General features: G+C 62.8%; 106 protein-coding genes (1 of these 106 only partly in view). 59 read left to right on the top strand and 47 right to left on the bottom strand.

Annotated features, from left to right (window positions below; genetic code table 11):
- The 3 genes from ACAW63_RS14220 to ACAW63_RS14210 form a co-directional block, all read right to left on the bottom strand.
- A protein-coding gene (locus tag ACAW63_RS14220; protein ID WP_371234498.1) for an NAD(P)/FAD-dependent oxidoreductase crosses the window boundary here: on the bottom strand, positions 1–829 show its 5' portion. Its footprint begins 536 nt before the window's first position; only the first 829 of its 1365 coding nucleotides appear in the window; its start codon is at positions 827–829; its stop codon lies beyond the left edge, outside the window.
- Positions 830–1140: 311 nt separating this feature from the next.
- Positions 1141–2121 carry an aminotransferase class IV gene (locus tag ACAW63_RS14215; RefSeq protein WP_371234496.1) on the bottom strand — a complete coding sequence of 327 codons (981 nt, stop codon included), beginning with the start codon at positions 2119–2121 and terminating at the stop codon, positions 1141–1143.
- Between the two features lie 227 nt (positions 2122–2348).
- On the bottom strand, positions 2349–3236 hold the full coding sequence (locus tag ACAW63_RS14210) for a phytanoyl-CoA dioxygenase family protein (RefSeq protein ID WP_371234494.1): 888 nt from the start codon (positions 3234–3236) through the stop codon (positions 2349–2351).
- Between the two features lie 619 nt (positions 3237–3855).
- On the opposite strand from ACAW63_RS14210, the gene ACAW63_RS14205 reads away from it, so the two are divergent.
- The 17 genes from ACAW63_RS14205 (at position 3856) to ACAW63_RS14125 (ending at position 30778) form a co-directional block, all read left to right on the top strand.
- Entirely contained in the window at positions 3856–4437 is a 582-nt protein-coding gene (locus ACAW63_RS14205) for a TetR/AcrR family transcriptional regulator (protein ID WP_371234493.1), read from the top strand.
- 140 nt (positions 4438–4577) lie between these two features.
- Positions 4578–7244 (top strand): LuxR C-terminal-related transcriptional regulator, encoded by a 2667-nt coding sequence (locus ACAW63_RS14200; protein ID WP_371234491.1) that lies wholly within the window; start codon positions 4578–4580, stop codon positions 7242–7244.
- A gap of 135 nt (positions 7245–7379) precedes the next feature.
- Positions 7380–9182: an acyl-CoA dehydrogenase gene (locus ACAW63_RS14195; protein WP_371234488.1), complete on the top strand. Its 1803-nt coding sequence runs from the start codon at positions 7380–7382 to the stop codon at positions 9180–9182.
- Positions 9183–9325: 143 nt separating this feature from the next.
- Positions 9326–11440: a 3-hydroxyacyl-CoA dehydrogenase NAD-binding domain-containing protein gene (locus ACAW63_RS14190; RefSeq protein WP_371234486.1), complete on the top strand. Its 2115-nt coding sequence runs from the start codon at positions 9326–9328 to the stop codon at positions 11438–11440.
- A 49-nt stretch (positions 11441–11489) separates the two neighbouring features.
- Positions 11490–12674 carry an acetyl-CoA C-acyltransferase gene (locus ACAW63_RS14185; protein WP_371234485.1) on the top strand — a complete coding sequence of 395 codons (1185 nt, stop codon included), beginning with the start codon at positions 11490–11492 and terminating at the stop codon, positions 12672–12674.
- Entirely contained in the window at positions 12674–13456 is a 783-nt protein-coding gene (locus tag ACAW63_RS14180) for an SDR family NAD(P)-dependent oxidoreductase (RefSeq protein ID WP_371234483.1), read from the top strand. Before ACAW63_RS14185 ends, ACAW63_RS14180 begins: the two co-directional genes overlap by 1 nt.
- Positions 13457–13662: 206 nt before the next feature.
- Positions 13663–14370 (top strand): TetR/AcrR family transcriptional regulator, encoded by a 708-nt coding sequence (locus tag ACAW63_RS14175; RefSeq protein ID WP_371234481.1) that lies wholly within the window; start codon positions 13663–13665, stop codon positions 14368–14370.
- A gap of 832 nt (positions 14371–15202) precedes the next feature.
- Positions 15203–16822, top strand: coding sequence for a methyl-accepting chemotaxis protein (locus tag ACAW63_RS14170; protein ID WP_371234480.1), 1620 nt, complete (start codon positions 15203–15205; stop codon positions 16820–16822).
- Between the two features lie 29 nt (positions 16823–16851).
- Positions 16852–18012, top strand: a complete 1161-nt coding sequence (locus ACAW63_RS14165; protein ID WP_371234479.1) for a hypothetical protein — start codon at positions 16852–16854, stop codon at positions 18010–18012.
- Between the two features lie 11 nt (positions 18013–18023).
- On the top strand, positions 18024–18428 hold the full coding sequence (locus tag ACAW63_RS14160) for a phosphate ABC transporter substrate-binding protein (RefSeq protein ID WP_371234477.1): 405 nt from the start codon (positions 18024–18026) through the stop codon (positions 18426–18428).
- A gap of 729 nt (positions 18429–19157) precedes the next feature.
- Positions 19158–20654 (top strand): flavin-containing monooxygenase, encoded by a 1497-nt coding sequence (locus ACAW63_RS14155; RefSeq protein WP_371234475.1) that lies wholly within the window; start codon positions 19158–19160, stop codon positions 20652–20654.
- A gap of 105 nt (positions 20655–20759) precedes the next feature.
- The gene (locus tag ACAW63_RS14150; RefSeq protein ID WP_371234474.1) at positions 20760–22397 is read left to right on the top strand and encodes a 3-(methylthio)propionyl-CoA ligase; all 1638 of its coding nucleotides are present in this window, start codon (positions 20760–20762) and stop codon (positions 22395–22397) included.
- Positions 22398–22406: 9 nt separating this feature from the next.
- Positions 22407–23369, top strand: a complete 963-nt coding sequence (locus ACAW63_RS14145) for an alpha/beta hydrolase (protein WP_371234472.1) — start codon at positions 22407–22409, stop codon at positions 23367–23369.
- Positions 23370–23427: 58 nt separating this feature from the next.
- A complete protein-coding gene (locus ACAW63_RS14140; protein ID WP_371234470.1) occupies positions 23428–25008 on the top strand; it encodes a GMC family oxidoreductase in 1581 nt (526 codons plus the stop codon).
- A gap of 219 nt (positions 25009–25227) precedes the next feature.
- Entirely contained in the window at positions 25228–25959 is a 732-nt protein-coding gene (locus ACAW63_RS14135) for a hypothetical protein (protein ID WP_371234469.1), read from the top strand.
- Positions 25960–26561: 602 nt separating this feature from the next.
- A complete protein-coding gene (locus ACAW63_RS14130) occupies positions 26562–27653 on the top strand; it encodes an efflux RND transporter periplasmic adaptor subunit (RefSeq protein ID WP_371234467.1) in 1092 nt (363 codons plus the stop codon).
- Positions 27650–30778: an efflux RND transporter permease subunit gene (locus ACAW63_RS14125; RefSeq protein WP_371234466.1), complete on the top strand. Its 3129-nt coding sequence runs from the start codon at positions 27650–27652 to the stop codon at positions 30776–30778. The genes ACAW63_RS14130 and ACAW63_RS14125 overlap by 4 nt, the downstream gene beginning before the upstream one ends.
- A gap of 35 nt (positions 30779–30813) precedes the next feature.
- On the opposite strand, the gene ACAW63_RS14120 is transcribed toward ACAW63_RS14125, so the two are convergent.
- Positions 30814–31830 carry an AraC family transcriptional regulator gene (locus ACAW63_RS14120; RefSeq protein ID WP_371234464.1) on the bottom strand — a complete coding sequence of 339 codons (1017 nt, stop codon included), beginning with the start codon at positions 31828–31830 and terminating at the stop codon, positions 30814–30816.
- 105 nt (positions 31831–31935) lie between these two features.
- On the opposite strand from ACAW63_RS14120, the gene ACAW63_RS14115 reads away from it, so the two are divergent.
- The 12 genes from ACAW63_RS14115 to ACAW63_RS14060 all read left to right on the top strand — a co-directional run bounded on the left by ACAW63_RS14115 (position 31936) and on the right by ACAW63_RS14060 (position 43446).
- Complete coding sequence (locus tag ACAW63_RS14115; protein WP_371234462.1) at positions 31936–33492, top strand: flavin-containing monooxygenase; 1557 nt, start codon at positions 31936–31938, stop codon at positions 33490–33492.
- A gap of 418 nt (positions 33493–33910) precedes the next feature.
- A complete protein-coding gene (gene pqqA / locus ACAW63_RS14110) occupies positions 33911–33982 on the top strand; it encodes a pyrroloquinoline quinone precursor peptide PqqA (protein WP_003106462.1) in 72 nt (23 codons plus the stop codon).
- Between the two features lie 98 nt (positions 33983–34080).
- On the top strand, positions 34081–34995 hold the full coding sequence (gene pqqB, locus ACAW63_RS14105; RefSeq protein ID WP_371234461.1) for a pyrroloquinoline quinone biosynthesis protein PqqB: 915 nt from the start codon (positions 34081–34083) through the stop codon (positions 34993–34995).
- Positions 34996–35048: 53 nt separating this feature from the next.
- On the top strand, positions 35049–35801 hold the full coding sequence (gene pqqC, locus ACAW63_RS14100; RefSeq protein WP_371234459.1) for a pyrroloquinoline-quinone synthase PqqC: 753 nt from the start codon (positions 35049–35051) through the stop codon (positions 35799–35801).
- Positions 35798–36076 (top strand): pyrroloquinoline quinone biosynthesis peptide chaperone PqqD, encoded by a 279-nt coding sequence (gene pqqD / locus ACAW63_RS14095; RefSeq protein WP_371234458.1) that lies wholly within the window; start codon positions 35798–35800, stop codon positions 36074–36076. Before pqqC ends, pqqD begins: the two co-directional genes overlap by 4 nt.
- Positions 36048–37196 carry a pyrroloquinoline quinone biosynthesis protein PqqE gene (gene pqqE / locus ACAW63_RS14090; RefSeq protein ID WP_371234456.1) on the top strand — a complete coding sequence of 383 codons (1149 nt, stop codon included), beginning with the start codon at positions 36048–36050 and terminating at the stop codon, positions 37194–37196. Before pqqD ends, pqqE begins: the two co-directional genes overlap by 29 nt.
- Positions 37184–39049, top strand: coding sequence for a prolyl oligopeptidase family serine peptidase (locus ACAW63_RS14085; protein WP_371234455.1), 1866 nt, complete (start codon positions 37184–37186; stop codon positions 39047–39049). The genes pqqE and ACAW63_RS14085 overlap by 13 nt, the downstream gene beginning before the upstream one ends.
- Positions 39050–39393: 344 nt before the next feature.
- Complete coding sequence (gene hxsD, locus ACAW63_RS14080) at positions 39394–39696, top strand: His-Xaa-Ser system protein HxsD (protein ID WP_371234454.1); 303 nt, start codon at positions 39394–39396, stop codon at positions 39694–39696.
- Positions 39697–41184, top strand: coding sequence for a His-Xaa-Ser system radical SAM maturase HxsB (gene hxsB / locus ACAW63_RS14075; protein WP_371234452.1), 1488 nt, complete (start codon positions 39697–39699; stop codon positions 41182–41184).
- 3 nt (positions 41185–41187) lie between these two features.
- Positions 41188–42417: a His-Xaa-Ser system radical SAM maturase HxsC gene (hxsC, locus tag ACAW63_RS14070; protein ID WP_371234449.1), complete on the top strand. Its 1230-nt coding sequence runs from the start codon at positions 41188–41190 to the stop codon at positions 42415–42417.
- A complete protein-coding gene (gene hxsA / locus ACAW63_RS14065) occupies positions 42414–43052 on the top strand; it encodes a His-Xaa-Ser repeat protein HxsA (protein ID WP_371234448.1) in 639 nt (212 codons plus the stop codon). The genes hxsC and hxsA overlap by 4 nt, the downstream gene beginning before the upstream one ends.
- A 19-nt stretch (positions 43053–43071) precedes the next feature.
- The gene (locus tag ACAW63_RS14060) at positions 43072–43446 is read left to right on the top strand and encodes a molecular chaperone DnaJ (RefSeq protein ID WP_371234446.1); all 375 of its coding nucleotides are present in this window, start codon (positions 43072–43074) and stop codon (positions 43444–43446) included.
- Positions 43447–43495: 49 nt separating this feature from the next.
- Here ACAW63_RS14060 and ACAW63_RS14055 read toward each other — a convergent pair whose 3' ends face one another.
- Positions 43496–43867 (bottom strand): histone-like nucleoid-structuring protein, MvaT/MvaU family, encoded by a 372-nt coding sequence (locus ACAW63_RS14055; RefSeq protein ID WP_371234444.1) that lies wholly within the window; start codon positions 43865–43867, stop codon positions 43496–43498.
- A gap of 277 nt (positions 43868–44144) precedes the next feature.
- Between ACAW63_RS14055 and ACAW63_RS14050 the strand changes: the two genes are divergently transcribed.
- Positions 44145–44789: an HAD family hydrolase gene (locus ACAW63_RS14050; protein ID WP_371234442.1), complete on the top strand. Its 645-nt coding sequence runs from the start codon at positions 44145–44147 to the stop codon at positions 44787–44789.
- Between the two features lie 22 nt (positions 44790–44811).
- Here ACAW63_RS14050 and ACAW63_RS14045 read toward each other — a convergent pair whose 3' ends face one another.
- Both ACAW63_RS14045 and ACAW63_RS14040 read right to left on the bottom strand, forming a co-directional pair.
- On the bottom strand, positions 44812–45618 hold the full coding sequence (locus ACAW63_RS14045; RefSeq protein ID WP_371234441.1) for an inositol monophosphatase: 807 nt from the start codon (positions 45616–45618) through the stop codon (positions 44812–44814).
- 30 nt (positions 45619–45648) lie between these two features.
- Positions 45649–46560: a site-specific integrase gene (locus tag ACAW63_RS14040; RefSeq protein ID WP_371234439.1), complete on the bottom strand. Its 912-nt coding sequence runs from the start codon at positions 46558–46560 to the stop codon at positions 45649–45651.
- Positions 46561–46732: 172 nt separating this feature from the next.
- On the opposite strand from ACAW63_RS14040, the gene ACAW63_RS14035 reads away from it, so the two are divergent.
- Entirely contained in the window at positions 46733–47734 is a 1002-nt protein-coding gene (locus ACAW63_RS14035) for a DNA-binding protein (RefSeq protein ID WP_371234437.1), read from the top strand.
- A 100-nt stretch (positions 47735–47834) separates the two neighbouring features.
- Here the strand turns inward: ACAW63_RS14035 and ACAW63_RS14030 are convergent, their stop codons facing one another.
- Complete coding sequence (locus ACAW63_RS14030) at positions 47835–48734, bottom strand: hypothetical protein (protein WP_371234436.1); 900 nt, start codon at positions 48732–48734, stop codon at positions 47835–47837.
- A gap of 844 nt (positions 48735–49578) precedes the next feature.
- On the opposite strand from ACAW63_RS14030, the gene ACAW63_RS14025 reads away from it, so the two are divergent.
- The 7 genes from ACAW63_RS14025 (at position 49579) to ACAW63_RS13995 (ending at position 58012) form a co-directional block, all read left to right on the top strand.
- Positions 49579–50316 carry a hypothetical protein gene (locus ACAW63_RS14025; protein WP_371234435.1) on the top strand — a complete coding sequence of 246 codons (738 nt, stop codon included), beginning with the start codon at positions 49579–49581 and terminating at the stop codon, positions 50314–50316.
- 103 nt (positions 50317–50419) lie between these two features.
- Positions 50420–51049 carry a Tn7 transposase TnsA N-terminal domain-containing protein gene (locus tag ACAW63_RS14020; protein WP_371234433.1) on the top strand — a complete coding sequence of 210 codons (630 nt, stop codon included), beginning with the start codon at positions 50420–50422 and terminating at the stop codon, positions 51047–51049.
- On the top strand, positions 51046–52968 hold the full coding sequence (locus ACAW63_RS14015; RefSeq protein ID WP_371234432.1) for a hypothetical protein: 1923 nt from the start codon (positions 51046–51048) through the stop codon (positions 52966–52968). Before ACAW63_RS14020 ends, ACAW63_RS14015 begins: the two co-directional genes overlap by 4 nt.
- Positions 52955–53899 (top strand): TniB family NTP-binding protein, encoded by a 945-nt coding sequence (locus ACAW63_RS14010; RefSeq protein WP_371234429.1) that lies wholly within the window; start codon positions 52955–52957, stop codon positions 53897–53899. The genes ACAW63_RS14015 and ACAW63_RS14010 overlap by 14 nt, the downstream gene beginning before the upstream one ends.
- The gene (locus tag ACAW63_RS14005; RefSeq protein WP_371234427.1) at positions 53896–55848 is read left to right on the top strand and encodes a TniQ family protein; all 1953 of its coding nucleotides are present in this window, start codon (positions 53896–53898) and stop codon (positions 55846–55848) included. The genes ACAW63_RS14010 and ACAW63_RS14005 overlap by 4 nt, the downstream gene beginning before the upstream one ends.
- 328 nt (positions 55849–56176) lie before the next feature.
- On the top strand, positions 56177–57178 hold the full coding sequence (locus ACAW63_RS14000) for a hypothetical protein (RefSeq protein ID WP_371234425.1): 1002 nt from the start codon (positions 56177–56179) through the stop codon (positions 57176–57178).
- Between the two features lie 366 nt (positions 57179–57544).
- The gene (locus ACAW63_RS13995) at positions 57545–58012 is read left to right on the top strand and encodes a Bro-N domain-containing protein (protein ID WP_371234423.1); all 468 of its coding nucleotides are present in this window, start codon (positions 57545–57547) and stop codon (positions 58010–58012) included.
- An 858-nt stretch (positions 58013–58870) separates the two neighbouring features.
- Here the strand turns inward: ACAW63_RS13995 and ACAW63_RS13990 are convergent.
- Positions 58871–59194, bottom strand: a complete 324-nt coding sequence (locus ACAW63_RS13990; protein ID WP_371234421.1) for a hypothetical protein — start codon at positions 59192–59194, stop codon at positions 58871–58873.
- A 277-nt stretch (positions 59195–59471) separates the two neighbouring features.
- Between ACAW63_RS13990 and ACAW63_RS13985 the strand changes: the two genes are divergently transcribed.
- From ACAW63_RS13985 to ACAW63_RS13975, 3 genes are all read left to right on the top strand, one after another.
- Positions 59472–59714 (top strand): hypothetical protein, encoded by a 243-nt coding sequence (locus tag ACAW63_RS13985; protein WP_371234419.1) that lies wholly within the window; start codon positions 59472–59474, stop codon positions 59712–59714.
- Positions 59715–59784: 70 nt separating this feature from the next.
- Positions 59785–60669, top strand: a complete 885-nt coding sequence (locus tag ACAW63_RS13980) for a LysR family transcriptional regulator (protein WP_371234417.1) — start codon at positions 59785–59787, stop codon at positions 60667–60669.
- A 184-nt stretch (positions 60670–60853) separates the two neighbouring features.
- The gene (locus ACAW63_RS13975) at positions 60854–61690 is read left to right on the top strand and encodes a bifunctional allantoicase/(S)-ureidoglycine aminohydrolase (protein WP_371234415.1); all 837 of its coding nucleotides are present in this window, start codon (positions 60854–60856) and stop codon (positions 61688–61690) included.
- Between the two features lie 482 nt (positions 61691–62172).
- Here ACAW63_RS13975 and ACAW63_RS13970 read toward each other — a convergent pair whose 3' ends face one another.
- Complete coding sequence (locus tag ACAW63_RS13970) at positions 62173–63021, bottom strand: CAP domain-containing protein (protein ID WP_371234414.1); 849 nt, start codon at positions 63019–63021, stop codon at positions 62173–62175.
- A 241-nt stretch (positions 63022–63262) separates the two neighbouring features.
- Between ACAW63_RS13970 and ACAW63_RS13965 the strand changes: the two genes are divergently transcribed.
- Positions 63263–64705, top strand: coding sequence for a diguanylate cyclase (locus ACAW63_RS13965; protein ID WP_371234412.1), 1443 nt, complete (start codon positions 63263–63265; stop codon positions 64703–64705).
- A 7-nt stretch (positions 64706–64712) separates the two neighbouring features.
- Here ACAW63_RS13965 and ACAW63_RS13960 read toward each other — a convergent pair whose 3' ends face one another.
- Positions 64713–65012 (bottom strand): putative quinol monooxygenase, encoded by a 300-nt coding sequence (locus ACAW63_RS13960; RefSeq protein WP_371234410.1) that lies wholly within the window; start codon positions 65010–65012, stop codon positions 64713–64715.
- A gap of 169 nt (positions 65013–65181) precedes the next feature.
- Here ACAW63_RS13960 and ACAW63_RS13955 point away from each other — a divergent pair, with 169 nt between their 5' ends.
- Together ACAW63_RS13955 and ACAW63_RS13950 are read left to right on the top strand one after the other, a co-directional pair.
- A complete protein-coding gene (locus ACAW63_RS13955) occupies positions 65182–65772 on the top strand; it encodes an NAD(P)H-dependent oxidoreductase (RefSeq protein ID WP_371234408.1) in 591 nt (196 codons plus the stop codon).
- Positions 65773–66081: 309 nt separating this feature from the next.
- On the top strand, positions 66082–66363 hold the full coding sequence (locus tag ACAW63_RS13950) for a peptidylprolyl isomerase (protein WP_152222096.1): 282 nt from the start codon (positions 66082–66084) through the stop codon (positions 66361–66363).
- 46 nt (positions 66364–66409) lie between these two features.
- Here the strand turns inward: ACAW63_RS13950 and ACAW63_RS13945 are convergent, their stop codons facing one another.
- On the bottom strand, positions 66410–67042 hold the full coding sequence (locus ACAW63_RS13945) for a LysE family translocator (protein WP_371234406.1): 633 nt from the start codon (positions 67040–67042) through the stop codon (positions 66410–66412).
- Between the two features lie 212 nt (positions 67043–67254).
- Entirely contained in the window at positions 67255–67911 is a 657-nt protein-coding gene (locus ACAW63_RS13940; RefSeq protein WP_371234404.1) for a response regulator, read from the bottom strand.
- Positions 67912–67936: 25 nt separating this feature from the next.
- On the opposite strand from ACAW63_RS13940, the gene ACAW63_RS13935 reads away from it, so the two are divergent.
- The 3 genes from ACAW63_RS13935 (at position 67937) to ACAW63_RS13925 (ending at position 71890) form a co-directional block, all read left to right on the top strand.
- Positions 67937–69697, top strand: a complete 1761-nt coding sequence (locus ACAW63_RS13935) for an ATP-binding protein (protein WP_371234402.1) — start codon at positions 67937–67939, stop codon at positions 69695–69697.
- Between the two features lie 148 nt (positions 69698–69845).
- Positions 69846–70970 carry a PilT/PilU family type 4a pilus ATPase gene (locus ACAW63_RS13930; RefSeq protein WP_371234401.1) on the top strand — a complete coding sequence of 375 codons (1125 nt, stop codon included), beginning with the start codon at positions 69846–69848 and terminating at the stop codon, positions 70968–70970.
- A 368-nt stretch (positions 70971–71338) separates the two neighbouring features.
- On the top strand, positions 71339–71890 hold the full coding sequence (locus ACAW63_RS13925; protein WP_371234399.1) for a hypothetical protein: 552 nt from the start codon (positions 71339–71341) through the stop codon (positions 71888–71890).
- Here ACAW63_RS13925 and ACAW63_RS13920 read toward each other — a convergent pair.
- Both ACAW63_RS13920 and ACAW63_RS13915 read right to left on the bottom strand, forming a co-directional pair.
- Positions 71887–72792 carry a YihY/virulence factor BrkB family protein gene (locus tag ACAW63_RS13920; protein ID WP_371234397.1) on the bottom strand — a complete coding sequence of 302 codons (906 nt, stop codon included), beginning with the start codon at positions 72790–72792 and terminating at the stop codon, positions 71887–71889. The genes ACAW63_RS13925 and ACAW63_RS13920 overlap by 4 nt on opposite strands.
- Before the next feature lie 164 nt (positions 72793–72956).
- Positions 72957–73391, bottom strand: coding sequence for a PGDYG domain-containing protein (locus ACAW63_RS13915; protein WP_371234395.1), 435 nt, complete (start codon positions 73389–73391; stop codon positions 72957–72959).
- A 219-nt stretch (positions 73392–73610) separates the two neighbouring features.
- Between ACAW63_RS13915 and ACAW63_RS13910 the strand changes: the two genes are divergently transcribed.
- The 3 genes from ACAW63_RS13910 (at position 73611) to ACAW63_RS13900 (ending at position 74467) form a co-directional block, all read left to right on the top strand.
- The gene (locus ACAW63_RS13910; RefSeq protein ID WP_371234392.1) at positions 73611–74057 is read left to right on the top strand and encodes a hypothetical protein; all 447 of its coding nucleotides are present in this window, start codon (positions 73611–73613) and stop codon (positions 74055–74057) included.
- Between the two features lie 11 nt (positions 74058–74068).
- Positions 74069–74257 (top strand): hypothetical protein, encoded by a 189-nt coding sequence (locus tag ACAW63_RS13905; protein ID WP_152222082.1) that lies wholly within the window; start codon positions 74069–74071, stop codon positions 74255–74257.
- Between the two features lie 81 nt (positions 74258–74338).
- Complete coding sequence (locus ACAW63_RS13900; RefSeq protein WP_256676115.1) at positions 74339–74467, top strand: hypothetical protein; 129 nt, start codon at positions 74339–74341, stop codon at positions 74465–74467.
- Positions 74468–74772: 305 nt separating this feature from the next.
- Here the strand turns inward: ACAW63_RS13900 and def are convergent, their stop codons facing one another.
- On the bottom strand, positions 74773–75312 hold the full coding sequence (def, locus tag ACAW63_RS13895; RefSeq protein ID WP_371234673.1) for a peptide deformylase: 540 nt from the start codon (positions 75310–75312) through the stop codon (positions 74773–74775).
- Between the two features lie 219 nt (positions 75313–75531).
- On the opposite strand from def, the gene ACAW63_RS13890 reads away from it, so the two are divergent.
- A complete protein-coding gene (locus tag ACAW63_RS13890; RefSeq protein WP_371234390.1) occupies positions 75532–76086 on the top strand; it encodes a magnesium transporter in 555 nt (184 codons plus the stop codon).
- Positions 76087–76287: 201 nt separating this feature from the next.
- On the top strand, positions 76288–76701 hold the full coding sequence (locus ACAW63_RS13885) for a DUF5064 family protein (RefSeq protein ID WP_371234388.1): 414 nt from the start codon (positions 76288–76290) through the stop codon (positions 76699–76701).
- Positions 76702–76706: 5 nt separating this feature from the next.
- Here ACAW63_RS13885 and ACAW63_RS13880 read toward each other — a convergent pair whose 3' ends face one another.
- Both ACAW63_RS13880 and ACAW63_RS13875 read right to left on the bottom strand, forming a co-directional pair.
- Positions 76707–77543, bottom strand: a complete 837-nt coding sequence (locus ACAW63_RS13880; protein WP_371234386.1) for a S1 RNA-binding domain-containing protein — start codon at positions 77541–77543, stop codon at positions 76707–76709.
- 153 nt (positions 77544–77696) lie between these two features.
- Positions 77697–79469, bottom strand: a complete 1773-nt coding sequence (locus tag ACAW63_RS13875; RefSeq protein WP_371234384.1) for an ABC transporter transmembrane domain-containing protein — start codon at positions 79467–79469, stop codon at positions 77697–77699.
- 153 nt (positions 79470–79622) lie between these two features.
- On the opposite strand from ACAW63_RS13875, the gene ACAW63_RS13870 reads away from it, so the two are divergent.
- Together ACAW63_RS13870 and ACAW63_RS13865 are read left to right on the top strand one after the other, a co-directional pair.
- Complete coding sequence (locus tag ACAW63_RS13870; RefSeq protein ID WP_371234382.1) at positions 79623–79823, top strand: hypothetical protein; 201 nt, start codon at positions 79623–79625, stop codon at positions 79821–79823.
- 154 nt (positions 79824–79977) lie between these two features.
- Entirely contained in the window at positions 79978–81078 is a 1101-nt protein-coding gene (locus tag ACAW63_RS13865) for an AI-2E family transporter (RefSeq protein ID WP_371234380.1), read from the top strand.
- A gap of 17 nt (positions 81079–81095) precedes the next feature.
- Here ACAW63_RS13865 and ACAW63_RS13860 read toward each other — a convergent pair whose 3' ends face one another.
- Positions 81096–81719 (bottom strand): hypothetical protein, encoded by a 624-nt coding sequence (locus ACAW63_RS13860; protein WP_371234378.1) that lies wholly within the window; start codon positions 81717–81719, stop codon positions 81096–81098.
- A gap of 103 nt (positions 81720–81822) precedes the next feature.
- Here ACAW63_RS13860 and ACAW63_RS13855 point away from each other — a divergent pair, with 103 nt between their 5' ends.
- Both ACAW63_RS13855 and ACAW63_RS13850 read left to right on the top strand, forming a co-directional pair.
- Entirely contained in the window at positions 81823–82509 is a 687-nt protein-coding gene (locus ACAW63_RS13855; protein ID WP_371234376.1) for an RNA pseudouridine synthase, read from the top strand.
- A gap of 195 nt (positions 82510–82704) precedes the next feature.
- A complete protein-coding gene (locus ACAW63_RS13850) occupies positions 82705–82935 on the top strand; it encodes a hypothetical protein (protein ID WP_275607910.1) in 231 nt (76 codons plus the stop codon).
- Positions 82936–82980: 45 nt separating this feature from the next.
- Here the strand turns inward: ACAW63_RS13850 and ACAW63_RS13845 are convergent, their stop codons facing one another.
- Complete coding sequence (locus tag ACAW63_RS13845) at positions 82981–84795, bottom strand: monovalent cation:proton antiporter-2 (CPA2) family protein (RefSeq protein ID WP_371234375.1); 1815 nt, start codon at positions 84793–84795, stop codon at positions 82981–82983.
- Positions 84796–84869: 74 nt separating this feature from the next.
- Entirely contained in the window at positions 84870–85598 is a 729-nt protein-coding gene (locus ACAW63_RS13840; RefSeq protein ID WP_371234373.1) for a biotin/lipoate A/B protein ligase family protein, read from the bottom strand.
- A gap of 220 nt (positions 85599–85818) precedes the next feature.
- On the opposite strand from ACAW63_RS13840, the gene ACAW63_RS13835 reads away from it, so the two are divergent.
- A complete protein-coding gene (locus tag ACAW63_RS13835; RefSeq protein ID WP_371234371.1) occupies positions 85819–87021 on the top strand; it encodes a GGDEF domain-containing protein in 1203 nt (400 codons plus the stop codon).
- Positions 87022–87975: 954 nt separating this feature from the next.
- Here ACAW63_RS13835 and ACAW63_RS13830 read toward each other — a convergent pair.
- The 10 genes from ACAW63_RS13830 to ccmA all read right to left on the bottom strand — a co-directional run bounded on the left by ACAW63_RS13830 (position 87976) and on the right by ccmA (position 95412).
- On the bottom strand, positions 87976–88404 hold the full coding sequence (locus ACAW63_RS13830) for a hypothetical protein (protein ID WP_371234370.1): 429 nt from the start codon (positions 88402–88404) through the stop codon (positions 87976–87978).
- 23 nt (positions 88405–88427) lie between these two features.
- Positions 88428–89639: a c-type cytochrome biogenesis protein CcmI gene (ccmI, locus tag ACAW63_RS13825; RefSeq protein ID WP_371234368.1), complete on the bottom strand. Its 1212-nt coding sequence runs from the start codon at positions 89637–89639 to the stop codon at positions 88428–88430.
- Positions 89636–90106, bottom strand: coding sequence for a cytochrome c-type biogenesis protein (locus ACAW63_RS13820; protein ID WP_371234366.1), 471 nt, complete (start codon positions 90104–90106; stop codon positions 89636–89638). The genes ccmI and ACAW63_RS13820 overlap by 4 nt, the downstream gene beginning before the upstream one ends.
- Positions 90103–90645: a thiol:disulfide interchange protein DsbE gene (gene dsbE / locus ACAW63_RS13815; protein WP_207888056.1), complete on the bottom strand. Its 543-nt coding sequence runs from the start codon at positions 90643–90645 to the stop codon at positions 90103–90105. Before dsbE ends, ACAW63_RS13820 begins: the two co-directional genes overlap by 4 nt.
- 2 nt (positions 90646–90647) lie before the next feature.
- The gene (locus tag ACAW63_RS13810; RefSeq protein ID WP_371234365.1) at positions 90648–92621 is read right to left on the bottom strand and encodes a heme lyase CcmF/NrfE family subunit; all 1974 of its coding nucleotides are present in this window, start codon (positions 92619–92621) and stop codon (positions 90648–90650) included.
- 2 nt (positions 92622–92623) lie between these two features.
- Positions 92624–93106, bottom strand: a complete 483-nt coding sequence (ccmE, locus tag ACAW63_RS13805; protein WP_275607920.1) for a cytochrome c maturation protein CcmE — start codon at positions 93104–93106, stop codon at positions 92624–92626.
- The gene (ccmD, locus tag ACAW63_RS13800) at positions 93103–93279 is read right to left on the bottom strand and encodes a heme exporter protein CcmD (protein WP_275607921.1); all 177 of its coding nucleotides are present in this window, start codon (positions 93277–93279) and stop codon (positions 93103–93105) included. Before ccmD ends, ccmE begins: the two co-directional genes overlap by 4 nt.
- Positions 93276–94022, bottom strand: coding sequence for a heme ABC transporter permease (locus ACAW63_RS13795; RefSeq protein ID WP_275607922.1), 747 nt, complete (start codon positions 94020–94022; stop codon positions 93276–93278). Before ACAW63_RS13795 ends, ccmD begins: the two co-directional genes overlap by 4 nt.
- A 65-nt stretch (positions 94023–94087) precedes the next feature.
- Entirely contained in the window at positions 94088–94759 is a 672-nt protein-coding gene (ccmB, locus tag ACAW63_RS13790) for a heme exporter protein CcmB (protein ID WP_207888060.1), read from the bottom strand.
- Positions 94756–95412, bottom strand: coding sequence for a cytochrome c biogenesis heme-transporting ATPase CcmA (ccmA, locus tag ACAW63_RS13785; RefSeq protein WP_371234363.1), 657 nt, complete (start codon positions 95410–95412; stop codon positions 94756–94758). Before ccmA ends, ccmB begins: the two co-directional genes overlap by 4 nt.
- Before the next feature lie 248 nt (positions 95413–95660).
- Here ccmA and ACAW63_RS13780 point away from each other — a divergent pair, with 248 nt between their 5' ends.
- A complete protein-coding gene (locus tag ACAW63_RS13780) occupies positions 95661–97250 on the top strand; it encodes a flagellar hook-length control protein FliK (protein ID WP_371234362.1) in 1590 nt (529 codons plus the stop codon).
- Entirely contained in the window at positions 97247–97582 is a 336-nt protein-coding gene (locus ACAW63_RS13775) for an EscU/YscU/HrcU family type III secretion system export apparatus switch protein (protein WP_371234361.1), read from the top strand. The genes ACAW63_RS13780 and ACAW63_RS13775 overlap by 4 nt, the downstream gene beginning before the upstream one ends.
- 6 nt (positions 97583–97588) lie before the next feature.
- On the opposite strand, the gene ACAW63_RS13770 is transcribed toward ACAW63_RS13775, so the two are convergent.
- The 16 genes from ACAW63_RS13770 to flhA form a co-directional block, all read right to left on the bottom strand.
- Positions 97589–98074, bottom strand: a complete 486-nt coding sequence (locus ACAW63_RS13770) for a hypothetical protein (protein ID WP_371234359.1) — start codon at positions 98072–98074, stop codon at positions 97589–97591.
- Between the two features lie 119 nt (positions 98075–98193).
- Positions 98194–99078: a DMT family transporter gene (locus tag ACAW63_RS13765; protein ID WP_371234358.1), complete on the bottom strand. Its 885-nt coding sequence runs from the start codon at positions 99076–99078 to the stop codon at positions 98194–98196.
- Positions 99079–99270: 192 nt separating this feature from the next.
- Positions 99271–99681: a DUF2802 domain-containing protein gene (locus ACAW63_RS13760; protein WP_371234356.1), complete on the bottom strand. Its 411-nt coding sequence runs from the start codon at positions 99679–99681 to the stop codon at positions 99271–99273.
- Between the two features lies 1 nt (position 99682).
- Positions 99683–100162: a chemotaxis protein CheW gene (locus ACAW63_RS13755; protein ID WP_015476565.1), complete on the bottom strand. Its 480-nt coding sequence runs from the start codon at positions 100160–100162 to the stop codon at positions 99683–99685.
- A gap of 68 nt (positions 100163–100230) precedes the next feature.
- Positions 100231–101139, bottom strand: coding sequence for a CheW domain-containing protein (locus ACAW63_RS13750; RefSeq protein WP_371234354.1), 909 nt, complete (start codon positions 101137–101139; stop codon positions 100231–100233).
- A gap of 91 nt (positions 101140–101230) precedes the next feature.
- A complete protein-coding gene (locus tag ACAW63_RS13745; RefSeq protein ID WP_371234352.1) occupies positions 101231–102019 on the bottom strand; it encodes a ParA family protein in 789 nt (262 codons plus the stop codon).
- A gap of 49 nt (positions 102020–102068) precedes the next feature.
- Complete coding sequence (gene motD / locus ACAW63_RS13740; protein WP_371234351.1) at positions 102069–102953, bottom strand: flagellar motor protein MotD; 885 nt, start codon at positions 102951–102953, stop codon at positions 102069–102071.
- A gap of 14 nt (positions 102954–102967) precedes the next feature.
- Positions 102968–103708: a flagellar motor protein gene (locus ACAW63_RS13735; RefSeq protein WP_371234349.1), complete on the bottom strand. Its 741-nt coding sequence runs from the start codon at positions 103706–103708 to the stop codon at positions 102968–102970.
- Positions 103708–104826 (bottom strand): chemotaxis response regulator protein-glutamate methylesterase, encoded by a 1119-nt coding sequence (locus ACAW63_RS13730; protein ID WP_371234347.1) that lies wholly within the window; start codon positions 104824–104826, stop codon positions 103708–103710. Before ACAW63_RS13730 ends, ACAW63_RS13735 begins: the two co-directional genes overlap by 1 nt.
- 56 nt (positions 104827–104882) lie before the next feature.
- Positions 104883–107090 carry a chemotaxis protein CheA gene (locus ACAW63_RS13725; RefSeq protein WP_371234346.1) on the bottom strand — a complete coding sequence of 736 codons (2208 nt, stop codon included), beginning with the start codon at positions 107088–107090 and terminating at the stop codon, positions 104883–104885.
- Between the two features lie 31 nt (positions 107091–107121).
- Positions 107122–107907: a protein phosphatase CheZ gene (locus ACAW63_RS13720; RefSeq protein ID WP_275607935.1), complete on the bottom strand. Its 786-nt coding sequence runs from the start codon at positions 107905–107907 to the stop codon at positions 107122–107124.
- 19 nt (positions 107908–107926) lie between these two features.
- On the bottom strand, positions 107927–108301 hold the full coding sequence (locus tag ACAW63_RS13715) for a chemotaxis response regulator CheY (protein ID WP_085988857.1): 375 nt from the start codon (positions 108299–108301) through the stop codon (positions 107927–107929).
- Positions 108302–108477: 176 nt separating this feature from the next.
- Complete coding sequence (fliA, locus tag ACAW63_RS13710) at positions 108478–109227, bottom strand: RNA polymerase sigma factor FliA (protein ID WP_275607936.1); 750 nt, start codon at positions 109225–109227, stop codon at positions 108478–108480.
- Positions 109224–110054 (bottom strand): flagellar synthesis regulator FleN, encoded by an 831-nt coding sequence (gene fleN, locus ACAW63_RS13705; protein ID WP_015476555.1) that lies wholly within the window; start codon positions 110052–110054, stop codon positions 109224–109226. The genes fliA and fleN overlap by 4 nt, the downstream gene beginning before the upstream one ends.
- Positions 110055–110222: 168 nt before the next feature.
- Positions 110223–111533, bottom strand: a complete 1311-nt coding sequence (flhF, locus tag ACAW63_RS13700; protein ID WP_371234343.1) for a flagellar biosynthesis protein FlhF — start codon at positions 111531–111533, stop codon at positions 110223–110225.
- Positions 111534–111548: 15 nt separating this feature from the next.
- The gene (gene flhA / locus ACAW63_RS13695) at positions 111549–113672 is read right to left on the bottom strand and encodes a flagellar biosynthesis protein FlhA (protein ID WP_371234341.1); all 2124 of its coding nucleotides are present in this window, start codon (positions 113670–113672) and stop codon (positions 111549–111551) included.
- Between the last annotated feature and the right edge of the window lie 145 nt (positions 113673–113817).

Below are 113817 nucleotides of genomic sequence, written 5' to 3'. Positions count from 1 at the left end.
ACTGTTTCGAGGACAGCTGCTGGGTTTCGATCGCCGAAACCCGTATCGGCGCAACCTTGTTACGCAGCAGACCCAACTGTGGCGTGTAAGCGTTGGTCGCCAGCACCATGAGTGGTGCGCTTGCGCTACCGCGAGCGGTCTTGCAGGTGATGGTCGGCCCCTCGCCGTAGGAGAGCAGCGGCGTTTTTTCGTACAGCTTCACCCCAGCCTGGAGCGCCGCACGGCGCAACCCGCTCACGTACTTTCCTGGATGCAGCGTACCGCCGCGCTGCTCGGAGCCGAACAGGAAGGCTGGCGGAATTCCACGCGCACGCATTTCGGCCTGGTCCACGAAGCGAGTGACAGAACCCAGCTCACGGCCGACTTCCATGCACTTGCGTAACCACTTTTCCTGCGAGGGATCTACGGCAGCCCGGATGACACCGGAAGGGTTGTAGTCGCAGTCGATGCCTAACTCTGTCATCCGTCTTTCCACGTAGCACACAGCCTCGTCGTAGAAACGGATGAACTTCCGCGCATGTTCAATACCGACGCGTCTTACGAAGAACTCGAACTCGATCCCCATGCTGCCAAGCAGATAGCCGGCATTTCGCCCACTGGCGCCGAAGCCGCCAAACTCCTGCTCCAGAACGATGACTTTCGCGCCGCGAGTGGTCAGCTCAAGCGCCGTGGATAAACCGGCAAAGCCTGCTCCAACCACGATTACATCGGCGCTGACATGGCCCTCCAGCTCCGGCTGCTGATCAACCGGTCGCTCCACCCACCCGCCAAGGCTGCGAAACCGCAGCGATCCGAAATCGCTACCGGCCAGTTCATTTCTACGGTTCATGCACTGCACTCCGGGCGGGTTCAGTTGTTGTTTCACAGCACTGTAACGCTGCACCACAATTTGCGCAACACTTGTTATTTAATTATTAGTTACAAAAATGCAACCCTACCTTGTGGCCCAGTTTTAGCAACGAGCTCCTACGCCTGATCGGCAGGCGCGGGGCGGGAGGGCGGGAGGGCTGGGGACAATGCAGAAGGCGCGGCATGGGTCTTGGCACACAAGCGGCCAGGAAATGTTTGGCGCTGCCGAACCGCAAGACAGGGGATGACCACAATGAGACGGCGGGGTCGTGACCATCCCCAGCAGATGCTTTATATGTTCGCCGGCTCGCGATAGTTGACTGGAGTACCCAGCCAGCCAGCCCAGCGTTTTTCCCAATACAGGTTATGGAGCTGAGTCACTTGTTTGCCTGGCCCGGCCATGTCACCCAGCAGTTTTCCATCAACGCTGTTTATCGGCATGATGCCGCCGGCGGTTGAGGTCAGAAAGGCTTCATCAGCATCATGCAACTGATCGACGTGCACCCGTTCGACACGAGTCGGCATACCGATCTCCTGGGCAAGTTCCAGGGTGGTCTTGCGGGTAATTCCCTCCAGACAGCCACTGTCTGGAGTAAACAACGTACCGTCCTTGATCAAGAATATATTGGAACCGGGCGCCTCGGTCAGATAACCATCCGCATCGCACAGCACAGACCAGTCACAACCATTCTGCATCGCCTCAACCAGCGAAAGCTTCAAATCCATCCAATGGAAGTTCTTGGCCGTCGGGTCCACCGCTTTGGGCGGGATGCGAATATATTTCTGGCTGACCATAAGGTCGATACCACGGGATCGCATCTCATCGTTCGCAATATAGGCGTAGGGAACGACAAAGGCGTAGAAACAGTTCTTGTACGCGCTGAGGTCGCCGCGATTTTCCGGTGTCTGACCGCGCGTTACACACCACCAGATATAAGCCTCTTGGGTACCGGCCAGTTTGACCAGGTTGGTCAGGATTTCCGCGGTTTGTGACTTGCTATAGGGATTGTTCAGGAAAAATTTCTCACAAGCCCTTCCAAACCGGTCGAGGTGATCCTCAAGTCGAAAAATAAAGCCTTTGCTGGCGCTGACAACATCATAGGCCGCATCGGCGTGAATAAAGCCAGTATCGGTAATCGGGATCGCTGCTTCGTCTATGCTGCAATAGATGCCATTGATAAAAGCCGATCCGTGAGCATACTTCGGATCGTGCTCCAGCCGGATATGAGCTGGATCGTTCTGCATAATATGCTCAGCTTGAATAATTTCCACGGTAGACCCTCACTGTTTATTTCCAATTAAAGTCAGGTGCGGCGTGACGCCCTCTCTCCGACCGTACCAACCGAGCAATGCCAATTGCCCTGGAGAGAGGGCGTCGCAACGAGCCGAGACACGCCCCTCTCCCCTGAGCTACGCCTTCCTGGAACCGTCGGTACATCGGGTGCTTTCCGCCGGTCTCATGATCCAGCGTCCTCCGATCTCCATTTCTCCAGACCTTCCTAGAATCCTTTCCCTACTTCCGTGAACGAGGGCATGTCGAGGAGGTCGCGCGGCTCTCGCATCTGGCCATCGATTTCCACCCAACCCAGAAATGTCTGGCTGGCACCCCAGCCGAGCAGACGCTGCAGTTCTTCCGGCAGTTGGCGGACGCGATCGATTGGAATGGAAAGGAGATGGTTCTCTTCCGAGCGCAGGAATGCCAGGTCATAGGCCATGGAGAGCCCCGTTCGCGGACGATCCGACTTGTTGGCACCACCACCGTGATAAACCGAGCCCATCCATAGAAGTGCCGAGCCGGCCGCCATTTCTGCCGGGACGGTTTCTTCCTGAGTTGGCATTCGCTCATCGTCCCATGTGTGACTGCCAGGGATGACACGGGTAGCCCCGTTCTCTTCGGTGAAGTCGGAAATGGCCAGCATTATTTGCAGCCTGGCCTCGCGGCCGTACTGCGGATGACGCCAGAGCGACGTGGCATCGTCGCGATGCAGCGGCTGCAAGCCCTGTCCCGGACAGATCTGGATAGCCTGGGTGAAACTGAGTTGAATATTGGGCGCAACCTCGACGCGCTCAGTTCCGCTCCATACATGGGTCGGGGTTTGCAGAATCATCTTCGCCGACTCGATAAATAGCGGATTCAGCGCAACGCTCACTGCGGCATCGCTTCGCGCGATCAGGCGGGCGACACGGCGAGTCTGAGTACCCGCAAAATAGGCATCCTCACCATAAGGCGTTTCATTCAGATAACGGTCGAGCTCTCCTCGAAGAACGTCCAGATCATGGTCTGAGATGAAGTTGGAAATGATCACACCGCCATCGCGCCTGATGACTTCAACCACTCGCTCAATTGGCTCACTGCGATCCAATGTCGTCAGCTTTTCCGTATTCATTTGCACGCCTCATTATCTGGTTTGATCCTGTGAATACCGTCAGAAGCCTGCATCGCAGTGCAATCTGGCTCTCCGTCCTCGCCGGCAATCACCAGCGCCGTGACAGACCGACACACCCGAAATATTCCGCCGTCAAAGAGCTCCATCGGACACCTCACCGCCAACATGAAAGTCGATGCTGACTTCTTGAATTTGCAGGACCTCATGGAGGTCCTGGCCGCTCAACTGACCGTTCTGGAATCAAGCACTGGGCAATGCCAGGCATTTTAGTTACCAGATATGATCAAATGAACAAGTCGCTTGATCAAAAGCAAATCATGTGCCAAAAAAGAGGGGCAGATACAACACCGGGAAAATCAGGTAGTTGGACCTTTGCCGAACCAATGGGAGTGATACTCGCGTACTCAAATCGTGCACCGACGCGTTTCGGCATGGCGCACCGAACTGAGTATTTACGAAACAATCGTTACCTTAATGGTGCGCGGGATCGCATCGTGGACACGTTTCAGCGTTCCACCGCTCGTGCAGCAGTCGTGACTCGGTGAGCAGGCAGCCACGCGGCAGCGTCCGACACCAAGCCAGGTAGCAAGCGGCAATGCCGTAGTAAAGGAGAAGCCGTATGGCCAGAATTGGCGCTGAACTGCGCAGACAGGACTTTATCGAAGCCACCGTGAAGGTGATTGCGGAGTATGGGGTAGCCAATGCGACAACTCGACGTATCGCTATGGCTGCAGACTCTCCGCTCGCCTCGCTGCACTACGTATTCCATACCAAGGACGAGCTGTTCTATGCGGTCTACGAGTCGCTGATCAACATGCCCCAACCCACCCTGGAGCATGTGCCGGCAGGCGCCACGGCAGCGGAATCCGTAGCCCAGATGCTGCGTCAGTTGGTTCGATGGTTCGCCGCGCGCCCCGACCTGGCCACAGCTCAGTTCGAGCTGTACACCTGGACCTTGCGCAATAACCCGGAAATGGCCAGCAAGATCTACGCGGTATCTGGCGAGGCCACGGAGCAGGCGATCGCGCGATTCTCCGGCTCCCAGTTGGACAAGGCCGCGCTGACGACAATCAGCCGCCTGTTCATCAACCTGTTCGATGGCCTGCTACTTTCCTGGTCCGCCCATTGCGACCTGGAGCGTCTGGAGGCGGAAACCGAAACAGCGTGCCAGGCATTGGAGCTGTTGGTGGCCAGCTACTGAGCCCACGACCACCATCGCACTCCTGCAACTGTGGGCGCCACGCGCCGTACGCGTATTGGCCGGTGCAACAAGCCGGCGGACCGTGTCACGATCGATCCATTGATCCCTTCACGCCCAGATGGGCATGCCGAGCCCCCGAGATGAAGCAGCCTTCACCCAAGCGCATCAAGCTCCGTCCGCCGCAAATGCCAGCCATGAGCCTGCCGCGTCCTGCATTGTCGAGACGCCTGGGTGACGCTGCCCACAGCGGCGCTCTGCTGAGCCTGGTCAGAGCGCCTTTGGGCTATGGGAAGAGCACGCTCCTCGCGCAGTACGCACTCAACCTCAGTGATTCGGGACAACCCTGGGCCTGGTACCGACTGGATGACAGCGACAATCAGCCACTCAATCTGCTGGTGCAGTTGTGCCATGCGCTTGAACTGCCCATGCCCGACTCAACGTCGGGCCGGGCCGATGAAGCACATCTCTGGTCAACCATCGTCAACCACCTGGAGGAGCGCGACGATCGCTTCACGCTGATCCTGGACGACCTTCATCTGCTGCGTTCCCGCGCCGCTGGCCGTTACCTCGAGGAACTGCTTCGCCACCCGCCGAAGCACCTCCACATAGTGGCTGCCTGTGGAGGGGAGCCCGCCATTGCGCTGAGCCACCTGCACCGCGATCAACGCCTGCAGATACTGGACGTCAGCGACCTCGTCCTGGACAGCGGCGAAATCCGGGAGCTGGCGAGCGTCCGGGGGCAAAGCCTGAACAGCGATCTCGTGTATCTGCTACGGGCCGATAGCGAAGGCTGGGCCAGCGGCGTCCTGTTTGGTCTCGGCACCTACTCGGGCGCAAGATTGTCCGACTTCAACTCGACCGAAGCCGCGTCCTTCCTGTCGCAGCATGCCTTCGAACACGTTGCCCGGTTCTTCCATGAGGAGGTCCTGCAACGACTGCCGCCGCCACTGCTGCGCTTTCTTTCCCGCCTGTCCGTGCTCAGCGCGTTCGACTCCAACCTGGCGGCCTACATCGGCGGCCAGACTAACGCCGACCAACTGATCCGCCAGTTGCAGCGCCAGGACCTGTTCATCCAGCAGCAACAGGGCGAACGACTGGCGCTCCGCCTCCATCCACTGCTGCGCCGTACGCTCTATCAGTCACTCCACCAGCAGGACCCGAACCTGCTCAACCAGTTGCACCTGCAAGCTGCCGACTGGCTGCTCAGCCAACGCCATTACACCGAGGCCGTCTATCAGCTCGGCCGTGCCCGGGACTTCAACCGCCTGCTGGCGGCGCTCGAGCAACACTGTTTCGACCTGCTGCGCGAAGGGCAAGTGAACAGGATCGTCGACTTCCTCGCCAACGTGCCGGGTGAGAATGCACCCGAGCATTTCACCCTGGCCGTTACCGAAGCGAGCACCGTGATAGTCACCAACGACATCACCCATGCGAGCTCCTGCCTACAGCGGCTGCAACGCCTGATCCGCCGTCACGAGGTACCCGAGCGGCGCCCGGAGCGTGTTCACCAGACGCTCGCCTTCCTGCGCAGCCGCCTGGCGGCGCTGGGTGGCAACTTCGAGTACGGCCTGCGTCTGGTCGATCGCGCCCTGCAGCAATATCCCACCCCCAGCGCGGCCACCGCGGTCCTCCAGTTCAACAGCGCCATCTGCCTGTTCTCCCTGGGTCGCGCCGGTGAGGCCAGGTTCGCGGCGAGTCAGGCCCTTGCCGAACTGGAGACACTGGGATTCAGCGGCTACACGAACATGCTGCAGCTTCTGCTCGGCCAGATGGAGCTAGCCCAAGGGGAGGTCGAAAAAGCCGGCGCGCGCTTCCTCGGCCTCCACTCACCGCCCGGCGCATCAGGCTCCTTCTACGACCTGTTCCAGCAACTGGGCCAAGGCATTGTCCTGCTCGAACAGAACCATCTGGAGCAGGCCGCCCAGCGCCTCAGCCAGGCCGAAGCCATTGCGCTGGCCTTTCCGCACAGCGCCGGCCTGCCCTGGGTACTCCACTTCCAGGCCTGTCGACTGCTGGCCCAGGGCGAGATGGAGCCGGCCCGATCCCGCTGGGATGAGGCCCGTAGACTGGCAAGACAGTTCAAGCTGTTCGCCCTGTACCGGCAGATCGGCGCCTACCGGGTCCGACTGGCCAGCTGCGAACACGACGAGGACTTCATCCTCGCCTGGCTCGAAGAGTGGCACGGATGCCGCCGCCGCTACGGTGCCGAGCTGATGCCCGAGGAATGGCTGGCCTATGCCTGGGTCCAGCGCCATCTGGGCCAGCACGCCAGCGCGCGGCAGATCGCCGACAACCTGCACGAGCTGGCCGAGGCCGAGCACCTTCAGCGCCTGCGCCTCGACCTGTTCCTGCTCGACGCCACCCTCCACCGCGACAGCGGCCAGCAGACAGCGGCGCTGGGTAGTCTGGAGCAGGCCCTGCAACTGGCGGCACGGCACGGCTACGGGCAACTGATGCAGCTCGAGGGACGCCGGCTCGACGAGCTGTTCCGACAGTTGCTCAACCCACAAACCCGCCGCCAGCTCGGCCTGGAGCCGCCGCTGCCGTCTCCCGAGCGCTTGGCGCGCCTGCTGCGCGGGCTGCGCCATGACGTCGTTCAGCAGCCGCTGGCTGAGCCGCTCACCCGCCGCGAACAGGACGTACTGCGGCGCATGGCATGTGGCCAAGGCAACCAGCAGATCGCCGAGGGCCTGTACATCAGCCTCAGCACAGTGAAGACCCACATCAACAATCTGTTCCGCAAACTCGATGCTGCTGACCGCGACAGCGCATTGCAGGCTGCCCGGACCCTGAAGCTGGTGGACTGAGGCAGGTCGACAGAGCCGCCCCGCTCCACCCGCTTCAACCCAAATTCCACCCTGATTTCCACCCTCGGTTCGATTCGTCGGCGCCAGGCCCTTTGCTACAAAAGGATCCTGCACTCCCCGCCCGACGAGAACGCCATGACCGATAAACTGCTCAACGAGCGCGAACTGAGCTTCCAACTCTACGAGATGCTCGACACCGAAGCGCTGCTGCAACGACCGCGCTATGCCGAGCACGATCGCGCTGTGTTCGACGCCACCCTGGATACCGCACGCGGGATCGCCGCCGAATACCTCGCCCCGCACAACCACAAGGGTGACGCCAACGAGCCAACCTTCGACGGCGAGAAGGTCACCCTGATTCCGGAAACCAAGGCTGCCTGGGACGCACTGGCCGAAGCGGGATTCCACGCCGCGCATCATGATGCGGAGGACGGTGGCCTGCAGTTGCCGGAAGTGGTCCTGCGCGCCTGCATGGCCTATTTCAACGCTGCCAATATCGCCAGCGCCGGCTACTCCTTCCTCACCATCGGCGCGGCCAACCTTGTCAGGAGCTTTGCCTGTGACGCGCTGCGCCAGCGCTTCCTGCCGCCGATGCTCGACGGCCGCTACAGCGGCACCATGGCCCTCACCGAACCGGGTCAGGGCTCGGCGCTCGGCGATATCCGGACCTCCGCGCGGCCGGCCGACGACGGCAGCTACCGGGTGTTCGGCCAGAAGATGTTCATCTCCGGTGGCGACCATGAGCTGACCGACAACATCGTGCATATGGTGCTGGCCCGCATCGAAGGCGCTCCTGCCGGGGTCAAAGGCATTTCGCTGTTCCTGGTACCGAAGTTCCTGGTCAACGCCGATGGCAGCGTGGGCGCGCGCAACGACGTGGCGCTGGCGGGCCTGCTGCACAAGATGGGCTATCGCAACACCACCTCCACCGTGCTCAGCTTCGGTGAAAAGGACGGCGCGGTCGGCTACCTGGTGGGCGAGGCCAACAAGGGCCTCGCCTACATGTTCCAGATGATGAATGAGGCGCGCATCGGCGTGGCCCTGGGCGCCTCCGCCCTCGCCTACCAAAGCTACATACATGCCCTCGACTACGCCCGCGAGCGGCCCCAGGGTCGACTGCCCGGCGCGAAGGACCCGCTGGCGCCCCAGGTGCGCATCGTCGAGCACGCCGACGTACGTCGCATGCTGTTGCAGCAGAAGGTCTATGCCGAGGGCAGCCTGTCCCTGTGCCTGTATGCCAGCAGCCTGTTCGAGGACGCCCACACCGCGCCCGACGAGAGCGCCCGCGACGACGCCGCCGAACTGCTCGACCTGCTGATCCCGATGGTCAAGTCCTACCCGTCGAAGTACGGTGTGATCGCCTCCGACCTCGGCATCCAGGTACTGGGCGGTTCCGGCTATATCCGCGAGTACCCGCTGGAGCAGTACTACCGCGACAACCGCCTGAACCCGATCCACGAAGGCACTGAAGGTATCCATGGCCTCGACCTGCTCGGTCGCAAGCTCGGCTACCACGGCGGCAAGGGTTATCGGCTGTTCCTCGCCGAGGCGCGCGCCACCCTCGAACAAGCCGCCAGCGACACCACCTGCACAGCACTGGCCGCCGCCCTGGCCGACGCACTGGGCATCCTCGAGCGGGTCACCCTCGACCTCCAGGCACAGGTCGCCGCCGACGCCAACATCGGTCTCTCCAACGCCACCGCCTACCTCGACCTGTTCGGCCGCGTCGTGGTCGGCTGGATCTGGCTGCGCCAGGCGCTGGTCGCCAGCCGCGCGCTGAACGCCGGTGCCTCCGGCAGCGAGGCCGACTTTTACCAGGGCAAGCTGCACGCCGCGCGCTACTTCATGGACTGGGAACTGGCTGGAGTGGAAAGCCAGGCCCGCCTGCTCAGCGCGGGTAACCGGCTGTGCTTCGACATGCAGAACGCCTGGTTCTGACGCGTTCTTCTCCCTCCGGGACAGGTCCGAACGAGCAGGCGGAACCACGCCGTCCGCCCTCTCGCGGTCCTTTGCCGGAGGGAGAGGGGCCAATCCCGCCCCCCTTTCGCTCCACGTTTCAATCGATTACCGAAGGATCTGCCATGACCACACTGGTTCACTACCGCATCGAAGACGGCCTGGCGCTAATCGGCCTGGCCCGCCCACCGGTCAACGCCCTCGGCCAACCCCTGCGTGCCGCCATTCTCGACGCCTGCGAACGCGCTGCCGCCGACGCCAGCGTGCAGGCCATTATCCTCTTCGGTGAGCACGGCCTGTTCTGCGCCGGTGCCGACATCAGCGAATTCGGCACCGACGCCTCCTTCGCCGCGCCGGACCTGCCCGGCCTGCTGCTGCGCCTGACCGAACTGGGCAAGCCGCTGATCGCGGCCATTGGCACCCTTGCCCTCGGTGGTGGCCTGGAACTGGCCCTGGCCTGCGGCTATCGCATCAGTGAGCCCACCGCTCGCCTCGGCCTGCCGGAAATCAACCTGGGCCTGCTGCCGGGCGCCGGCGGCACCCAGCGACTCCCCCGCCTGATCGGCGTCGCGCCGGCGCTGGACATGATGATTTCCGGCCAGCCCATCGGCGCCGGTCGCGCCCTTGAACTCGGCCTGCTCGACCGCCTGGCCGGCAGTATCGAAAGCCTGTTGGACGACGCACGGGCCTTCGCCCGTGAACTGCTCGCCCAGGGCGCCCCGGCCCGTCGCGCCAGCCGCCTCGATAATCCGGGCGAGAGCGTCGCCACCGACTTCTTCAGCCAGTTCCGCGCCGCCAACGAGCCGCGCTGGAAGAGCCGCCTGGCACCACGCCTGGTGCTCGCCGCGGTGGAAGCTGCCTGCAACCTGCCGCTGAACGAAGGCCTGGCCCGCGAGGGCGCGTTGTTCAAGGAAGCCGAGGCTTCGGCGCAGTCCGCCGCGCTGCGCCATGTGTTCTTCGCCGAGCGCGAGGCCGGGCGGATTCCGGGCGTCGGCAATGACACCCCACTGCGCGGGATCGACAAGGTCGCGGTGATCGGCGCCGGCACCATGGGCGGCGGCATCGCCATGAACTTCGTCAATGCCGGCATTCCGGTAGCCCTGCTGGAGCTCAAGAGCGAATCGCTGGACCGCGGCCTGGCGAATATCCGCAAGAACTACGAGATCAGCGTCAAGCGCGGCAAGCTGACCGCCGAGCAACTGGAACAGCGCATGGAACTGCTGTTCGGTACCGTCGACTACGACGACCTGGCCGACGCCGATCTGGTGATCGAGGCGGTATTCGAGAAGCTGGAGATCAAGCAGCAGGTGTTCCGCACCCTCGACCAGGTGTGCAAACCGGGTGCCATCCTGGCCAGCAACACCTCGTCGCTCGACGTCGACGTCATCGCGGCGACCACCTCTCGGCCGCAGGACGTGATCGGCCTGCACTTCTTCAGCCCGGCCAACGTCATGCGCCTGCTCGAAGTGGTACGCGGCAAGGCCACCGCGCCGGACGTGCTGGCCACCACCATGAAGATCGCCAAGCGCATCGGCAAACTGCCGGTGATCTCCGGCGTGTGCTTCGGCTTCATCGGCAACCGCATGCTCGAGCCCTACAACCGCGAGGCTCATCGCCTGGTACTGGAAGGCGCCACCCCGGCCCAGGTCGACGCCGTGCTCACCAGCATCGACATGAACATGGGCGTGCTGAGCATGATCGACCTGGCCGGCGTCGACGTGAACTTCCTGGTACGCGAGGCCAACCGCGCCGCCACCGAGCACGACCCGAGCTACCACATCGTCGGCAACGAGCTGTACAAGCTGGGCCGCTTCGGCCAGAAGACCGGTCGCGGCTTCTACCTCTATGAGGGGCGCGAGCGCAAGGAGGACCCGGAAGTGCCAGCCCTGGCCGAGCGCATTGCCGCTGAACTGGGTGTGGCCCGCCGCGAGTCCATCTCCCCCCAGGAGATCCACGACCGCTGCCTGTTCATGCTGATCAACGAAGGCATCCAGTTGCTCGATGAGGGCATCGCCCTGCGCGCGAGCGACGTCGACCTGGTCTGGATCAACGGCTACGGCTTCCCCGCCCACCTCGGCGGCCCGATGCACTACGCCGAGCAGCTGGGCCTGGACAAGGTGCTGGCCGGCATCCGCCATTACCGCCAGGAACTCGGCGCCTACGGCGAGATGTGGTTCCAGCCGGCGCCCCTGCTGGAGCGCCTGGTCGCCGCCGGCCAGACCCGCATCGAGAAGGTCTGAATCATTCCGGGCCCGGCCAACGGGCCCATCCATACAGGACTCCTTTTCCATGAAAGAAGCCGTCATCCTCTCCACCGCCCGCACGCCCATCGGCAAGGCGTTCCGCGGCGCCTTCAACAACCTCAAATCGCCGAGCATGGCCAGCTTCGCGATCCGCGCGGCGGTGGAGCGCGCCGGCATCGAGGCCGCCGAGATCGAAGACCTGGTGATGGGCACCTCCATGCCCGGCGGCACCGCCGGCTGGAACCTCGGCCGCATGGCGGCGCTGGCTTCGGGTCTGCCGCTGTCCGTCAGTGGCCAGACCCTCGACCGCCAGTGCGCCTCCGGCCTGATGGCCATCGCCACCGCCGCCAAGCAGATCATGGTCGACGGCATGCAGGTCGCCATCGGCGCCGGCCAGGAGCAGATCAGCCTGGTGCAGAACCGCCATATGGAATGGTCGATCGCCGAGCGCGACGAGCAAGTGATGCGCTACGCCGAACACGCCTACATGCCGATGCTGCACACCGCCGAGCTGGTCGCCCAGCGCTACGGCATCAGTCGTGAAGCGCAGGACGCCTACTCGCTGCAGTCCCAGCAACGCATCGCCGCAGCCCAGGCCGCCGGCCTGTTCGATGGAGAGATCGTCCCCGTCACCGCTACCAAGCAGGTGGTCGACAAGGCCACCGGTGCGGTCAGTTACGAGGAAGTCACCCTGCGTCGCGACGAAGGCAACCGCCCACAGACCGTCCTCGAGGACCTGAGCAAACTCAAACCGGTGGTCGAAGGCGGCTGCATCACTGCCGGCAACGCCAGCCAGCTGTCCGACGGCGCCAGCGCCTGCGTGCTGATGGACGCGCGTCTGGCCGAGCAGCGCAACCTGGAACCGCTGGGCGCTTACCGCGGCATCGCCGTCGCCGGCCTGGCCCCGGAGGAAATGGGTATCGGCCCGGTGCTGGCGGTGCCCAAGCTGCTCAAGCAGCACGGTTTGAAGGTCGATGACATCGGCCTCTGGGAACTCAACGAAGCCTTCGCCTGCCAGGCGATCTACTGCCGCGATACGCTCGGCATCGACAACGATCGCTACAACGTCAACGGCGGCGCCATCGCCATCGGCCACCCCTATGGCATGAGTGGTGCGCGTATGGTCGGCCATGCCCTGCTCGAAGGGAAACGCCGTGGCGTGAAGTACGTGGTGGTGACCATGTGCGTCGGCGGCGGCATGGGCGCAGCCGGCCTGTTCGAGGTGTTCTGATGAAAGGCGATTTCACTGAACAGTTTTCCCTGGCCGGCCGTACCGTGCTGGTCACCGGCGCATCCAGCGGTATTGGTGCGCATTTGGCACGGCTCGCCGGCAGCGCCGGCGCTAACGTGGTGCTCGCGGCCCGCCGTGTGGAGCGGCTCGAACAGGTCGCCAAGGACATCGAGTGGGAGGGTAGCCGGGCTCTTTCCGTCGCCCTCGATGTCACCGACCGGACCAGCGTCGAGGCGGCATTCGACGCCGCCGAAGCGCATTTTGGCGTGGTCGACGTGGTGCTCAACAATGCCGGCATCGGCAATGGCCAGCGCCCTCTCGAGATCACCGAAGACGAATGGCGGATGATGCTCTCGACCAACCTCGACGGTGTCTGGCGCGTGGCCCAGTGTGCCGCCCAGCGCCTGGCCAGGGCCGAGCGCCCCGGTAGCATCGTCAACATCGCCTCCATGCTCGGCCTGCGGGTCGGCACCGGCTACAGCCACTACTGCGCAGCCAAGGCAGGCGTGGTACAGCTGACAAAATCGCTGGCACTGGAACTCGCCCGCTACCGCATCCGCGTCAACGCCATTGCCCCCGGCTACTTCAAGACGGAGATGACCGACGGCTACTTCGACGGCGACAAGGGCCAGGCTTACATCCGCGATGCAGTGCCCATGCGCCGCCTGGGCCAATTGGAGGAACTGGAGGGTCCCTTCCTGCTGTTGGCCAGCGAAGCCGGGGCGTATATGTCCGGCGCCGTACTGGCCGTAGATGGCGGACAGTTGGTCGGAAGCCTCTAGTACCTCGCGCTCATGGGCCGGACAGAACCGGCCCATGCAGCGCTCGGCATTTGCATCATCCTTCCTCTGTTGCGCCGTTCACGGGGAACGTGGATGGGTGCTTTCTTCGGTCATTTTCCCTATGCTGAGTCGGACTTCGACGCGTTGCGGCCTCGCTGCGGCAATTGCGACTCCGATTGACTGACCGATGAAATTGCATATTCCCCATGCCAGAGTCTCGCCCCCGCCCGCCCCTCAGCGCCGAACCTGACGCCGATGAAAGCGAAACCAATCCCGTCACTCGTCGGGGGCGCCCCGTGGGCGACCACAATGCGAAACGGGCCGAGTTGCTGGCGGCGGCGATCGCAGTAATCGCCGAGGACGGCTATGCCGGCGCCTCGATGCGCAAGGTGGCGAAGCACGCCGGATGCACGACCGGAGCCGTGACCTACTACTTTGCCAACAAGGAAGAGATGGTCAGTGCCGTGGCCCAGAACTTGTTCGACAAGGTCGAAGCACTCATGGAAATCAATCGTGACCAACTCGACATCAAGTCGCTCATCCAGCAATGGCATCAATGGATCAGCTTCGAGGATCTGGACAGCTGGCTCGCCTGGCTGCAACTGCTCTCCCATGCGCGCCACGAGCCAGCATTCAGCAATGTCATCAAACAGCGTTACGCCCATTTCCGCCAGATCTCCGCTTCGTTGATCGAGGAAGGCCAGCGCCAAGGCAAAATACGCGACGATATTCCCGCCGACGTGCTGTCCGATCAGATCAGCGCCTTCAGTGATGGCTGGCTCATGATGCTGCCTATCGACCCCGAGCGCTTCAGCGCGGAGCGGGGACAGGCGCTGCTCGACGCGCTCATCGTGCTGATTTCCCCACCCAAGGCTTCCAGGCGCACGTCCAAAGCAATGACCACCGCGCAATAATCGTCTCCCCTCGGAGGGCTACGTCACGCCGATCTGTTCTTCGGCGCGACGTGCAGCCCTCCTCCACAGCCTCCTCTGCTAGCCGCCCTTCGCCCTCCCCTCAGAGGCACCTGCGTTCCGCCAGGCCTTACCTCACTCCTGCCAATTCAGCGCAAGCGCAAGACGCCCAGCCGTGCATCTCGTGCCGCCTATACGCACACGCACCATTCCGCTTTGCATGAAATCGAAACTCCTGTATTTTACAAAACAGTCGAGATAATAAATAAACCACAACCAAGTGGTAGGAACGAAGATGGACCTGGAAACCAAGGCGCTGTCGCGGTCCAAGCGGGCATGTCGGGACCTGCGGGGAAGGCAGTCATCCTTAAGGCTGCCAATGGGTTCCTGTATCGCACTGATGGCGATTCAGGTGCCCGCAGCCGACGTCGTGACCCGCACGATGAGAGGGCCAATAGCGCACAGCTGGAGCCCTCGTTCGCCCTGCCCAGCTCCCCTGCTGCGCCTGCTCTTCATTGAAGGGCTATCTGACGCACAGAAGCAGACGGCCAATACGGCCGGGGGCAACTGGCCTGCAAACGGGCCGAAATGAACCCATAACCTCGACCAGCCCCATTGGAGGGCATCCCCTGAACTGAGCGTGGCAACGACCCGCGCCATTAACGCACCGACATTCAACTGCCGGCTGTGATGGCATCCGCTTGCTCGTGATTTGCCCTCGTGTAGCGACCGTGGGTTCTGGCAAGCCTGGCCGAGTTCACCGGCGAGCGCATCACTGCGGCCTGGAAAGCAGGTTTCGAAACCGTCCTTCGTTCCGTCGAGAGCAACAGAATCCATGTTCAAAGCCATTTCGCTGACCCTGAAACTCTCCCTGCCACCTGCCGTGGGCCTGATCGGCCTCCTGCTTTTCGTGGGCTATACAGCGCTGCAACTGGATAACAACAACAGCCGCCTGGTGGCACTCGAGACCCAGAGCTATCCCTCCCTGGAAACCGCCGACAAGGTGAATTTCCAGTTCTCGCGAATTCCCGGACTGCTCAACAGCTCCGTCGCCGCGGGCGAACGGGAGACCCTGAATGAGGCGCGCAAGGTCCTGGCCGAAGTGACCGCCAGCTTGCGCAACCTGGAGCCGCTGACGGACAAGCGCAGCGGCAGAGACAAGGAACTCCAGGCCTGGTCATCAGCCATCCGGCGCTATGCCGACAACGCGTTCACGTCGTCCGAGCAGTTGCTCGGCGGCGCCTCGTTCGAAGACCTGCGGCCCAACCTCGATCGCATGACTGCGGACCTCAAGCACGCACAGGAAGCCGGCGACAGGTTTCGCAGCCATGCCTATTCCGATTTCCAGAGCAGCCTGAAGCAGGTCAGGACCGATAACGCCACCACCACCCGGGTCGGCTATCTGCTCAGCCTGGTGTTGTTGCTGGCGGTCAGCCTCGGCTCGGTCCTGGTGATCCGTCAGGTCATGAACAACATCCGCGGCGTCATCGAATCGCTCAGGGCCATTGCCAACGGCGATGGCGACCTGACTCGCCACATCAATGTCGAGTCCGGGGACGAGATCGGAGAGATGATCGGTCTGTTCAACGCTTTGCTGGACAGGTTGCAAGGCACCATCCGCCAGATCATCGAAACGGCCGGCCCCCTTGAGCAGATGTCCAGAGAGCTCCATCGGCTGACGCGGGGCGCAGAAGAGAGTGCGCACTCTCAGCAGGGACGTACGGACTCGATCAGTCGCGACATCGGCACCATGACCAACAGCATCCAGGAAGTGGCGCAGCGTTCACGCCAGGCCTCCGAGGAGGCCAGCTCCGCCACCCGCCAGGCCGATGAGGCGCGGCAGAACATCGACAGTCTGTCCTCCAGCATCGGCGACCTGGGTAACAGCGTACTCAGCTCGGTGCAGGCCATGCAGCAGCTGGAGGAGGAGACCCAGCAAGTCGGTTCGGTGCTGACGGTCATCCGCAGCATCGCCGAACAGACCAACCTGCTCGCCCTGAACGCCGCCATCGAAGCGGCACGGGCTGGCGAGCAGGGTCGGGGCTTCGCCGTTGTGGCCGACGAGGTCCGCAATCTCGCGCAGAAGACGGCCGCCTCCACCGCGGAAATCCAGAGCATCATCCAGCGCCTGCAAAACAGCGCCAACGGCGTACTGCACGCCATGACCCTGAATGGCGCCAAGGCCAGGTCCAGCATCGAACACTCCGAGCAGGCCACGCAGACCCTCGAGGCGATCACCCAGGCCGTTCGCCAGATCGATGAATTGAACGCCGGGATCGCCCGCTTCACCCAGGAGCAGATCGGCCTCTCCCGCTCGATCCAGCAGGACACCGAGATGCTGCAGCACGACACCCAGGCGACCACTCAAGGCGCCGACGCAACCGCGCGCCTTGGCGAACAGCTGGTCAGCACCGGAGACCAACTTCGCAGCGCCACAGCCCAGTTCCGCATCTGACCCCTCCCAACAACAAGAGCAGTAGAAGCATGCAAGGCATTAGAGCACTCGGTCTCGCAGGTCTCATCGCGAGCACCCCGGCCATGGCCCTGGAACAGGGCGAATATCGATTCAACGGATTCGGCACCGCCGGCGTCAACCACCTGGGAGGCGAGGGTCACGGACGGAGCTTCGGCATCAATGGGCAGACCACGGACGCCTGGCGCGGCGACCAGCTGTCCAGGCTGGGCAGCCAGCTTCAGTACGGACTCACCGATACGCTGGGCGTGACCGTGCAAGGTACCTTCAAACCGGAGCAGGACACCTGGAAGGGCAACCTGGAGTGGGCCTACCTCTCCTGGAAAGCCACCGACGGCCTGACCCTGCGCGCCGGCCGTCTGCGAACGCCGGTCTACATGTACTCCGAAACCCTCGACGTCGGCTTCACCCACCCCTGGCTGGGGCTACCGGACGAGATCTACAGCCAGGTCCAGCTGAGCAGCTACGAGGGCGGAGACATCCTCTACACCTTGCCCACCGGCATCGGCTCCCTGGCCTTCCAGGTAGCGGGCGGCCAGGCGGTCAACCGCAACCTGTTCGCCATGGATGACCTGTACGACATCGACTACAAGAAGATCTTTGCCGCGAACGTCAGTCTGGAAACCAACGACTTCGGCATGCTGCGCGTGGGTTACGCCGAAGCTGACATCGACACGGACCTCACCGCGCCGGTCGTCACCCCGGGCGGCACAACCGCGAGCGTCAACTTCCTGAGCCTTCATCGGCAGAAGGGCAAGTTCACGTCCATCGGTTACCAGTACGACAACGGCACCTGGGTATCGTCCGACGAGTGGACCCGCAACAACACGGAAGGCGATCAACAAGGCCGCATCGATGCCTTCTACGTCATGGGTGGCCGGCGCTTTGGCGATGTACTGGCCCACCTCACCTACGCCCAACTCGACGAAGACACTGGCCGCCAGAGTTCCTGGACCTATGGCCTGAACTACAACCTGGCGCCTAACCTCGTCCTCAAGAGCGAGTACAAACGGGTCGACACCAGCGGCAATGGCTATCGCGGCACGTTCGTGGAGAGCGCCCAGGAAACCTTCGACCACGCAGTCTTTACAGCCAGCAACGGTGCGGCGGGCACTCCCCCGCGCAACTACGACGGCGACATTATCAGTGTCGGCGTCGACTTCGTGTTCTAAGGACTGCCCCCATGAAACCACTCATCACCGCAATCATCGCCACTACCCTGGCGACGGCATCCAGCATCGCCCGATCCGAGGTAGTCGTGATCGTGAACGCCGCAGCAACCGCTTCTCCCACCCAGTCCGACGTGGCCAACATCTTCCTGGGCAAGGACACCAGCCTCAAGGGAATCGACCAGAAAGGCTGGAACCCTACCAAGGAGAAGTTCTACGGCACCGTCACCAACAAGAGCGAATCGCAGCTCAAGTCGTATTGGTCCGGACTGGTGTTCACCGGCAAGGGTCAGCCACTGCAAAGCGCTGCCGATGACGCCTCGGTAGTGGCGACGGTTGGCTCCGAGGTGAACGCCATCGGCTATGTCGACAAGGGCGCCATCAACGACAAGGTGAAAGTGCTCTTCGCCCTGCCCTAGTCCATGACGTCCGGGTCTCAGCTGGAGCGAGCCAGCTCCTGCTGAGACCCGAGCAATGCGCCCCTCCTAACGCCCACTCGGACCACATGAGTGTCATGGCCCATTCGCGCCCGAATGACACCGTCCACGCCACCGCTCGTCACCTTCCTGGCCCGCCTCTTAAGGGCGCCTGCCCTCCCCGGAGCGCCTTGCCGCAGGGCCGCGGCACCTGCCCCCTCAGGGAGTGGCGCATGCCTCAAATTTACGGAACCATAGTTTTGATAACACTAGTTGCGTTAATTTGAAAATCACATTACATTCCCGCAAAACAACAAAAGCTTCAGGAGCTCGCTTCATGAAAGACTCCGCAGGACATCCCGCTCCCGAGCATGGCGATGGCATCCTCAAAGGTTGCCCCGATGGCACACCCATCGCTCGCCCCAGCCATACGCCCCACCTCAAGCCCACATACGCCGTTGCCGAAGGAAACCCTTCGCTGGCCAGCCGTTTACTCCCCTCACGGATTGCCTGCCGCCCCTCCCGAAGCTCGCAGCACCAACCAGCGAATGGACGCGAGGTGGCCGTTCGGAAAAAGGCGCACTGATCCAAGCGGAGCCTCCTGTCACTGCTTGACCCTGCCAGGTATCAGCAAAGTGGTTTATCGGAAGTCGTCATAAATGGGACTTCTCGCTAACTGAGCCGACTCCATCAATCAATTGCCCTGCTTAGCCCAGTAAGCATGGAGACCATATGAGCAACCAGCACTACGACACTTTGATCATCGGCGCGGGCCTGTCGGGCATTGGCACTGCCTGTCATCTAACCAAAGAGTTTCCGGGGAAAAGCCTGGCAATCCTGGAGCGCCGCGCCCGCATTGGTGGAACATGGGATCTCTTCCGCTATCCGGGAATACGCTCGGATTCGGACATGCTCAGCTTCAGCTACAAGTTTCGCCCGTGGAACAAACGCAAAGTGCTGGCCGATGGTCCTGAGATCCGTCAATACATTCAGGACACCGCAACGGAATATGGCATTACCAACAAGATTCAATACGGAATCAAAATCACCAGTGCAGACTGGTCCAGTCAACAGCGGCTGTGGCACCTGACAGCCCTGCATGAGCCGAGCGGAACAACCAAACACTACAGTTGCAAATTCCTTGTGTGCTGCACCGGTTATTACAACCACGACGATGGCTTTCTTCCCAAGTTTCCAGGCGAAGAGCACTTCAAAGGTACCCGGGTCCACCCGCAACACTGGCCCGAAGGCCTTAACTACAAGGGCAAGCAAGTGGTTGTCATCGGCAGCGGGGCAACTGCGGCCACACTGATTCCGGCCATGGCAGACGGCGCCGGGCATATCACCATGCTGCAGCGCTCCCCTTCCTATATTTATTCATTGCCATCGGTCGACAAGGTGACTGCCGCATTGTCGTGCATCATGCCGGCGAGCTGGGCGAACAGCCTGGGTCGCAAGCGCAATATCCTGATGTATCGAGGCATTTATCTTGCGTGCCGACGCTGGCCGAAGCTGATGCGCGCGTTTCTCCTCTCCCATGTCCGCAGAAAGGTCGGCCCGGATGTCGACATGCGCCACTTCACCCCCAAGTACATGCCTTGGGATGAGCGGCTCTGTGCCGTACCCAATGGGGATCTGTTCAAGTCCGTGCGCAGCGGCAAGGCCTCCGTTGAAACCGACCACATCGAGCGCTTTACCGAGAATGGCATTCTCCTGAAGTCCGGCAAGGAGCTGCAGGCGGACATCATTATCGCGGCAACCGGACTCAAGCTGCAGGTACTGGGTGGCATGTCACTATCCATCGATGGCAAACCGTGCCCGGTCGGCGAACAGATGACCTACAAGGGCGTGCTGATGGAAAACGTGCCCAACTTCTCCTGGATCTTCGGTTATACCAATATCTCCTGGACGCTGAAGTCCACTATTTCAGCCGAGTATCTGTGCCGCCTTTTCAAGCATATGGCGGAACACAACCTGGAAGTCGTAACTCCGTTCGACGATGGAGATAACGCCACGAACCAAGGCATCCTGGGCTTGAACTCCGGATACATCCAGCGGGATCAACATTTATTGCCGCGCCAAGGGAAAACCTATCCCTGGGAAGTTCTCCATCATTACGGGCGTGACAAGAAGATGTTGTTGGAACACCCCATCGAAGACACTCGCCTGGAGTTTCTTCCCGCCAAGCAGAATGCATACAGAACACAACCATCGCGAGTCGCCGGCTGAATAAGCCGGCTTTCGTGAAAGAACACGCCACCAGGCTACCGATTGCCGCCCGCAACAGGGCAAGTCCGGCAATCGGGCCCCATGAAAATAAAAGGCGGAAACAACATGCACGGCCAAATGATGACGCTGCCGCTGATCGTATCTTCAGTCCTGGAACATGCGGAGCGCTATCACGGCGATACCGAGATAGTCTCCCGCACGGTCGAAGGTACGCTCCACCGTTATACCTATGCCGAGGCGCATCTACGCGCCAGGCAAGCCGCCAATGCCCTGAAGACGCTCGGCGTTCAACCGGGTGATCGCGTCGGCACCCTTGCGTGGAACGGCTATCGCCATTTCGAGCTGTACTACGCAATCTCGGGCATGGGAGCGATCACCCACACCATCAATCCCCGCCTGTTTCCGGAACAGATCAGCTGGATCGTGAACGATGCCGAAGACTGCGTAGTCTGCTTCGACCTGACCTTCGCACCACTGGTCGAATCCATCGCAGCGCACTGCCCGAGCGTGAAGTACTGGGTAGCCATGACCAGCCGTGCACACATGCCGGTCCTGGGCATCCCGAACCTGCTGTGCTACGAGGCCCTGCTGGCCGAAGAGTCCGCGGACTTCGCCTGGCCCGGGCTCGATGAGAACTCGGCGGCCGCCCTTTGCTACACCTCGGGAACCACGGGCAATCCCAAAGGGGTGCTCTACTCCCATCGATCCACTCTGCTGCACGCCCTGTCCAGCTCGCTGCCGGACGCCCTGGCCCTCTCCGCAAGTGACGTGGTCGCCCCCGTGGTGCCCATGTTCCACGTCAACGCCTGGGGCCTTCCGTACTCGGCGCCGCTGGTTGGCGCCAAGCTGGTGTTCCCGGGGGCCGCCCTGGATGGCGAGAGCGTCTTCGAGCTGTTCGCGAACGAGGGCGTCACCTTCTCTGCAGGTGTGCCCACCGTGTGGCTCAGTGTGTTGCAGTACATGCAAAAGAACGGCACAGGGCTGTCCAGCATCAAGCGCATGATTGTCGGTGGCGCGGCCTGCCCCCCAAGCCTGATGAAGAGCTTCGAAAAAGAGTTCGGCATCAAGATTCAACACGCCTGGGGCATGACGGAAATGTCGCCGGTCGGGACAGTCAACTCGCTCAAGGAATCGCAGCTCAGGCTGGATGACGAGAAGCGCTTCGCCATACAGCTCAAGCAGGGACGGCCGCCGTTCGGTATCGACCTGAAAATCGTCGATGACCAGGGCAACGAGCTGCCCCGCGACGGCAAGACCTCCGGTGCACTCATGGTTCGTGGCCACTGGGTCCTCAACCAGTACTTCGGCAAGGACGACAGCCCACTGCTGGACGGCTGGTTCCCAACCGGCGATGTGGCCACCCTGGACCAGGACGGCTTCATGCAGATCACCGACCGCGCCAAGGACGTGATCAAGTCCGGCGGCGAATGGATCAGCTCCATCGAGCTGGAAAACATCGCCATGGGCCATCCTGCGGTCGCCGAAGCCGCCGCACTGGGCATGGCCCATCAAAAGTGGGATGAGCGGCCACTGCTGGTCGTCGTAAGGAAGGCAGGCCAGGACGTGAGCCGCGAAGAAATTCTCGGCCAGTATCCGGGCAAGGTTGCCAAGTTCTGCATTCCCGATGACGTGATGTTCGTCAACGAGATTCCCCACACTGCTACCGGCAAGATCAGCAAGGTGCAGTTGCGTGAGCAGCTGCGCGAATATTGCTGGCCCACCGCCGACCTCTCTCGCGCCTGAGGTGGCCACATGACCCAGCACATGCACGTGAACGCATTCACTCGCGTTATCCATCAGCCCCAGGGCCGCTTTGCGATCGGACTGCTCAATCTGCTGCTTCGTCTCACGGTGAAGTCGAAGCTTGGGCCGCACATCGACATTCCGAAACTCCGGCAAAAATTCGGCCAGTTGAATCGCCAGGCCTCCCCCGCTCTCCTGGCGAACGTGAAACGGAAAAACGTGGACTGCAACGGTACTTCCGCTCAGTGGTTATCGCCTGAAGGCTACCGGCCGGATCGGGTGCTGCTCTACATCCACGGAGGGGCATTCGTGGCCTACACGCCCGACGTGTACGCCGCCATGGTGGCGTCCTGGTGCCAGGGCCTGAAGACCCGCGCGCTGTTGGTGGATTACGGCCTGGCCCCGGAACATCCATACCCCACTGCGCTGGATGAGTGTCTTGCGGCCTACCAATGGCTGCTGGACCAGGGATTCAAGGCCAGGGACATCGTCATCGCCGGCGACTCCGCTGGCGGCAATCTGGTCATGGCCACGCTGCAGCACCTCAAGGCCGGCAAGCAACCGTTGCCGAGTTGCGCGGTTCTGCTCTCCCCCTTCCTGGACCTGACCCTCAGCGGAAAAAGCGCACTGGTCAACGCCCCCCACGACCCGATCTTCACGCTGCCCTTCGCCGTCGCCATCCGCGACTTCTACGCGCCAGCCCACACCTATTCGCAACCGTCGGTATCGCCCCTGTTCGGAGACTTCTCCGGTCTCCCGCCGATGCTGTTCCAAGTGGGCAGCACGGAAATGCTGCTGGATGATTCAGTGCGCGCCGCGGCAAAGGCCGATGCCGCCGGCGTACCCGTGCAGCTGGAGATATGGAAGCGGCTTCCCCATGTCTTCCAGCTGATCCCTGCCCTGCCCCAGACCCGAGCAGCGGCACAAGGTATTCAACGCTTCATCAACGAACATACGGCCTGGGATGGCTAACGGAGTCGGCAATCAGTCCGCCCCATCATCCCTGGTCCCCAATGCAAGGCCCGCAAAAATGGCATACGACTACATCATCGTTGGCGCCGGCTCTGCCGGCTGCGTCCTGGCTAACCGCCTGAGCGCCAATCCGGAAACCCGCGTCTGCCTCCTCGAAGCCGGTCCGGAAGACCGCTCGCCACTGATCCATATTCCTATCGGCGTGGCCGCAATCGTGCCGACCCGCCACGTCAACTGGGCCTTCAAGACGACTCCGCAGCCCGGACTCGGCGGGCGCCTTGGCTACCAGCCGCGCGGCAAAGTGCTCGGCGGCAGCAGCTCGATCAACGGCATGATCTATATCCGCGGTCATCACACCGATTTCGATGACTGGCAGGCACTGGGCAACGAAGGCTGGTCCTTCCCCGATGTGCTGCCCTATTTCCGCAAGAGCGAGATGCACCATGGCGGCAGCGATGAGTTCCACGGCGGTGACGGCGAGTTGTACGTCGGCCGGGCCCATCGCCACTCCGTCACCGAGGCGTTTGTCCAAGCCGCGATAGATGCCGGCCACAGTTTCAACCCCGACTTCAATGGCGAGCAGCAGCAGGGCGTCGGTTACTACGAAGTGACCATCCGCGATGGCCGCCGCTGGAGTACCGCCACGGCGTTTCTCAAACCGATCCGCGAGCGTAGCAACCTTACCGTGCTGACCGGAGCCCACGTCGAGCGCGTACTCCTCAAAGATAAACAAGCCGTCGGTGTGCAGGTCCTGGTCGACGGCGAACGTCTGCAGCTGAAGGCGCGCAAGGAAGTCCTGCTCGCTGCCGGTGCCTTCGGCAGCCCGCACCTGCTGATGCTCTCCGGCATCGGTCCGGAATCGGAGCTCAAGCCTCAAGGCATTGCCGTGCAGCACGAGTTGCCCGGCGTTGGCCAGAACCTGCGGGACCATCCGGACGTGGTGCTCTGCTACAAGAGCAGCGACACCTCGCTGCTGGGCATCTCGCTCGGTGGCAGCGTGAAGATGGGCAAGGTACTGGCCGACTATGTGCGCTACAAGCGTGGCCCGCTCTCCAGCAACTGCGCAGAAGCCGGCGGCTTCCTCAAGACTGCCCCCGACCTGGCGCGTCCGGACATCCAGCTGCATTCGGTGATCGGTGCGGTTGACGACCACAACCGCACCCTCCACTGGGGCCACGGCTTCAGTTGCCACGTCTGCGTGCTTCGCCCCAAGAGCATCGGCAGCGTCGGCCTGAACTCCGCGGACCCAAGTGCGGCACCGCGCATCGACCCCAATCTGCTCAGGCATGACGACGATGTGCAGACCTTGCTCAAGGGTTATCGCATGACCCGCGAGATCATCGGCCAGGCCCCCATGGCGCGCTTCGGCCTGAGGGACATCTACAGCAAGGATTTGCACAGCGACGAGCAGTTGATCGAGCTGCTGCGCAAGCGCACCGACACCATCTACCACCCGGTCGGTACCTGCAAGATGGGCCAGGACGAGATGGCTGTGGTCGACAGCCGCTTGCGCGTTCATGGCATTGAAGGGCTGCGGGTGATCGATGCCTCGATCATGCCGACCTTAGTCGGCGGAAACACCAACGCCGCATCCATCATGATCGCCGAACGCGGTGCCGAATGGATCACCTCGGCCTGATGCAAGGGAATCTCCAGGCTCCTGAAGCGCAGACTGGCCGTTGCCCCATCAAAGGGGCGCACCCGGCTTAAGTGCGCCAATGGTCAACCTACCTGCGAGGCAGCCAGGTGGTTGCAAGGTACTCAGTCTTTTCCCGCTCTCGGGCCTAGAACAATCGAGGCCAGAGCTTTACCAAGAGGCTGCTCGCATCCGGTGGCTTCACACAATGGAGAGATCAGAATGCAACAAAACTTGACGGCCGCGCGCTTCACGGCCTGCGCTGCCATTCTCGGCGGGATATTGGCTTATACGACGGTCATACTCTCGATGATCGTAACGGGCGACGATACCAGCCTGGTATTAAGCGGCGCGAAAATGCTTAGCCTACCTGCTGAAGTTCGCGATATTTATCGATGGTCGATGCTGACAGATATTTTTGGCTTCTATTTGCCATCCCTGGTTGTGGGGGGATATCTCTGGCACGTTTTCCGCGACGAGGCGGGCGCGCTGGGCAGCATTGCTCTTTTAGCCATTGGATTCTATGCCACGGTTGGCATCATTGGGGCTTCTACTCAGCAAGCGGTTTTAACACCCCTGGTGCAGCTCCATGAACAAGGGGACGCGTCGATAAAAGCCGCCGCGGAAGTGACCTGGACCACAGTTGCTCACGCGGTGCAGTACGGATTGTGGTGGTCAGAGGGACTAGTGGTCCTGTTCTGGGGGCTCACGGTGGGAGCACAGCTCAAACGAGCGGGGAGCGGATGGTTTTCTCTGCTTCTTCTAAAGCTTGTTGGTATTTCTTTTACCTTGTTCCTTATCTTCGGGTTCTTTAAGCCTCTCGATGAATTGATGAAACTCATGGAGATGTCCTTCGTGACGCTCTATCCATTGTGGTTGCTGATATTTGGTGTGCAACTGCTTCGTGGGAACGGCAAGGTTGTTAGGCATCGCGCACAGGCGAGAGCAATCTAATACCGCGCTGGAAACGGCATGGATATGTTTTAGGGCGCCCTACGAGGCGCCCTTTTTATTCTCTAGGGATTGTCGGGACACGACAGCGCACATGAGCGACAAAGACAGGCGAGACACTCGGCCATCCCTGCGTCCGCTCGCCCCTCAATGGTTTCGCCTCAAAGGGCCCGCAGGCATCTGATTGCACCTACGTCCCCTCTAGCGAATGCAACAAGCCTTTCAGAACCGCTATCCCACTGGCCTCACATTTTATGTAACATACGTTTTGTTAAACATCAGCGAGATGGACGGGGCAGCCGCATGCCCATGTGTGCCTCTGCGTCGGCAGGGGCTTAAGGCTGGACAGCGCGAGCAGGATCCGACGCGCGAAATACACCGAGGTGGCCCGTCTTCCCATTCGATTGTCCGCAAGGTCGTGCCCGCTTGCGGGCAGGTAAAACTAACCTATCGGTACCACTGCCAAATTTGCCAAGCACCACTAGCAAGCCGCTGGTGCGATTCGCTTGCTTCCCCATCGAGACGGCTAACAATTTCAGTAAAGCGCTTGCACCTAATTCGCATGTGCTGAGCAGCAGAACCATACCGGAGCGCGGAGAGCCAACATGACACTGCTCAAGACAATTCTGGCCTGCAGTCTGGCGGGTAGCCTGGGGCTTGCCCTCGTCGGCTGTCGGGAAGCCAAGCAGCTGGAAGAGCCACCCCGGCCAGTCAGGACGATAATCATCAAACCTTCCGCTATCGGCGAGGAGCTAGCCCAGACGGGAGAGATCCAGGCTGAGGTCGAGACGGATCTCGGCTTCCGTATCGCCGGTCGTGTCGCAACTCGCAGTGCAGAGATCGGCGCCACCGTCAGCAAGGGACAGGTCCTGGCGACACTGGATCCCAGCGATGTGCAAAACGAAGTGCGAACCGCCGAAGCCGAGATGATGAGCGCCAAAGCCGCAGAGCAGCTAGCGAGGTCGTCGCTCGATCGGCAGCGCAGCCTCTTTGAAAAGCAGTTCGTCGCCCGCGCTCGGGTCGAGGAAGCAGAGGCAAATTGGCGTGCAGCGAACGCACGGCTCGATGTCACGAAAAGCGGGCTGCTCACGGCGCGTAACAAGCTAACCTACACCGAGCTGCGTGCGCCTGATGACGCCATCGTCAGCGCCGTGGCAGTCAACGCCGGCCAAGTCGTGGATGCGGGCCAATCGGCGATCAAGCTCGCCTCAACGCACAAGCGAGTTGCCGTATTCAACGTATCTGAGCGGCTCAATGCCGCCGTGCCGTTAGATGCCAAGGTGGAAGTGGCACTCGTATCCGATCCATCGATCAAGGTCGTCGGCACCATTCGTGATGCAAGCCCGACGGCGGATGCGGCGACACGCACCTATCGTGTCCGTATCGATCTGCCGGACGCCCCCCCGGCAATGACGCTGGGCGCCGCCGTGGTTGGCCACCTTGTCCTGAGCAGCAGACCCCTGATCGCCCTTCCGGCCTCAGCGTTGACGAGCGTTGAAGACAAACCTGCGGTTTTTGTTGTGCAGCCTACCAGCCATGAACTCCTCGCCAAACCGATCGTAGTCGCACGCTATACGGCCGACCAGGTGCTGGTCGAATCCGGTTTGAGCGAAGGAGATGCCGTGGTAACCGCGGGCGTGAGCAAGCTACGACCCGGCCAGAAGGTCGCCTATGACGCTGGGCAGGTGGCCAAATGAGTTCAAACTCGAAGCACTCGGAGGAAAAGCGCGGCTTCAATCTCTCCGCCTGGTCCATCGGCCAAAAACCGCTGATGTTCTTCCTCATGCTGATCACGCTGGTCGGCGGCGCGATCAGCTATGCACAGCTGAGCCGCAACGAAGATCCGGCATTCACCATCAAGACGATGGTCGTCTCGGCCCGTTGGCCTGGCGCAACCATCGACGATACGACGAAGCTTCTGACCGATCGCCTCGAGAAAAAGCTCGAGGAGACCCCCTATCTCGACCGGCTCGATAGCTACACGCGCCCTGGCGAAACCGTCATCATGGTCAACCTGCGCGACGATGCGCCGGCGCGGATTGTCCCTGATACCTGGTACCAAGTTCGCAAGAAAATGGCCGATATCGCCCCGACGCTCCCGAGCGGCGTGCAGGGCCCCTTCTTCGACGACGAGTTCGGCGACACCTACGGACAGATATTCGGGTTTACGGCCGAGGGCTTCTCGGATCGTGAACTGCGCGACTACCTCGAAGGCGTGCGTGCGGAGCTGCTACGCATTTCGGGCATCGGCAAGGTTCAACTCCTTGGCGTGCAGGAGGAGCAGATAGTCGTCGAATTCTCGGCTGGCCGGCTCGCCGCCTTCGGGCTTGACGAAGAGGCGGTATTGCGCGCCCTGCAAGCACAGAACGCTGTCATCCCGTCCGGAACGGTGCGGCTGCCCGACGACAAGATTGCATTGCGCGTGAGTGGTGGCTTCGCTTCCGAGGAGAGCATACGGAATGTGACCTTTCGAGCGAACAACCGCTTCGTTCCACTCACTGAACTCGCCACCGTCCGGCGAATTCCGACTGATCCACCGGCGCCATTGTTCCGGGTGAACGGCCAGAAGGCGCTCGGCCTTGCCATCTCGATGGCATCGGGCGGTAACCTGCTCGCGTTCGGGGAAGCGGTACGGAACCACATGGACGAGGTCAGGATGGTGCTCCCCCACGGTATCGAGATGCTCCAGGTCGCCGACCAATCGACTGTGGTGAAGCAGGCGGTGCACGGTTTCCTGACGGTACTGGCCGAAGCTGTCGCAATCGTTCTCGCGGTGTCGTTCCTTTCGCTAGGCGTCCGGGCCGGGCTCGTCGTCAGTATCTCGATCCCCTTCGTTCTGGCGTTGACCTTCATCGGCATGGAGCTAACGGGCATAGGCCTCCAGCGCATTTCCCTGGGCGCGCTGATCATCGCGCTCGGCCTGCTCGTCGATGACGCGATGATCACGGTCGAGGCCATGGTCGGGAAACTCGAGGAGGGCTGGAATCTGAAGCGGGCGGCGAGTTTTGCTTACGAGTCAACGGCCTTCCCGATGTTGACAGGCACCCTCGTCATGATCGCTGGATTCATTCCCGTTGGCTTTGCGGCATCGAGCGCGGGAGAGTATTGCTATTCGATGTTCATGGTGGTGCTGATATCGCTATCGGCTTCCTGGGTGGTTGCGGTCTTGTTCTCACCCTTGCTCGGCACCTTGCTTCTGCCAAAGGCACTGCCGCCTCACGACCATGGCAGCGGCAGGATCATGAGCGCCTATGAACGGGCATTGGGCTGGGCCCTCGGGCATCGCGCGATAACCCTGACCATCGCCGTTGCAGCTTTCCTAGTATCGCTTGGAGCAGCAGGCCGCCTCGAGCAGCAGTTCTTCCCGCCCTCTGACCGGCCCGAGCTTCTGGTCAGTCTGACGTTGCCGCAGAATGCGCCTCTGGAAGCGACGGAGCGAGAGGCATCCAAACTCGAGAAACTGCTCAAGGCCGATCCCGATGTCGAGCGCTTCTCCACCTATGTTGGCTCGGGCGCAATCCGCTTCTACCTGCCCATGGAAGTCTTGCTCCAGAACGAAAACGTCACCCAGACGGTCGTGATTGCAAAGGGAGTGAAGGAGCGCGACGCGCTACAGGCCAAGCTTGCAGAGAAGTTCAAAACGGAGTTTTCGGGGCTTATCGCCCGTGCGACGCCGCTCGAACTCGGTCCTCCGGTCGGCTGGCCACTCAAGTATCGCGTCACGGGCCCCGAACAGGGCAAGGTGCGCGAATTTGCGACCCGCCTTGCTAACATACTCTCTGCCAACCCGGACACGCGCGATGTGCATCTCCTGTCAGGGGAGCCCCAACGGAGCGTTCTCGTCAAAGTCGATCAGACTCAGGCGCGGGCATTGGGCCTCTCGTCCGAGGACATCGCCAGCGCAATGGCAACTGTCTTCTCCGGCTCGGCGGTGACGACCGTGCGCGACCAGGACCGACTCGTCGATGTGATCGTGCGGGCGCAGACCGGTGATCGCACCAACCTTGCGACTCTCGCCAATCTCCAGATCCGAACAGCCCAGGGCCATACCATCCCGCTGACGCAGATCGCCGAGCTCAGTTATGGCGTCGAAGACCCGATTGTCTGGCGGCGTCAGCGTCTCCCCCTGGTCACCGTCCAGGGTGATATTCGCGATGGGCTGGAAGCCTCGACGGTCGTGCAGGCCCTCGCGCCCGCCGTAGCGCAATTTTCTTCGGAGCTACCAAAGGGGTACAAGGTCGAAACGGGTGGAGCGGTCGAGGAGGCCGCAAAGGGGAGCGCGTCGGTCCTTGCCGTTCTGCCGATTACAGCACTCGTCATGTGCGTGCTCCTGATGGTGCAACTGCGTAGCTTCTCCCGCATGTTCCTGGCGCTCGCGATGGCTCCATTCGGCCTCATCGGTGTCGTACTGGCTATGTTGCCCACCGCGACGCCCATGGGCTTCGTCGCGCAGCTCGGCGTCATCGCCCTGGTTGGCATGATCGTGCGCAACGCAATCATTCTGATCGAGGAAGTGGACATCAATATCCATGGGGGCCAGTCACCCCGTGAAGCCATCGTGCATGCCTCAATGCACAGGGCCCGTCCCATCGTACTGACTGCCTGCGCAGCCATCCTCGGCATGATCCCGATCGCCCCGCAGATATTCTGGGGGCCAATGGCCTATGCAGTAATCGGGGGGCTTGCAGTCGCGACCATCGTGACGCTCACCGTTCTTCCAAGCGCGCTCTCCCTCCTGTTGCAATGGGAGAAGCGCAATGGACAACCGCAAGAGTCAGCACAAGCCCGAACGCTAGACCCAAGGGCAGATTCAGGCAGCTGAACGAGGCGTTCTATTACCCCGTCTGAGCCGCGCGCTCAAATCTGTTGAGCGCGCCGCCAGGCCGCCGGCGAACACCCCGCCCAACGCTGGAACGCGTGAATGAAGGCGGCGGCCTCGGCGTAGCCAAGTGCCTGGGCCACCTGTTCCACCGACTGCTGCGACTCACCGAGCAAGGCCCGCGCACGGGCGAAGCGCGCCTCGTCGAGCAACTGGCGATAACTGCTGCCCACCCCCGCCAGTCGATGGCGCAGCGTGCGCTCGGCCATACCCAGCGAGCGCGCCACCTGGACAGCAGCGGGAAACCCCTGCTGGAACAGCGCCAGGTGACTGCGCACTTGGGCTGGCAAGTCGACGCCCTCCGACTCATCGGAGCGCCGCTTCAGCCACTCCTCGCACTGCCCACGGTAGTAGAGTTGTGCCGTGGGGTCGGCGGTGGACAGGCGGGCCTGCAGTACTTCATTGCGCATCCAGATCCGCGCACGGTCACTGCCGAACTGCAGCGGGCAGCCGTAGAAGGTGGAATAGGCCTCCACATCGGGCGGCTTCGGGTACGGAATCTCCACGCGGGTGGCGAGCACGCTCCTGCCCAGGGTGGACAGCAGGTCGAGTATCAGCTTGTAGGTGCCGACCATCTCGATGTCGATCAGGAAGCGCCGTCCCGGCTCGGGCAGGTCCAGCGGATCGAGGCATAACGCACTCTCGCGCTCCCCGGGGACGAAGCTCAGTGGGCTGAAAAGGAAGGTCAGCTGCTGATAGCGCAGGCCATATTGCAAGGCGTCGTAGGCCGTCTTGCTGGTCAGCAGCAGGAAGCTGACCGGGCCATAACCGGCGAAGCCGAAGGCCTGCCCGAGGTTCAGCCCCTGGTCTTCCCGTGGCAGGCGCCGGGCGAGATCGCACATCAGGCGCAGCGCCATGCCACGTTCGATGCGCCCATCGGGAGCCAGTTGGGCCTCGCTCAGGCCGTAGTCGGCGAGCAGCGGGGACAGGTCCAGGCCGAGGGTACTCAGGGCATTGAACATATAGAGCAGGGCAAGTACGGGCTGAGTTGTCATGAACGGCTTGCCGGAAAGATCAATTTTGCCTGGGACATTAGCATATCCACACAAAAAGTCAGCCCATTAAATTGGACTCACGCACAACAACAATGGAGCTGCCTCATGAATGCCCGCACTGCCAATCCGGCGCCAGCCACTCTCCCCTCCCCTCTGCAGGTCGAGGTCGCCATCATTGGCGCCGGCTTCGGTGGCCTGTGCACCGCCATCCAGCTGCTCGAACGCGGCGAAAGGAGTTTCGTGATACTGGAGAAGGCCGATGAAGTCGGCGGTACCTGGCGTGACAATACCTATCCCGGCGCCGCCTGCGACGTGCAATCGCACCTGTACTCCTTCTCCTTCGCCGGCAAGGCGAACTGGAGCCAGCGCTACGCGCCCTGGCACGAAATCCAGCGCTACATCCTCGACACCACCGAGCGCTATGGCCTGCGTCCCTACATTCGCGGCGGCAGCGAAGTCTGCGCAGCGCGCTTCGACGATTCGACCGGACACTGGCACCTGGGCACCACCCGGGGCGATAAAATCGTCGCGCACCATGTGGTGCTGGCCTCGGGGCCGCTGCACGTGCCATCCATTCCGGCGCTGAAGGGTATCGAGCGGTTTAAGGGAAAAGCCTTCCACTCCGCACAATGGGATCACGATTACGACCTCAAGGGTAAGCGTGTGGTGTCCATCGGCACCGGTGGCAGCGCCATTCAGTACTGCCCGGAGATCGCCCCCGACGTGGAGAAGCTTTACGTTCTGCAGCGCAGCCCAGCCTGGGTCATTCCCCGCGATACCCGCCAGTATCCGCAATGGCGGAAAACGCTGTTCGCACGTTTTCCGCTGCTGCGCAAACTGCACCGCGCACGCCTGTACTGGACCAACGAATCGCGAGTGTGGCCGATCTTCAATCCCTGGCTGGCGCGGCGCCTGCAAGGCCTCGCCGGTCTGTTCATCCGCCACCAGGTACGCGATCCGGAGCTGGTCCGCCGCCTGACACCCGACTACGTGCTCGGCTGCAAGCGCATCCTGATTTCCAACAAGTGGTACCCGATGTTCAACCGGGCCAATGTAGAGCTGATCGACGATGGCATCGCCGAGATCCGCGAGTACTCGGTGGTGATGCGCAGCGGTCGCGAGCTGCAGGCCGACTGCATCATCTACGGCACCGGCTTCCAGGTCGACCCGCGCCTGTACATGAAGGATTTCCCCTGCAGCGGCCTACCGGGGCACGAACTGATGGAGGACTGGAAGGACGGTTGCGAGGCCTACCTGGGTATCCATGTTTCCGGCTACCCGAACCTGCACAAGCTGGTCGGCCCGAATACCGCGCTGGGGCACAACTCGGTCATCTTCATGATCGAGGCCCAGGTACGCTACGTCCTCGAAGCGATGCAGGCAGTGCGCGTCCGCGGTGCCGACTACCTGGACGTCAGGCCGGACGCCCAGCGTCGTTTCAATGAAGGCGTGCAGGACGCGCTGAAGAGCACCGTCTGGAACTCCGGTTGTGTGAGCTGGTACCAGCAGGCCGATGGCAAGAACTTCTCCATGTGGCCCTGGTCCACCTGGCGCTACTGGCTCGCCACCCGGCGCCTGCCACTGCAGGACTACCGCTTCCAGCGCTGCGCCCCGGTACAGGCCGCAGCGAGCAGCAAGGTGGAACACGTGGAGCCAGCCTGAGGCGCCCTGCCCAACCGGCGACCCGCGAAGGAGCCCCTCTCGGGCTCCTTCGTGCTTTCAGCCCCCAGAGCGCCCAGCACGCAGGCGGTCTTGAGGGTGGCAAGTCCGTAACGATTCGCCAGCCAACGATGCGACACACCCCTTGCCTAGTCGTGCCCCAAAACTTATAGTTGGTCAATTGACCAAGTTGATGCAGACCACTTACCCATCAGCTTGCATCGACCGATTGACATGCACGTCGCCGGAAAAAGCTGAAAGCGAAAACATCGGCAAGATCAGGGCTTTTCGCCTTGAGCCGCAACTATGCGGCCTAAAAGAAGGAGCAGCAGCTGAGCTCGGCCTGACAGTCTCATCTGGCCTTTCCGGTGGCGATTTCTTCAAATCAGTGAGCAATGCAACAACCGAGAGGACTCGTACCATGTGGACAAAACCCAGCTTCACCGACCTGCGTCTTGGCTTCGAAGTGACCCTGTACTTCGCCAACCGCTGATACTCGAAGACATTGCGTCACCACGGCTGGGGCAGCGTTTTTCAGCCCCAGCTCGCTGGAGCCCTCTTTAGAGGACTCCGAGGCAGAACATACCTCCCATGCATATCCAGATTCTCGGTTCCGCCGCTGGCGGCGGTTTCCCCCAGTGGAACTGCAACTGCCACAACTGCCAGGGCGTACGCAGCGGCAAGGTTCGCGCCCAGCCGCGCACCCAATCCTCTATCGCCCTCAGCGCCAACGGCGTCGACTGGGTGCTGTGCAACGCCTCGCCGGACATTCGCGTCCAGCTCGAAGCCTTTCCGCCGCTGCAACCGGCAAGGCGCCTGCGCGATACCGGCATTGCCGCGATCATCCTGATGGACAGCCAGATCGACCACGTCACCGGCTTGCTCAGCCTGCGCGAGGGCTGCCCGCACCCGGTCTGGTGCACGGAGATGGTCCACCAGGACCTGACCAGCGGCTTCCCGCTGTTCACCATGCTCCAGCACTGGAACGGCGGGCTGACCTGGAACCCCATCGACCTGGAAAGTCCGGTGTTCGAAGTGCCCACCTGTGCGGGTCTGCGCTTCACCGCCACTCCCCTGCGCAGCAGCGCACCGCCGTATTCGCCGCATCGGGGCAACCCGCATCCGGGGGACAACATCGGCCTGTTCGTCGAAGACCTCGCCACCGGCGGCAAGCTGTTCTACGCGCCGGGTCTGGGCCAGGTGGACGACGAACTGCTGGCGTGGATGCGCCGCGCCGACTGCCTGCTGGTGGACGGCACGCTCTGGCGCGACGACGAGATGCGCCACTGCAAGGTGGGCGACAAGCTTGGCAGCGAGATGGGCCACCTGCCGCAAAGTGGTCCGGGCGGAATGATCGAGGTCCTCGACGGCCTCGACGGCCCGCGCAAGGTGCTCATCCATATCAACAACACCAATCCCATCCTCGACATCGCCTCGCCCGAACGCGCCGAACTGGGCCGCCATGGCATCGAGGTGGCGTGGGACGGGATGGCCATCGAGTTGTAACGCGCCACCCATCATTTCCGGTGCGCACGGCGCCGCCTACGAGGACACCGCGCATGAGCCAGACAGCCATGACTCCCGCCGAATTCGAGCAGGCCCTGCGCGCCAAGGGCACCTGCTACCACATCCACCACCCCTACCACCGGGCCATGTACGAGGGGCGTGCTACCCGCGAACAGATCCAGGGCTGGGTGGCCAACCGCTTCTACTACCAGGTGAGCATTCCGCTCAAGGACGCCGCCATCCTCGCCAACTGCCCGGACCTCGACACTCGCCGCGAGTGGGTACAGCGCATCCTCGACCACGACGGAGCCCCCGGCGAGGAAGGCGGCATCGAGGCCTGGCTGCGGCTGGCCGAGGCGGTGGGTCTCGACCGTGCGCAGGTACTGTCGCAGGAACTGGTGCTACCCGGCGTGCGCTTCGCGGTGGATGCCTACGTCAACTTCGCCCGCCGCGCCAGTTGGCAGGAAGCGGCCAGCAGCTCGTTGACCGAACTGTTCGCCCCGCAGATCCACCAGTCGCGCCTGGACAGCTGGCCGCAGCACTACCCGTGGATCGACCCGGCCGGCTACGACTACTTCAGGAAACGCCTGAAGGAGGCGCGCCGCGATGTCGAGCATGGCCTGCGCATCACCCTCGACCACTACCGCACCCGCGAGGCCCAGGAGCGCATGCTGGAGATCCTGCAGTTCAAGCTCGACGTGCTCTGGAGCATGCTCGACGCAATGAGCATGGCCTACGAACTGGAACGTCCGCCTTACCACACGGTGACCCGCGAGCGGGTCTGGCACCGGGGGATTGCCCTATGAGCGACTTCGACCTGCATCAGGTGCCCAGCCTGCGCCGGGGTTTCCGCCTGCAATGGGAACCGGTTCAGAACTGCCATGTGCTGCTGTATCCGGAAGGCATGATCCGGCTCAATGAGAGCGCTGCCGCGATCGCCAACCAGATCGATGGCCAGCGCGACGTTTCCGTCATCATCCATAACCTGAACACCCTCTACCCGGACGTCCCGGAACTGGCGGAAGACGTGGTTCAGTTCATGGAGGTCGCCAGTGAAAAATTCTGGATTGAGCTTCGCTAAGCCAGATATCGGCCCGCCCTTCTGGCTGCTCGCCGAGCTGACCTATCGCTGCCCGCTGCAATGCCCGTACTGCTCCAATCCGCTGGACTTCGCCCAGCAGGGCGAGGAACTGACGACGGCTCAGTGGATCGAGGTATTCCGCCAGGCCCGCGAGCTGGGCGCCGCGCAGCTGGGTTTCTCCGGTGGCGAACCGCTGGTGCGCCAGGACCTGGAAGAGCTGATCCGCGCCGCACGCGACCTGGGCTACTACACCAACCTGATCACCTCCGGCGTCGGACTGACCGAGGCGCGGATGGCGGCCTTCAAGGACGCCGGCCTGGACCATATCCAGATCAGTTTCCAGGCCGCCGACGAGGAGGTGAACAACCTGCTGGCCGGCTCGCGCAAGGCCTTCGCGCAGAAGCTGGCCATGGCCCGCGCGGTGAAGGCGCACGGCTACCCGATGGTGCTGAACTTCGTCACCCACCGGCACAACATCGACAGCATCGACCGCATCATCGAGCTCTGCATCGAGCTGGAGGCCGACTTCGTCGAACTCGCCACCTGCCAGTTCTACGGCTGGGCCGAGCTGAACCGCGCAGGCCTGCTACCGACCCGCGAGCAGTTGCAACGCGCCGAGCGAATCACCAACGAGTACCGCTCGAAACTGGCGGCGGAAAAGCATCCCTGCAAGCTGATCTTCGTCACCCCGGACTATTACGAGGAACGCCCCAAGGCATGCATGAACGGCTGGGGCAACCTGTTCCTCGACATCACCCCGGACGGCACCGCCCTGCCCTGCCACAGCGCCCGCCAGTTGCCAGTGCAGTTCCCCAACGTGAAGGAGCACAGCCTGCGACACATCTGGTATGACTCCTTCGGCTTCAATCGCTTCCGTGGCTACGACTGGATGCCCGAGCCGTGCCGCTCCTGCGACGAGAAGGAAAAGGACTTCGGTGGCTGCCGTTGCCAGGCCTTCCTGCTCACCGGGGATGCCAGCAACGCCGACCCAGTGTGTGCCAAGTCGGCGCACCACAGCGTGATCCTCGACGCCCGTCGGCAGGCCGAGAACGCCGCGCTGGGGCTGGATGCGCTGCAATATCGCAACGACAAGGCCTCACGGATCATATGCAGGATGTAGGGCGTGCCATGCGCACCGACCCCGACAGCATCTGGAGCGTCGAGCAAGCCGCGGCCGCCAGCGCCGACTTCGCCGAGCTGCACGCCGCTCACGGTGGGCTGCTGTGGGTGAAGTTCGATCCCGTGCAGGCGCGTTGCGGCCTGTTCTTCTGGCGTGATGGCAAGGTGAACGAAATAACCCCGCCGGGTTTCTCGGTGCGCAGCCGGGTCTACGAGTACGGCGGCGGTGCCTGCTGCGCCACGGACAAGGGCGCGGCCTTCGTCAATGAAAGCGATCAACAGGTCTATTGGCTCGATATCACTGGGCACTCTGGTGTGCATGCCGTACCCTCCGCGTTGACCACGGCACCTCAGTGTCGTTACGGCGACCTTGCCTTCGTTCCTGCCTGGCAGGCGCTGCTGGCGGTGGAGGAAAGTCGCGAGGCCGCCGGCGTTGTGCATCGACTGGTACGCATAGGCCTCGATGGCAGTCATGACGTGCTGGCCGAGGGCGCCGACTTCTATGCCGCGCCGGTCGCCAGTGCGGACGGCAAGCGCCTGGCCTGGATCGAATGGGATCGCCCCGACCAGCCCTGGATCGCCACGCGCCTTTGTCACCGCAAGTCGGGCGAGCAAACCCAGGTACTGAGTGGACAGAGGCGCGATCAGGCCCTGCAGCAGCCGCGTTTCGATCCGCTGGGCAGGCTGTGGGTGCTCAGCGACCAGAGCGGCTGGTGGCAGCCCTGGTGTGTCGATGACAGCGCCTCTGGCGCATACGGCGAACCCTGTGATCACGCGCCTGCGCCCTGGCAACTGGGCGGTCGCACCTTCCTCCCGCTGGACGATGGCCGCATGCTGCTGACCCGATTCCAGCAGGGTTTCGGCGTGCTGGAAGCAAGCTGTACCTTGCGCACTGATTACGCAGCGCACCAGCGCCTGGCCGAAGGATTTACACGCTTTCGCGCACTGGTGGCCGATGCAGAGAACTTCTACTGCGTCGCCGCCGCAGCGGATCGCCTGCCGGCCGTGCTGGCGATCGCCCGAGACACTGGAGCTGTGAGCGTGCTGGCCGGCGGGGAGGCTCCACTCAGCGAAGAACACCTGGCGCGGCCGCAGCCATTCTGCTTTGGGGTTGGCGAGGATGAGCGATGCCATGGCTTCTTCTATGCGCCTCGGCCCGCCACGGAGCGTCCACCGCTGGTGATTTTCCTGCACGGCGGCCCTACCTCGGCTTGCTACCCGGTATTCGATCCGCGTATCGCCTTCTGGACGCTGCGCGGCTACGCCGTGCTTGACCTCAACTACCGCGGCAGCAGCGGCTACGGACGCGTCTACCGGCTGTGTCTGAACGGGCGCTGGGGCGAGCTGGAGGTGGCGGATATCCGTGCCGCCATCGGGGCACTGGTAGCCAATGGCGCCATCGATCCACAGTGTGTGTTCGTGCGAGGCGCTAGCGCCGGTGGCTACAGCGCCCTGCGGGCCTTAGCCGAACTGCCCGGGCTGCGCGGTGGCGCCAGCCTGTACGGCGTAAGCGACCCGCTGGCACTGCGCCGGGTCACCCACAAGTTCGAAGCCGATTACATCGACTGGCTGATCGGCGACCCCGCGCAGGATGCCGAACGCTACCAGGCGCGAACGCCGGTGTTGCAGGCCGGGCGCATCGCAGTGCCGGTGATCTTCTTCCAGGGCGCACTGGACGCCGTGGTAGTACCAAGCCAGACCGAGGCCATGGTTGCGGCGCTACGTGAGCGCAGTTTGTCGGTCGAATACCGCTTATTCGCTGGGGAGCGCCACGGCATTCGTGAGGCCCACCATCTGGCTGAGGCGCTGCGTGCAGAGCATGCCTTTTACGAGCGCTTGCGCCAGAGCAATTGACCTATCCCAAGAAAGGTAATGCCAAGGCTGGACGATGAACTGGATTTCATCCTGCTCCATCAAACCGGACTGATGAGGGCTGCAGCCCCTGAGGGTGCACAGCGGCAGCCATCAAGCGCCGAAGCCTATCCCGACCTCGCGTATATTCTAGAGCATCTCGTGTTCCTAGGCAGCGCGCGCTTCCCAGCGAATGCTGCATGAAACGCCCCCTAGTTTCGTAGGCACCTTCCCCGGAGATGGACAGCCAGATACCAGAACTACCCTCCGAAAGCTGATGATGGCTCTTTGCCTTAAAACAGGGCAAAATTCCATACGAACCATCCGGACTTCAAGGACCGAACTCCATGCCATGGCCACTGATTCTGCGTCTCGACGAGTGCGCCTATTCACTTAGCGTTGTACAGCGCACGGCGTACGCCGTCGCTCGAGACTATGAGATAAAGGTTCAGGTACAGGACCAGCAGATCACTCTTCTCGTGACACCCTGCGCCAACTCAATCAACACCATCCCACCCTCTTCCGAGGCTGTTCAAGAACGCGTGCTGCAGGCACTGAACGACTTCGCTCTACGTGAGCGAATCCAGCAGGAAACTGCGGGCTTGAGGGAGTTGCTGATCCGGGCTGCACTGACCGGCTGCAGTAGCTGAATGGACACGGTCATTACCACAGACAGTAGCTACCGACTGCTACCGTTCCGGTTCATTCGCCTGAGCGGCGGAAGCACGCGAGAGGTGCTGATCACTGCGGATACTGGCGAGTTTCTGTTCGTCTCTGACGCCCAACTGCGTGAGCTGCTAGACAAGCGCCTGCGACCCGGGACTTCGCTGTACAAGGACTTACTCGCCCGGCATTTCATCTACGAGCCCGGTGGCCATGACCCGCTGCCAGAGATGGCCGCGCAGTACCGCAGCCGCAAGGACTTTCTTCTGCAGGGGCCGGCGCTGCATCTCTTCGTCGTTACCTTGCGCTGTAACCACACCTGTCAGTATTGCCAGGTCTCGCGGGCACCACTTGCCGGCGACGGGCACGATCTATCCGAGCAGGACGCGCTGGATGCCGTGGAGCGCGTGTTTGAATCCACCTCGCCCGTCCTCACCCTCGAGTTTCAGGGTGGCGAGCCCTTGTTGGCCTTCGCGCGGATCCGTCAAATCGTCGAACGCGTGGCCGAGCGCAACGAAACCGAGCAGCGCGACATTCAGTTCGTCATCACCAGCACACTGCATCACTTGACTGACGAGATCCTGGATTTCGCAGAGGCGCACCACATCCACTTCTCGACATCGCTGGATGGTCCTGCGGCACTTCACAATGCCAACCGGCCGACACCGACTCGCGATTCCTACGAACGTACGCTGGAGGGTATCCAGCGAGTTCGGGAGCGACTAGGCCACGATGCGGTATCGGCGCTGACGACCCTCACCGCTCGGAGCCTGGAACAACCGCGGGCGATCATTGACGAATACGTGCGACAGGGCTTCTCCAGCATCTCCCTGCGTCCGCTGAGCCGCTATGGCTTTGCCTCCAAGAGCGCGCAACGACTCGACTATCCGATGGAGCGCTACGTGCGCTTCTACCAGGAAGCACTTGCTTACCTCCTGGAACTGAATCAGCAAGGCGTTTATCTCTCGGAGGGCTATACCACACTACTCCTGAACAACATCCTGACGCCCTTCTCTTCCGGCTACGTCGATCTGCGTTCGCCTATGGGAGCAGGTACCAGCGCCCTCGTTTACAACTACGACGGCTATGTCTATCCGTCCGACGAAGCCCGGATGCTCCTGGAGATGGGCGAGGACGGATTGCGGCTCGGCACTGTTCGACAGCCACTGCGCGAGCTGCTAAATGCCCCCGTTATGCATCTGCTGCTGGAGGCCGGCATCGCCGAGTCGCTGCCTGGTTGTAGCGATTGCGCCTTGGTCCCCTACTGTGGCGCCGACCCCGTCGAGCATTTCGCCCGCCAGGGAGACCCGATTGGCCATCGCGCTTTCAGCACTTTCTGTGAAAAGAACATGAGCCTGCTCCAGCACCTGTTCGGTCTGCTGCGAGACGGAGACGACGGCACCCAGCGTGTTCTGCTGTCTTGGCTGACTCGTCGTTCCTTCGCAGATATTCCCCATCTCGGCTTCAGGGGATAGCGCGTGCTACGCAGAGAGACCCAATTCGAGATCCAGAACCTGGCCGGACCGCGCTTGTTGAAAGTGATCACTGCCAGCGAGCTCATCGAAAAAGGCACGGCCGTCTGCGCAGGGCATGCAACCTTTGATGACCTGGCACTTTGGCTGGAAGCGCACGAACTGCGGGACCACCCTGGCCTGGCTGCACTGCCGGTAGGTGCCTTCCTATGCCCGGACCAAGATTCGCCCGATTTACCCAAAGCGGTATTGCAGCTTCGCGCGCCGAAGGATCCGCAAGTCGTACGTCCCGGGGACGTCATCGCGCTCACGCCGACCAGCAACCTGGTGCGCGTGCTGTATCGACGGGGGGCTAACTCCAACCTGCTGTTCATCACCGACCGCTGCAACAGCCTGTGCCTGATGTGCTCCCAGCCACCGAAAGATGTCGACGACCGCTGGCACATTGAGGAGAACCTGCGCCTCATCGATCTGATGGATGCGGGGGAAGAAAACCTCGGCATCAGCGGCGGCGAGCCAACGCTGTATCGCGAAGGGCTGCTGGAGATCCTCGCCAAGTGCAAAGCGGTGCTGCCGGAGAAGTCGACCCACCTACTCAGTAATGGCCGGCTGCTGAAGGATCCCAGCTGGATTGCGGCACTGAAGCACCTGAACCACTCTCGCCTGAGCTGGGGCGTTCCGCTCTACGCCGATAACGCTAGCGACCACGATCATGTCGTCCAGGCGCCCGGTGCCTTCAGCGAAACCATGCAGGGGCTGTACAACCTCGCCCGGGCTAACCAGGTCGTAGAGATCCGGGTTGTGCTCAATCGTCTGACCACTCCCAGACTGCCTGAGTTGGCACACTTCGTGTTCCGCAATCTTCCCTTTGCCCGCCACGTTGCCCTGATGGGCATCGAAAGTACCGGCTTGGCGAAGAAACATTATGAAGAGCTCTGGATAGACCCACTGGACTACCAGGAGCAGTTGAGCCAGGCCACCTACTTTCTGCACAACCGAGGCGTGCCGGTTTCGATCTACAACCTCCCTTTGTGCGCGCTACCGGCGCATCTGTCGTGCTTTGCCCGGCAGAGCATTTCCGACTGGAAGAACCTGTTCATCGATGCCTGCCAAAGCTGCGCGGCAAGCAGCCTCTGCGCGGGCTTCTTCAAATCCCACACCGACCGCTGGCAGAGCCGCGGTATTCGTCCGCTATCCACGGAAGAATTCACCCGCTACGCAAGGAGCGCCTCATGAGCTTGCTCGATCGTTGGAAGGTCTTGATCGGCCACATCACTCTGTTGCCGGTCGCCGGCACTGCCTTTGCTCAAGCCAACCAGCTCCCTCTCGCCGATGCAGCCTGGGAACCCCGAAGCGATGCGCAACCGCCTGTCTTCATGAACACACTGAACGCCCCCGATGCCGTGAACATCTATGCAGCGCATCGGTCGCACAGTTCCCATCGATCGCACAGCTCCCATAGCTCGCACTACAGCGGCTCGAGTGGATACAGCGCTCCACGCTACTACAGCCCGCCGGCGGCTCCAGCTCCTAGCTACACGCCCAACACCTACTACAGCACGCCCAGTACTTCGAGCGGCAGTAGCAGCGGCCGATCGAACTCCAACCTCAACAATTCGACACAGCCTTACGTGGACACATCCACTACAACGGCTGCACCTGCTCGCCCAGCTGCAGGAGAGCTATCCAACCTGGTCATGCGAGTACAGACCGCGCTGATGGTGCGCAAATACTACGAAGGAGTGATCGACGGAATCCTGGGCAAGACTACTCGCGGAGCACTGATGTCATTCCAGATGGATAGCGGACTGCAAATTAACGGCCGCATGGATACACCGACACTGAATGCGCTCGGTATTCGCATTCCGTAAATGAAGGGGGGCTGTGGCCATGACAATGCATGACATCAAATCCAACTTATATCCTTGTGCTCATTGCGGGGGCGGCGGGACTTGCCGTAATGGGGAGCAGCAGCAATCCTGCGCGGTGTGTATCCAAGAGAACGAGCTGAAGGGCAAAAGTTTCGCAGGATTGCCCTGCGCAGTGTGCGGCGGAATCGGTCAGGCGGAGCCCAAGACGGAACGCATCAACAAACGCATCCCCGCGCTCGTTGGCCTCTTGGTGATTTTCACCTTGCTGCTGAGTGTGTTGCTCTGCGGGATACTACAGAGCCGCTACTTCAACGAGATCCTGGCCTTTTCCGGCCCGCTGATCGGTAGCGTGTTAACGTACTATTACTCATCCCAACGCCGTACAACGAGCTAGTGCTGCGTCGCCCGAGCAAGGCGACACAGCGCATAAGAGCCTCAACACATCACGCGCTGAGCCAGGACTCCACGGCATCATTGCCATACTCAGCTTTCCAAGCCTTGAGCACCTTGTGATTACCGCCCTTGGTCTCCACAACTTCGCCAGTGTGTGGTTTTTTGTAGACCTTGATCTGACGTTCGCGGCGAGTCGGCTGAGCGCCACGTGGACCACGACGCACCACATCACGCGCAGAGTCCGGATCCAGGATAGCGATCACATCACGCAGCGACTTGCCGTACTGGTTCATCAGGCCTTTGAGCTTCTCTTCAAACTCAATTTCTTTCTTGAGTGCGCCATCATTTTTCAGCGACTCGAGATAGGCCAGTTGTTCAGCCAGGGCGCGTTCAGCGGCACGAAACTCAGCAAGCTTGGACATTTAATGTCTCCGTATTTTAAATTTATCAACCACCCCATCATAAGTAGCAATGACAAAAAACTCTAGTGCATTGCAATTGCGCACTTCATCGAAACGCATAAAATATACGCAACAACCTTTTCCCAAAACGCATTGGCGTCCAGCTAAATTCACAAGAAAGCAGCAAGCCTCTAGTCACAGGTACGTCTTATAAGTGCCGCTCTAGGCGCAGGTAAGCTAACACGACTAGCATGAGTACCTATCTTCTCGAGATCCGCCCAGGTTTAGGTAGGTCCATATGGCTAGTTGCCCCAACGAGGCGGCAAGAATTCAGGCCGTTGTCTTTGACGTCTTTGGCACCCTGCTGCGGATCGGCCTCCGCAAGAAGCCTTATCTGCAGTTGATGAAGCTAGCCCGAGAACAAGGTCGTAAACCGCTTCCCGACGATGCTCGTATGCTCATGACCGAAGAGCTGGGACTCCTCGGCGCCGCGGAACGCCTTGGCCTAGCTGTAGCCACTTCGATGCTTACCGAGTTGGAGCATGATCTCTTCACCGAATTGAGCAGCGTAGAGCTGTTCCCCGACGCGACGCCTGCCATTCGAATGCTCCAAGATGCCGGAGTCCGCGTGGCAGCGTGCTCCAATCTGGCAGCCCCCTATGCCATCCCAGCCAAGCTATTACTGCCCAACCTCGATGCGTATTGCTGGAGCTTCATTGCCGGCACTATCAAGCCCGAGCCACGGATCTACCGGCAAGTGGCCCTGCAACTGGGCTGCCCACTCGACTCAATCGCCATGATCGGCGATACCCTTGAGGCCGACTGCCTGGGCCCCCGCCGTAGCGGGATTCGAGGCTTCCATCTGAGTCGCAGCGGGACGCCTGATCCAGACACTTTCATCGACCTGACAAGTTTTGCGCAGTACTTGCTGAGTACGGATTAGCAGCTGAGAAAACGATCCAGTATCAGCACCAATAGCCGGGAACCAATCGTTGCCAATCACGCCGACTCAGCTCCTGGCAGGTCGCTGCAGCACCACCGAAACACCCAAGCACAGCCCCCTCAAAGTACCCATCATGCGCGTAGCGGATGGCCTGTCCGTGGTGATCGAACAAGTCGCCTCCCACAGCCCGCAGCAAAGCATGCCCGGCTACGACATCATGCGGTGCAACGGGGTATAGCGAGATCGCCGCAGCACCGTCTCCCGCCGCCACGCGTGCCAGACGATACGCAATGCTCGTCATCGGATGACAGTGGCCAGGAGCACAGAGCTCGTTGTTGAGTTCCAGCCGATCAGCTGCCGCCGCACTGACGAAAATCGCCGCCCCACCAGCCAGAGCCCGCGGAGGCTGAGGAGTGATCACCGTGCCGTTGCGCCAAAGACCGGGAGCGCCTTGCGCCCAGGCGATGCAGTCCGGGCCCTGCGCCGAAACTGGCGCGTACACGACGCCCAAAACCGGCTGCTGATGATCCAATAGCCCCACCGAGACCGCAGAACCCCTCCCCGTCCGCAGGAAATCCGCCGTGCCATCGTTCGGGTCGACGACCCAACAGGTGGCGGCGCCACTCCGTTGAACGCCCGTCTCCTCGCCCACAAAATCGCACGGCAGCAAGCGCAACAGTCCTGCGCGCAACCATTGCTCCACCTCAACGTCGATCTCTGCCTTATCGCCCGCCCCACGGGGACCGCCTGGTCGCTCAGCCTCACGAGCGATCAGCTCACCTGCCTGCAACACCAACTCGATCACGGCGGGAACTAGATGAAGGTGCATACAGCTCCTCCTTGGCCGGCGCCAAACCGTCTAGCGGCGTAATTCCCCAAAGGGCATCTCCGGCTCAATGTAGCGCAAGGCAGACCGGCCATCCCGCCAGCCGACATACTCCATCAAGGCTTTCTGGCTCCATTGGTTATCACTGGCCCAGGTAGCAAAGCCACGGCGCAAGGAATGGCTACTGAAACGCTCGGCAGGCAGTCCGCTGTGCAGCAATGCCTGACGCAGAATGCGCGACACGCTGTTGGGGTGCAGCCCTTCCGCCGAGAGATGCCCCCAACGGTCGAGTGCGCGAAACACCGGCCCTTCGGTTAACGTCGACAGAGCTAGCCACTGTTCATAGGCCTGCACCGGGCATAAGCGTTTCAGCGCCGGCACACTGAAGTGCTGCCCGCGATTTTCCCGATCCGATTTGCTGCGCGGCACGAACACCGTGAGCTTGCGTTCGGCCTGTATCTGGATGTGCTCCACCTGCAGTCGACACAACTCATCACTGCGAAACGCCCGCCAGAAGCCCAAGAGGATCAGCGCGCGATCACGACACGCACGCAGTCGCTCGACACGATCAGAGGACTGTTCGCAGTGCTCCAACCAGGCCACACAGTGCCCCAGCATGGTCAATTGTAACGGCTCGGCCTGGCGCTCCACCTGTGGGTGCTTGGCACGGATGCCGCGGAACACCTCGCGCACCCGCACTGACTTGGTGGGATCCGGATAGCCATGACGCTCGTGCCACTTGGCCAACGCCGCTAGGCGTCCACGCAGAGTGCTGCTCGACAGCTCCCCGGCGTAGTCCGCGAGGTAGGCGGCGACCGACTCCGTGCTGGCCGGCAGGAAGCCGCCCCACACCACCTCGAAGTGCTCCAGGGCCTGGCGATAGCGGCGCAACGTACTGTCACGCGTGCCCGCCTGAATGTAGTGCTCCACCCGGCCGGTCGCCATGGTCTACCTCCTGCGTACTGCCCAACCGCCTGTTTCGCGGGTTTTGCCGCCTCACGTTAGAGAAATCCCAATTCTCTAACGTCAGTCTGTCAGCTCTACACGAATTCTGACGACACCCGTACACCTGTAATTCCATACTCCATGGCACACAACGATATCGTCGGAGACGGCCATGGCCCGCGGTGGAATCAACCGAGTGCTGGTGCAAAAAGCGCGCGTCGCGCTGCTCGCCCGCGGCCTCAATCCCTCGATTGATGCGATCCGCATCGAACTGGGCAACACCGGCTCGAAGAGCACCATCCATCGCTACCTGAAAGAGCTCAACGATCAGCCTAGCCCTCCTCTCGCGCCGACGTTGTGTGATGAGTTGCAACACCTGATCCAGCCGCTCGCCGAGCGCCTGCGTGACCTGGCAGAAATTTCCGTTGCGGCGGACAGAGAGGCACTCGCTCACCAGCGTCAGGAACAGGAAAACCAGTGGCGATATCGCGCAGAGCAACTGGAGCAGCTTCGCTGCACCAACGAAGCGCTCAACCATCGAGTGCAAGAACAAGGCGAGCTTGAGCACCAACTTCGCGCCCAGCTTCACCGCACCGACAGCGAGAGGCTCCGTCTCGCCGAACTTGAGCGCGGGCTGCGGGAGGTCTTAGCGGAGCGAGCCAGTCAGCTGCAATCGCTGGAGGAAAAGCATCGGCACGCTCGTGAAGCTCTGGAACATTACCGGCAGCAACAACTGGTTCAACGCGATCAAGAGTTGCAACGACACGATCTACAGGTCCGGCAGTTGCAACTAGAGCTCAATTCGCTGCGAGAGAATCTGTTAGCTAAGCAAGCCGAGTTAGCCAGCCTAAATCGAGACAATGAACGCCTCTTGGTTGAGCTACGGAATCAGGGTCAGCAGGCTTATGAGCTGGAGCGGGCGCATGCGGACCTTCAGCAAAAATTACTCGCGGCAGCACAATCGCATAAGCAGGAGCTCTCCGAGATTGCGAACACTCTCTCTGTGAGTCGCGAGCAGAATCTAAAACTACGCGAGTGCTGGAAACGCCATCTCGCCGATTACCGGCATAGCCGCCGTGAAGTACAGACGCAAAGACAGCAACTGACGTCGCTCCAGGCAGCTTTAGAGCGACTCAGCCTACAGCACGCTCCAGACATGCCACCAAGTGCATAGCCAACGGCCCTAGGTAATACGGCGTTGCGAATGAGTAACTCGAGAGAATTGGCTGCGACCAAGCTGAACAAATGAGCCATAAGCTCGTCCGAAACGGGCCTCACAGGCGCGGGATGACGTACTTCACATTTTCCAACCCGGCAATGTGTATATCGGCATCGTTTAGATATTGAAGCTCCCTGTGCCATGCGATGCGAAGCGCATCCGGAATTCGCTCACCTCGGCCGCGTTGCTCATGAAGCTGCAGATAATCCAGATATTCCGACTTCCGCAACACCATCCAAAGCAACAGGACACCCGATCTGTCCATCCGTCGCGTCCAACCATTAGTGATAAGCCTACTCGCTAGAAACATCATTCTATCGAGATATATCTCGAACTCTTGCTCATCTGTGGGCCACCACAGTACGCCACTCTCGCCAACATCTACCTTTCCAAGAATTGCATTTACCAGGGAATATATATCTGCGGCAATATAACTGAACGGCGACTGCAACGAGGCCAGTGCAAAATAGCTGGTAAAATTTCGAGCCAACCACAGGCGATGCAGTATTAAACTCGGCACTTTAGTTCTCAGCACTAACAACAAGACACCTAACCGCTCCCAAGATGGCACGCCGCAAAGCCGATTCATCTGTCTTTGTGAGGATCCAGGAAATCCGCCCGAGCCCACAGTTATTCCGGCGGCTAGATTATCCCAGAGGCATTCATCAAGATCATGCAGAGCAAGCCACAACGGATTTTCCATATCTTCCGCAAGTTGCGGGAATCGCGCAATAAGTTTACGCCATAGGTCAGCATTAGGGCGCACACCGTGTAGCAAATAACCGTAGAAGCGCTTGTTACCCCCATTATCAAATATGATCTTCTCCGTTTCACGTACGCACTTATCGAGCGCATACCCTGTATGCGCGCACCCCAGAAGGTCGGCTAAGCGATTCGGCATCATCTGGTTCCTCAGGGAGAGAACCGGACGCTGCGCTTGCACCACGAGGGTCATGGCGACCTCCTCGAGAACATTTGCGCGGAAAATTCTCCTGGCGAAAGCCCGTGCTAGACGCATCGATAGTCAAAGCTAATGAGTAACTCTCGTAGCAGATTTTTCGCTAGGGAGGAAATAGTCTAGTACCTGTACGAAGGCCGTACAGGCTGAATGCGCCGGATAGACAAAAAGTCCATGAGGCCACGACATGAACATTGCACTCAGCGTAACGATGAAAAGCTCCCTGAGCCTGGATCACCCGTCCAAGCTCATGCCCTGGAGCGTCCATCACCACAATCGCATAACCGCACGTATATCCAAAGCCTTTAACAAGGCTGCGTGCATTGTAATATCCGAAATACTGGAGAGACCGGACGCCAACCTCACCCAAAACACCAGAAGTTCACTTTTTAAATGCAGGATCCAGTCCTCACCGATCGAGACTGAGGAGAGCAGTCTGCATTACACAGACGCGCCCCCTAAAGTAGAAACTAGAAGCCTAAAATCCCAATATAAATTTAACGCGCATATTGCGGACACCCTCAAGCACGCATCAGTTCGCCGAATTAAAATTTCAATCATCAGCGCAAAATATTTGCTGGCTACGCGAAAATCCATTTTTGACTCAAGAAGGCTGCCCCCCGCCCTCAGCATAAAAGCCCACGACCTGCGGTACCATGGCGCCCCATGGTGTATCACTAAGCCGAGATCCACCAAACTTAGAGTCTCACTCCGACGACCAGCTCGAAGCCATTACTGACGCCAAGTCAGCGCCGCAACTTCCTCACTGAAAACCAATGCCCGCATGATGCAGAACTGCATCATTGGCCCCGTATTCGCCATGAATAATCGGAGGTCCACGATGGTCAGGAACATAAAATCTATAAACAGCGAAAAAGCGGTCCAAAAGACCTTCAAACATGGCAGGGCACTGTACGTCGACGATGATCTATATGCTTGCCTGCAGTTCGATTTCAATAGATTGGATGTAGTGATCTGTGACGAGGACGGAACTGTGCTCGGCCGCCCGGTCTTGACCGCCAGCCTTAACCCAGCAACACAAGAGTGCGTAGGGTGGGATGTATCAATGGGCACACCCTGCGCGGAGAAGCTTGTTAGCGTGGTAAAGCAGGCAATAACTGGAGCCACTGATAGTCCAAGCAGCGGCGGAAAAATCCGAGCGTTCAATATCGATAACGGGGCAGAAATGGTGAGTTCCCGGATCCAAAATATTGCAAATACCCTTGGCATCTCTATCCGTCACGTTCCCCCTGGCCAACCGAATGCTAAAGCTTTTATAGAACGCTTTTTCAGGGCCGTCGACTTGAACTTTGTGCAAATGCTTCCTGCCACCACCAAAGGGGCACTCGAAGCGTTGGGGGATTATAAACCCAAGCAACATGCCAACTTAACGCTCTCTCAGTTGCGCAAAAAATTTCGAAAATGGCTAGAGATTTATCACAACACATATCACCAAGCGCTCTACATGTCACCTCATCAAAAGAGGAAAGTACTGATCAAAAAATGTCCCTCGCCGGAGCGCTACACAGCCAAAGACCTCACCGTACCGGGCACGAGTGCTAAATCAAGCCGTCATTAACAGCGCCAATCTAATCCGCTGCATCGGCACCGGACACAAATTTCTCTTTTCATCCCCGAGCGCAAGCATGTCGCAAATCGTCAGCTCTCATCGGAGGTCGGATATGAATAAAGACATTAGCGCCGCCCGAGACATAACGAAAGGTCATTATGGGAAATACCTTGTCTACTTCCCATCGCGAAAGAATAAGCGGCAGATGGTTTGTGAAAGCGAGTTGGAGGCCGACTACTGCCTGCATTTGGAGCATGATAAAGCAGTAATAAACTACCGCTGCCAACCCGAAACACTTGCCATCAATATCGGAAATAAAATAGTCACTTACACACCTGACTTTTGCGTTGAGACACTCGAGTCGACGTATTTTGTGGAGGTTAAGCACAACCGAGAAAACCTCTCGTCCGCCTATCAAGCGAAACTGTGCGCAGCGGATACCCTCCTGCAGAATCGCCACATATCCTTGCACCTTATTGACGCAATCGAGATCCGCAAGGTGCACCGACTGGAAAATCTACAACTACTGTATTCACGATCTTTTCGGGTAAAACCTGACGAATATCTCGCTCTGATGGAACAGTCACAAAAGCTTCCTTCCTCCATAACCCTCGGCAATCTGCTAGAGCAGCTCCCAGCAATCAGCTGTCAGGCTAAATACCTTTCCATCTTCAATGGCCTATACAGCTTCGACTGGGATCAGGCGGTGTCACTTCATACCTGTCTGGAGCGTTTTTTATGACCCCGCAGATTTCCCCAGTAGTAGGTGCCAAATACCGGCTGGATAATGATGATTATGTGATCACCAGCACCCACGACAATCAGGTCGCACTATGCTCGCTCAGCAAAAACACTCGACGATATCTTTCACAGCCCGAATTCGCGGTCTTCCAAAGCCAAGGCATTATCGTAAAAACCTCCGATTCATTGGCTGAACGCAGCAATGCGACGCGTCTAATCACCTCGGAGAATGACCGAAAGAAATACGATACCCGACGACTCTACGTTGATAGGTATCTGGAGATACGTGAACTAGGAGGGTGTTGCAAAGAGTCCTTACGCCAATTAATTGCAGAAATTGCAGAGTCATTAGGGGATCTCCATCCACCGTCACTTACCACTCTCTATGGATGGACGGCGCGCTACATTCAAAGTAATCGCAACCCACTGTCACTTCTGCCACGGTACCCCAAACACCGGCGCCGTCGCACTCAGAACACCGTCATACAGCTAATTAGGCATTACATCAAAACAGTTTATCTTACCAGCGAGCGCCCGACGATTACGAACACATACAAGCTATTCAAAGGTGAACTTAATGCCGAAAACCTAAAGCGGGCAAGGGCCGACCTCCCACTGCTACATACTCCCTCCTACTCGACATTTTGGCGGGAAGTCATGAACACTGATTGCTACAAAGTCGTACGAGCTCGAGAAGGGAGTATAGCTGCTCAACAGATATGCAAGCATGGACGTTCCCTCCACATTAGTAACGATCTCTATGGCTTTGTCCAGTTCGATTCCCACACAATGGACATTATGGTTGTGGACGAACAATCACAATTGATCAGCAGACCCGTTTTAGTTGCTGGGATCAACCCCGTAACGCGTGAATGTGTTGGCTGGCATATTTCACTAGGCGCCACTTGCGCCGAGAAATTTATATGTGCGCTGAAAAGCACCATATTAGGCAACGAGGCAGACACGTCCAGTGGAGGAAAAATCAGGGAGGCTGTGACCGACAATGGTACTGAGTTCTTCAACGACTGGACACAAAGTATTGCGGGAAAACTTGGAATTTCATTACGCTGCAATCCCCCCAAGCAGCCGAATACAAACTCCTTCATAGAGCGTTTTTTTGGCACGGTAAATAGTGGACTTGTCCATATGTTGCCGGGAACCACAAAAGGCTCTGTCCAAGCACTTGGTGACTATGACTCCAAGCGACATGCGTGTCTGACGCTGGACGATATCAGAGAAGCATTTCGCAAATGGCTCGTGATATACCACAACACCTTTCATGGCGAACTGTTCACCTCCCCTCACGAAAAACGCCTGGAGCTGCAGAAAAAATGTCTTCCGCCGGAAAGGTACACCGAAGAAGACTTAAACCAAATCTGCCTAAGTATTGAGTACCGTAGGATTAAGAACGGGCGCGTGACAATCTCGCACCTGCATTGGACCGGAGCCGGCCTCTGTGAGATTGAACGCAAACTCGGGAGAAAGCAGAAAGCATTGGTCTATTACGACCCCTGTAATCTCGCTCAAGTCTGGGTCGCTCATCCGTCTTCACCATGGGAATGCCATCCGGCCCACGCCTGCAACCCGAACTATCAAGACGAATTAACTTTTAGCGAACACCAAGCGGTTAAAGAGAAGATCGCAAACTCCAAGAAACATTTCGATCACTCATTAGCTCTCCAACTCCTCTGGGAGTTACGGGAGCAAATCGAAGAAATAAAGCAACGCTCTAAAAGTACTGCATCCCAGCAGCAAACCACTGCGCGTAAGGAGCGTCGTTCACGCGGAAAGTACGTACATGCCACGCAGGTGTCGCTCCCCCCGAGGAATGCACCCCATGCTCTATTAATTAACGATGAGACAACCACGATACCTGTTTTTGAAACCTTTAATATTGGAGGTACAGATGATGCTGACTGAACCTCGCGACCTTTTGACAAATTTTGCCACATTCACCATCGCACACCCCTATTTCAAACTCGCGCTCGATACCATCTACGAAGCTATTGAGACCACAGAAATTTGCTCCGAACCGAGCTCTGTCTTGCTCCTAGGTAATGGTGGTACGGGAAAAACTCGAATCTGCAAACTTTTAGCAGCGCGGTTTGGCGTACAGGAGACGAAAAGAAGTGAAGAGGAGATTATACTCACCAAGCCAATAATAAACTGCCCCGTTCCACCCCATACCACTCTAAAAGGTTTGGTTGAGCGAATGCTCCGCGAGCTCGGCGCTGTCAATAATAATCAATCATTTGGCCGACTTGAATATAAACTCTACACCCTGCTCGACACCTGCCAAACGAAGTTAGTCATGCTAGACGAATGGCAACATTTATTATCTCGCGGAGCAGAAAAAACTCGGGAAGCAGTCGGGGATTGGGTAAAGGTTCTTACCGACAGTATTGACGGCACCGTAATACTGTCAGGAACATTAAAAAGTGAGATCATCATCAACGAAGATGATCAATTAACTGGAAGATTTCCATACCGGGCTTATCTGCGTAATTTCTCTATTGACAACAAGACTGATAAAGATATTTTTATCGGCCTGATCTGCGCGTTTACCGGAGAAATCAAGAGGACTATGCCATTTGAAGAAATTGTGGCAATGACCGACGAGAACATCCTTCTTGCCCTGTACGCATTCACTGCCGGTAATTTGCGAACACTTCGACTAACTCTACATACTGCGTTGAGGTGTGCACTGGAACGCGGTGATCGGCAATTATTGGATACAGACTTAGCCTATGCTGCAAGCCGTATCAAAAGCCCGAAGCGACTCATCAATAAAAATCCGTTTGAAGTATCTTTTGCAGAGTTGCAAAAAGCCCTTTATCGGAGCAATTTATGATACAGCTCCCATATATAGCGCTACCCCGCCGAGATGAAAGTCTTGCAAGCGTTGCACTCCGGCTTGCATATGGAAATGGGTACGAGTGCTTTGCTCATTTCGCCAACGAATTAAAGCTCGGGGAGGGAGAAATAAACGCCCATCAATGGATTGGATCAAAGCTCTTCAAACTAATAACCCTCCAGAGAAGCTTACTTGACCATGACAGAAAGACCTTGCAATCAATATTTCTTAAACGAACACTTGATGAGCATGAGTACAAATTTTCATTTGGCGGAAGTTTGATACCAAGCTATTTCTTACGCCAAGGTCTGGCTCTATGCCCAGAATGCGTACGTGAGGGATATCTTGAGCACATGCATGCTTATCACTTTTGCGACATATGCCCTAAACACTCTCAGTTCTACATTGAGACGTGCCCTTCTTGCGATTTTAACTTTGAGCTGCGGAAGATCAAGAACTTCACCTGCTCTTGCGGCAAAGATCTTCGGGAACTTGAATCACACCCTGCAGACATCAAATCCACTAAAACACTAACTAATGCTCTACAACAACAAGACGCCGCGTATTTCAGAAAACTTGTTGCCGCGTTAATCGCCACTAAATTCCTCAGCCTAAAAACTTCTAGGCATGAAACTCTAGAAGCCTGCCAAAATATAGCCACGGCAAGCAAAATTGCTTTCTTTGACTTCATCAAAAGGCAACAATACTCGATACCCCACTTGCATCGAAGAGCACTTCTTGTGCCTTGGTTGCTCTCCAAGGATCCTCAATTAAAAAAATACGCTGCTGAGTACTACTTCGCCGCATCCCAATCACGACCTGACATCTCTAATTATACCGCCCCCTGCAACTGTAGCAGTCTTTTATTTACCACCAATGAACTGAGAATGATATTTAAATGTAATAACCCCGAGCTCGAAGACCTTGTACCGACATACAAAAGCAAACTAGGCGTAAAACCTCCACTGACGGTACCCAAGCTTTGCGAAAGGCTAATCCACAACTCCAGAATAAGCTGGGAAGACACTGATATAACCCCAATCGTGTGTGATCGCAACACCTTACTTACCCCAATGGAGGCAGCCAATTACCTTCAAACCTCTAGAGGTATGATTCTCGACCTCAGGTACTGCGGCCTCCTTCAAGGAAATATGCTCAACCAAGCTGAAGGCTTCTTGTTTTCTAAAGACGCTATCGAGAATTTTAATAACAACTATATACTTAACAACGCCATATCCAGAAACTTAATGATAGAACCACGAACTGTATACAGACTACTCACCGCAGCAGGAATTAAAGAAATGAGAGTTATTCCCGCCTTAACCCATCAAATTATTCTATACGACAAAAGCACGCTCCCCTCAGAATTACTCACCTATCTTTCCACGCCGCAGCATCAAAATAGACTCCCAAGCACGAGCGTTTCGCCAAACTTTGCAACCACAAAGGAAGTTTCACAGCTATTAAAAATAGGCCATGAAAATATACCAAGCCTGGTTGAACTGGGTATATTACGAAAGGCACCTGAGACTCTCAGCACAGGAAAAAACCGCAGAACGACTATTGATAGATCTTGCTTAACGGATGCAATTAATTGGCGAAAAAACCTTCTCACAACCACTGAAGCCGCCGCTCACATCGGTTGCACAGCCAGGTTACTGCACTCACGATTCACCTCCTCAGGATATATTAATTTAATACACCTCAAGAAAATATCACTGCTATCTTACGATGACGCCGAGAGGGCAAAACGGCATTTTGAAATCTACATAACCGCCGCAAGCGCAAGATCAAAATACAAACTAAACAATAGAACTTTGAGAAAATGGCTTTCCAAAGGGTTCCTAAAGCCTATCCCAGAAGACCACAAAGATTTCCTCCGTGGCCAAACCACTTTTCCCAAGGAGCAGTTTCTCCTCCCCATGAAAAATATGTTCCTACTCTAGAAAGCTTTAATTTCCCCTTGCGCCAACACTCACGCCCTGTATCTTGACTGCCCCCCTCATTCATACCTCTGAAGGCAGACATCAAACATCCCTGATATTAGTGAAAAATTCGTAATTATCCCGACTCCACACGAAAATATGGCGTTTTCATTTTCAAGTAAGCATCTGAAAACCCTATACTTTCAGTTCAATTCTTACTGAAAAATAACGGTAGTAGCAAGACCGCAAGTCAAGACCATTAGAAACGCTGATACTCGAAACGGAATTTTGGGGCAGTGATAGAAAGACAAAAGCCCCGCCTCGTGCGGGGTTTTTTATAGGAAAATAAATGATCAGTGAAAAACTCTTACAAGAAATACAAAAAACCACAAGAATACTAGATCAGTACCCTGGATTTACGGACTCACTACATGCCATCAGCCACATACAACAAGCCTCATTAGAATCACTAAAGAAAATTCTAGAAACAAACTCCACCCAAGATACAATAAATGAAAAGGAAAACGCAAAATCTGAAATATACAACCTCACTTACAACGCCAGCAGGAGAGAGAAATTCAAAATCACCCACTCTGCATTAAGAGACCTTAGCGAATCGCTATTAGACTCCGAGATAGAAATCTTGAGAGACGCCGAACAGCTTGTCGAAAAATTCACAGATAGCTTCGACGGCTATCTCCACTCCACAAGCTTCAATACTGCTCTCATCCTCACGCAGAACGCCCAAAAACTTCAAGAAAAGCTTAAAGAAATCAGATCACTTGAAGAAACCCTAAATAATCACCTTCATAGCCACTCAGACAAGCCAACACTTAAGATATACATACCAGAAAACTTAAGCCTTTCTTTATTCGGCCAAAAGATACAAGCATTTGCCGGAATCCTGGACATTTGCTGCCAAATCCTAGGAACGACTATAGACGATGAAGAGGTAATCATCGAGAAAGTCGAATCCGGAAGCCTTTTCGCAAAAATTTCTGCCCACCCACTTGTAGTTGCACTTGCCACAATAGTCATCACTCAAGGAAGTCAATACGTATTCAATAGATTTGACTCATCTAAGGATTTAGACAACCTAAAAGATGCCACTGAAATAATCGAAAAAAGCTTAAAGATAAGAGACTTTCTGGAGTCCAACAAAATCGACACTCATGAGCTTGATGAAGAACTAAAGAAATCATCCGTACAACTTATAAAGCATCTTGGTCGACTAGTAAAAGACACTACAGAAATTGAGGTCAATGATAGAAAAATACAATCCAACACCCAAAACCTGATACCCAAATCAACCACTCGATCTCTCGAAGACAAATCAAATTCAAGCGATTAGCCCAGACCAAAGTCTTAGATCAAATCCAAGACTCTACACAGAGAATAAGATTCATATAGGGCGAATAACGCAATACGTTATCCTCGGTAGTCCTTGGGAAGCGCACCACACGTCTCAGCTACGACGCTTCGGTAAGGAAATCGGCGGATAACTGCTTCGCAGTTATGCGCCCTACGATTGACCAAGTTCCCCGCCACCAATAGCGTTGCGGCCAGCGCCTAAGAAACGCTTCACTTAGCGGCAATACTGCTCCCGAAAGCAGCGGTGTACCCATTGAGGAAATGGATATGCCCTTCCCTCTTTGCCTTCTCCCCGAAGGCGCTTCACTGTACCCGCCCTCTTCCTCCTCCTTCCCGGAGGTGCGCCATGTCTGAAGAGCTCCTGATCCCCACCGTATTCACCCGCCACAAGCGCCAGCTGCGCGCCGTGCTGCTGGAAGACCAGTGCTGGTTCTGCGCCCACGACCTGGGCCGGCTGATCGGCTTTCCCTATCTGGTCGAACGCGTGGAGCGCAACCTGGACGAGGACCAGTGCCGCCACGCCTGGATGCTCAATGGCAGCGGCGAGTACATCGATGAACTGCTGCTCAGCGAGTCGGCGGTGTACGCCTCGCTGATCCACTACTTCCACCCGGAAAACCGCAGCATCCGCCAGTGGCTCTCGCTGCACGTCATCCCCGCCCTGCGTGACCAGCACGCCATCAGCCTTGGCGAGCCGCGCCGGAAAATACTCCAGGGGCCGACGAGCTTGTCGGTGTTGAAGTGGCAGGGGGTGGTCTGGGTGCCGTATCAGCAGTGGCCGGTGTTGAGTTCCGGGCCGGAGGGTTCTTTGTAGGATGGCGTAGAGCGGAGCGAAACCCATCGCTTCGTGTTGTGGGCGGATCGCGGGTCATGCCCGCGATTCTGTTTGCTTCGGGGTGGGTGTGTATGCGCCGCTTCGGTGTGTGCTGAGAGTTTTTGTTTCGCCCCCTCGGGCGAGTTACTTTCTCAAACGACAGAAAGTAACCAAAGGTCTTTGCCCCATCATCCGGCCCCGGCTTCGCCGGGGTTCCCTCGCTCCATCGAAGTTTCAGGGGTACGCCGCGAAGGGCCATCCCTGGCCCATCGCGGCTCTCGCGGCATCCATGCCGCTCAACCCCTGAAACTCCGATTCCACTCGGCCTCCTGAAGGGGCGCTCCGGCGCGCTCGGATATTTCTCTGGAAATCTTTAAATCCAGAGCCAGAGCGGTGCGCATGCTTTCGTAGGAGCGGACCTTGTCCGCGAAGGCCCACCATTGCGCCCACGTTGCAGGACGAACACCTGTAGGAGCGAGCTTGCTCGCGAACAGAATTACCCGGCCGCACCGGCGTTAGGCGGTTCGCGAGCAAGCTCGCTCCTACGAAGAGCAATCCAGCATAAAGCAGCCAAAGTTGCCGGCGCGCGCAGAGTCCCGTCAGGAGGCCGAGTGGAGGTATTGCGCAGAGGGGCGAGCGGCATGGATGCCGCGAGAGGACTAGGCGTCCCCGCTAAGAGGGCCATGGATGGCCCTTCTACGCCGACCCTCGGAGCGATGCCGGAAGGAGGGAACCCCGGCGAAGCCGCGGCCGGATGCCGGGACGAGCCCTTTTGGTTACTTTTCTGGCGTTTGAGAAAAGTGACTCGCCCGAGGGGGCGAAACAAAATCTCTCAGCACACACCGAAGCGGCGCAGACTCACTCGTTCCCCACGCGCGCCGTATCGCTCAGCGCATTGCAGTTGGTGGTATCCAGGCAATAGGTGAGATAGGTCGCCTGCCGACCGCAGCCGCGAACGCCGATGGTGTATTCGGTGCGCTGGTAGCCAATGCGGTTCTGCGTGACCTTGCTCGACAGGATGCTGGAGGACACCTGCTGACAATTGAGCTCGAACTTCGCCCGAGACTCGGTTGCACTGATGGCGGCCTGCTGATTTGAAGCGATGAACTCCTGATCGCTCATGCAGCCGGAAAGCGCGACAGTAGCTGCCAGCAGCGACAGAGCTTTGGAAGAACCTTTCATGGTGACGCTCCTTGTGATTCCACGGGGTAAGTCCTGAGAGTGCAAAGTCTAGACGGCCGCTCGAAGGTCGAACTGTGCAAAGGCCACATGCCTGTCGCCAAACACTCCAAGCATGGCCGGGGGGCCGGCGATGAACCAAGGAACATCGGCGTACATCCGCGAACGGTTGTACACCCTACGCAGACGACGGATGGCGCGAGTTCGCGAGCAGGCTCGCTCCTACAAATGTGCTGCCCTGATCTACGCTCAGTGCTGTGCGATGCACAGGAGTGACGCGATGAGCACCGATGGCAAACTGAACCTCGACGAACTCACCCTTGTCCCCATGGAGCCTACCGAGGCGGCCCCGGCCGAGCCTGCTGCGCCTGCCAAACCGAAATTCATGGTCGATACCCGCCACGGCAAGGACCGCCGCAGCGGCACCGACCGACGCCAGAGCATCCGTTTCGAGGCGGACCGCCGCAAGGGCGACCGGCGTGCGGGCTCGGGTGATCCCTGGTCGAAGTTCACCGACAACTAGCAAGGGATGATTGCCGGGGCATAGGTGAGCTGCTAAAAGCGGAATCGACATTCAGAAAGTCGATACCGCCATGAGCGAAAGTGAAAAATCGAATACCCGCCTGTTCGACCTCGACCTGCTCCGGGCCATCGTCACGGTGGCCGACTGCGGCAGCTTCACCACGGCTGCCACGCGCCTGCACTCCACCCAGTCCACCATCAGCCAGAAGATCCGCCGCCTGGAAGAGATGGCCGGGCATCGCCTGCTGGAGCGCGGCAACCGCGATGTGCTGCCCACCGACGCCGGGGAGACGCTGCTGGGCTATGCGCGGCGCCTGCTGGCGCTGAACGACGAGATGGTCGAGGCGCTGTCCGGCGCCACGGTGGCGCTGACGGTGCGCATCGGCGTGCCGGATGACTTCGCCAGCGGCCGCACCACCGAGCAGCTGGCGGCCTTCAACCGGCGCTATCCACAGGTGAAGCTGGAGGTGACCAGCGGATTGAGCCGCGATATTTCCGCCAGCTACGACCGCGGCGAGCTGGACCTGGTGCTGCTCAAGCAACGGCAGAACGCCCGTGAGGCGGTGGCCTGCTGGCCGGAGAAGACGCGCTGGGTGGACAGTGCGAAGAACCCCTGCATCGAGCTGGACCCGCTGCCCATCGTCACCTTTCCGCCGCGCGGGGTGTACCGCGACGAGATGATCGCCGCGCTGGAAACCATTGGCCGGCGCTGGCACATCAGCTTCACCAGCTCGAGCCTTTCCGGCATCCAGTCGGCCATTGCCGACGGCATGGGCATCGGCCTGCTGCCGCAGCGGGCGGTGACGGCGGAGCACGCGGTGCTGCCGAAGAACACCGGCCTGCCCTCGGTGGATGTGTTCGAGGTGGCGCTGCTGCATCGCCCGGCGGCGGACCCCAAGGTGAAGGAGCTGGCCCGTGTGCTGTCGCGGGTTCTGGCCCAGGACACGCAGGGCTGAGCGGCGCGCTCTCGCATTCGATAAATGAATACGGCGGATTCCAACATTTAATTTGTGCATGAACACGCCGCTGGATATCGTGGCTCTCAGCGACGGCCAGCGCTCAGGCAGCGCGCCGCTCTGCACGAATTGTTCGCCCCGGCGCGATGCGACGGGCAGCAAGACAACAATGAGGAAATCCCCCATGGCCAAAACCAGCTATTACGCGCCGCACGGCGGGCACCCGGCACAGACCGAGCTGCTCACCGACCGCGCGATGTTCACCGAAGCCTATGCCGTGATCCCCAAGGGCGTGATGCGTGACATCGTCACCAGCCACCTGCCCTTCTGGGACAACATGCGCATGTGGGTCATCGCCCGCCCGCTGTCCGGCTTTGCCGAGACCTTCTCCCAGTACATCGTCGAGCTGGCCCCCAACGGCGGCAGCGACAAGCCGGAGCAGGACGTCAACGCCGAGGCGGTGCTGTTCATCGTCGAAGGCGAGCTGACCCTGACCCTGCAGGGTCAGGTCCACAACATGCAGCCGGGCGGCTACGCCTTCATTCCGCCGGGCGCGGACTACAAGGTGCGCAACACCTCCGGCCAGCACACCCGCTTCCACTGGATCCGCAAGCACTACCAGAAAGTCGACGGCGTACCGCTGCCGGAAGCCTTCGTCACCAACGAGCAGGACATCCAGCCGCTGGTGATGCCGGATACCGAAGGCCGCTGGAGCACCACCCGCTTCGTCGACATGAGCGACATGCGCCATGACATGCACGTGAACATCGTCAACTTCGAGCCGGGCGGCGTGATTCCGTTCGCCGAGACTCACGTCATGGAACACGGCCTGTACGTGCTGGAAGGCAAGGCGGTGTACCGCCTGAACCAGGACTGGGTCGAGGTGGAAGCCGGCGACTTCATGTGGCTGCGCGCCTTCTGCCCGCAGGCTTGCTACTCCGGTGGCCCGGGTCGCTTCCGCTACCTGCTGTACAAGGATGTGAACCGTCACATGCGCCTGACCCTGAACCAAGCTCACTGAGCGGAAGGTTCGGGCGGGAAGTCTCTCTGACTACCGCAGCGACACATGAAAAACCGGCGCCCAGGCGCCGGTTTTTCTTTGGGCGGTATGGGGATTGGATGACTGCTGCAAGCCATGGGGCCAGGGCTTCTGGCGCTCTTGCAGGATGGCGTAGAGCGCAGCGAAACCCATCAATTGAGTGCACCGACAACATGGGTATCGCTCCGCTCCCCCCATCCTGCGAATTGGACAGTCTGTGCCTGCGTTTTCCCCCTCACCCCAGCCCTCTCCCTAAGGGAGAGGGGGCAGACCGTGCCGGCTGACACTACTACTTCATCCTGCGCCGAACGGTCCCCTCTCCCCATGGGAGAGGGTTAGGGCGAGGGCCGACCCGAGTGCAGATGTATCTCGTAGGAGCAGACGCTGTCCGCAATGGTCGGCAAAGGCCAACCACCTTCCGACGGTTCGCAAGCAGGCTCGCTCCTGCACGAGGCGGATGACGATCACTGCGCCCCGAACATCGCCGTCCAGTAGATACCCGCATCGCTCTTCGGGTCGGCGGCATAGGCCGCGCCCAGCTCGCGGAACTGCGGGTTCATCAGGTTGGCGCAGTGGCCGGGGCTGGACAGCCAGCTGTCCACCACCTTGCGCGCATTGCCCTGGCCGGCAGCGATGTTCTCGCCGATCTGCTGGAAGCTGTAGCCGCCCAGCTCGGCACGGTCGCCGGGGGTGCTGCCGTCGCGGCCCTTGTGGTCGAAGTAGTTGTTGTTGGCCATGTCGCGGCTGTGGCCTTCGGCGATGCTGCCGAGGGTGGCGTTCCAGGTCAGCGCGGGGGCGTTGCCGAAGTTCTGCCCGCCGCACTGGCGAGCCTGGCCGCGGGCGGCGTTGATCGCCTGCAGCAGTTGCTGGCCTTCGGCCTCCCAGGTGCCGAGCTTGCCTTGCAGCAGCGGACGGCCGAGGAGGATGCGCCAGTCGTCGCCTGCGCGGCTGACACCGACATCGACGAACTGCGGGTCCAGCAACACCTGGCAGAAGCTTTCCTGCAGGGCCTTCATCGCCGAGTTCACGTCGCGCGGACCGGTGAGGCTGAGCATGCGCACGCTGCTCATGGGGTAGCCGGTCTGGTTCAGCGCGGTCTTCCAGTCGCCGACGCCGGCGGGGATCGCCAGGCGCTGCTCCACCGCCAGCGGCGGCAGGACCTGCGATGCGCTGCCGGCGCAGGACTGCACCTCGCCGCGATAGGCGTTGATGGCGTCAACCAGTTGCTCCTGGTCGGCGGCGATGGCGAAGGTGGCGGACAGCAGACCCAGCGAGAACAGAAGGCTACGCGGGATGAACGACGTGGCACCCATGCGGGATTCCCCTTGGTGAAATGGCGTACATGATGCGTGATTCTTTGGCGTTTGGCTGCGTTGGCGAGCGATCCGGCCCGCGCCAGGAGCCTTTGCGGCCTGAACGTGGGTTATTTCTCGGGGCAGCCTGATTTGTGGCAAGGGTTTGATTGACTTCGATTGCACGTCCTCCCGCCAGTCGGACAATGAAAGCAACCGAACGTTTTCCGAACAGGCTCCGAACAAGGCGGGAGGTGCTGCTGTGTTCTACCCGCGCCGGATTTTCTTCATTACTTTCCTGCTGGCGGTGGCTGCGTCGCTGCTGGCCGGCTGGCACATGCTGCAGATGAGGCAGGATGCGCTGGCCTATGCCCATGCCAGCGGCAAGAACACCCTGATACTGGTGGAGCGGGACCTCCACCGCGACCTGGATGTGCATCTGCAGACGCTGCAGACACTCTCCAACGTCATTGCCGGCTCGGCCACCCCCGAGCTGTCCCGGCAGGTGCTGCAGGAGCTGGTGCAGGGGCACGCCGCCAGTTCCATGATGGCGGGTACGCTGGTGGTGACCGACGCGAACGGCCACTTGCTGGTGGACCTCAACCACGTCAGCGAGGCGCACAGGGACCTGTCCCGGCGCGAGTATTTCAAGGGCCCGCGTGCCAACCCTTCGCGCCTGTTCGTGAGTCATCCGTTCATGCCCGCCTACCCGATGTCCTCGCCCAGCATCGCGCTCAGCCGCGCCGTGCAGGACAAGGACGGCAAGGTTCTCGGCGTGGTCGCGGCGATCAAGGAACTGCGGCATCTGGAAACCTTCGTCCGCGAACTGGACCTGGGCAAGAACGAGGTGGTGTCGATCCGCCTGCTCGACGGCACCGTCCTGGCACAGTGGCCGGCGGCGCCAACGCGCGACCGCGAGGATGAAGGCACGATGTTCCGCAGTTTCGTCGACAGCGGCGAGAAGGAGTCTTTCCGCCAGCAGTCCAATGGTTCTGATGCCTACTGGCGCGGCTATCGGCGCGTCGGCGACTACCCGCTGACGGTATCGGTCGAGTTGTACCGGGAGGAAATCTTCCAGACCTGGAGCGCACGCAACTGGATCACCAGCGGGCTGCTGCTGGCGATCAACAGCGCGACGATCTTCTTCGCCTTCCGCCTCAGTCGCCATCTGCGCCGCCGCGACGCCAAGGAAGACCGCCTGCGCGCCGAGGCCGACACCGATCCGCTGACCGGCCTGCACAACCGCCGCTGGTTCGACGAGAAGGCGCAATTCGAATGGCAGCGCCGCCGCGGCGGCGACGGCCACCTGGCGGTGCTGATGCTGGATATCGACCAGTTCAAGGCCTACAACGACCACTACGGCCACCCCCGCGGCGACCTGGCGCTGGTCAACGTGGCACACCTCATCCGCCAGGGCTGCCGCCGCGCGGAGGATGGCGTGGCGCGTTACGGCGGCGAGGAATTCGTGGTCATCCTGCCCGGCTGCGACCTCTCTGCCGCCGAGCGCGTGGCCGAATCGATCCGCCGCGCCGTGGAGGAAACCGCCCTGCCCCACGCCAAGGGCAAACTCGGCGTGGTGACCGTCAGCGTAGGCGTAGCGAGCACCTCGGCAACCCCGGCGGACAGCATCGAAACGCTGATCGCAGCGGCGGATGCGAACCTCTACAAGGCCAAGGCGGCGGGGCGCAACCAGGTGGTGGCCTGAGTACGCCTCAGCCCGCGAGCGGCGCCATCACCTCGACTTCCTGGATGTCGAAATCGCGGCGCAGGTAGTCCATGCGCTGCTCGTGGAATTCGCGCATGTGCGGCAGGGCGGTGTGCATGGCCAGGTGCTCGCGGCTCTGCCAGACCTCGAAGAAGGTGAACAGGCTCGGGTCATGGGCATCGCGCAGCATGTGGTACTGGACGCAGCCGTCTTCGGCGCGGCTCGGTGCGAGGTAGGCGCGGAACAGGTTCTCGAAGTCGTCGGATTTTTCCGGGCGGGTGTGGGCCTGGAGGATGAAGGCGTACATGGAGATTGGCTCCGGGATGGACGGGAAAGATTGCCTATCCTGACGCAAATCAATGCTCACCATTCGTGAGTCTCACGCACGTATCCTTTGTCCTGAAACGGGTTTTTCCGCTTCGTGCACGTCGATATCCTGCCGCCATCCAGAATTTGTCATTTCGAGAACCCCTTCGATGAAAAAGATCCTGCTGATCAATGGCGGCAAGCAGTTCGCCCATTCCGACGGCCGTTACAACGCCACCCTGCACGAGGCCGCCATCGCGTACCTCGACCGTGCCGGCTGCGACGTGAAGGAGACCTTCGTCGATGGCGGGTACGACATTGCCGAAGAAGTACAGAAGATCCTCTGGGCCGACGTGGTGATCTACCAGATGCCGGGCTGGTGGATGGGCGCGCCCTGGACCGTGAAGCAGTACCTGGACGAGGTATTCACCGCCGGCCACGGCAGCCTCTACGCCAACGACGGCCGCACCCGCTCCGACGCCTCGCAGAAGTACGGCAGCGGCGGCCTGCTGCAGGGCAAGCAGTACATGATCTCGGCCACCTGGAACGCGCCGCAGCAGGCCTTCGACGACCCGACCGATTTCTTCGAGGGCAAGGGCGTGGACGCGGTGTACTTCCCCTTCCACAAGGCCAACCAGTTCCTGGGCATGAGCCCGCTGCCGACCTTCCTCTGCGTGGATGTGATGAAGCGTCCGGACATCGAGGGCGATGTGGAGCGCTACCAGCGGCACCTGGCCGAGGTGTTCGGCATCAAGGCGTAAGGCGTCTTCCTGTAGGAGCGAGCTTGCTCGCGAACGGGTTTACCAGCCGCTCCGGTGTTGGGCGGTTCGCGAGCAAGCTCGCTCCTACAAGATCAGGCCCGCCTTGCAAGGATTCGTCAGGATGCACCTGCTCGCGTAGGAGCGGACCTTGTCCGCGATAAAATTCCCCGGCCGCTCCGGCGCAGGGCTGATTGCGGACGGAGTCCGCTCCTACGGGGAACACCCCCGCCACCGGGCGCCCGGCATTGGGTTCCGCCCGCGAATCAGCTAGGCTTCGCCCTTTCCTACTGCCTGTTCAGGAGTTATCCCATGGCCCGTGCATCCGCCCGTCACATCCTGGTTTCCAGCGAAGCCAAGTGCAATGAACTCAAAGCTGCCATCGAAGGCGGCGCCGATTTCGCCCAGGTGGCCCGCGACAACTCCACCTGCCCGTCCGGCCGCAGCGGCGGCGACCTGGGCAGCTTCCGTCCGGGCCAGATGGTCCGCGAGTTCGACCAGGTCGTGTTCAGCGCCCCGCTGAACGTCGTCCAGGGTCCGGTGAAGACCCAGTTCGGCTACCACCTGGTGGAAGTGACCAGCCGCGAGGACTGATCCGCTTCGCCCGCGCCGTGCCCGTCGCCGGGCGCGGCGCCTCCCCTCACACCGGCCCGCCCCGGGCCGCCAGCATCACCCCCAGCCCCACCAGTATCGAGCCGCACACACGCGGCATCAGGCGCTTGCCGCGCCCTTCACCCAGCACGTCGAGCAGCAGCGAGGCGAACAGCACGGCGAGCACGTCGGCGCTGGAGAACACCAGGTTGACGATCACCCCGAGGATGAAGAACTGCAGGCCCACCGGCAGGCTGGCGGCGGGGTCGACGAACTGCGGCAGGAAGGTCAGGAAGAACAGCGCGGTCTTGGGGTTGAGCATCTCCACCACGATGCTGTCGCGCAGCACCTGCGGATGCGCCTCGGCCGCTTCCTCAGCGCCTTCGAGCAGTCGGCGCTGGCCCAGGATCATCGAGCCGCCCAGCCAGATCAGGTAGGCCGCGCCGGCCAGCTTCAGCGCCAGGTACAGGGTGGGCGCATGGTGCAGCAATGCGGCGAGCCCGGCGCTGGCGGCGAGGATGTGCAGGTAGCAGCCCAGGTGGATGCCCAGCGCCGCGTGCAGGCCGGCGCGGCGGCCGTGGGCGAGGGTCTGCGAGGTCATGTAGAGGATGGCGGGGCCTGGCATGCAGGCGAAGGCCAGCGTCGCCAAGGCGAACGAGGCCCAGTAGGCAGACAGCAGCATGATCTGATCCTTCCCTTGATCGCGAGTGGTGGTCTGGCGCCTCACAAGGGAGCGGCGAGCCAGTGGCGGGAAGGTTAGGGACGCGGGCCAGCCAGGCACATACGGCAGTTGCCGTATTTTTTCCGCGCCGGGGTGGCGTTAGGCTGTCTTCCCACAGGTTGGAAGGAATCGACTACATGCGCCCCCGCACGCGTGATATGCACAGGCAAGGCTCAGGCGCTGGGGACTCCCAGGCGTACGGCGTAGGCCGTCAGTTCCGCGGGGCTGTGCAGGTCGAGTTTGCGCATCAGGTTCTCGCGATGCTTGCGCACGGTGAGCGGGCTGATGCTGAAGTGTTCGGCGATCTCCCGCGCACTGTGGCCCTGGGCGGCAAGGGTGAGAATCTGCCGTTCACGCCTGGTCAGTTGCACCGCCGCCAGCAGGTCGGCTTCATCGCGCGGGCGCACATGGGAGCCGTCGAGGATGAAACGCAGGCTGCGCGCCAGGTAGGTCTGTCCGGCACGCAGGGCGTCGATCGCCTCGAGCAGCTCGCTGGTTTCCTCGCCCTTGCTCAGGTAGCCCTGCACGCCGGCATCGAGCACCGAGCGCACGGTGGCCAGTTCGGTGTTGGCGGTGAGCACCAGGATCTTCAGGCGCGGGTGGCGCTGGCGCAGGTCGTGGATGACCTGCAGGCGGTTGAGCCCCGGCATGTTCAGGTCCAGCAGCAACAGGTCGGCCGGGCATTCATCCAGCAGCGACTGCAGGCGAATACCGTCGCCGGCCTCGCCAACCACCTCCACCGCCTCCAGGGTCGAGAGCAACAGGCGCAGTCCATCGCGCACGATGCCATGGTCGTCGGCGACCAGCACCCGCAAGCGCTTCCCTTCCATCCTTCGTCTCCTTGAGGCCATCAAAATGCACAGCAGCCCTCAGCAACGCGAACTGGTCGATCTGTTGTTTCGCCAGTCCTATGCCGTGCTGTTCGCCAACCTGGTGATACCGCTGCCGGTGCTGTACATCTTCCGCAACGCCCTGTCGCCGACGGCGATGGGGGTCTGGCTGGCCGCGCTCTACGTGCTCACGCTGGGGCGGATTGTCCTGGCACGGGCGTACTTCCGACAAGCCCCCGCGGGCACGCCGGGCAAGTATTGGCCCTGGACGGCCACGCTGCTGTCGTGGCTCAGCAGCCTGCTGTGGGGCTGGCTCGGCTGGCTGGGCTTCGCCCATGGCGACCCGCAGCTCTTCGCCTTCACCTGCATCGTGCTGACGGGGCTGGTGTGCGGCGCGGTGCCGTCGCTGTCGGCCTATCCGCCCGCCTATGTCGGTTCGCTCGCCGCCATGCTGCTGCCGCTGCTGGTGCTCTGCCTGAGCCGCCGTGACGAACAGTTCACCACCTACAGCTTCTTCATCGCCTGCCTGGCCGGGGTGAACCTGTACTACAGCCGGGTCACCTACCGCAGCCTCTGCGAAACCGTCCGCCTGCGCCTGGAGAACTCGGAGCTGGTGCAGGACCTCAAGGAGCAACGCGACCGCGCCCAGGCCGCCGACCATGCCAAGACACGCTTCCTCGCCGCCGCCAGCCATGACCTGCGCCAGCCAATCCACGCCCTGGGCCTGTTCGTCGGCGCCCTCGCCTCCCTGGCCGAGCGCGGCCCGGTGAACGCCGCCCAGGCGCGGGACATCGCCACGCGCCTGCGCGCCATGCTCGGCAACCTGGGCAGCCTGCTCAACGGCCTGCTGGACATCTCCCGACTCGACGCCGGGGTGGTGCCGCTGGCCCGCGAGCCCATCGCCCTGCGGCGGCTGTTCACCGACCTGCAACTAGAGTTCGCCGGCACCGCCAGTGAGCGGAACCTGCGCTGGCGGGTGTGCGGCAGCCGGCTTTGGGTGGACAGCGACCCAGTGCTGCTCAAGCGGATGCTGGACAACCTGCTGGCCAACGCCTTCCGCTACACCCAGAGCGGCGGCGTGCTGCTGGGCTGCCGGCGCCACGGCCAGGAGGTGGAAATCCAGGTGCTGGACAGCGGCATCGGCATCCACCCCAGCCAGCAGGAGATGGTCTTCGAGGAGTTCGTCCAGCTGCACAACGCCGAACGCGACCGCAAGCAGGGGCTCGGCCTGGGCCTGGCCATCGTTCGCCATACCGCCCGCCTGCTCGGCCACCCTCTGCGCCTGCAATCGCAGCCCGGACGCGGCTCGCTGTTCGCGGTCCGCCTGCCCCTGGTACAGGCCCCGGCTGCCAGCCCGGCCACCTGTCCCCAGGCCGAAGAGCCCGACACCGAAGGCCTGGGCATCATGGTGGTGGAAGATGAGCGCGACGTCTTGCAGGCCCTCTGCAACCTGCTGGAGGTCTGGGGGCATCGCGTCTATCCAGGCACCACCGCGCTGCACGCCTGCCAGCGGCACATCGAAGCCAGTCATCGTGGCCCGGCCCCCGTCCATCTGATCCTCACCGACTACCGGCTGGGCGCGGGGCAGACCGGCGAGGAAGCGATCCGGCGTATCCGCAGCTACCTGGCGCGCCAGGTGCCGGCGCTGATCGTCACCGGCGACACCTCCCCGGAGCGCCTCCGCGAAGCGACCGCCCACGGTTATCGCCTGCTGCACAAGCCGCTGGATACCGACCAGCTACGGGAGGCTCTGGGCGTCAGCCAGCAGCAAGCGGAAACCGCCTAGCTCCGGGATCGGGCCTCGCAATCCCTGCGGTGCGTCAACGCATGCTCTTCGTACCTTTCCTACGCTCGCGCCCTACAACCTGCGTCCCGGCTAGTCTGAATACAGACGCGCCCTCAGCAGGGCCCACCGCCGAACGAAGGATGTTCCCATGAGCAATGCCAGCGCCACCGCCCTGCCCGACGTCTTCTCCTACCTGAGCCAGCTGCCACAGAACGCCGGCTCCGACATGTTCTTCAGCGTCGGCGCGCCGCCACACATCAAGGTCGAGGGGCACAGCCGGCCGGTCGGCGAGCGCGTGCTGGCCGGTGGCGAGGTGAAGACCCTGGCCTGGCAACTGATGACGCCCGAGCAGGTGACGGAGTTCGAGCGCGACCTGGAGATGAACCTGGCGATCACCGTGCCGGAGCTCGGCCGTTTCCGCGCCAACATCTACTACCAGCGCGGCGAAGTGGCGATGGTGGTGCGGCTGATCAAGCAGGTCATCCCGGACGTGGCCAGCCTCGGCCTGCCGCCGGTCCTCGACAAGCTGGCGATGCAGGATCGCGGGCTGATCCTGGTGGTCGGTGCGGCCGGTTCGGGCAAGTCCACCACCCTGGCGAGCATGCTGGACTTTCGTAACCGTCACCGCTCCGGACATATCGTCTGCATCGAAGACCCGATCGAATTCCTCCACTCGCACCAGAAGTCGATCATCGACCAGCGCGAGGTCGGCCTGGATACCCACAGCTACGCCGATGCCCTGCGCAACGTGCTGCGCGAGGCGCCGGACGTGATCATGCTCGGCGAAATCCGCGATGCACCGACCATGCAGAACGCCCTGCACTACGCCGAAACCGGCCACCTGTGCGTGGCCACCCTGCACGGCACCAGTTGCCGCCACGCCATCGAGCGCATCACCCGCTTCTTCCCCGACGAGGCCCGGCCGCAGGTGCTCGCCGACCTGTCGCAGAACCTGCTGGCGCTGATCGGCCAGCGCCTGGTCCCCGGCACGCGCCAGCGCCGCGCGGTAGCGGTGGAGCTGATGCTGGGGACGCCGCACATCCGCGGCATCATCCAGCGCGACGAACTGCCGGAGCTCAAGGGCGCGGTGGAGCGCGCCCTGGAAAGCGGCATGCAGAGCTTCGACCAGAGCCTCTACAGACTGCTGGAGGAAGGCCGCATCAGCGTCGCCGACGCACTCAAGTTCGCCGACTCGCGCACGGACCTGGCGCTGAAGATCAAGCTGGAACGCGGGATGGACGACGACAGCGTGGGACCGGTGTTCGGCGCCTGAAACGGACGCGGACCAGGCTCCGCTCCTGCGTGGAGACTGATCGCGCTTGACCTCGGTTCAGCGCCGGCACCGTCGACGGAGCAAGGTGTAACGGCGTACAACCGCGAACGGTTGTACGCCCTACGATGCGTTGCCCCATGAACACCGGCGCGACAGATTCTCGCAGGAGCGGACTCCGTCCCCGATAGCCCCGTTCCCAGCGGCGCCAGGCAAACACTTCAGCCAGCCCCCGCGCACTGATCGATCCCCCTCGCTGCAGCCCCACTTTCGAAGCCGCTTGAGAGGCAAGCGACTATGCTGATGGCCAATAGACAGAACCGGCACGCACAGACCGGTCGAACCTTGCCATTCGCCCCTGGGGGATTTACATGGGCTTGTCTCAACCGCCTTACCTGCCGGCCATCCTGAGCCTGTCGTTGCTGCTGGCCGGCTGTTCCAGCTCCACCACCACGCCGTGCGATGCGTCCATGGGCGGACAGCGCTGCCACATCGAACGCCTGCTCTACCGGAACGACATGCTGCAGGCAAAGCTGTTGATCGCTTCCGGCGACCTGGAAAACTACGAGCTGGCGAACGCCCTGCTCGATCGCGCCCAACCCTACGATGAGCGCGGCGAGGCGAGCTTCTACAAGGCGCTGCTGAAGATCAAGGAAGGCCCGCAGGTGAACGAAGTGCTGCCGCTGCTGGAGCAGGCCGCCGATGCGGGCCAGCCCTACGCCGTGGCGCTGCTGTACAAGATCTGGTCCGAGCCCTATCTGGTGGACAAGGCCAACCCGGGCAAGGCCCTGCGCTATCAGCGGGCCTACTCGGGCCTGGACGTCGCCCGCAGCGGCTACCCCTCGTTCGAGCAGTCCCTGACAGTGGTCGACAACCTGCTGGCCCAGCCGTCCGCCCTCGCCAGCCAGCAGGTCCGGCGCTAGCGCTCGTCCGGTTCCGGCGAGGCCTGCTCGAAGGTTCGCTCGCCGGAGCTCTTGCCATGGGGCAGATGGTGCTCGATCACCGCATTGAGCTCCGCGCCCAGCAGCAATACCGCCGAGGAAATGTAGAAGTACAGGAGCAGGACAATGATGGCGCCTACGCTGCCGTACATGGCGTTGTAGTCGGCGAAGTTCTTCACGTAGAAACCAAAGCCCAGGGACGCGCAGATCCACAGCACCACCGCGAGCATCGAGCCGGGGGTGATGAAACGGAATTTCTGCTTCACATTGGGCGTGACGTAATAGATCACGGCCACCGCCATCATCATCAGCAGGACGATGACCGGCCAGCGCAGCACGCTCCACAGCAGCACCACGAAATCCTCCAGCCCCACTCGCGCGGCGATCCAGCCCATGACCTGCGGGCCGAGGATCATCAGCGCGGCGATGACCAGCAGCATGCCGACGATGCCGAAGGTGTAGAGCAGCGACAGCGGAATGCGCTTCCACGCCGGGCGCGCCTCGCGCACGTCGTACGCCGCGTTCAGCGCGGTCATCAGCGAGCGCACCGCCGCCGAGGACGACCACAGCGCCACGATGATACCGATCGACAGCAGGCCGCCCTGGCGCTGCTGCAACTGGTCGATGACCGGGTTGACCTGCTCCAGCGCCTGGGCCGGCAGTACGTAGTCGGCCTGCCCTCGCAGCCAGTCGAAGAACTCCGGCAGGTGCAGGAAGCCCAGCAGGGCGATGAGGAACAGCAGGAAGGGGAATAGCGAGAACAGCCCCTGGTAGGCCAGCGCGGCGGCGTAGGTGGGCATCTCGTCGTCGAGAAACTCCTTCACCGTCAGGCTGATCAGTTTCCAGGGCCCCAGGCTGAGCCCCCGCATGTCCACGAATCGCATCCCGCTCCGTCCTTCTGCTGGCTGCCCGCCGACCGCTGGCTGCAGGGTGGACCTGCGCGGCGCGGGCAAAGTTGCAATGACAAGCGCGGCGCAGAGCGCCCGCCACGACAGACCATAGCCGCTGGGCGGCCTTCGGTGCCAGACGGAAGTTGCTCGCGGACGACTCAGTCGGCCAGCCGATAGACCTTGGCGAAACGCTCCGCCTTCACCACGCCGAAATCCCCGGGCGCGTACTGCATGACCCAGTCGCCGGCCGCACCGGCGAGACGGTCGCCGCCCGCCGAGCGCACGAGGGTGAACGGCTCGTCCATGCGCCTGGCGAGCACCACCGCCGGGCGGTTGCGATAGGCGCCGGGCTGGCCATGGGCGAGCAGCGCGTCGGCGGGCAGGTACTTCGGGTCGAAACGCTCGCGGGAGACCACCCAGCGCTCCCCCGCCGCGCTGGTGATGATCGCATCGCCCGGCGCGTAGCGGTTCGGACCTTCGAGGCTCATCAGCTCGCCCGGCGCTGTGGCGAATTCGACGGTGACGGTTTCATCCTTGACCACGCGTTGCGCGGCGGAATCGCTGGAGAGGTCGAGTTGGGTCAGTTCGAGCATGGCAACGGCAGTGGGCCTGCCTCCGAAAGTGCGTGACGGATGAAACCGGGCCGGCGCCCGGGTCGTGCGGCCGGCCAGATTAACCGGAAAGAAAGGTCTCCGCGAGCGCGTCCCGGCGCGACGACGGGCACGTAATGCAGCCGGCAGAACGCCGCGTCATGGCCTATAAACTCCCTGGCGCTTGTGCGCCCCACTCCTATTGCCGTACAGGAAAACAGCATGCCGATCCGTCTGATCCCCCGCCTCGCCCTGCCCCTCCTGCTGCTGACCGGCCTGGCCACCCAGGCCGACGAGACCGCCGACGAAGCCAAGTTCCTCGAGGACTCCGTGGCCTACTTCGACCAGATCACCCGCACCAACCTGCCGCACCGGGTGGACAAGGTCACCACCCTCAACAGCGTACAGCTCGACCCGGCGAAGAAGATGCTGTATTACCGCTACGCGATTTCCAGTCTGCGCATGGACCAGATGGACCTGGGCGCCCGCGCCAAGTTCGAGAATGGCCTGAAATCCCAGCTGGAGAGCACCACCTGCCAGCAGACCGAACTGCTGCAGCGCTTCCGCGAACATCACCTGAGCGTGACCCACGAATACACCGGCAGCGACGGCAAGCCGCTGGCCAGCATCACCATCGACCCGCAGACCCTGAGTTGCGCCAAGAGTTGAACGCCCGCCCCATGAGCCGTGCCGACTACCACCAGGAACACGCCCAGCGCGCCGAGGCCGAAGCCCGGCGCCTGCTGGCCGAGCGCGAGGCCATGGGCGCGCGCTGGCTGCCCTGGGTGGCCACCGAGCTGTATCGCCTGACTCCGCCCCACTACGCGGCGATGGTCCGCCGCGAGCTGGAACGCCTGGCCACCGGCTGAACGGTGAAGCGGCACGCCGTGCGGAGGCTATGCTGTAGCTGTCCGCTCTCGGATCGAGGGCGTCCCGTCGGAGGACACGCCATGAAAGGTCTCGACGCGAAGAAGCAAAGCAAGAAGAAGCCGCTGAAAACCGCACACGAAAAGCGTATGGCCAAGCGGCAGAAGAAATCCGGCAAGACGCTGCTGGGCACTCCGCAGCAGCCCTCCTGAGGGCCAGCCCCTCGTCACGCGGATAGCCTTGGGAGAGGCTATCCGCTTATCGAATTCCACCCCGCCCGTCCTTGAAGCCTAGGGCGTATAACGTTCGACGTCATACGCCGTTTGACCTTGGCCTCGGATCGCTCCGGGGCCCTGCACTGAGCCACCGACAAGGCACTTCGATCCCAGCCATGGCGCGGCCATTGCGTGCGGTGTATCGGCGTACAACCGCGAACGGTTGTACGCCCTACGGGAACATCCGCTCCTACGAAAGCGCAGTCACCGTCAGGACGATGCGGTTCGATGGACGGCCGGTTTCAGTCATCCGCCTTCGGATCGAGCCCCGGGAACAGCACCTCGGTAAAGCCGAACTTGCTGAAGTCGGTGATCCGCGACGGATACAGCCGGCCGATCAGGTGATCGCACTCGTGCTGCACCACGCGGGCGTGGAAACCCTCGACGCTGCGGTCGATCGGCTGCCCCTGCGGGTCGACGCCCTGGTAGCGGATCGAACGGTAGCGGTTCACCGCACCGCGCAGGCCGGGGACCGACAGGCACCCCTCCCAACCCTCCTCCAGTTCCTCGCCCAGCGGCGTGATCACCGGATTGAGCAGAATGGTCGGCGGCACCGCCGGGGCATCCGGATAGCGCTCGCTGCGCTCGAAACCGAAGATCACCAGTTGCAGGTCCACGCCGATCTGCGGAGCGGCCAGGCCGACGCCGCCGACCTGGTGCATGGTCTCGAACATGTCGTCGATCAGCGTCTGCAGCTCCGCGCTGCCGAACATCGACGCGGGCACCGGCGGCGCCACGCGCAGCAGGCGTTCGTCACCCATCTTGAGAATCTCGCGGATCATCTCGCCCTCGCCCTGAGTCTCGCTGGAAAGCGGCATCCTCGGCCATGCGCGGGCATCGCGCAAGCCAGGTGACCATTGGGCCCTCGCGCCACGGAGGGCACGCCGGCGGTGCTAGACTCAATCCTGACGAAATTCAGCAAATGGCGGCGATCTGTCGAAAATCACGGCAAATCGGTGTCAAACCCAGGGGGTATGACCGGTTGGGGGCGGAGGTTCGTCATGAACAGGCATTACTACATCAGCGACAACCTGGACGACCTGGAAACCGTCGAACAGGAACTGGCGCAAAGCGGCATCAGCATGGAGCAAATGCACGTATTGAGCGATCAGGATGCCGAGTTGAAGGACCATCGGCTGCATCAGGTGCCGTCGATGATGAAACAGGACGTGGTGCACTGGGGCAAGATCGGTCTGCTGATCGGCGTCGCGCTGGCGGTGCTGGTTCTGCTGACGGGCTACCTGAGCGGCTGGACGCAGTCCGCCGCGGGCTGGATTCCGGTGCTGTTCCTCGCCGCGGTGCTGCTGGGCTTCAGCCTGTGGGAAGGCAGCTTCGTCGGCCTGCAGCGCCCCAGTGGTGACGTGCGCCGCTTCGAGCCCAGCCTGCATGCGGGCCAGCATGTGTTCTTCGTCGACGTGAAACCCGACCAGGAACCCCTGCTGGACATGGTGGTGCGCAGCCACCCGCGCCTGGAAATCGCCGGCTTCGGTTCGGCCATGCCGAGTTGGCTGGTCTCCGTCGAGCACGCCTGGAATCGCTTCCGTCACATGATGTGACGCGTGGGCGCCTCCCGTTCCGCGCCGCCCGCGCGCCGCGGACGGGCGTCCTGCGGCTGGAATCGGCCCTCCTTGATTCAAATCAGACCGACGAGCGCGCCCAACCTCGAAACTAGGTCTTGGACACCGCGTGCATCGAGCGTCACGTCAGGCCACGCTTTCACGCCGGCTTGCGGCGCCAGCACTCGTCAGGAGGCCCCTATGACCCGCCCCACCCAGGTCATCATTCGATCCATCCCGGGCATCGACCGCCAGCAGTACCTCATCCGCCTGAGCTACCAGGTGGAGAATCCGGCCAGCCGCGACGCGCGGGTGAGATTCCAGCTGGACGGCGAGATCGACGGCCAGCCGTTCAAGGATGACTTCGAGCTGCCCGGCGACATCGCCTTCAACTTCGCCAGCAGCGCCACCCGCCTGCTGCGCCGCCACGGCCTGCGCCAGCGCCCGGGGCCGGTGATGCGCTTTCGCAAGGAACACGATCAGGTCTTCGACGACCTGCGCCACCTGCTCAGGGCCGAACCCGGCAGACCGGTGGACCTGCAGCGCATGGCGTCGCTGGCGCCGGTGCAACCGCGTTGCGCGGTGGCCGAATCCATCGTGCGCGGGCGCGGCTAGACCGTTCAGACCAGCTCGATGCCGTCGTCGAGGATGACGATCAAGCCCTGCTTGTACAGGCCGCCGATGGCCTTCTTGAAGTTGCCCTTGCTGACGCCGAACTGCTGCGCGATCAGCTCCGGCGGGCTCTTGTCGCTGAGGGCAAGTTTGCCGCCGGCCTCGCGCAGAGCCTGGAGAATCTGTTCGCTCAGCGCGTCGGAAAGCCCCGCGCCGGCCGGTTGCAGGCTCAGGCTGATCTTGCCGTCGGCGCGCATTTCCTTGATGTAGCCGGTCTCGCGCAGGCCGTTGCGCATGAACTTGAAGACTTCGTTCTTGTGGATCAGGCCCCAGTGCTTGCCGTCGATGATGGCCTTGTAACCCAGGTCGGTACGCTCCACGACGAGCAGGTCCACCTGCTGGCCGGCCTTGTAGCGGGCCGGGGTGTTGTCCAGGTAGCGATCCAGGCGCGCGGTGGCGGTGATGCGGCGGGTGCGCTCGTCGAGGTAGACGTAGACCACGCAGTAGTCGCCGACCTGCAGCGGGCGCTTCTCTTCCGAGTGAGGCAGCAGCAGGTCCTTGGGCAGGCCCCAGTCGAGGAACAGGCCGACGCGGTTGACCTCCACCACCTTGAGGCTGGCAAAGCCGCCGACCTGCACCTTGGGCTTCTGGGTGGTGGCGATCAGACGGTCTTCGCTGTCGAGGTAGATGAACACGTTGAGCCAGTCGCCCACTTCGGTGGGTTCGTTCTTCGGCACGTAACGCTTGGGCAGCAGGATTTCGCCGTGGCTCTCCCCATCCAGGTAGAGACCGAAATCGGTGTGCTTGGCCACCTGCAACGAATTGAACCGACCTATGACTGCCATGACGCTTACCTCGTGAACGGGGCGGGCATTCTACGCGCAATGGCGCCAGGATGCGCCTTCGGCCGCCGAACGCCGCAGGATGGTAGGAGCGAGCTTGCTCGCGAACTCACACCGGCGGCTCCGGTATCAGACGGTTCGCGAGCAAGCTCGCTCCTACAGGTTCTGTTCCGCCTGACCGAACTGTAGCTCGGCCAGCCGCGCATACAGCGGGCTGCTGGTCACCAGCTCGGCGTGCCGCCCCAGCGCCACCAGCCGGCCGTGATCGATCACCGCGATACGATCGGCGTTCAGCACCGTGGCCAGCCGGTGCGCGATCACCAGTGTGGTGCGGCCGCTCATCAGCCCCGGCAGGGCTTGCTGGATCAGGTGTTCGCTTTCCGCGTCGAGCGCGCTGGTGGCTTCGTCCAGCAGCAGGATCGGCGCGTCCACCAGCAGCGCGCGGGCGATCGCCAGGCGCTGGCGCTGGCCGCCGGAGAGTCCCTGGCCGCTCTCGCCCAGGTGGGTCTGGTAGCCCTGCGGCAAACGCAGGATGAATTCGTGGGCATGGGCCGCGCGGGCGGCGGCTTCGACGTCGGCGTCGGAAGCAGCGGGCCGGCCGTAGCGGATGTTCTCCTCCACGCTGCCGAAGAACAGCGCCGGGTTCTGCGACACCAGGGCGTAGTTGCGGCGCAGGTCGGCGGGGTCGAGCTGGGCGATGGGCTGGCCGTCGATGCGGATGCAGCCTTGCTGCGGATCGTAGAAGCGCAGCAACAGGTCGAACAGCGTGGATTTGCCGGCGCCGGAGGGCCCGACCAGCGCCAGGGTTTCCCCCGCCTCGACGCGCAGGTCGATGCTGTCGATGGCCCACTGTTCCGGGCGCGAGGGATAGGCGAAGCGCACCCCTTCCAGCGAGAGGCTGCCGCTGACTCGCTGCGGCAGTTGCAGCACGTCGCTGGCTGGCCTGTGGATATCGCTGCGCGCCCGCAACAGCTCGGCGATGCGCTCGGCCGCACCGGCGGCACGCTGCAGCTCGCCGATCACCTCGCTCAAGGTGCCGAAGGCCATGCCGACGATCAGGCTGTAGAACACGAAGGCCGCCAGCTCGCCGGCGGTGATCCGTCCGGCGATCACGTCCATGCCGCCGACCCAGAGCATCACGCCCACCGCGCCCAGCACCAGCAGGATCACCACGCTGACCAGCCAGGAGCGCTGCATGATACGCCGCCGCGCGGTATCGAAAGCCTGCTCGACGGTGGCGCCGAAGCGCTGACGATCCTGCGCCTGGTGGTTGTAGGCCTGCACCGTCTTGATCTGCCCGAGAGTCTCGCCGACGTAGCTGCCGACATCGGCGACGCGGTCCTGGCTCAGCCGCGACAGGCTGCGCACACGGCGGCCGAACAGCAGGATCGGCGCGATCACCAGGGGCAGCGCGGCGACCACGATGCTGGTCAGCTTGGCATTGGTGACGAACATCAGCGCCACGCCGCCGATCAGCATCAACGTGTTGCGCAGCGCCATCGACAGCGACGAGCCGATCACCGTCTGCAGCAGCGTGGTATCGGCGGTCAGGCGCGACTGGATTTCCGAGGCGCGGTTGTTCTCGTAGAAGCCCGGATGCAGCTCGATCAGGTGGTCGAACACCCGCCGGCGGATGTCGGCGACGAAGCGCTCGCCAATCCACGACACCAGGTAGAAGCGCACGAAAGTGCCCACCGCAAGCCCCGTCACCAGGACGAAGAAGACCCCGATGGCCCGGTTGAGCAGCGGCTCGGACTGGGTGACGAAGCCCTGATCCACCAGCATGCGGATACCCTGCCCCAGCGACAGGGTGATCGCGGCGGTGAACAGCAGGGCGACCAGCGCCCCCAGGGCGCGCCAGCGATACGGGGCGAGGAACGAACGGGCCAGGCGCAGGGCGTTGCGCTGACGGGACGACAGCAGGGGCATGGACGACTCGATGCGCGCATCAGGACCCTCGAGCGTAGCACCCCGGATGCCGCACAGGGCGACGACCGACGCGGCTTGGAACCATTCATGCCATTAGCGCCCCTAAGGATGCTCATTTCGTGTACAATGGGCGGCCAATTTGCGAAGACAGGTATGGCAGACATGACCTCCAAGCCCTCCACCCGCCAGAAAGCCGCTCCCAAGGCCCCCGCAGCGACCGCCACCAGCGAGTCCCTGGAAGCCCAGATTGCCGCCTTCCTGAAGTCCGGCGGCGAGATCCAGCAGATCGCCAAGGGCGTCACCGGTCAGAACTACGGCGCACCGAGCCGCCACATCAGCCTCGGCAAGAAGTAACCCCCCTTTCGGCAAGCCTGCCGGCCCCCGGCAGGCTGCCCGTTTCCCCACGCAATTCCCGCCATCTTTTATTGCCTCCACGCCTTGCTCTCGGGCAGAGTCCGCCAATAGTCAGGACCTGGCCACCCCGGCCACCGTTGCAAGGAGCCCCTCGATGTTGCCCCCGCCCCCGGAAAAGCTGCTGTCCCGCAACCTGCTGGATGTGCTCATCCGCGCCGGTCTGATTCTGCTGCTGGCCCTCTTCTGCTTTAGGATCTTCCACCCCTTCCTCGACCTGATGCTGTGGTCGGTGATCCTCGCCATCACCCTCTACCCGCTGCACCAGATGTGCAGCCGCGCCCTGGGCGAACGGCCGAACAGCGCGGCGACGCTGATCGTGCTGCTGGGCCTGGTGATCCTGCTGGTGCCGGTGGTGGTGATCGGCCTGTCCATGGCCGAGTCCGTGCGCGACCTGGTGCAGGCGATCCAGAACCGCACCCTGCAGATTCCGCTGCCACCGGACTCGGTACAGAACTGGCCGGTGATCGGGCAGTACGTCTTTCGCTTCTGGCATCGCGTGGCCACCGACTTCATGGGCGTCGCGCACCAACTGGCTCCGCATCTGCAAGGCGTGGCGAAGAAGATCGCCGGCCAGGCGGCGGGCGTCGGCATGGGGTTGATGCAGTTCCTCGCCGCCTTCGTCATCGCCGGCGTGATCATGGCCTACGGCGCGCTGGGTAGCCGCACCGCCTGCGACATCGCCATCCGTATCTCCGGCCCGGAGCGCGGCCCCGGCCTTGCCGAACTGTGCACCGGGACCATCCGCGCGGTGGCCCAGGGCGTGGTGGGCGTGGCCTTCATCCAGACCATGATCCTCGGCCTCGGCTTCATCGTCATGGGCATCCCCGGCGCCGGCCTGCTGTCCCTCGGCGTACTGCTGCTGGGCATCACCCAGCTGCCGGTCGTGCTGATCACCCTGCCAGCGATCATCTACGTGTTCATGACCGGCGACTCGCTGCTGGTGAGCATCCTGTTCACCGTCTGGACCGTCATCGGCGGCCTCAGCGACAACGTGCTCAAGCCGCTGTTGTTCGGCCGCGGCGCCAAGGTGCCGATGGCCGTGATCCTCATCGGCGCCCTGGGCGGCATGCTCAGCAACGGCATCATCGGCCTGTTCGTCGGCCCGGTGGTCCTGGCCCTGGGCTACGAGCTGTTCATGTCCTGGGTGCGCGAGCGCGAAACGCTGGCCGAGCCGCCCACCACCCCGTCGCCCTGAAGCGCCCCCGCCGGGCCTCAGGGCAGCGCGACCATCTCCTTCAGCGTCACCGCCCAGGTCCCTTTCGGATTGAGGTAGCGGTAGCCGAACCGCGAACCGTTGGCGCGGGCCGTCAGCACCGCGTTCCAGGCCAGGCCGCGCTGCAGGTCATGGGCCGGATCGAGGAGGAAGAACGCCTCCTCGCTCATGCCCACCGCCAGCCCCCAATGGCGGATGTCGCTGTCCTTGCGGCCGTGGAAGCCCAGCACCACCGGGACGTTCGCCTCCAGGTGCCGACGGGTCAGCTCGACCATGCGCCGACCGCTGCCCCGTACGACCTGGAACTCCTTGTCGCTGATCACCTTGAGCAGCTCCAGCAGATCGTCACCGGTGGTGCCGACGCGGATCAGCGTCTCGCGCTGCTCCAGCGCCTGCATCAGGCGGCCATAGCGCGTGCGCGAATCCACCGGTGCCAAGCCCTTGGCCTGGCGGCGGCCCAGCTGGTTGCGCGCCAGCATCGCCATCACCAGGCAATAGGGGCCGCAGGCACCGTCCATGTCGCCCTGGCGCAGGTGCACCTTGTCGCCGCGTTTGTTGATCAGGCCGCCACTGCCGCTCTCGTCCACATCCCAGTGCAGCCCGTCGATCAGGGTTATCCGCATCGTTCCGTCCCCGTCCGTTTGTAGGTCTGACCGGCAGGTGTGCGGATCATTCCAGTGGCTTGCGGTTACAATGGTGCCCCTTTTCCTGCTGCGGTCTTCCGTCATGTCCGAACCCATCCGCCTGTCCAAGCGCCTCGCCGAGCTGCTGCCCTGCTCGCGCCGCGAAGCCGAGCTGTACATCGAAGGCGGCTGGGTGACGGTGGATGGCGCGACGGTGGAAGAGCCACAGTTCAAGGTCGACGCCCAGCACATCGCACTGCTGCCCGGCGCCATGCCCGAGCCCCTGCCGCCGGTCACCCTGCTGCTGCACAAGCCCGCCGGCTACAGCGTCGAGGATGCGGTGGCCCTGCTGCGGGAGGAGCAACGCTGGAGCGACGATCCCTCGTCGCAACGCCTGTTGCGCAAGCACTTCCGCCAGCAACGCCCGACCACCCCGCTGGAAGACGGCGCCAGCGGCCTGCTGGTGTTCACCCAGAACTTCGGCGTCATTCGCAAGCTGATGGACGATGCCGCGCGGGTCGAGCACGAGTACGTGATCGAAGTCAGCGGCGAGCTGGATGCCCATGGCCTGAAGCAGATGGTCCAGGGCCTTCCGCTGAAGGCCAGCTGGCAGAGCGAGCAGCGCCTGCGCATCGCCGGCAAGCAGGTGCGCCCGGGGCTGATCGGCAAGCTGTGCCGGGAAGCCGGGCTGCGCGTCGAGGCGATCCGCCGCATCCGCCTGGGCGGCGTGGCCATGGCCAAGCTGCCGGTCGGCCACTGGCGCTACCTGCAGCCGGGCGAACGTTTCTAAGGGGCGCTCCGGGCTCCCCGTGCAACGTGGGGAGCCGCTCTGGTACGCCGTTTTGCGCTGCTATCGATGGCATCGATAGTGAACAGCAGGCACTTTCAGTTCTCTTCGCCGGGCCCAGGCGGCATCTTCACCCCATCAGCTCGCAGGAACCCGAAACCCGCGACATTCGCCCACGGCTCTAACGAGGATTGGATCATGCAAATCGTACTGGACTTCCTGCTGCTGGTTGGCTCCCTGGTGGAGCTGCTGCTCTACGTCGTCCTGGCCAGCGTGATCCTGGCCACCGTCGTGCTGGCCAGCGTGGTCGCAGTGCTGACCCTGCGTTCGCCGGGTCAACCGATCACCATTCCCGAACGTCGCCGGCCGCAGGTCCGCAAGCCGCGTCCGGCCCTCGTGCAACAACCGGCACTGGCGAAGGCGGCCTGAGGCCGCCCCCACCACTGAGCCTGTCGGGGGCAATCGCGCCCGGCTTCAGGAATGGCCGATGCCCTGGTCTTCCAGGTGGTCCGCCTCGAACAAGGTCTCCAGCTCCTTGCGCGCCTCGCGGGCGGTCTGGATCACCGCCTTCTCGTCGTCGTACACACGGTACTGGGCCATCAGCACCGCTTCGTCGTGGCGCTTGAAGCGGCGGATACGCGCCGCGACCTGCTCCTCGCTCAACCCAAGTCCGGTCAGCAGCAGTCGGCTCATCTCCAGGCTGGAGTGGAAGGTCTCGCGCACCGGGTTGGCATCGGCATCGAGCAGGTGGTAGACGTGCTGGCGGTTGCGCGCACGGCCGATGATCTTCATGTGCGGGTAGAGCTTGCGCACCAGCCGCGCGGTCTCGATGTTGGTCTGCGGATCGTCGGTGGCGACCACGAAGAACTCGGCCTTTTCCACCTGGGCGGCGCGGAGGATTTCCGGGCGCAGCGGGTCGCCGTAGAAGATCGGGATGTTGCCGTAGCTGCGGGTCAGTTCGATGGTGTCCACCGAGGTGTCCAGCGCGACGAAGGGCACGCCCTGGGCGCGCATGATACGGGCGACCACCTGGCCCATCCGGCCCATGCCGGCAATCACCACGCGGGGCGCGTCGTCGGGCAACTGGCGGTATTCCGGCGGCGGCTCGCGCAGGGCAGCCGGCTTGGGCTTGATGTTGCGCGCCAGGGCCAGCACCAGCAGCGGTGTCATCGCCATCGACAGGGTGATGCCCAGCACCAGCAGCGCATGCAGGTCGGCATCCATCAGGCCCTGGGCCCGCGCCAGCTTGAATACCACGAAGGCGAACTCGCCGCCGGCCCCCAGCAGCACGCCCAGGCGTAGAGCCGAGACCTTGTCCAGCCCACCGGCTAGGCGACCGATGAGAAACAGCAGCGGCAACTTGATGCCCACCAGCAGCAGGGTCAGGCCGATCACCCGCAACGGCTCGCTCTGCAACAGGCTGAGGTCGGCGCTCATGCCGACGCTGATGAAGAACAGCCCCAGCAGCAGCCCCTTGAACGGCTCGATCTGCGCTTCCAGTTCGTGACGGTATTCCGAGTCCGCCAGCAGCAGGCCGGCGAGGAAGGCGCCCAGGCCCATGGACACCCCCGCCTCCTCCATCAGCCAGGCAGTGCCCACCACCACCAGCAGCGCGGTGGCGGTAGACAGGTCGGCCTGGCCGGTACGCGCCACCGAGCGGAACACCGGACGCAGCAGGAAGCGCCCGCCGATCACCACCACGGCGATGCTGCCGACCACTTCCATGACATGCGCCAGGTCGCCGCCGGCCGCCGCGGAATCGGCGCGCGCGCCCAGCAGCGGGATCATGGCAATCAGCGGGATGGCCGCGATGTCCTGGAACAGCAGGATGGCGAAGGCCAGGCGGCCATAGGGGCTGTTCAGTTCCTTGCGCTCGGCGAGGATCTGCAGGCCGAAGGCGGTGGACGACAGGGCCAGGCCGCCGCCGATCACCACCGCGGCGTTCACCGGCAGGTCGAACGCCAGCACGCCGAGGCTGCCCAGCGCCAGCGCGGTGAGCAGCACCTGGGCCAGGCCCACGCCGAACACCTGCTTGCGCATTACCCACAGGCGCTTGGGCGAAAGCTCAAGGCCGATGATGAACAGCAGCAGCACCACGCCCAGCTCGGACAGGCTGGCGACGCTTTCCGGGTTGTCGATCAGCCCCAGCAGCGAGGGGCCGATGAACACGCCGGCCAGCAGGTAGCCGAGCACGGCCCCCAGCTGCATGCGCTTGGCCAGCGGCACCATGAATACCGCAGCGAGCAGGAAGACCACTGCCGACTGCAGGTAATTCGTCCCATGTTCCATGTATCAAGACTCCTTGGAAGGGGCGGGGCGAAACGAAGCCCCACCCACGTCGTTCAAATCCGGCAGCTTTCGATTCAAGTGCCTTCGAATCCGGCATCGAGGGCCACGCCCTCGGCCAGCAGGTGGCGCTGGAACTGCCCGGCCAACGCTTCCACCTGGCCCCACGGCTGTGCGTGACGCTCGTCCAGCGCCACATGGCTGGCGGCGCGGCAGCGCGCGTCGAGCCCGCAGTCCTGGTAGAAGGCGTTCACCACCTCGACCATCGGCTCCCGCTGGTTCTCCATCAGGATCGCGCCATGGGCGAGCACCACGTAACGGCCATCGCTGGGGCGGCGGCGCCAGCGCTGGGCGGTGCCTACCAGTTTCCGCCCCGCCAGGTTGACGTTGTAGCGACCGTCGCAGAAGGCCCCTTCCACCTCGCCCAGCCCCGGGTCCAGGCCGAGCGCGGCCAGCCAGTCGCAAAGCGGCTGGCACAGGCGCTGGTAGGCGGTTTCGATGCGCGTCTGTTCATTGTCCGTAGGCGGAATCGCATAGACCAGGGCGACGTTGAGCACGGCGGGCGATTGCGGCACCGGCTCGCCGCCGGTATCGCGCAGGGCGATGGGCCAGCCCAGGCCGGCGCAGGTCTGTTCCGCCGTGCTGAAACCGTCCAGTCGGCTGAGCCGGCGCGGCATCACCAGCGCCTGCTGAAGCGGGCGCCAGAACAGCAGTCCGCTGTCCCGACCGCCATGGAAGGCATGGTCCAGCAGGGCTCGTTCGGCATCCAGGCCCTCTTCCACCGGCAGGCGTTGCACTCTGTTCATGACCGATTCCTTCAGCATTCCAGGGGGGCGGACTATGCCCGCAGCAGGCGAATCCGACAATGATCAGAGACGGGTAGTTGCGGCCATAGCGACTTTTCGAAGGTAGCTTCAGTGTGCGGCAGTGAACAACCCGAGCACTTCTTTCCCCCCATGCCACGACAGTGCCATCACCGCTGTCTATTCTCCAACTGCCCGAATGGGCCAGGGAGGGGCGGTAATAGTGTCCAGGACATGGCTCCAGCAGTTGCAGCACTCCATCGCCGTGAATGACGCGATGGCGTTGCCGGTTGCCCGGGAAAACCTGCGACGGCTGTATTTCGCCTCGGCGTTCGCCGTGGCTTTCGATCTAATCCACATCCTGGTGTTCTGGCTCAACCTGCAGGGCTCCGCCCCGGAGCACGACGGCTGGCGCCTGGACATCATCCGTATCCACGCCACCATCGCCGTCCTGTTCAGCGCCCTGGGCCTGCTCGCCTGGCTCGCCTCCCGCCCCCAGCGCAATGCACCGCTGTGGTACATGAAACTCCTGAGCCTGCTGGCCAGCACCGTCCTGCTCGGCTTCGGCATCGCCATCACCGGCGCGGACCAGCAGGTCACCAGCAGCATCACGCCCTTCCTGATGAGCTCCGTGGGTGCAGCCCTGATCATCCTGATGCGCCCACGCCATGCCATCACCCTCTACATCCTCGCCCTCAGCGCCTTCGAAGTGACGATGATGCTCACCCAGTCGACCCCGGAGCTGCGCCTGTCCAACCAGATGGGCGGGCTGACCATCTGCGGCATCGGCCTGATCCTGTCGCTGATCCTCTGGCATGGTCACGTACGCAACCTGCGTCAGCGCCAGTTCCTCCGCCAGCAGCGGCAGGAACTGGAAGAGAAGAACCGCCAGCTGGAATACCTCGCCGGCCATGATCCGCTGACCGGCCTGTTCAACCGGAGGCAGTTCGACCAGTTGGTGACCATGGAGCTGTCACGGGTATCCCGGCAGCCTGCGCCGGTCAGCCTGCTGATGGTGGACCTGGATCATTTCAAGTTCATCAATGACCGCTATGGCCACCCATTGGGCGACGAAGTGATCCGCCATGCCGCCAACCTGTTGCGCAACTACACCCGCAGCGGCGACAGCGTGGCGCGGCTGGGCGGGGAGGAGTTCCTGCTGCTGTTGCCCGACACGGGCCAGTCGCAGGCCCGCAACATCGCCGAGAAGGTCCGCAAGCTGTTGGAAGAAACCCCGCTGCCGATGAAGGACGGCCTGCTCTACCTGACCGCCAGCTTCGGCATCGCCAGCCTGGAGGCCGGCATACCCGGCACCTACGAGCTGCTCTACGCTGCCGCGGACAAGGCGCTGTACCGGGCCAAGGCCAGCGGGCGCAATCGGGTGGAGTTGATCGAGGTGGGGGCGCAGATGGGGACGTTTGATTGAAGGCTGGGTAGCGTTACATCCTCCGGCCGTCCTCACGCCTGCTGCTCTACGTAGGAGCGGGCGATGCTTTTCTTTGGGTGTTCAGCGTCGCTGACGTGTGGGCTGGAAGATTTTGTTTCGCCCCTCGGGCGAGTCACTTTCTCAAACGACGGATGGCCGCCCCCAAGAAAGTAACCCAAGGGCTCGTCCCGACATCCGGGCCCGGCTTCGCCGGACTGATTCGCTTCGCTCACCCTTCGGGCCAGACTTCGGCTGTTACTGCGCTGCGCTCCGTTTCCCTCCTTCCGGCATTGCTCCGAGGGTCGGCATAGAAGGGCCATCCCTGGCCCTCTTAGCGGGGACGCCTAGTTCTTGCTCGCGAACAGAATTACCCGACCACATCAGCGTCAGGCGGTTCGCGAGCAAGCTCGCTCCTACAGGTTGGCGATAAACCCAGACGCTTCCCTGTCAGCACGGATTCCGTCGCGATGGATTTCGCGGACAAGGGCTAGGCGCCCCCGTCTCTCCTACGGGAGCAAAAGCAGCGCGGAGCAAGACGCTCCGCACTAGCTCTCGAAGACTTCCAGCGAAATCTCCGCACGCACCGGAACGCCCCTTCAGGAGGCCGAGCGGAATCGGAGTTTCAGGGGTTGAGCGGCATGGATGCCGCGAGAGCCGCGATGGGCCAGGGATGGCCCTTCGCGGCGGGCCCCTGAAACTTCGATGGAGCGAGGGGAGTCTCGCGAAGCGAGCCCCGGATGATGGGGCAAGACCTTTTGGTTCCTTTTGTGTCGTTTGACAAAAGGGACTCGCCCGAGGGGGCGAAACAAAATCTCTCAGCACACGCCGAAGCGGCGCATACACACCCAACCCAAGAGCATCGCGGACAAAGTCCGCGCCTACGAAAACCGTGTAGGAACGGAGCCTGTCCGCAATTCCGATGAGGGCGCCGCAGATAGGATTATGTAGGAGACCTTACGGCGCGCTGTACTTGCGCGTCAGCCCCGGCGGCACGCCGGTGCTGTCGGTCTCGGTCCAGGGCCCTTGCGGCCCGACGCTCCAGTACCAGCCGTTATCCCAGTGGTAGTAGGTGCGCTGGCGGTAATAGGTGTCTTTCTGCCCCTGCATCACATAGACCCCCAGGCTGGCATCCCAGCGGCCCTTGCCGCCGGGCGGCGGGGCGAACTGGGGCGGGCGCTTGGAGGTCGGCTGTTGCTTGCTCGGCTGCGGGGTGATCGGCGAGGAGGATGACTTGACCGGCGGCTTGGTGGTCGTGGTGCCCGGCTGCGTCGGCGCCGTGGTCGGCCCCGAGGGATACTCCGATGGCTCCTCCGGCTGCGGCGGTTGCACCACGCAGCCACCCAGTACCAGCAAGGCGCTCAACGCCAGCAATCTAACCTTCATCACCCTACCCTCTCCTCTCAGTTTCAGCGCTGGTCCGGGCTGTCGATGGTCACTGCCTGCTCGCCAGCCTGGGCAGTAGACAACGCTTCAGTGCGTCCGATCCACTCCCCGGCCGTCGCATTGCCAGCACGGGAAATCCGTGCCACCAGCTGCACCTGCGGGAAGGCCGAAAGCTTGAGCTGCGGCATCATCGCATCGGCGTCGCTGAGCGCCACTTCGCTGGGCAGGTCGGAGACCTTCAGGCGCTTCACCGCCAGCGGCATCGGCGGGCCGTTTACCGCGCGGGCGAAGACGAACACGCTGTCGTCCGGCTTGACCTGGCCCTTCACGGCGGCGCTCAGGTCGACCTTCACCTTCAACGTCACGCCGGCGGTGGCCGGGGCGGCAGGTGCGGTGGGAGGCGTCTCGCCCTTCTCGACCATGCGCTGGCGGGCACGTTCGATGCCTCCGGCGATGGCTTCGCGGGACGGATCATCGGCCGGCAGTATCGCGACCAGGCGGCCCCAGTAATCGACGGCATCGGCGAACTTCTCGTCCTCGAAGGCGGCGATGCCGAGCAGGCCGAGGGTGGTGACTTCCTGCGGGTCCTTCTTCAGCGCCTCGTCGGCCAGGCCGCGTACCTCCGGGGTCAGCGCCTTGTTGCCGACGAAGTACAGCGCCTGGGCCCACTGGCCGAGCACTTCCGGCTGTCGGCCGGAAAGGCGCGCGGCCTGCTCGAAGGCCTTGGCGGCGTCGGCGGCGCGGTTCTGGGTCATGTAGGTTCGACCGAGGAAGTACCAGCCTTCGGCGGAGTCCGGCTGGGCCTGCACCGCGCGCTCCAGGCGGGCGGTCATTTCTTCCATGGAATGCGGCGCGGTGGCGAACTCGCGGGCCAGGGCCACCTTGTCGCTGGCGCCCCAGTGCAGGTACAGGCCCAGCGCGAGGAACGGCAGGACCAGCACCACCAGCAGCGGCGCGGCGCGGCCGAGACGGCTGCGGCGGTCCTCGGAGGCACCTTCGGTATCGGCCAGCAGCTCGCGGGCAGCCTCGGCGCGGCCGGCTTCGAGCTGGGCATCGTCGAGGGTGCCGGCATCACGCTGGGCGGTCAGTTCGGCCAGGCGCTCCTGGTACAGGGCGACGTTGAGGGCGGTGCGGTCTTCCTCGGCCTGGGCGCGACGGCCACGCAGCAGAGGGATCAGCAGGAATGCCAGGGCCACCAGCAACAGCAGGCCAGCGGCGAGCCAGAAGTCGATCATTTGTCTTGGTTATCCAGCAATTGGTCGAGACGCGCCTGCTCCTCGGCGGACAGCGTGGTGGAGGTGGCGGCGGCCGGGCGGCGGCGACGGGCGACGATGACACCGATCACCCCCACGCCCAGCAGCAGGAACGCCGCCGGGCCGAACCAGAGCAGCCAGGTGCGCTCGCTGACTTCGGGCTTGTAGCGCACGAACTCGCCGTAGCGGTCGACCATGTACTCGACGATCTGCTGGTTGCTCTTGCCCTGCTGCAGCTGGGCGTAGATCTGCTTGCGCAGGTCGGCGGCGATCGGCGCGTTGGAGTCGGCGATGTCCTGGTTCTGGCACTTGGGGCAACGCAGTTCGGTGGTCAGGTCGCGGAAGCGCTGGCGCTCGGCGTCATTGGCGAACTCGTAGGTGTCGATGGCCGCCTGGGCGATGCCGGTGAGGGCCAGGCCCAGCGCAGCGGCGGCGAGAAGTCGCTTCATTTGCCCTGCGCCTCGTCCACCAGCCCCTGGTAGATCGGCGCCAGCTGTTCGCGCCAGACCTTCTCGTCGACGGCGCCGACCAGCTTGTGCCGGATGATGCCGTCCTTGTCGATGATGTAGGTTTCCGGCGCGCCGTACACGCCCAGGTCGACGCCCAGGGTGCCGGTGGCATCGGCGATGTTCAGCAGGTAGGGATTGTGCAGCTCCTTCAGCCACTTCTGCGCGGCGACGGCATCGTCCTTGTAGTTGATGCCGTAGATCACCACGCCCTTGGCGGCCAGGTCGGTCAGCACCGGATGCTCGAAGCGGCAGGTCGGGCACCAGGTGCCCCAGACGTTGACCAGCGCCGGCTTACCCTTGAGGTCGGCCTCGGTGTAGGTCTTGCCCGGCTCGGTGACGCTGGGCAGGGAGAATGCCGGGAACGGCTTGCCGATCAGCGCCGAGGGCAACTCGCTGGGGTCCAGCCAGAGACCACGGAAGAGGAATACCGCGACGACCAGGAAGATCGCCAGGGGTAACAGCAGGATCGCACGCTTCACACTCAGGCTCCCTGTCCGGCGAGGCCCAGGGCCTCGCGTACACGCGTTTTCACTTTCAGGCGATAGCGACGGTCCAGCGCCGCCAGCACACCGCCCAGGGCCATCAGCAGGCCACCCAGCCAGATGAAGCGCACGAACGGCTTGATGTGCACCCGCACCGCCCAGGCACCGTTGTCCAGCGGCTCACCCAGGGCGACGTAGAGGTCGCGGGTCAGGCTGCCGTGGATGCCGGCCTCGGTCATCATCGAGTTCTGCACGCTGTACAGACGCTTTTCCGGGTGCAGCGTGGCGACTTCCGAGCCGTTGCGGGTCACGACGATGGTGCCCTTGTCGGAAGTGAAGTTCGGACCTTCGAAGTGGTGAGTGCCCTCGAAACGGAACTGGTAGCCGGCCAGCTCCACCGACTCGCCCGGCGCCATGCGCAGGTCGCGCTGGGCGCTGAACTGGCTGGTGAGCACCACGCCGATGGCGCAGACGGCGATGCCCAGGTGCGCCAGCTGCATGCCCCAGTAGCTGCGGTTGAGGCCCGCGGCACCGGCGATCACGCCCTTGTGGCGGACCTTGTCGAAGAAGTCGCGCACGCCGGCCAGCACCACCCAGGCGGCCAGCATGAACACGGTCAGCACTTCCCAGTGCAGCTCGCCGTACAGGAAGCTGCCGGCCGCGCCGAGCACCACGGTACCGATCAGAACGGGAGTGAGCATGCCGCGCAGCCAGCGGGTCGGGGTGTCCTTCCAGCGCACCAGCACACCGACCGCCAGGGCCAGCATGAGGATGGCGATCAGCGGCACGAACAGCGCGTTGAAGTACGGCGGGCCGACCGACAGCTTGGCACCGCTGATGGCATCGAGCACCAGCGGATAGAGGGTGCCCAGCAGGATCATCGAGGCGGTCACCACCAGCACCAGGTTGTTCAGCAGCAGCAGGGTCTCGCGGGACCACAGGGCGAAGCCGACCTGGCTCTTGACCACCGGCGCGCGCAGGGCGAACAGGGTCAGCGAGCCGCCGACCACCACCAGCAGGAAGGCCAGGATGAACACGCCGCGCTCGGGGTCGGAAGCGAAGGCATGCACCGAGGTCAGCACGCCCGAGCGGACCAGGAAGGTGCCCAGCAGGCTAAGCGAGAAGGCCGCGATGGCCAGCAGCACCGTCCAGCTCTTGAACACGCCGCGCTTCTCGGTCACCGCCAGCGAGTGGATCAGCGCGGTGCCCACCAGCCAGGGCATGAAGGAGGCGTTTTCCACCGGGTCCCAGAACCACCAGCCGCCCCAGCCCAGTTCGTAATAGGCCCACCAGGAGCCGAGCACGATGCCGATGCCGAGGAAGGTCCAGGCCACCAGGGTCCAGGGCCGCGACCAGCGCGCCCAGGCCGCGTCGAGGCGGCCGCCAAGCAGCGCGGCGATGGCGAAAGCGAAGGCCACCGAGAAGCCCACGTAGCCCATGTAGAGCATCGGCGGGTGAATGATCAGGCCGGGGTCCTGCAGCAACGGGTTGAGGTCGTTGCCGTCTGCCGGCATCTGCGGCAGCAGGCGGCTGAAGGGGTTGGAGGTGATGATCAGGAACAGCAGGAAGCCGGTGCTGATCATCCCCATCACCGCCAGCACGCGGGCCAGCATCACTTCCGGCAGCTGGCGGGAGAAGATCGACACGGCGAAGGTCCAGCCGCCGAGGATCAGTGCCCAGAGCAGCAGCGAGCCTTCGTGGGCGCCCCACACGGCGCTGAACTTGTAGAACCAGGGCAGCGCGCTGTTGGAGTTGCTGGCGACGTAGGCCACCGAAAAGTCATCGTGGAGGAACGCCCAGGCCAGGCAGCCGAAGGAGAACGCCAGGAAGGCGAACTGCCCCCAGGCGGCCGGGCGCGCCAGGCTCATCCACTGGCGGTCGCCGCGCCAGGCGCCGATCAGGGGGAAGAAGGACATCACCAGCGCCATGCACAGCGCCAGGATCAGCGAGAGGTGGCCGAGTTCGGGAACCATGATCAGTTGCTCCCCTGCGCGGCGCCGCTACCGGCCTGGCTGGCCTCGTAGTGCTCCAGCTTGCCGCTGTCCTTGAGCGCCTTGGTGACTTCCGGCGGCATGTATTTCTCGTCGTGCTTGGCCAGCACTTCGTCGGCGGTCAGCACGCCATTGGCGTCGATCTTGCCCAGGGCGACGATGCCCTGCCCTTCACGGAACAGGTCCGGAAGGATGCCGCGGTACTTCACCGTGACTTCCTTGGCGAAGTCGGTGACCACGAATTCCACGTCCAGCGAGTCCGCCGAGCGCTTGAGCGAGCCCTTCTCCACCATGCCGCCGGCGCGGATGCGCGTGTCGTGCGGCGCCTCGCCGTTGGCGATCTGGGTCGGGGTGTAGAACAGGTTGATGTTCTGCTGCAGGGCCGACAGCGCCAGGCTGACGGCCACGCCCACGCCGGCGACGATGGCGAGGACGATGTACAGGCGCTTCTTGCGAACCGGATTCACTTGTTGGCCTCCCGGCGCAGACGACGCGCCTCTTCTTGCAGGTAACGACGGCGCGCCAGCATGGGCGAGGCGACATTGATCGCCAGCACCGCCAGGCTGATGGCGTATGCCGACCACACATAGGGGCCATGGTGGCCCATGGCGAGGAAATCGCCGAAGGACTGGAAACTCATAGCGCGCGCTCCACCTCAGCCTTGACCCAGCTCGCGCGGGCTTCGCGCTTGAGCACTTCCAGGCGCATGCGCATCAGCAGCACCACGGCGAAGAAGCAGTAGAACCCGGCGACCATCAGCAGCAGCGGAATCCACATCTCCGGCGGCATCGGCGGCTTCTCGGTAAGGGTGAAGGTGGCCGGCTGGTGCAGGGTGTTCCACCAGTCCACCGAGTACTTGATGATCGGGATGTTCACCACACCGACGATGGCCAGCACCGCGCAGGCCTTGGCCGCGCTGTCGCGGTTGGTGATCGCCTGGCCGAGGGCGATGACGCCGAAATAGAGGAACAGCAGGATCAGCATCGAGGTCAGGCGCGCGTCCCACACCCACCAGGCGCCCCAGGTCGGCTTGCCCCAGATGGCGCCGGTGACCAGCGCGACGAAGGTCATCCAGGCGCCGATGGGCGCCGCGCACTGCACGGCAACATCGGCGATCTTCATTTTCCAGATCAGGCCGATGGCGCCGGCCACCGCCAGCATCACATAGCAGGACTGGGCGAGGAACGCCGCCGGCACGTGGATATAGATGATGCGGAAGCTGTTGCCCTGCTGGTAGTCCGGCGGCGCGAAGGCCAGGCCCCAGACGATGCCGACGCTCATCAACAGGATCGCGGCGACGGCGAACCAGGGCATCCAGCGTCCGCTGATCTCGTAGAACCACTTGGGCGACCCAAGCTTGTGAAACCAAGTCCAGTTCATCATCAGGCTCTGTAATTCAAAGCTCTCGTCTGCCGCCGGTCCTGCTTCCCAGGCCGGCGATCGTTCATTCACTCGCCGACGCTGATCTTCAGCCCGGCGGCGATGGCAAAGGGCGTCAGCGTCAATGCTAACGCCGTCAGGCTGGCCAGCCACAACAGGTGCCCGGCGGTTGGCAGGCCTTGCAGGGAGGCCTGCAGCGCGCCGCTACCGAGGATCAACACCGGTATGTACAGCGGCAGGATCAGCAGCGCCAGCAGCAGGCCGCCACGCTTGAGTCCCACCGTCAGCGCCGCGCCCACCGCACCCAGCAGGCTCAGGACCGGGGTGCCCAGCAACAGCGACAACAGCAGGTCGGGCAGGCAGCGCGCCGGCAGCCCCAGCATGAGGGCGAACAGCGGCGACAGCAGCACCAGCGCCAGCCCGGAAATCAGCCAGTGTGCCAGCACCTTGGCCAGTACCAGAAGTGGCAGGGGGTGCGGCGAAAGGACCCACTGCTCCAGCGAACCATCCTCAAAGTCACTGCGGAACAGGCCGTCCAGCGACAGCAGTACCGCCAGCAGCGCCGCGACCCAGACCAGGCCCGGCGAGAGATTCTTGAGCATCTCCGATTCGGGGCCGACCGCCAATGGGAACAGCGCGATGACGATGGCAAAGAAGACCAAAGGATTAGCCAACTCCGCCGGACGGCGGAACAGCAGGCGGGTCTCGCGGGCCAGCAGCAGGGTGAAGACGTTGCTCATCGCGCCGCGACCTCCCGTGCGTGCTGGCCGAGATCGAGCGCCCGGTAGCCGGCGGGCATGCGTTCCAGGGTGTGGTGGGTGGTCAGCACCACCAGGCCGCCACGTTCGCAATGGCCAGCCAGGTGTTCTTCCAGCTGCGCCACGCCCTGCTTGTCGAGGGCGGTGAAGGGTTCGTCGAGAATCCACAGCGGCGGCGCGTCCAGGTACAGGCGCGCCAGGGCCACGCGGCGCTGCTGGCCGGCGGACAGGGTGTGGCAGGGAACGTCCTCGAAGCCCCGCAGGCCGACGGCGGCCAGGGCCTGCCAGATGGCATCGTGGCTGGCCGGCTGGTGCAGGGCGCAGAGCCAGGCGAGGTTCTCTTCGGCGGTCAGCAGGCCCTTGATGCCGGCGGCGTGGCCGATCCACAGCAGCAGGCGGGCCAGTTCGCCGCGTTGTTCGCCCAGCGGCCTGCCGTTGAGCAGCACCTCGCCCGCAGTGGGCTGCATCAGCCCGCTGAGCAGGCGCAGCAGGCTGGTCTTGCCGCTGCCGTTGGGGCCGACGATCTGTAGCATCTCGCCGGCGCCCAGTCGCAAATCGAGACGCTCGAACAGCATGCGCCAGTCCCGCTCGCAGGCGAGCGCCACGGTTTCGAGAAGTGGATGGGTCAAGGGCATCGGCAACCGTCGGGCAGAAAACAGTCAGTAGTGCAAAAAAGCGGCCATACCGCTCCGGGCCGCCAAGCGCGCCACGGGCGGCGCATTATACACAGGCGTTCCTACGCCCGACGTCAGGTTTTTCGACAGGGTGTAACGTCAAAACAGCGCACCCGGTGTCCGCCTGGCCGCCGGACGGTCTAAAGTGCCCGCAGCCCGCGCCGATACACTGGGCGTCAACCCGTCCCGCATGCCCAGCCAGGTCTCCGATGCCGAGCGAAATTGGCGCCTCCCGCCCGCTCCCGCCCACGCCCCCCTCACGCAGCGCCCCGAGCTCTGCGGAGCTGACCCTCAAGCTCGCCCAGAGCCTGGGCGACCTGTTGCCGCCGGGCGAAAAGGCCCAGGCCGAGGTGGTCGCGGTGCGCGACACCCAGGTCAGCTTCCAGCTCCTGCTGCGCCTGACGCTGGCCAGCGGGCAGCAGACCCTGGTCAGTGCGGAAAGCCCGCAGGCCCTGCCCCAGGGCAGCACGCTGCAATTGTCGGCGCTGTCCCAGACCAACCTCGCCGCCACCTTGCTGACCCAGGCCACGGCGAACCAGGCCATGAGCGGCCAGGCACCGCTGGAAAGCCTGGACCTCGACCTGCTGCCGGTGGGCACGCTGCTGCAAGGCAAGGTCGAAGCCAGCCAGCTGATCGCCCAGGGCAAGGCGGACCAGGTCATCTACAAGGTGCTGGTCAGCCTGTTGAACACGCCGCTGGCGGGACGCCAGCTCAGCCTCGAATCCCCGCATCCGCTGCCGTTGGGCAGCCTGCTCAGCGCGCGGGTACAGGACCAGCAGGCCCTGCAGTTCCTGCCGCTGACCAGCCGCCTGGACCAGCTCGACCTCAGCCGACAACTGGCCAGCCAGCAGACCCGGCAAGGCTCGCTGGAAGGCTTGTTCCATGCTCTCCAGGGCGCCGGACGCGGCCAGTCGCTCAGCCCCGAGCTGCGCCAGGCGGTGGACACGTTGCTCAGCGCCCTCCCTGATGCCCGCCAGCTCGGCAGCGCCAAGGGCGTGGCCCAGGCCGTCCAGCAGAGCGGCGTCTTCCTCGAAGCCCAGTTACTGCGCGGCGCCGAGAGCCTGCCGCAGGACCTCAAGGCCAACCTGCTGCGCCTGATTGCCCAATTGCTGCCGGCGCAGAACGGCACCGCCGCCTCGGTGCTGGGCAACCTTTCGGGCAACGCCCTGGCCGGTGCCAGCAATCTGGCGCAATCGCTGCCGGCCTTCGTACGCAACGCCCTCGGCGTGCTCGGCCAGACTGGCGGACGCACGCCGCCCGCCGTCAGCTTCCCGCTGCCCAGCCGCCTGGCGCACCAGCTGGAAGAGGACGGCGACCTGGAATCCCTGCTCAAGCTGGCCGCCGCCGCCGTGGCGCGCCTGCAGACCCATCAGCTGTCCAGCCTGTCGCAGAACGAAGTGCTGCCCGACGGCACCCTGCTCAATACCTGGCAGATGGAAATCCCCCTGCGCCAGCAACAGCAACTGGTGCCGCTGCAGGTACGCATCCAGCAGGAGGAGCGGCAGGCCAGCGAGCGCGAGCAGCAGCGCGACACGCTCTGGCGCGTGGAACTGGCCTTCGACCTCGATCCGCTGGGGCCGCTGCAGGTCCAGGCCACCCTCGCCCATGGCAGTATCGGCAGCCAGCTGTGGGCGGAACGCGCCAGCACCGCCAGCCTGATCGACCGCGAACTGGGCACTCTGCGCCAGCGCCTGAACGACGCCGGCCTCACCGTTGGCGAGCTGTCCTGCAGCCAGGGCAAGCCGCCCCAGGGCAGGCGCACCGCCGTGGAACAACGCTGGGTGGATGAAACCGCATGAGCAAACCGAAGAAGGCCGCGCGCCAGGTCATCGCCCTCAACTACGACGGGCAGACCGCCCCGACCCTCACCGCCAAGGGAGATGACGAGCTGGCCGAAACCATACTCGCCATCGCCCGTCACCATGAAGTGCCGATCTACGAGAACGCCGACCTGGTGCGCCTGCTGGCGCGGCTGGAGCTGGGCGAAGCAATTCCCGAGGCGCTCTATCGCACCATCGCCGAGATCATCGCCTTTGCCTGGTATCTCAAGGGCAAGAGCCCGCTCAATGGGGCAGCGCCGGCGGGCGATGCGCCCCCGCTGCTGGAAGGGCCCGACAGCCGGGCCGATTGATTCCGCTCAGCGACGGCCGGCGCCGCAACGCGCCTCGGTCGGTGCCTGGTAATCACAGATTTCACTCACGGACGAGTGAATCGGCTGCTCGTCCTCACTGTGGTAGAGCACCACGCTGCTGGTGACTTCACGCAGTTGCGCCAGCGACAGCGGCTTGTCCAAGACCTGCAGCAACGGCACGCGGTTGCGCCATGCCCACTGGTACAGCCCACTCTTCTGCTCAGGGCTGTAGCTCCCGACCAGGACGAAATGGTGGAAGGCGTTGCCCTGGCTGAGCGTCTTCAGGTTCATCAGCTCGCTGGGGCCGGGTACGAAGTCGTCGTGGATGAACAGGCCGTAGCGTTGCTGGCTGGACAGTGCCTTGCGCACCTCATCCAGGTCCTGGCACAGGCTCAGGTGATAGAACTCCAGGCGATTGAGCTGCACGCTGTAGTCCAGCAGGCGGCCCGGGTGCGAACACAGCACCATGGCCCGTCGCGAAATGGCGGCCATATCGGTGGCCCTCTCGAGAATTTCGACGGGACCAATCTAACGGCGTTCTGAAGGCATTCTTATCAGACAAGTCCGAAAGGCGCGTAGTAAATGAACTACAACGAGCGGACCATCGATCCTCAGCGTCGCTTCAATACCAGGGCCACGCCGCTCAGTGTCAGGGTCATGGCCAGGACTTCCCGTGTGCCAATGGCATCGCCCAGCATGACGGCAGCGGACAGCACGCCCAGCAGGGGTACCAGCAGCATGCCGGTTGCCGCGACGGAAGCCGGAAGGCGCTGCAACGCCCCGAACCAGGTCAGGTAGCAGACGCCCATGGGGACGAACGTCATGTAGGCCATGCAGGCAAGCGGGCCGGGCCCCAGGGCGTCCAGGCGCGGATGCTCGAAGACGATGCCGAACAGCAGCATCGGCAGGCACCCCAGCCCGACCTGCCACGCCGTCGAGACGATCGGCGCCAGCGGGAAGGGTCCGTCGTTGAGCACCGTCCCCAGCGCGAACAGCACGGCGGCGGCCAGCGCAAAGCCGACACCGAGCGCTTGCCCCGGGGCGATGGAGAGACCATGGGCGCTCAGCAGCACCGTGACGCCGGCCAACCCCAGCAGCAGCGCGGCAAAGCCGCTCGCCGTGGGGCGCATGCCGCGCAGCGGCCAGGCCAGCAGAGTGACCCAGATCGGCATCGTGTACACCAGCAGCACGCCTTCGCTGACGTTGATCCACTTCATGGCCAGCGTGGAAAAGCCCATCCAGGCGAAGACGTTGGTGAAGGCGGCGGCCGTGAGCCGGGGCAACGCCTGGCGCTGCGGGATCAGCCGCTGCCCCTGCAGCGCGGCGATGGCGATCAGTACGACGGCGGCGATCACCCCCGCCAGGCCGCGGGAGAACAGCGGCGGCCAGACTTGCAGGAGCAGTTTCATGGCGGGCCAGTTGATGGCCCAGCCACTGGCGGTGACCAGCAGGCAGAGGATACCGGGCAGGCGCGAATCAAGGTGCGGGCGGTGCATGCGGGTCAGTGCCTTCCCCTGAGCGGATCAACGACAGGCGCGCACCACACGGGCCCAGCCGCCAGGGGCATGGCGGCACGCAGGATTCATCGGTATTGGTGCGGACAAAGGGGGCTCACGTTGCACCGACCCGGGGCCTTTGTCGAGCGGCGCGTCCGGGCGAGTCGCAGGCGCGCTCGCCAAGGTCGCCCCCTACTCGCGCTCCTTGCCCTGGTGCAGGCGCGCGACCAGCTCGGCCTCGGCCTGGGACAGGCCGCAGCTCTGGGTCAGGTCGGAGGCCGAGGCGCCCATGCCGACCAGGCGGGCGGCCTGGCTGAAGGACAGGCTGGCGGGATCGCGCTGCTCCATGCGCGTCACGCGCTCGGGCAGCGGCGCGAGCTGTTTGCCCAGGTCGCGCAGTTCCTCGCCCATGCGGACGTTGACCTGCTGGTAGGATTCGATGCGCTTGCCCAGCTCCTTCAGGCGTTGTTCGAGCGCATCGATCTGCTGGGCCTGCGCCGCCGTCTGCGCCTGCTGGACGCGCTGACGTCCGGCCAGCCAGACGCAGGTCCCGGCAAGGCCCGCACAGGCCAAGCCGAGGATCGCCAGTGCAATCGACAGCACCTCAGATGCTCTCCAGCTCCGACCACTCTTCCTCGGTCATCATCTTGTCCAGCTCGACCAGGATCAGCAGTTCGCCGTTCTTGTTGCACACGCCCTGGATGAACTTGGCCGATTCCTCGTTGCCGACGTTCGGCGCGGTCTCGATCTCGGACTGGCGCAGGTAAACCACCTCGGCGACGCTGTCGACCAGGATGCCCACCACCTGCTTGTCAGCCTCGATGATGACGATGCGGGTGTTGTCGGAGACCGGCGCCGGGTCCAGGCCGAAGCGCTGGCGGGTGTCGATCACGGTCACCACGTTGCCGCGCAGGTTGATGATGCCCAGCACGTAGCTCGGGGCACCGGGCACCGGCGCGATCTCGGTGTAGCGCAGCACTTCCTGGACCTGCATCACGTTGATGCCGTAGGTCTCGTTGTCCAGGCGGAAGGTGACCCACTGCAGAATCGGATCTTCGGCACCTTGCGCAGACGTTTTCTTCATATCCCCTCGCCTCTTCTGGCACCACGCCGGCGGCGACGTGGTGGCTTTCGTTTAATGGATCGACGCGCTCAGTGCTGAGGGCGCCGCGTTGCGCCGCTGGCGATCAGCTCGGCCAGTGCCGAGACATCCAGCAGCGCGCACATCTGTTCGATCACCGTGCCGGCCAGCCACGGGCGCTGCTGGCGCTGGGTGCGCCACTTCACCTCGGACGGGTCCAGGCGGATCGAGCGGCTGACCTGGTGCACCGCCAGCCCCCACTCGTAGCCCTGCACGGAGATCACATACTGCAGGCCTTCGCGATAGTCGTCACGGTAGCGCTCGGGCATCACCCAGCGCGCGGTGTCCAGCACCTTCAGATTGCCCCCCTGGTTGCCCGGCAGGATACCGAGGAACCAGTCCGGCTGGCCGAACAGCGGGGTCAGCTCGTGGCCCGCCAGCGGGTAGATCGAGCCCAGGCAGACCAGCGGCACCGCCAGGGTCAGCCCGGCGACGTCGAACAGCAGGCATTCGAAGGGTTCGGCGGCCCACACCGGGCGCCCGTTGTCCAGCAGCGCCAGCGGCGCGGCCGGCAGCTCGGCGCTGCCCGGCTGGCGCAGCTCGATGACCTGCGCGCCGTGCGTCGGCGGCACAGCCTCGCTGGGCGGCGCCAGCATCGGTTCGGGCTCGACCGTCCGCGCAACGGGCTCGCGGACGAAGCTCAGGCGGGCATCGCGCACCTGCTCCTCGAACACCGCGGCTTCGAATTCATCCAGGCTGACGCTGTCGCGTTGCGGCTCCACCAGGGACGGCTGGGCCTCGACGACCACCGGCGCGACGGGGTCGACAGCGGCCAGGACGACCGGCGCCGGCGCTTCGGGCGCGGCAGCGGGAGCCGGGGCGGGGTCGCCTGCGAACTCCTCGAAAGCATCCTGCAACAGCGCGTCCAGGTAGGACTGCAGCGCGAGCTGGGGACGCGTGGCGGTAGCGGAACGACTCATGATTGATGACCGCGCAAAGGGACTTTCCAGCCTATCGGCCGCCGAATGACGAGACTTGAGCCATCCCGTCGGAAATTCATGCTCGCCATGCTCAGGCCACCTGCGCCGCCGGTACCTGCGCCAGCAGATGCTTGAGCAGCGCGCGATAAGCGATCACGCCCCGGCTGTTGGCATCGTTGCGCGACGGTACCAGGCCGTGGCGGCTGGCGTCGCGCAGCTTGGTGTCCACCGGGACGAAGGCCTGCCAGAGCGTGTCGGGATAGGTGTCGCGCAATACCCGCAGCGCGCCCAGCGAAGCCTGGGTGCGGCGGTCGAACAGGGTCGGCACGATGGTGAATGGCAGCGCCTGCTTGCGCGAACGGTTGACCATCTTCAGGGTGTTGACCATGCGCTCCAGGCCCTTCAAGGCGAGGAACTCGGTCTGTACCGGGATCACCAGGTGCTGGCTGGCCGCCATCGCGTTGACCATCAGCACGCCGAGCAGCGGCGGGCTGTCGATGATCGCGTGGTCGAACTGGTTCCACAGCTGCGCCAGGCTCTTGGCGATCACCAGGCCCAGGCCGTTCTGCCCCGGCGACTGGCGCTCCAGGGTGGCCAGCGCGGTACTCGACGGCAGCAGGCGCACGTTCTCGTGACTGGTGGGCAGCAGCAGCGACTCCGGCAGCCCCTCGGGGACGTTGCCCTGGTGCAGGAACAGGTCGAATACGCTGTGCTCCAGGGTATCCGGATCGTGGCCGAAGTAACTGGTCATCGAACCGTGCGGGTCGAGGTCGACGATCAGCACGCGCTTGCCGGCGTCGGCCAACAGGCCCGCCAGGGCGATGGAGGATGTGGTCTTGCCGACGCCACCTTTCTGGTTGGCTACCGCCCAGACTTTCATAGTGCTGGCTCCCCGCTGGCACAGGATCGGTTCAGGGGTGTCATGGTGCTCACTCCCCTGCCGCCGATGACGAAGATTTGACGGCGCCACTGCCGGGCGCCTCGCTGGCAACCACTGGTGCAGGTTGCGTGCCAGCATGTCGCAACGCCGGGTCCGGCTGCGCCTTGCCGCTGCCCACGCCGCTCACCGCACGACGTACTTCGAGGTTGCGGGAGATCACCAGCACCACCCGGCGGTTGCGGGCGCGCCCTTCGGCCGTCGCATTGTCCGCTACCGGTTGGAATTCACCATAGCCCACCGCGGCCAATCGGCCGGCATCCAGCCCGTCCTGGGCGAGCATGCGCACGATGCTCGCGGCGCGGGCGGCCGACAGCTCCCAGTTGGTCGGGTACTGGCTGTTGTGGATCGGCACGTTGTCGGTGAAGCCTTCGACATGCACCGGGTTGCGGTAAGGCGCCAGAATCCTGGCGACCTTCTCGACGATGTTGAACGCGGTGTCGTTGGGAATCGCATCGCCGCTGGGGAACAGCAGGCTGGAATTGAGGGTGATCTCGATCCAGAACTCGTTGCCGCGCACGCTGACCTGGTCGCTCTTGATCAGCTCGCCGAACGCCTCGCGCATGCTGCTGGCGATCTGTTCCAGGGTATCCGGACTGCCCTGGGCCTGGCCGTCGTCCATCGGTTCGTTGAGCGACTGGTCCGGCTGCTGGGTGCGCGGCCGTTCCTCGCCGATGGGGATCGGGCGGACCGCGCGATCCGGCTGGTTGAACACGCCGGTCAGGGTTTCCGAGAGGATCTTGTACTTGCCCTGGTTGATCGAGGAGATCGAGTACATCACCACGAAGAAGGCAAACAGCAGGGTAATGAAGTCCGCGTAGGACACCAGCCAGCGTTCGTGATTCTCGTGTTCCTCGTGACGTCTGCGGCGAGGCATATACGCTCTCCCCTTCAGCCGACGAAGCCTTGCAGCTTCAGTTCGATGGAGCGCGGGTTCTCGCCTTCGGCGATGGACAGCAGGCCCTCCATCAGCATTTCGCGGTAGCAGGACTGGCGGTGCACGATGCTCTTCAGCTTGTTGCCCACCGGCAGCAGCAGCAGGTTGGCCAGGCCCACGCCATAGATGGTGGCGACGAAGGCCACGGCGATGCCGCTGCCCAACTGACTGGGGTCGGCGAGATTGCCCATCACGTGGATCAGGCCCATCACCGCGCCGATGATACCGATGGTCGGCGAGTAGCCGCCCATGGCTTCGAATACCTTGGCCGCCGCCAGGTCGCGGGTTTCCTGGTTGTACAGGTCGACTTCGAGGATGCTGCGGATGGCCTCCGGCTCGGCGCCATCCACCAGCAGTTGCAGGCCCTTGCGCGCATAAGGATCGTGTTCAGCGTCGGCGACGGTTTCCAGCCCCAGCAGGCCTTCCTTGCGCGCGGTCATGCTCCAGCCCACGACATGGTTGATGCCGCCGACCAGGTCCACCCTGGGCGGCAGGATGATCCAGCGCAGCATCTGCACCGAGCGCTTGAGCACCGCCACCGGGGTCTGCAGCAGCGCGGCGGCCAGGGTGCCGCCCATCACGATCAGCGCCGCCGGGCCGTTGGCCAGCGCGCCGACATGCCCGCCCTCGAGGAAGTTGCCACCGACGATGGCGACCAGCGCGAGGATCAGGCCGACAATGCTGAGGACATCCATCAGCCGCAGGCCTCGGTGAGATGGCGACCGATGTCGTCCAGGCTGTACACCGCATCCGCCAGGCCGGCCTTGGCGATCGCCATGGGCATGCCGTAGATCACGCAGCTGGCTTCATCCTGCGCCCACACCTGGCTGCCGCCCTGCTTGAGCATGCGCGCGCCTTCGCGGCCATCGGCGCCCATGCCGGTGAGGACCACCGCCAGCACCTTGTCGCCGTAGGCCTTGGACGCGGAACCGAAGGTCACGTCGACACAGGGCTTGTAGTTCAGGCGCTCATCGCCGGGCAGGATGCGCACGGCGCCGCGGGCGTCGACCATCATCTGCTTGCCGCCGGGGGCCAGCAGGGCCACGCCGGGGCGCAGCAGGTCGCCGTCCTCGGCTTCCTTGACGGTGATCTTGCACAGCTTGTCCAGGCGCTCGGCGAACGCCTTGGTGAAGGCCGCCGGCATGTGCTGGATCAGCACCAGCGGCGCGGGGAAGTTGGCAGGCAGCTGGGTCAGGACCCGCTGCAGCGCCACCGGCCCACCGGTGGAAGTACCGATGGCCACCAGCCGGTAGGGCTTACGCTTTGGGGCGGCGGAGGTCGCCGGGGCCGGGGCGGCCGGCGCATGGCCGCCACCCGACGAAGCGGGAGCGGTCTGGCGCAGGGCGCTGCCGGCAGGCGCCGGCGCGGCAGCCGGAGCGCTCGTGGAGTACGAGGCGTAGGCGGCGAAGCGGCGGTTGCTCTTGGCGATGGTGTGGACCTTCTCGCACAGCAACTGGCGGACCTTGTCCGGGTTGCGCGAGATGTCCTCGAAGTTCTTCGGCAGGTAGTCGACCGCGCCGGCATCCAGCGCGTCCAGGGTCACCCGCGCGCCCTCATGGGTCAGCGAGGAGAACATCAGCACGGGGGTCGGGCAACGCTGCATGATGGTTCGCACGGCGGTGATGCCGTCCATCAACGGCATCTCGTAGTCCATGGTGATCACGTCGGGCTTGAGCGCCAGCACCTGGTCGATCGCCTCGCGGCCATTGGTGGCCGTGCCGACCACCTGGATCTGCGGATCGGCGGAGAGAATCTCCGAGACACGGCGGCGGAAGAATCCCGAATCGTCCACCACCAGGACTTTGACAGCCATAGACACTCCTGAATGAAGCCTTGCCACGCGCGCGGGCGTCCCCGCGCGCGCAAGAATCAGATACGCCGCGCGTAGCGCTTGAGCATGCTCGGCACATCGAGGATCAGGGCGATGCGCCCGTCACCGGTGATGGTTGCCCCGGCCATGCCCGGCGTGCCCTGCAGCATCTTGCCCAGCGGCTTGATCACCACCTCTTCCTGGCCCACCAGCTGGTCGACCACGAAGCCGATGCGCTGGGTGCCCACGGAGAGGATCACCACATGGCCCTCGCCCGGCTCGTCATACTGCGCGCCCGGCACCAGCCAACGCTTGAGGTAGAACAACGGCAGGGCCTTGTCGCGGACGATCACCACTTCCTGGCCGTCGACCACGTTGGTGTTCGACAGATCGAGGTGGAAGATCTCGTTGACGTTCACCAGCGGGAAGGCGAAGGCCTGGTTGCCCAGCATCACCATCAGGGTCGGCATGATCGCCAGGGTCAGCGGGACCTTGATGACGATCTTCGAGCCCTGGCCCTTGGTGGAATAGATGTTGATGATTCCGTTGAGCTGGGAAATCTTGGTCTTCACCACGTCCATGCCGACACCACGGCCGGAGACGTCGGAAATCTCGGTCTTGGTCGAGAAGCCCGGGGCGAAGATCAGGTTGTAGCAGTCGGACTCGGAGAGACGGTCCGCGGCGTCCTTGTCCAGCAGGCCCTTCTCCACGGCCTTGGCGCGCAGTACGTCCGGATCCATGCCCTTGCCGTCGTCGGAGATCGACAGCAGGATGTGGTCGCCTTCCTGTTCGGCGGACAGCACCACCCGGCCGGAACGCGCCTTGCCGGCGGCTTCGCGCTCGTCCGGGCCTTCGATGCCGTGATCCACCGCGTTGCGCACCAGGTGCACCAGCGGGTCGGCCAGGGCCTCGACCAGGTTCTTGTCCAGGTCGGTCTCTTCGCCGATCAGCTCCAGGTTGATCTCTTTCTTCAGGTTGCGCGCAAGGTCGCGGACCTGGCGGGGGAAGCGTCCGAAGACCTTCTTGATCGGCTGCATGCGGGTCTTCATGACCGCCGACTGCAGGTCGGCGGTGACCACGTCGAGGTTCGACACGGCCTTGGCCATCGCCTCGTCGCCGCTGTTGGCACCCAGGCGCACCAGGCGGTTACGCACCAGCACCAGTTCGCCGACCATGTTCATGATTTCGTCGAGGCGCGCGGTGTCCACACGCACGGTGGTTTCCGCCTCGCTGGCCGGCTTCTCGGCGGCGGCGACCGGGCGCGGCGCCTCGGCGGGCTTGGCGGCCAAGGCCTTCGCCGGTGCAGCGGGCTTGGCCGGCGACGGCGCGGCGGCCGGTTTGGCAGCTGCGACCGGTTCTTCCTTCGCGCCGGTGAACTGGCCCTTGCCGTGCAGCTCGTCGAGCAGCGCTTCGAATTCGTCGTCGGTGATGTTGTCGTTGCCGCCGACAGTGGAAGCCTCGGTGGCTTGCTCTGCTTTATCCACAGGCGCAGCAACGGCCGGCTCTTCCTTCGCGCCGGTGAACTGGCCCTTGCCATGCAGCTGGTCAAGCAGCGCTTCGAACTCGTCGTCGGTGATGTCGTCACCCGAACTGGCGACCGGAGCGGCTTCGCTCGCAGCGGGCGCGGCGCTGGCGGGCGACTGGGCGCCGCCGAACTGGCCCTTGCCGTGCAACTGGTCGAGCAGCGCCTCGAATTCGTCGTCGGTGATGTCGTCGCCACCGGCACCCGCCGATGCCGCGGGGGCGTCGGCGGCGGGTTCGAGCGCATCCATCAGTTGCTCGAACTCGGCATCGGTGATGTCGCCGTAGACTGCCGGAGCCACCGGCGCTGGCTCGACTACGGGCTCGGCGGCCGCCGGAGCTTCGGCCGGCGCGGCGTTCGGATCAGCCAGGCGCGACAGGGCAGCGAGCAACTCCGGCGTAGCCGGGGTCGGCTCCTGCGCGTCACGCACCTGCTGGAACATGACGTTGACGGTATCCAGCGCCTGCAGCATCACGTCCATGAGTTCGGCATCCACGCGGCGTTCGCCCTTGCGCAGCATGTCGAAGACGTTTTCGGCGATGTGGCAGCACTCCACCAGCGCGTTCAGCTGGAGGAAGCCGGCTCCGCCCTTGACGGTATGGAACCCACGGAAAATCGCATTGAGCAGGTCCATGTCATCGGGTCGGCTTTCCAGCTCGACCAGTTGCTCGGACAGTTGCTCGAGGATCTCGCCGGCCTCCACCAGGAAGTCCTGGAGGATCTCGTCATCGGCGTCGAAGCTCATTCGGTGCTCCCTCTACAGCGTCAGGCGACGCTTAAAAACCCAGGCTGGACAACAGGTCGTCAACGTCGTCCTGACCGGATACGACGTCTTTTCTTGTATCGGCAGCGATCTGCGGACCTTCACCCTTGGACGATCTTTCTTTTTCGACGGCCTCGCTCATGCCCTGGTAGTCATGCTCGATACCGGCGTAGCGGTCCACCTGGCCGGCCATCCAGACCAGCTTGACCAGGTTCGACTCGACCTCGGTGACCAGCTTGGTGACGCGCTTGATCACCTGACCGGTGAGGTCCTGGAAGTCCTGCGCCAGGAGGATGTCGTTGAGGTGCGCGGAGAGCTTGCGGCTGTCCTGGGCGCTGATGTAGAGGAACTGCTCGACGCGCTTGGCCAGGTCACGGAAGGCCTCGGGTCCCAGTTCGCGGCGCATGAAGCGCGCCCAGTCTTCCTGCAGCTCCTTGGCCTGGGTTTCGATGTGCATCACCACCGGGGTGCACTCTTCCACCAGGTCCATGGTGCGGTTGGCCGCCTTCTCGGTCATCTTCACCACGTAGGAGAGACGATCGGTGGCGTCGGCGATCTGCGACATTTCCTCGGCGTGGCGGGAATTGGGATCGATCTGGAAGTTGACGATGGCGTTGTGCAGCTCGCGGGTGAGCTTGCCGACTTCCTGGTAGAGCCCGCGATCGCGCGCCTGGTTGAGCTCGGAAATCAGCTGCACGGCGGTCTGGACTTCACCGCGATCCAGGCAGTCGACCAATTCGCGCGCGTGTTTTTTCAGGGTCGACTCGAAGTCACCCGCGGATTCGTTGACGAGATCCATGACGCCCTCTCTGCCAGCCTTAACTGCCGACCCGCTCGAAAATCTTCTCGATCTTTTCTTTCAGCACCTGAGCGGTGAAAGGCTTGACCACATAGCCGTTGACCCCGGCCTGGGCCGCTTCGATGATCTGGTCGCGCTTGGCCTCGGCGGTGACCATCAGCACCGGCAGGTGCTTGAGGCGCTCGTCGGCGCGGACCGCGCGCAGCAGGTCGATGCCGGTCATGCCGGGCATGTTCCAGTCGGTGACGAGGAAGTCGAAGTTGCCGCTGTGCAGCATCGGCAGCGCAGTGGTGCCGTCGTCGGCTTCTGCGGTGTTGGTGAACCCCAAGTCCCGCAGGAGGTTCTTGATGATGCGCCTCATCGTGGAGAAGTCGTCCACGATGAGAATTTTCATATTCTTGTCCAAACCGACCTCCATCGATACCAGGCACGTCCTGGCGGGCGTGCCGTCAATTCATCGAGCGCCGTGCGCTCATCCCGTGTGGGCGGCGTCAAAGGGACGTCGCCCGGAAGAATTCTGAAACCTGCGTCTGACGCCTGAGAAAAATCCGACGCGAAACTACCCGAACCTCAGTGCGCGCGCCACTCCGCCAGACGCGCCCGCAGGCGCGCGGCGCATTGGCTGTGCAGCTGGCTGACCCGGGACTCGCTGACCCCCAGCACTTCGCCGATCTCCTTGAGGTTGAGTTCCTCGTCGTAGTACAGGGCCAGCACCAGCCGCTCACGCTCGGGCAGCTTGGTGATGGCGTCGGCCAGCGCCGCCTGGAAGCGTTCGTCTTCCAGGCCGTGGGAGGGCTCGTTGCCCTGGTGCGAAGCGTCTTCGGCCAGGCCGCTGCCCTGCTCGCCGTCCTGCAGCAGATCGTCGAAGCTGTACAGGCGGCTGCCCTGGGTGTCGCTGAGAATGCCGTAATACTCTTCGAGACTCATATTGAGTTCGGCAGCGACTTCCTGATCTTTAGCGTCACGACCGGTTCTGGCCTCGACGGTGCGGATCGCGTCGCTGACCATGCGGGTGTTGCGGTGCACCGAACGCGGGGCCCAATCGCCCTTGCGCACCTCGTCGAGCATGGCCCCACGGATGCGGATGCCAGCGTAGGTCTCGAAGCTCGCGCCCTTGCCGGCATCGTATTTCTTCGCCGCTTCCAGCAGGCCGATCATGCCGGCCTGCATCAAATCCTCCACCTGCACGCTGGCCGGCAGGCGGCCCAGCAGGTGGTAGGCGATGCGTTTGACCAGCGGCGCGTACCGCTGGATCAGTTGGTCCTGGGAGTTTTGCGCCTGCGCCTTGCTGTACATACGCGCTCCGGAGGCCGTCATCATACGGCCGAACCCGTGGTGGGATGCTGCACCAGGCGCTCGACGAAGAACTCCAGGTGCCCACGCGGGTTGGCCGGCAGCGGCCAGCTGTCGACTTTCTGCGCTATCGCACGGAAGGCCAGGGAAGCCTTGCTGCGCGGGAACGCCTCATACACCGAACGCTGCTTCTGCACCGCCTTGCGCACCGACTCGTCGTACGGAATGGCGCCCACGTACTGCAGCGCCACGTCGAGGAATCGGTCGGTGACCTTGGTCAGCTTGGCGAACAGGTTGCGGCCCTCCTGGGGGCTGTGGGCCATGTTCGCCAGCACGCGGAAGCGAGTCATGCCGTAGTCGCGGTTGAGCAGCTTGATCAAAGCGTAGGCGTCTGTGATCGAAGTGGGTTCATCGCAGACGACCAGCAGCACTTCCTGCGCGGCACGGACGAAGCTCACCACCGAGTCGCCGATGCCGGCGGCGGTGTCCACCACCAGCACGTCGATGTTGTCGCTGATGTCGCTGAAGGCCTGGATCAGGCCGGCGTGCTGCATGGGGGTGAGGTGCACCATGCTCTGCGTGCCGGAAGCCGCCGGGACGATGCGAACGCCACCGGGTCCCTGGAGGATCACGTCGCGCAGGTCGCACTCGCCTTCGATGACGTCGGCCAGCGTGCGCTTGGGGGTCAGGCCCAGCAGCACGTCGACATTCGCCAGGCCCAGGTCGGCGTCCAGCAGCATGACGCGGCGGCCGAGGTCGGCCAGCGCCAGCGACAGGTTCACCGACACGTTGGTCTTGCCGACACCACCCTTGCCACCGGTGACTGCGATTACCTGTACAGGATGCATGCCCATATCAATACCTTGTCTCGTCATTCAGCCACCGCGCCCCCTGGCGCTGCAGCCCTGCCGGCTGCGGTGCTCTACCGCTTCCGGCGTTCGCGGATCGTCTCCCAGAGCATCCGCCTCGCCGGGCAGCCCACCTGGCCGCCCGTCACCCCACCACGGGGCCGTTCAATTCGTTCAGCTGGCGCGACGCACCGGCTGCTGGTACAGGCCGGCGAACAGCTCGGCCATGGCGTCCTCGCTCGGTTCTTCCGGTGCCTGCAGGCTCACCGCGCGGCTGACCAGCTGGTGGCTGCGTGCAACCTGCAGATCATCCGGAATCTTCGGACCGTCCGCCAGATAGGCTACCGGGAGACGCTGGCCAATTGCCAGAGCGAGCGCCTCGCCGAGGCTGCCGGCTTCGTCCAGCTTGGTCAGGATGCATCCGGCCAATCCGCACGAACGATAGTTCTGCCAGGCGGCCTTGAGCACCTGGCTCTGGCTGGTCGCGGCCAGCACCAGGTAGTTCTTCACGTTCAGGCTCTGCGCCGCCAGGGCTTCGAGCTGCATGCGCAGCGCCGGATCGTTGGCGGGCAGGCCGGCGGTATCGATCAGCACCAGACGCTTGCGCGCCAGCGGCGCCATGGCCTGGATCAGCGACTGGCCCGGATCGACCAGGGTCACCGGCACGTTGAGGATGCGACCGAGGGTCTTGATCTGCTCCTGGGCGCCGATGCGGAAGCTGTCCATGGACACCAGGGCAATGCTCTGCGCACCGTATTTCAGTACGTAGCGCGCCGCCAGCTTGGCCAGGGTGGTGGTCTTGCCCATGCCGGCCGGGCCGACCAGCGCAACCACCCCGCCCTGCTCCAGCAGGTCGATTTCCGGAGTGTTGATGGAGCGCGCCAGGTGCGCCAGCAGCATGCGCCAGGCCTGCTTCGGATCGGCGATGGAGGCCACCTTCTCCAGCAGGCTGCGCGACAGGTCCGCCGGCAGGCCCATGCGCTGCAGGCGGCGCCACAGGTTGGCCTGTTTCGGACGCTGGTTCTGCAGCTGGTTCCAGGCGATGGAGCCCAACTGCACTTCGATCAGTTCACGCAGACCGTTGAGCTCGAAGCGCATGGCTTCCAGCGCCTGCTGGCCGACGTTGGCGGCGGCCGGCGCAACCGGGGCGGCCATGGCTTCGGCCAGGGTCTCGGCGGCACTGCGGCGCGGCGCCGGCGCGTCGTACATTTGACGGTCCTTGCTCACGGCCTCGCTCATGCGGGTCGGCTCGCTCAGCTCGGCCCTGGCCTGGGCGATGCGCGCCTGGGTCTTGCGCAGCTCGGCTTCCAGCGCCGGGTTCGGCTTGCTGGCCGCCGCCGGGGCCTGGTAGTCCAGCGCCGCGGTCAGTTCCACGCCACCGGCGACACGGCGATTGCCGATGATCGCGGCGTCCGGGCCCAGCTCGTCACGGACCAGTTTCATGGCCTGACGCATATCGGCGGCGAAGAAGCGTTTTACCTGCATGGCCTGCGACCTCAATCAGTTCTGCCCAACGGTGGCGACGATCGTCACTTGTTTGTTGTCCGGGATTTCCTGGTAAGCCAGCACGTGCATGGTGGGGACCGCCATCCGCGCGAATCGGGACATCATCGCGCGGACGGGACCGGCCACCAGCAGGATCGCCGGCTTGCCGAGCATTTCCTGGCGCTGCGCCGCCTCGACCATCGAGCGTTGCAGCTTTTCCGCCATTCCGGGCTCCAGCAACATGCCGTCTTCGGAGCCCTGTCCGGCCTTCTGCAGACTGTTCAGCAATATCTGTTCCAACCTGGGCTCCAGAGTGATCACAGGCAGCTCCGGCTCTAGTCCCACAATGGTTTGCACGATTGCGCGGGACAGCGCGACGCGAACTGCCGCCACCATGGCGGCGGGATCTTGACTCTTGGCGGCAACGTTGGCGATGGCTTCGGCGATGGTGCGGATGTCGCGCACCGGCACCTGCTCCTGCAGCAGCGCCTGCAGGACCTTGAGCAGGGTCGACAGGGAGATCATCCCCGGCACCAGTTCTTCGGCGAGCTTGGGCGAGGTCTTGGCCAGCAGTTGCATCAGTTGCTGGACTTCCTCGTGGCCAAGCAGTTCGTGGGCGTGCTTGTGCAGCACCTGGTTCAGGTGGGTAGCGACCACGGTGCTGGCGTCGACCACGGTGTAGCCCAGGGACTGCGCCTGGTCGCGCTGCGCGGCCTCGATCCACACGGCCTCCAGGCCGAAGGCAGGGTCCTTGCCGGCGATACCGTTCAAGGTACCGAACACCTGGCCGGGGTTGATCGCCAGCTCGCGGTCCGGGTAGATCTCGGCCTCCGCCACGCTGACACCCATCAGCGTCAAACGATAGGCGTTGGGCAGCAGGTCGAGGTTGTCACGGATGTGCACCGACGGCATCAGGAAGCCCAGGTCCTGGGACAGCTTCTTGCGCACACCCTTGATCCGCGCCAGCAGCTGGCCACCCTGGTTGCGATCCACCAGCGGGATCAGGCGGTAGCCGACTTCCAGGCCGACCATGTCCACCGGGGTCACGTCGTCCCAGCCCAGCTCCTTGGTTTCCTGGGCGCGCTGGGCCGGCAGCAGCTCCTGCTGGCGCTGGGTTTCCTGCTCGGCCTGCTGCGCCGCCTGGCGCTGGCGCTGCCAGATCAGGTAAGCGCCGCCAGCGGCCAGGCCGCCCAGGCCGACGAAGGAAATGTGCGGCATGCCCGGCACCAGGCCCATGGCGATCAGGATCGCGGCGGAGATGGCCAGCGCCTTGGGCGAGGCGAACATCTGCCGGTTGACCTGCTGGCCCATGTCCTCGGCGCTGGACACGCGGGTCACCATGATCGCCGCGGCGGTGGACAACAGCAGCGACGGCAGCTGCGCCACCAGACCGTCACCGATGGTCAGCAGGGCGTAGACCTTGCCGGCATCGCCGAAGCTCATCGAGTGCTGGAGCATGCCGATGGCCACGCCACCGATAAGGTTGATGAAGAGGATCAGCAGGCCGGCGACGGCGTCACCGCGAACGAACTTGCTGGCACCGTCCATGGAGCCATAGAAGTCGGCTTCCTGGGCCACTTCGGCGCGGCGCTTCTTGGCTTCCGCCTGTTCGATCAGGCCGGCGTTGAGATCGGCGTCGATGGCCATCTGCTTGCCCGGCATGGCGTCGAGGGTGAAGCGCGCGCTCACTTCGGAGATGCGCCCGGCGCCCTTGGTGACCACCACGAAGTTGATGATCATGAGGATCGCGAAGACCACGATACCGACCACGTAGTTGCCGCCGATCACCACCTCGCCGAAGGCCTGGATCACCTTGCCCGCGGCGGCGTGGCCGTCATGCCCGTGGAGCAGCACCACGCGGGTGGAGGCGACGTTCAGCGCCAGGCGCAGCAGTGTCGCGACCAGCAGGATGGTCGGGAACACGGCGAAGTCCAGCGGCCGCAGCGCGTACACGCAGACCAGCAGGACCACGATGGACAAGGCGATGTTGAAGGTGAACAGCACGTCCAGCAGGAACGGCGGGATTGGCAGGGTCATCATGCCCAGCATGGCCAGCAGCAGCAGCGGCACGCCGAGATTGCCCCGGCCCAGGCCCGCCAGATTGCTGCGAACGTTGCTGATCAGTTGCGTGCGGTCCACCCTTGACTCCCCTGCCCTGCGGCGGATCTTGCGTCCGCCGGATCAAACTTTTGACGCCCAGGAGGGCGTTTGCAGGGGATTTAGCAGGAAGCGTTCCAACTTTTTCGAAACGGCGGAAATACCCGATCCAGAGCGCCCGTAGGGC

The organism is Pseudomonas sp. QE6, assembly GCF_041379005.1.
Taxonomy (GTDB): Bacteria; Pseudomonadota; Gammaproteobacteria; order Pseudomonadales; family Pseudomonadaceae; genus Pseudomonas.
This window is presented reverse-complemented; position numbering and strand designations above follow the sequence as displayed.

Bases quoted from the DNA above. Each gene is read 5' to 3' on its own strand.
- ACAW63_RS14210 (WP_371234494.1), bottom strand. From the start codon at position 3,236: ATGAATACGGAAAAGCTGACGACATTGGATCGCAGTGAGCCAATTGAG.
- ACAW63_RS14205 (WP_371234493.1), top strand. From the start codon at position 3,856: ATGGCCAGAATTGGCGCTGAACTGCGCAGACAGGACTTTATCGAAGCC.
- ACAW63_RS14200 (WP_371234491.1), top strand. From the start codon at position 4,578: ATGAAGCAGCCTTCACCCAAGCGCATCAAGCTCCGTCCGCCGCAAATG.
- ACAW63_RS14195 (WP_371234488.1), top strand. From the start codon at position 7,380: ATGACCGATAAACTGCTCAACGAGCGCGAACTGAGCTTCCAACTCTAC.
- ACAW63_RS14190 (WP_371234486.1), top strand. From the start codon at position 9,326: ATGACCACACTGGTTCACTACCGCATCGAAGACGGCCTGGCGCTAATC.
- ACAW63_RS14185 (WP_371234485.1), top strand. From the start codon at position 11,490: ATGAAAGAAGCCGTCATCCTCTCCACCGCCCGCACGCCCATCGGCAAG.
- ACAW63_RS14180 (WP_371234483.1), top strand. From the start codon at position 12,674: ATGAAAGGCGATTTCACTGAACAGTTTTCCCTGGCCGGCCGTACCGTG.
- ACAW63_RS14175 (WP_371234481.1), top strand. From the start codon at position 13,663: ATGCCAGAGTCTCGCCCCCGCCCGCCCCTCAGCGCCGAACCTGACGCC.
- ACAW63_RS14170 (WP_371234480.1), top strand. From the start codon at position 15,203: ATGTTCAAAGCCATTTCGCTGACCCTGAAACTCTCCCTGCCACCTGCC.
- ACAW63_RS14165 (WP_371234479.1), top strand. From the start codon at position 16,852: ATGCAAGGCATTAGAGCACTCGGTCTCGCAGGTCTCATCGCGAGCACC.
- ACAW63_RS14160 (WP_371234477.1), top strand. From the start codon at position 18,024: ATGAAACCACTCATCACCGCAATCATCGCCACTACCCTGGCGACGGCA.
- ACAW63_RS14155 (WP_371234475.1), top strand. From the start codon at position 19,158: ATGAGCAACCAGCACTACGACACTTTGATCATCGGCGCGGGCCTGTCG.
- ACAW63_RS14150 (WP_371234474.1), top strand. From the start codon at position 20,760: ATGCACGGCCAAATGATGACGCTGCCGCTGATCGTATCTTCAGTCCTG.
- ACAW63_RS14145 (WP_371234472.1), top strand. From the start codon at position 22,407: ATGACCCAGCACATGCACGTGAACGCATTCACTCGCGTTATCCATCAG.
- ACAW63_RS14140 (WP_371234470.1), top strand. From the start codon at position 23,428: ATGGCATACGACTACATCATCGTTGGCGCCGGCTCTGCCGGCTGCGTC.
- ACAW63_RS14135 (WP_371234469.1), top strand. From the start codon at position 25,228: ATGCAACAAAACTTGACGGCCGCGCGCTTCACGGCCTGCGCTGCCATT.
- ACAW63_RS14130 (WP_371234467.1), top strand. From the start codon at position 26,562: ATGACACTGCTCAAGACAATTCTGGCCTGCAGTCTGGCGGGTAGCCTG.
- ACAW63_RS14125 (WP_371234466.1), top strand. From the start codon at position 27,650: ATGAGTTCAAACTCGAAGCACTCGGAGGAAAAGCGCGGCTTCAATCTC.
- ACAW63_RS14120 (WP_371234464.1), bottom strand. From the start codon at position 31,830: ATGACAACTCAGCCCGTACTTGCCCTGCTCTATATGTTCAATGCCCTG.
- ACAW63_RS14115 (WP_371234462.1), top strand. From the start codon at position 31,936: ATGAATGCCCGCACTGCCAATCCGGCGCCAGCCACTCTCCCCTCCCCT.
- pqqB (WP_371234461.1), top strand. From the start codon at position 34,081: ATGCATATCCAGATTCTCGGTTCCGCCGCTGGCGGCGGTTTCCCCCAG.
- pqqC (WP_371234459.1), top strand. From the start codon at position 35,049: ATGAGCCAGACAGCCATGACTCCCGCCGAATTCGAGCAGGCCCTGCGC.
- pqqD (WP_371234458.1), top strand. From the start codon at position 35,798: ATGAGCGACTTCGACCTGCATCAGGTGCCCAGCCTGCGCCGGGGTTTC.
- ACAW63_RS14085 (WP_371234455.1), top strand. From the start codon at position 37,184: ATGCAGGATGTAGGGCGTGCCATGCGCACCGACCCCGACAGCATCTGG.
- hxsD (WP_371234454.1), top strand. From the start codon at position 39,394: ATGCCATGGCCACTGATTCTGCGTCTCGACGAGTGCGCCTATTCACTT.
- hxsB (WP_371234452.1), top strand. From the start codon at position 39,697: ATGGACACGGTCATTACCACAGACAGTAGCTACCGACTGCTACCGTTC.
- hxsA (WP_371234448.1), top strand. From the start codon at position 42,414: ATGAGCTTGCTCGATCGTTGGAAGGTCTTGATCGGCCACATCACTCTG.
- ACAW63_RS14060 (WP_371234446.1), top strand. From the start codon at position 43,072: ATGACAATGCATGACATCAAATCCAACTTATATCCTTGTGCTCATTGC.
- ACAW63_RS14055 (WP_371234444.1), bottom strand. From the start codon at position 43,867: ATGTCCAAGCTTGCTGAGTTTCGTGCCGCTGAACGCGCCCTGGCTGAA.
- ACAW63_RS14050 (WP_371234442.1), top strand. From the start codon at position 44,145: ATGGCTAGTTGCCCCAACGAGGCGGCAAGAATTCAGGCCGTTGTCTTT.
- ACAW63_RS14045 (WP_371234441.1), bottom strand. From the start codon at position 45,618: ATGCACCTTCATCTAGTTCCCGCCGTGATCGAGTTGGTGTTGCAGGCA.
- ACAW63_RS14040 (WP_371234439.1), bottom strand. From the start codon at position 46,560: ATGGCGACCGGCCGGGTGGAGCACTACATTCAGGCGGGCACGCGTGAC.
- ACAW63_RS14035 (WP_371234437.1), top strand. From the start codon at position 46,733: ATGGCCCGCGGTGGAATCAACCGAGTGCTGGTGCAAAAAGCGCGCGTC.
- ACAW63_RS14030 (WP_371234436.1), bottom strand. From the start codon at position 48,734: ATGACCCTCGTGGTGCAAGCGCAGCGTCCGGTTCTCTCCCTGAGGAAC.
- ACAW63_RS14025 (WP_371234435.1), top strand. From the start codon at position 49,579: ATGGTCAGGAACATAAAATCTATAAACAGCGAAAAAGCGGTCCAAAAG.
- ACAW63_RS14020 (WP_371234433.1), top strand. From the start codon at position 50,420: ATGAATAAAGACATTAGCGCCGCCCGAGACATAACGAAAGGTCATTAT.
- ACAW63_RS14015 (WP_371234432.1), top strand. From the start codon at position 51,046: ATGACCCCGCAGATTTCCCCAGTAGTAGGTGCCAAATACCGGCTGGAT.
- ACAW63_RS14010 (WP_371234429.1), top strand. From the start codon at position 52,955: ATGATGCTGACTGAACCTCGCGACCTTTTGACAAATTTTGCCACATTC.
- ACAW63_RS14005 (WP_371234427.1), top strand. From the start codon at position 53,896: ATGATACAGCTCCCATATATAGCGCTACCCCGCCGAGATGAAAGTCTT.
- ACAW63_RS14000 (WP_371234425.1), top strand. From the start codon at position 56,177: ATGATCAGTGAAAAACTCTTACAAGAAATACAAAAAACCACAAGAATA.
- ACAW63_RS13995 (WP_371234423.1), top strand. From the start codon at position 57,545: ATGTCTGAAGAGCTCCTGATCCCCACCGTATTCACCCGCCACAAGCGC.
- ACAW63_RS13990 (WP_371234421.1), bottom strand. From the start codon at position 59,194: ATGAAAGGTTCTTCCAAAGCTCTGTCGCTGCTGGCAGCTACTGTCGCG.
- ACAW63_RS13985 (WP_371234419.1), top strand. From the start codon at position 59,472: ATGAGCACCGATGGCAAACTGAACCTCGACGAACTCACCCTTGTCCCC.
- ACAW63_RS13980 (WP_371234417.1), top strand. From the start codon at position 59,785: ATGAGCGAAAGTGAAAAATCGAATACCCGCCTGTTCGACCTCGACCTG.
- ACAW63_RS13975 (WP_371234415.1), top strand. From the start codon at position 60,854: ATGGCCAAAACCAGCTATTACGCGCCGCACGGCGGGCACCCGGCACAG.
- ACAW63_RS13970 (WP_371234414.1), bottom strand. From the start codon at position 63,021: ATGGGTGCCACGTCGTTCATCCCGCGTAGCCTTCTGTTCTCGCTGGGT.
- ACAW63_RS13960 (WP_371234410.1), bottom strand. From the start codon at position 65,012: ATGTACGCCTTCATCCTCCAGGCCCACACCCGCCCGGAAAAATCCGAC.
- ACAW63_RS13955 (WP_371234408.1), top strand. From the start codon at position 65,182: ATGAAAAAGATCCTGCTGATCAATGGCGGCAAGCAGTTCGCCCATTCC.
- ACAW63_RS13950 (WP_152222096.1), top strand. From the start codon at position 66,082: ATGGCCCGTGCATCCGCCCGTCACATCCTGGTTTCCAGCGAAGCCAAG.
- ACAW63_RS13945 (WP_371234406.1), bottom strand. From the start codon at position 67,042: ATGCTGCTGTCTGCCTACTGGGCCTCGTTCGCCTTGGCGACGCTGGCC.
- ACAW63_RS13940 (WP_371234404.1), bottom strand. From the start codon at position 67,911: ATGGAAGGGAAGCGCTTGCGGGTGCTGGTCGCCGACGACCATGGCATC.
- ACAW63_RS13935 (WP_371234402.1), top strand. From the start codon at position 67,937: ATGCACAGCAGCCCTCAGCAACGCGAACTGGTCGATCTGTTGTTTCGC.
- ACAW63_RS13930 (WP_371234401.1), top strand. From the start codon at position 69,846: ATGAGCAATGCCAGCGCCACCGCCCTGCCCGACGTCTTCTCCTACCTG.
- ACAW63_RS13925 (WP_371234399.1), top strand. From the start codon at position 71,339: ATGGGCTTGTCTCAACCGCCTTACCTGCCGGCCATCCTGAGCCTGTCG.
- ACAW63_RS13920 (WP_371234397.1), bottom strand. From the start codon at position 72,792: ATGCGATTCGTGGACATGCGGGGGCTCAGCCTGGGGCCCTGGAAACTG.
- ACAW63_RS13915 (WP_371234395.1), bottom strand. From the start codon at position 73,391: ATGCTCGAACTGACCCAACTCGACCTCTCCAGCGATTCCGCCGCGCAA.
- ACAW63_RS13910 (WP_371234392.1), top strand. From the start codon at position 73,611: ATGCCGATCCGTCTGATCCCCCGCCTCGCCCTGCCCCTCCTGCTGCTG.
- ACAW63_RS13905 (WP_152222082.1), top strand. From the start codon at position 74,069: ATGAGCCGTGCCGACTACCACCAGGAACACGCCCAGCGCGCCGAGGCC.
- ACAW63_RS13900 (WP_256676115.1), top strand. From the start codon at position 74,339: ATGAAAGGTCTCGACGCGAAGAAGCAAAGCAAGAAGAAGCCGCTGAAA.
- def (WP_371234673.1), bottom strand. From the start codon at position 75,312: ATGATCCGCGAGATTCTCAAGATGGGTGACGAACGCCTGCTGCGCGTG.
- ACAW63_RS13890 (WP_371234390.1), top strand. From the start codon at position 75,532: ATGAACAGGCATTACTACATCAGCGACAACCTGGACGACCTGGAAACC.
- ACAW63_RS13885 (WP_371234388.1), top strand. From the start codon at position 76,288: ATGACCCGCCCCACCCAGGTCATCATTCGATCCATCCCGGGCATCGAC.
- ACAW63_RS13880 (WP_371234386.1), bottom strand. From the start codon at position 77,543: ATGGCAGTCATAGGTCGGTTCAATTCGTTGCAGGTGGCCAAGCACACC.
- ACAW63_RS13875 (WP_371234384.1), bottom strand. From the start codon at position 79,469: ATGCCCCTGCTGTCGTCCCGTCAGCGCAACGCCCTGCGCCTGGCCCGT.
- ACAW63_RS13870 (WP_371234382.1), top strand. From the start codon at position 79,623: ATGGCAGACATGACCTCCAAGCCCTCCACCCGCCAGAAAGCCGCTCCC.
- ACAW63_RS13865 (WP_371234380.1), top strand. From the start codon at position 79,978: ATGTTGCCCCCGCCCCCGGAAAAGCTGCTGTCCCGCAACCTGCTGGAT.
- ACAW63_RS13860 (WP_371234378.1), bottom strand. From the start codon at position 81,719: ATGCGGATAACCCTGATCGACGGGCTGCACTGGGATGTGGACGAGAGC.
- ACAW63_RS13855 (WP_371234376.1), top strand. From the start codon at position 81,823: ATGTCCGAACCCATCCGCCTGTCCAAGCGCCTCGCCGAGCTGCTGCCC.
- ACAW63_RS13850 (WP_275607910.1), top strand. From the start codon at position 82,705: ATGCAAATCGTACTGGACTTCCTGCTGCTGGTTGGCTCCCTGGTGGAG.
- ACAW63_RS13845 (WP_371234375.1), bottom strand. From the start codon at position 84,795: ATGGAACATGGGACGAATTACCTGCAGTCGGCAGTGGTCTTCCTGCTC.
- ACAW63_RS13840 (WP_371234373.1), bottom strand. From the start codon at position 85,598: ATGAACAGAGTGCAACGCCTGCCGGTGGAAGAGGGCCTGGATGCCGAA.
- ACAW63_RS13830 (WP_371234370.1), bottom strand. From the start codon at position 88,404: ATGAAGGTTAGATTGCTGGCGTTGAGCGCCTTGCTGGTACTGGGTGGC.
- ccmI (WP_371234368.1), bottom strand. From the start codon at position 89,639: ATGATCGACTTCTGGCTCGCCGCTGGCCTGCTGTTGCTGGTGGCCCTG.
- ACAW63_RS13820 (WP_371234366.1), bottom strand. From the start codon at position 90,106: ATGAAGCGACTTCTCGCCGCCGCTGCGCTGGGCCTGGCCCTCACCGGC.
- ACAW63_RS13810 (WP_371234365.1), bottom strand. From the start codon at position 92,621: ATGGTTCCCGAACTCGGCCACCTCTCGCTGATCCTGGCGCTGTGCATG.
- ccmD (WP_275607921.1), bottom strand. From the start codon at position 93,279: ATGAGTTTCCAGTCCTTCGGCGATTTCCTCGCCATGGGCCACCATGGC.
- ACAW63_RS13795 (WP_275607922.1), bottom strand. From the start codon at position 94,022: ATGATGAACTGGACTTGGTTTCACAAGCTTGGGTCGCCCAAGTGGTTC.
- ccmB (WP_207888060.1), bottom strand. From the start codon at position 94,759: ATGAGCAACGTCTTCACCCTGCTGCTGGCCCGCGAGACCCGCCTGCTG.
- ccmA (WP_371234363.1), bottom strand. From the start codon at position 95,412: ATGCCCTTGACCCATCCACTTCTCGAAACCGTGGCGCTCGCCTGCGAG.
- ACAW63_RS13780 (WP_371234362.1), top strand. From the start codon at position 95,661: ATGCCGAGCGAAATTGGCGCCTCCCGCCCGCTCCCGCCCACGCCCCCC.
- ACAW63_RS13775 (WP_371234361.1), top strand. From the start codon at position 97,247: ATGAGCAAACCGAAGAAGGCCGCGCGCCAGGTCATCGCCCTCAACTAC.
- ACAW63_RS13770 (WP_371234359.1), bottom strand. From the start codon at position 98,074: ATGGCCGCCATTTCGCGACGGGCCATGGTGCTGTGTTCGCACCCGGGC.
- ACAW63_RS13765 (WP_371234358.1), bottom strand. From the start codon at position 99,078: ATGCACCGCCCGCACCTTGATTCGCGCCTGCCCGGTATCCTCTGCCTG.
- ACAW63_RS13755 (WP_015476565.1), bottom strand. From the start codon at position 100,162: ATGAAGAAAACGTCTGCGCAAGGTGCCGAAGATCCGATTCTGCAGTGG.
- ACAW63_RS13750 (WP_371234354.1), bottom strand. From the start codon at position 101,139: ATGAGTCGTTCCGCTACCGCCACGCGTCCCCAGCTCGCGCTGCAGTCC.
- ACAW63_RS13745 (WP_371234352.1), bottom strand. From the start codon at position 102,019: ATGAAAGTCTGGGCGGTAGCCAACCAGAAAGGTGGCGTCGGCAAGACC.
- motD (WP_371234351.1), bottom strand. From the start codon at position 102,953: ATGCCTCGCCGCAGACGTCACGAGGAACACGAGAATCACGAACGCTGG.
- ACAW63_RS13735 (WP_371234349.1), bottom strand. From the start codon at position 103,708: ATGGATGTCCTCAGCATTGTCGGCCTGATCCTCGCGCTGGTCGCCATC.
- ACAW63_RS13730 (WP_371234347.1), bottom strand. From the start codon at position 104,826: ATGGCTGTCAAAGTCCTGGTGGTGGACGATTCGGGATTCTTCCGCCGC.
- ACAW63_RS13725 (WP_371234346.1), bottom strand. From the start codon at position 107,090: ATGAGCTTCGACGCCGATGACGAGATCCTCCAGGACTTCCTGGTGGAG.
- ACAW63_RS13720 (WP_275607935.1), bottom strand. From the start codon at position 107,907: ATGGATCTCGTCAACGAATCCGCGGGTGACTTCGAGTCGACCCTGAAA.
- ACAW63_RS13715 (WP_085988857.1), bottom strand. From the start codon at position 108,301: ATGAAAATTCTCATCGTGGACGACTTCTCCACGATGAGGCGCATCATC.
- fliA (WP_275607936.1), bottom strand. From the start codon at position 109,227: ATGATGACGGCCTCCGGAGCGCGTATGTACAGCAAGGCGCAGGCGCAA.
- fleN (WP_015476555.1), bottom strand. From the start codon at position 110,054: ATGGGCATGCATCCTGTACAGGTAATCGCAGTCACCGGTGGCAAGGGT.
- flhF (WP_371234343.1), bottom strand. From the start codon at position 111,533: ATGCAGGTAAAACGCTTCTTCGCCGCCGATATGCGTCAGGCCATGAAA.